The organism is Streptomyces sp. NPDC028907, from assembly GCF_055564995.1.
The window spans coordinates 226,178-341,520 of sequence record NZ_JBVHVE010000001.1 but is presented as its reverse complement, the minus strand read 5'-3'; the positions used below and the strand labels follow the sequence as shown (position 1 = coordinate 341,520).

Below are 115,343 nucleotides of genomic sequence, written 5' to 3'. Positions count from 1 at the left end.
TGGACGGCCCCTGGTGGGCGCTGCGCCCCGACTCACCGGCCCACCGAGAGGCCCGGCAGCAGGCGGTAAAGGAAGCGGTGCAGCGAGCGCGGGAGTACGCGCAGGCCCTCGGCACCTCGCTGGCCGCCCTGGTGGAACTCGCCGACGTCGGCGCGGAGAACCCCCAGCCCTTCGCGGGCGCCGCCCCCGCCGGCCGGATGCGCTCCATGGCCTACGACGCCACCGAGGACACCGCGGCGGCCCCGCTCGACCTGGAACCCCAGCGGCAGCACGTCCATGCACAGGTGAACGCGCGATTCACGATGACACCGCCGCGCTTGTGAACACGACCCCCCGAAAGAGCCCCCGGCGGGGTGTCGAATGCCCGGACGAATGCTCATCGGAGCACCCCGCCGCACAATTCAACACTTGTCAATAGCCCTTCACGCAAAGGTTGTTGAGTCGTCATACGCAGCCAAATCACTACCCGCCGGTAAGTCATAGAGTCGAAACATGCGCCGAGCGAAAATCGTCTGCACCCTGGGCCCCGCCACCGACTCGTACGACCAGATAAAGGCACTGGTCGACGCCGGAATGGACGTCGCCCGATTCAACCTCAGCCACGGCAGCCACGCCGACCACGAGGAACGCTACGAGCGCGTACGGAAGGCCGCCGACGAGACCGGCCGCAGCGTCGGCGTCCTCGCCGACCTTCAAGGCCCGAAGATCCGCCTCGGCCGCTTCACCGAAGGACCCGTACTCCTCGAACGCGGCGACACCTTCACCATCACCGTCGAAGAGGGCGCCGAGGGCGACCGCCAGCAGTGCGGCACCACCTACACCGGTCTGGCCGCCGACGTCACAGCCGGTGAGCGCATCCTCGTCGACGACGGCAAGGTCTGCCTGGAGGTCACCTCCGTCGACAGCCCGCGCGTCCACACCACAGTGGTCGAGGGCGGCATGATCTCCGACAACAAGGGCCTCAACCTGCCGGGCGTCGCGGTCTCGGTACCGGCCCTCTCCGAGAAGGACGAGGACGACCTGCGCTGGGCGCTGCGCACCGGCTTCGACGTCATCGCGCTCTCCTTCGTCCGCTCCGGCCGGGACATCGAGGACGTGCACAGGATCATGGACGAGGAGGGCCGTAGGCTCCCCGTCATCGCCAAGGTGGAGAAGCCCCAGGCGGTCGACGCGATCGACGACATCGTGGCCGCCTTCGACGGCATCATGGTCGCCCGCGGCGACCTGGGCGTGGAGATGCCCCTCGAGCAGGTCCCGATCGTCCAGAAGCGCGCCGTCAAGCTGGCCAAGCGCAACGCCAAGCCGGTGATCGTGGCGACGCAGATGCTCGACTCGATGATCGACAACTCCCGCCCGACGCGCGCGGAGGCGTCGGACGTGGCCAACGCCGTGATCGACGGCACGGACGCCGTGATGCTCTCCGGTGAGACCAGCGTCGGCAAGTACCCCATCGAGACGGTCCGCACCATGGCGAAGATCGTCGAGGCGGCCGAGGAGGACATCCTGGCGAAGGGCCTCCCGCCTCTGACGGAGCGGAACAAGCCCCGCACCCAGCCCGGCGCCGTGGCCCGCGCGGCGGCCGAGATCGGCGACTTCCTGGGCGCGAAGTTCCTGGTCGCCTTCACCCAGTCCGGCGACACCGTCCGCCGCCTGTCCCGCTACCGCTCGCCGATCCCACTGCTGGCGTTCACGCCGGAACCTGCGACGAGGTCGCAGCTGAGTCTGACGTGGGGTGTGGAGACGTTCCTGGGTCCGCACGTGGACTCGACGGACGCGATGGTCGACCAGGTGGACGAGCTGTTGTTGAAGTACGGCCGCTGCAAGAAGGGCGACGTAGTGGTCATCACGGCGGGGTCGCCTCCGGGGGTCTCCGGCTCGACGAACATGGTGCGGGTGCATCACATCGGGGAGGACGACAGTCCCAAGTAGCGGGCGGAGGGCCCCTCTTCGGCTTTGAGGAGGGGCCCTTCAGCGTTCGGGGTCAGTACTTGGGGCCTACGTGGGTGTCCATGAGGGCTACGGAGGCTTTGCGGGCTACGGAGACGTTGAAGGGGTCGCTGCCGCGGGCGAGGGTGGTCCACTCGACGCCGACCCTGTCGAGGGCATCCGTGAAGAGCTTCCGAACGTCGTCCGACTTGTTGGCGAAAAAGTAGCGCGGATACTCATAGCGCTTGCGCTCACCAGCGACCAGTCGAGTGGTCCAGTTGGTGATGCGGCAACCGTCGGAGTGGATAAAGCCGCGGATGAACTCCCAAGGATGCACGTCGACGATCACCTCCTGCCAAGGCTCCAGGGCGATGGTGCGCTCGTGCTTCTTGCCGCTGCCGTGCTGGGGAAGCAGACAAGGCAGGTGCTTTGAGTAGACCTTGATGTTCTGGCAGCCGGTCCGCTGGAGTCGGTGCACGCCGTTGTCTGGGAAGACGGCGCGCATTGCGGCCTCGGTTTCGTTGGCAACGCCTGGCCAGGCATCGGCGCAGGCGATCGTGAGGCTCGGCACGCGGTGCTGGGAGTAGTGGCTGATATGGCCATCCCCCAGGTACTGCGAGAGCAGATAGGAGTACGCGGCCGGGTTCAGAGGTCGTTCGTCGCATCGCGGACACTTCGGATCGTGCTTCCCAGGACACTCGCCGCGTTTCGCTCGGTCCAGGTGCTTCCAGTAGCCGACCGTTCCGATCGGGACCTTGAGTTTGCGGGCCACGTCAGCGTTCTTGGTGCCGTTGCGTAGCAGAGTGAGCGCCATCTGTCGCACTTCAGTGCTGTGAAAGTTCATGCGAACACTCTGTGCAACTGTTCGTGACGCCGGGCATGAAAAGGCGGAGGATCACGCGAACGTGATCCTCCGCCTTGAAGGTGCCCGGTGTGGGATTCGAACCCACATGCCCGAAGGCACGGTGGTTTGAGCACCGCGAGTCTGACCAGATTCCTCCAACCGGGCAGGTCGTGGAAACTGATGGGAAGTGTACCGGGTCACCGCCAGATGCTGCAGCTAGGTAGGCTCTGGAGGAGCAGTACCTGCACCCGGCCCGTACCAAGGAGCCCCCGTGACCGCCCCCGAGTCGCCCCAGCCCGTAGACGCGCCCGACGACGACAAGTCGCACGTGCCTCCGCTGACGACCCGTGTCGTCATCGCCGAGGACGAGGCACTGATCCGGCTCGACCTCAAAGAGATGCTCGAAGAAGAGGGGTACACCGTCGTCGGTGAGGCCGGTGATGGTGAGCAGGCCGTCGAGCTGGCTCGTGAGCACCGGCCGGACCTCGTCATTCTCGATGTGAAGATGCCGAAGCTGGACGGTATCTCCGCGGCGGAGAAGATCGCCGAGGAGAGCATCGCGCCCGTGTTGATGCTGACCGCGTTCTCGCAGCGGGATCTGGTCGAGCGGGCTCGGGACGCCGGTGCCATGGCGTACCTGGTGAAGCCGTTCAGCAAGAGTGATGTCGTGCCGGCGATCGAGATGGCCGTGTCCCGCTTCACGGAGCTGAAGGAGCTGGAGAAGGAGGTCGCCGATCTCACTCTGCGCCTGGAGACGCGGAAGTTGGTGGACCGGGCGAAGTCGATCCTGCAGACGGAGTACGGGCTGACTGAGCCCGCCGCGTTCCGGTGGATCCAGAAGACCTCCATGGACCGTCGGATGTCGATGCAGCAGGTCGCCGAGGCTGTCATCCAGGACGCCGACGAGAAGAAGGCCGCCAAGGGCTGACGCGCCCGAGCGCATACGACGAGGCCCGCGCCCCCCGAGCAGGGGACGCGGGCCTCGTCGTGTGTGTGGAACCGCGTGGGCGATCAGTCCTCGCCGAGGTACGCCTTGCGCACCGACTCGTCGTGCAGGAGGTCCTGTCCGGTTCCGGAGAGGACGATCTTGCCGACTTCCATGACGTGGCCGTGGTCGGCCAGGGAGAGCGCGGCCTGGGCGTTCTGCTCGATGAGCAGGATGGTGGTGCCCTGGGACTTGAGCTCCTGGATGGTCGCCATGATCTTCTGCATCATGATCGGGGAGAGGCCCATGCTGGGCTCGTCGAGCATGAGCAGTTTCGGCCGGGACATCAGTGCGCGTCCCATGGCGAGCATCTGCTGCTCGCCGCCGGAGAGGGTGCCCGCGGCTTGCTTCCTGCGTTCCCCGAGGATGGGGAAGAGGTCGTAGGCCCGCTGGATGTCCTTCTCGATGGCCTCCTTGTCGTTGCGCAGGAACGCGCCGAGGCGGAGGTTGTCCTCGATCGTCATGCGGGGGAAGATGTGCCGGCCCTCGGGGGAGTGGGCGAGTCCCAGCGAGACGACCTTGTGGGCGGGGATCTTCTTCAGTGACTTGCCGTCGAACCTGATGTCGCCGGAGACCGGCTGGAGAAGGCCGGACAGGGTTCGCAGCGTGGTGGTCTTGCCGGCGCCGTTGGTGCCGATGAGGGTGACGACCTCGCCCGCGTTCACCTTGAACGAGATGCCTTTGACGGCCTCGATCTTGCCGTAGGCGACCCTGAGGTCCTCGACCTCGAGCAGTGCGGTCACTTGTCGTCCCCTTCCGTGGTGCTCTGCGCGTCGGCCTCGGCCTCCGCGGCCTCGACCTCGGCGGCTTCCTCCTTGCCGGGCGCGCCTTCGAAGGGCTCGCCCAGGTAGGCGGCGATGACGCGCTCGTCGGCCTGGACGACCTCGGCGGGGCCTTCGACGATCTTCTCGCCCTGGACGAGCACGGCGACCCGGTCGCAGAGGTTCATGATGAACCGGATGTCGTGCTCGATGACGAGGACGGCGATGCCCTTGTCCCGGATGGCGAAGATCAGTTCCTCGGCCGCCCGGGTTTCCTGGGGGTTCATGCCGGCGGTCGGCTCGTCGAGGAGGAGCAGGCCGGGCTCGCTCGCCAGCGCCCGGGCGATCTCCAGCTTGCGCTGTTCGCCGTAGGGCAGGTTGCGGGCGAGGTGGTCGGCCTTGGCGGCGAGACCGGTGAACTCCAGGAGTTCCATGGCGCGGGCCCGGGACGCCTCCTCGGCCTTTTTGAAGCCGGGCAGGCGCAGGAGGGCCGACCAGAGGCCTTCCTTGGTGCGGGTGTGCCGGCCGACCAGCACGTTTTCCAGAACGGTCATGTTGGCGAAGAGCCGGATGTTCTGGAACGTACGGGCGATGCCGGCCTGGGTGACCAGGTGCGGTTTGGGCGGCAGGACGGTGCCCTTGTAGGCGACCTTGCCTTCGGTCGGCACGTACAGGCCGGTGAGGCAGTTGAAGAAGGTCGTCTTGCCGGCGCCGTTGGGGCCGATGAGGCCGACGATCTCGCCGGTGTTCACGGTGAGGTCCACGTCGCGTACGGCGGTCAGACCGCCGAAGCGCATGGTGACACCGCTGGCGTCGAGCACTGTGGTGCTGGTGGGTGTGGTCGTGGTGGTGGTCATGGCGGTCACGCCCCTGCCTTCGCGACGCCGGTCGCGCCTTCGGGCAATGGCTTGTCCTCCGGTACGTCGAGCTGTCCGGTCTCGTGGAATTCGAGCTGCTTCCTGCGGTCGGCGACGAGGCCCTCGGGGCGGAAGCGCATCAGCAGCATCAGTGCGATGCCGAAGAGCAGCAGCTGGTACTCCGCCATGAACTGGAGCTTGGCCGGGATCAGGTAGAGCAGCGCGGCGCCGATCAGCGGGCCGCTGATGGTGCCCATGCCGCCGAGGATGACGGCGGCGAGCAGGAAGGCCGAGTTCGGCGGTACGGAGCCGGCGAACTGGTACTGCTCGGGGGTGACGCTGTAGGAGACGTGGGCCTGGACGGTGCCCGCGAGGCCGGCGAGGGAGGCGCCGAGTGCGAAGGCGAGGAGCTTCAGGCGGAAGCCGTTGATGCCCATCGCGGTGGCGGCGGTCTCGTCCTCGCGGATGGCGACCCATGCGCGGCCGATGCGGGACTCCGCCGAGCGGCGGAAGACCATCACGACGATTGCCGTGAACAGCAGCATCAGCAGGTAGTAGTTGGCTGAGCGGGTCAGTTCGTGGCCGAGGACGTTGTGTGGGACTCCGAGGTTGAATCCGAGGATCTCCAGGTCGGGGATCTGTGGGATGCCGTTGGAGCCGTTGGTGACGTCCGGGCCGCTGTTGCCGTTCAGGTTGTTCATGGTGATGCGGAAGATCTCACCGAAGCCGAGCGTCACGATGGCGAGGTAGTCGCCGCGCAGTCGCAGGGTCGGGGCACCGATCACGACGCCGAAGATCAGCGAGGCGAGGGCACCGGTGAGAACGGCTGCCCAGAAGGGGAACTTCACGCCGATCGTCGAGGCGGGGGAGCCGGAGACCAGGGCTGCGGCGTAGGCGCCGACGCCGAGGAACGCGACGTATCCGAGGTCGAGGAGGCCGGCGAGGCCGACGACGACGTTGAGGCCCAGGGCGACCGTGGCGAAGATCAGGATGTTCGCGCCGATCAGGGCGAACTGGTCGTTGGTCTGGGTGAAGGGGAAGCAGATGGCTGCCGCGAAGGCGGCGCCGAGGGTGACGTTGCGGTGTTTGGCGGTCAGTGCCGACAGCCGCTTGAGGAGACCGGCGCGGGTGACGGCGGTGAAGCCGAACGCCGCGACGATCAGGAAGCCGATGAACAGCTCGGAGTATTCGGTGCTGATGCCGTACGCGAAGACGTACAGGCCGACGCCGAAGCCCGCGGCGATGATCAGGATCTCCGCCCAGGAGGGCAGCTCCTTGGCTCGGCCCGGGTCGGGGGCGGTCAGTGAGTGACGGATCCGGCCCCAGAGGTTCGGGGTCGGTTCGCCCGTGCCGTAGGGCTGGTCGACGGGGAGGCCGAGGGCGCCGATCACGGCGACGAGCGCGCCGATGCCGGAGACCCAGGCGCCGGGCTCCAGGTTGACCAGGCCGCCGAGTTCTTGGCTGATCGCGCCCATGGCGTAGCCCGTGGTGCCGAACACGCCGAGGGCGGCGAGCAGGACGGGGCTGTTCTTGCCGCCGGGGGTGAGCCAGCCGAGGCCCTTGATGCGGTAGCCGGAGAGGGCGAACAGCAGGGTCAGTACGGAGCCGACGAGGGTGAGGACCTGAAGGCCGCCCGGGTAGCCGGTGACGGTCAGGTTGCCCGGGAACTCTTCGGTCCAGGTCCAGGCGAGGAAGGTGCCGATGAGGGCGAGGGCGGAGCCGGTGACCGTCAGTGCACGTGCCGCGGCCTGCGGCAGCGGGATGATCGGGGTGGCCTCCGCGGTGGGCACCTTGGTGGTGTCGGTGCTCTTGTCCATGGGGATCTCGGTGGTCATGGGTATCACGCCCGATCCGCGACGCGTTCGCCGAGCAGGCCTTGTGGCCTGAACAGGAGGACGAGGATGAGCAGTGCGAACGCCCATACGTCCTTCCAGGCGCCGCCGCCGAAGAGGTCCATGCCGGGGATCTCGCCGATGTAGCCGGTGGCGAGGGACTCGGCGACGCCGAGCACGATGCCGCCGAGCATGGCGCCGTAGATGTTGCCGATGCCGCCGAGCACGGCGGCGGTGAAGGCCTTCAGGCCCATCAGGAAGCCCATGCGGAAGCCGACCTGGCCGTTCTTCAGGCCGTAGGCGACCGCGGCGATGGCGGCGAACGCGGCACCGATGGCGAATGCCATGACGATGATGCGGTCGGTGTTGATGCCCATGAGCTTGGCGGTGTCGGGGTCCTGTGCGGTGGCTTGCATGCCGCGGCCGGAGCGTGTCTTGGTGACGAACAGGCCGAGGGCGAGCATGCTCAGTGGGGCGGCGATGAGGACGAAGAGGTCGCCGCGCTGGATGGTGGCGCCGAGGACGTCGATGGGGTCGCCTTGGAACCGTGGGAAGGGGACGTCCTTCTTCGCGTCCGGGAACCACATCCATACGGCCTGCTGGAGGACGATGGACAGGCCGATGGCGGTGATGAGCGGGGCGAGTCGTGGTGCGCCGCGCAGGGGCCGGTAGGCGAAGCGTTCGGCCGCCGTGCCGACGGCGACGGAGACGAGCACGCCGCCGATGATCATGAGCGGGATGGCGGCGCCTAGGCCGAAGCCTTCGGGGAGGACCAACCAGACGGTCAGGGCCCCGAAGCCTCCGACCATGAATATCTCGCCGTGGGCGAAGTTGATGAGCTGGACGATGCCGTAGACCATCGTGTAGCCGATCGCGATGAGTCCGTACATCGCGCCGAGGATGAGTCCATTGGCCAGCTGTTGCGGCAGTTCGTTCACCGCAGGGCCTCCGTGGAGTGGTTCGGATATGGCGCCGCGCGGGAGCGCTGGTGGGCGCTTCCCGCGCGGCCTGGATCAATGTGTGAGTGGGGAGGGTTCTCTGACTCGTCCTTCGTCAGCCGAGCTTGGGTTCGCCGCTGAACTCGGGCGCCCAGGCGTTGTTCTTGACCTTGTACGCGGTCATCGTGTGGTTCGTGGTGTCGCCGAACTCGTCGAAGGAGATGGTGCCGGTGACGCCGTCGAACTTGACCTTGGCCATGGCGTCCAGGACTGCCTTGCGGCCGTCGGACGGGACCTTGCCGTCGTTGCCTTCGACCGCCAGCTTGACGGCCTCGATGACGGCCCAGGTGGCGTCGTAGGTGAGGCCGCCGTAGGCCTCGTAGTCGTCCTCGTAGCCGGCCGCCTCGTAGTCCTTGATGAACGTCTTGGCGGAGTCGAGCTGCTCGACCGGCTTGCCCACGGAGGTGGCGAGGTCGCCCTCGGCCTTCTTGTTCAGCTTGGGGAACTCACCGGAGTAGATGCCGTCGCCGCCCATGAGCGGGATGTTCTGGCCGCTGTCCTTGAGCTGCTGGCTCAGCGGGCCGGCGGCGGGGTACTCGCCGCCGTAGTAGAGGGCCTGGGCGCCGGTCTTCTTGATCTTGGCGACCACGGCGTTGAAGTCACGGTCGTCCGGGTTGATGTGGTCGGTGCCCACGATCTGGCCGCCGAACTTGGTGAAGTTCGTCTTGAAGGAGGCGGCGAGACCGGCGCCGTAGGTCTTCTGGTCGTCGATCAGGTAGACCTTTTTGATCTTCGCCTGGTTGTACAGGTAGTCGGCGGCGAAGGCGCCCTGGATCTCGTCCGTGGTGGCCGTACGGAAGAACGTCTTGAACTGGCGGACCGAGTTTCCGGTCTTCCAGCCGTCGCCCTGGGTCAGTTCCGTACCGGTGTTGGCCGGGGAGACCTGGGTCAGGCCGGCGTCGTTGAGCGGCTTCTGCATCTGCTGCGAGACGCTGGAGTTCAGCGGGCCGACGACGCCGAGGACGTCCTTGTTGCTGATGAACTTCTGGGCGTTCTGCTGGCCGACGGAGGGCTGGGCCTGGTCGTCGAGGGCCTCGATCTTGAACTCGACGCCCTTGACGTACTCCTTCTTGTTGGCCGTCTTGGCGGCCAGGTCGGCGGAGTTCTTGATGCCGAGGCCGAGCGCGGAGAGGTCGCCGGTCAGCGGGGCGTCGACACCGATCACCACAGTGGTCTTGTCGCCGTTGCTGCTGCCGCCGTCGTCGTCACGCGACCCACAAGCCGTGAGTGTCAGCGATCCCGCCGCGAGCGCGGCGGTTATGGCGATGATCGAACGTTGACGCACGAATCAGGTCCTTTCCCTGGCACGGCGGCTCCCCGTGGAACGCGCCGAGTCGAGCGCTGGGTCGAAGTGACTTCGAATCCTGTAGCTCGGTGACTGGCGGTGACTCTAAGCGCGTGCGGGGAACATGGAGGAGGCTCTGACCAAGGCTGTGACGCTCTTGTTATGACACGGGGTAACACAGAGCGGTACTCCGTGGGGGGAAGAGCGGATTTCCAGCCGATTCGCCCTGTCCACATAGTGAGAACTTGCAGCGTTCGCGCGTAGCTTCTTCACGAGTGTTCACTGGTTTTGGTGATTACCGGGATCGCTGTCGGGCGTTCCCCAGGGGTCTCTGTGGACTTGTGGGAGGGTGCTCACGGCGGGCGATCTCGGGGCCTGTTTTGCAGGCGTATTACGTAGAGTTACAGCCGGGAAAGAGGTTCGGTGTTCCACCGCCCTTTTCATGTATGGGGCACGAAAGTGGAATCGGGGATTTCGTCACTCAGCCCCATGGCCTTCCGGTCGGCTCGCCGTTTCGGTGACGCTCCTCGCACAGCTCCCGCGCCCGGCGGTCGATCAGCCGGTCGGCCGCCCGCTCGCGCTTTGCCCGGGCGGCGTCCACGACCTCGCGCAGGATCTCGTACTGCCCGTCGGGCAGGCCCATCGACTGGTAGTCCCCGTAGGTGTCCCCGGTCGGCGTCCTGCGCGACCAGTAGCCGATGATCCGCGTGCACAGCTGGGCGGGCGGCGTCACCGACGGCGAGGCTGACGGGGAGTGCGAACCGCCGAGGGTCCGGGTTGCGGTCGCGTCGCCCCGAGCGCCCCAGTCCCCGCATCCGGTCGCCAACCCGGCGGCCGACAGTGCGAGTCCGCGCGCCGCCCCGTGCCTCAGGGCTGCTCCTCCCGACGTCATGCCTTGACGTTATGCCGCCGGACGCCCGGGTTCAACGGCGGGAGGAGGTACGGCTGTTGTTCCCAAGAGGTGTCGCCCGTAAGGGAGTTGGGCTCGGCTGGCGAAAAGGCATCGGTGCCGGCGTCAGCCCGTCGTCGCCCCGAGGCGCTCTCCGTCGCCCGGGTTCACGTCCCGCAGCATGCACGTCAGCCGCGCGCTGCACACCCGCCGGCCCGCCTCGTCGCTGATCACGATCTCGTACGTCGCCGTCGAGCGGCCCCGGTGCAGGGGTGTGGCCACACCAGTGACGAGGCCGGCGCGGGCGCCCCGGTGGTGGGTGCAGTTGAGGTCGACGCCGACCGCGATCTTGGAGCTGCCGGCGTGCAGCATCGACCCGACCGACCCGAGGGTCTCGGCGAGCACCGCGGAGGCGCCGCCGTGCAGCAGCCCGTACGGCTGGGTGTTGCCCTCCACCGGCATGGTGCCGACGACCCGCTCGGCGGACGCCTCCACGATCTCGACGCCCATGCGGGTGCCGAGGTGCCCGGCGGAGAAAAGGGCCGGAAGGTCGACGCCGAGCGCGGCGTACTCGGCTATGACCTCTGGCGGGAACTTCACGTGCTGCTGCTCGCCCATGGGGCCCGGCTCCGTTCGTCGTGATCCGTCGGGGACGTGATCGGCGGGATGACGTCGACTGAGCAAACGCTCAGTCGGTCGCCGATTGTTCCAGACGTACGACGACGGACTTGCTGGCCGGGGTGTTGCTGGTGTCCGCGGTGGCGTCCAGTGGGACGAGGACGTTGGTCTCCGGGTAGTAGGCGGCCGCGCAGCCGCGGGCCGTCGGATAGTGCACGACCCGGAAGCCGGGCGCTCTCCGCTCGACGCCGTCCTTCCACTCGCTCACCAGGTCGACGTACGACCCGTCCGCGATGTCCAGCCGCTGCGCGTCCGCCGGGTTGATCATGACGACCCGGCGGCCGTTCCTGATCCCCCGGTAGCGGTCGTCGAGGCCGTAGATCGTGGTGTTGTACTGGTCGTGCGAGCGCAGGGTCTGCAGCAGCAGCCGTCCCTCGGGCACGGACGGGTACTCGACCGGTGCCGCCGTGAAGTTGGCCTTGCCGGTCGCCGTCGGGAAGCGGCGCTCGTCGCGCGGGGCGTGCGGGAGCGTGAAGCCGCCGGGGCGGGCCACGCGCGCGTTGAAGTCCTCGAAGCCGGGGATCACCCGGGCGATACGGTCCCGGATCGTGGCGTAGTCCTTCTCGAACTCCTCCCAGGGCGTGCGGCTGTCCTCGCCCAGCACGCGGCGTGCCAGGCGGCAGACGATGGCCGGCTCCGACAGCAGATGCGCGCTCGCGGGCTCCAGGCGGCCCCGGGAGGCGTGCACCATGCCCATGGAGTCCTCGACGGTCACGAACTGCTCGCCGCTGCCCTGGAGATCGCGCTCGGTGCGGCCGAGGGTGGGCAGGATCAGCGCGCGGGCGCCGGTGACGGCGTGGCTGCGGTTGAGCTTCGTCGACACGTGCACGGTCAGTCGGGCGCGCCGCATCGCCGCCTCGGTGACGTCCGTGTCCGGTGTCGCGGAGACGAAGTTGCCGCCCATCGCGAAGAAGACCTTCGCCTCGCCGTCGCGCAGCGCGCGGATGGCCCGTACGACGTCGTAGCCGTGCTCACGCGGGGGCGCGAAGCCGAACTCCTTCTCCAGGGCGTCCAGGAACGCCGGGGCGGGCCGCTCGAAGATGCCCATCGTGCGGTCGCCCTGCACGTTCGAGTGACCGCGCACCGGGCACACGCCCGCGCCCGGGCGGCCGATGTTGCCGCGCAGCAGAAGGAAGTTGACGACCTCGCGGATGGTCGGCACGGAGTGCTTGTGCTGGGTGAGGCCCATGGCCCAGCAGACGATGGTGCGCCGCGAGGCCAGGACCATCTCCATGGCCTGCTCGATGTCCGCGCGCGTGAGGCCCGTCGCCGTCAGCGTCTCGTCCCAGTCGGCCGTGCGGGCGGCCTCGGCGAACTCCTCGTAGCCGTGGGTGTGGTCGCGGACGAACTCCTCGTCCACGGCGCCCTCGGTCTCGACGATCAGCTTGTTGAGGAGACGGAAGAGGGCCTGGTCGCCGCCGATGCGGATCTGGAGGAACAGATCGGTCAGCGCGGCGCCCTTGAGCATGCCCTGCGGGGTCTGCGGGTTCTTGAACCGCTCCAGGCCGGCCTCGGGCAGCGGGTTGACGCTGATGATCTTCGCGCCGCCCGCCTTGGCCTTCTCCAGCGCGGAGAGCATGCGTGGGTGGTTCGTGCCAGGGTTCTGACCGGCGACGATGATCAGGTCGGCCTTGTAGAGGTCCTCCAGCAGGACGCTGCCCTTGCCGACGCCGATGGTCTCGGAGAGCGCCGAGCCCGAGGACTCGTGGCACATGTTCGAGCAGTCCGGCAGGTTGTTGGTGCCGAGCTCGCGCGCGAAGAGCTGGTAGAGGAACGCGGCCTCGTTGCTGGTGCGGCCCGAGGTGTAGAAGACGGACTCGTCGGGGGAGTCGCAGGCGGCGATCTCCTCACCGATGATGTCGAAGGCGCGCTCCCAGCTCACCGGCTCGTAGTGCGTGCCCCCTTCGGGGAGGAACACCGGGTGGGTGAGCCGCCCCTGCTGTCCCAACCAGTAGCCGCTCCGCGTCGCGAGATCGGCGACGGAGTGCGCGGCGAAGAACTCCGGGGTGACCCGGCGCAGGGTGGCCTCCTCGGCCACCGCCTTCGCGCCGTTCTCACAGAACTCCGCCTTGTGCCGGTGGTCCGGCTCCGGCCAGGCGCAGCCCGGGCAGTCGAAGCCGTTCTTCTGGTTGACGCTCAGCAGCGTCAGCATCGTCCGCTTCACGCCCATCTGCTGCCGGGCGATGCGCAGGGTGTGCCCGATGGCCGGCAGCCCCGCCGCAGCGTGCTGCGGCTCCGCTACCTGGGGCGCGTCCTGGACCGGATCACCCTTGGGCGGCTTCGTGGCCATCGCGCACTCTCCTTTGTGTACACGTGTGAGGTACATCTCCGATCCTCGCACGCGGGACCGACAACGGGGGCGGGGGGCCGGGGGAGGGAGTGCGCAGGGGGACCGACTGTCAGTGGGGCGTGGCAGGATCGGGGACGTGGCAGAGACAGCAGCGAAGCAGACCGACAACACCCCCGGCGGCAGCCGGCCGCGCCTGATGCTCATGGACGGGCACTCGCTGGCCTACCGCGCGTTCTTCGCGCTGCCCGCGGAGAACTTCACGACCGCGACGGGCCAGCCGACGAACGCGATCTACGGCTTCGCGTCGATGCTGGCGAACACGCTGCGCGACGAGGCGCCCACGCACTTCGCGGTGGCCTTCGACGTGTCCCGCAAGACCTGGCGCTCGGCGGAGTTCACCGAGTACAAGGCGAACCGCTCCAAGACCCCGGACGAGTTCAAGGGCCAGGTCGAGCTGATCGGCGAGCTGCTCGACGCCATGCACGTCTCGCGGTTCGCGGTCGACGGCTTCGAGGCCGACGACGTGATCGCCACGCTCGCCACCCAGGCCGAGGCCGAAGGCTTCGAGGTGCTGATCGTCACCGGCGACCGGGACTCCTTCCAGCTGGTCAGCGAGCACACCACGGTGCTGTACCCCACCAAGGGCGTCTCCGAGCTGACCCGCTTCACCCCGGAGAAGGTCTTCGAGAAGTACGGCCTCACGCCCGCCCAGTACCCCGACTTCGCCGCCCTGCGCGGCGACCCGTCCGACAACCTGCCGGGCATCCCGGGCGTCGGCGAGAAGACGGCCGCGAAGTGGATCAACCAGTTCGGCTCCTTCGCCGAGCTGGTCGAGCGCGTCGAGGAGGTCAAGGGCAAGGCCGGGCAGAACCTCCGCGACCACCTGGAGTCCGTCAAGCTCAACCGCCGGCTGACCGAGCTGGAGCGCCAGGTCGAGCTGCCCAAGACCGTCGCCGACGTCGCGCGTGTGCCGTACGACCGCAAGGCCGTCGCGATGATCCTGGACACCCTGGAGATCCGTAACCCCTCGCTGCGCGAGCGGCTCTTCGGTGTCGACCCCGGAGCCGAGGAGGCCGAGGTCACCCCGATCGCGACCGACGGCGTGGAGATCGACGGCTCGGTCCTCGGCACCGGCGAGCTGGCCCCCTGGCTCGCCGAGCACGGCGGTGGGCTGCTCGGCGTGGCCGCCGTCGACACCTGGGCGCTGGGCACCGGCTCGGTCGCCGAGATCGCCCTCGCGTCCGCCGACGGCACGGCCGGCTGGTTCGACCCGTCGCAGCTGGACGAGGCCGACGAGAAGGCCTTCGCGGCCTGGCTGGCCGACGCCGACAAGCCCAAGGTCTTCCACAACGCCAAGGGCGCGATGCGCGTCTTCGCCGAGCACGGCTGGACCATCGCGGGCGTGCGCATGGACACCGCGCTCGCCGCCTACCTGGTCAAGCCGGGCCGCCGCTCCTTCGACCTGGACGCGCTGTCCCTGGAGTACCTGCACCGCGAGCTGGCCCCCGCCGCCGCGGCCGACGGCCAGCTGGCGTTCGGCGCGGACGACGGTGCCGAGGCCGAGGCGCTGATGATCCAGGCCCGCGCGGTCCTCGACCTGGGCGAGGCCTTCGAGAGCCGTCTCGAAGAGGTCGGCGCCGCGGATCTGCTCCGCGACATGGAGCTGCCGACCTCCGCCCTGCTGGCCCGGATGGAGCGGCACGGCATCGCGGCCGACCGGGCCCATCTGGAGGCCATGGAGCAGATGTTCGCGGGCGCCGTCCAGCAGGCGGTGAAGGAGGCGCACGCCGCGGCCGGGCACGAGTTCAACCTTGGCTCGCCCAAGCAGCTCCAGGAGGTCCTCTTCGGCGAACTCGCCCTGCCCAAGACGAAGAAGACCAAGACCGGCTACACCACGGACGCCGACGCCCTGGCCTGGCTCGCCACCCAGACGGACAACGAACTGCCGGTCATCATGCTCCGCCACCGCGAGCAGGCCAAGCTCCGCGTCACCGTCGAGGGCCTGATCAAGACGATCGCCGCGGACGGCCGTATCCACACGACCTTCAACCAGACGGTCGCCGCGACCGGCCGCCTCTCCTCGACCGACCCGAACCTCCAGAACATCCCGGTCCGCACCGACGAGGGCCGCGCGATCCGCCGGGGCTTCGTGGTCGGCGAGGGCTTCGAGTCCCTCATGACCGCTGACTACAGCCAGATCGAGCTGCGCGTCATGGCCCACCTCTCCGAGGACGAGGGCCTGATCGAGGCCTTCACGTCGGGCGAGGACCTGCACACCACCGCCGCCTCCCAGGTCTTCGCCGTCGAGCCCACCGCGGTGGACGCGGAGATGCGCCGCAAGATCAAGGCGATGTCGTACGGCCTGGCGTACGGGCTGTCGGCCTTCGGCCTCTCCCAGCAGCTGAACATCGACGCGGGGGAGGCCCGCGCCCTGATGGACGCCTACTTCGAGCGCTTCGGCGGCGTCCGCGACTATCTGCGCCGCGCGGTCGACGAGGCCCGGGCGACGGGCTACACGGCGACCCTCTTCGGCCGCCGCCGCTACCTCCCCGACCTCAACAGCGACAACCGCCAGCGTCGCGAGGCCGCCGAGCGCATGGCCCTCAACGCCCCCATCCAGGGCACGGCGGCGGACATCGTCAAGATCGCCATGCTCAACGTGGACCGGGCCCTGCGCGAGGAGAACCTCACCTCCCGCATGCTCCTCCAGGTCCACGACGAAATCGTCCTGGAGATCGCCCCGGACGAGCGGGAGGCCGCGGAGGAACTGGTCCGCCGTGAGATGTCCAACGCCGTCCACCTCAACGTCCCCCTGGGCGTCTCGGTAGGCGCGGGCCCGGACTGGGAATCGGCGGCCCACTAGCCTCCGGACGCACATGGATGCCGGGGTCGGGTACCCACCCGCCCCCGGCATCCTGTGCATCTGCGGGGAGGCCCTGCAGCGCCCTCAAGGGGCGCGGGGAACTGCGCGACCAGCCACATACCACCGGCACCCCCAAGGCGACCGCGACCACCTAGACGCTCAGGCACCCACCCCCACCCCACCCGCCGAACCATCCCAGCCAGCCACAACGCGAGGACCCCGGCCCAACCCCCGGAGGGACCCGTCACCCACGCGGCCCCCGCAAAGACGCCCCACCCACCCGGCACCCGTAAGGATGCCGACATGGGTATACGCACGCTCCACCGCCGGCCGGCCCCGGCACCGGCGCAAGCGACCGCCGACCATCCGCCGAACCAGGCGCAGCCGCCCGTGGCCACCGACGCAAGCACCGCCCGCATCCCGGTCGACCTGATGACCGCGTGGCGGCAGACGGCGACAACGCTCCGCACCCGGCTCGCTCACCGGACACAGGGGTGGTCCGAGCTCGCCCGCGGCTACGCCTCCCTCGCTCTCACCCTGCTTCCACGGTCCCGCCCCGGAGGGCTCCGGCCTCATCCGAACCCGCACTGTCAGGCACCGGCACCGGACGCCACACCCTGACCCCCACGGCATACAGCAGCAGCCCCAGCACGAGCCCCGCGCCCGCCCCGAAGCACAGCGTCGGGATCAGCTCCCAGTACTTCGCGGTCGACCCCCAGTAGTCCCACCAGCGCGACGCCCGCTGCACCGCCGCCACCGCGGCCAACCCGCCGATCACCGCGCCCGCCAGCCACCGGTCGCGTACCGAGAGCACGGGCACCCCGACCGGTGCGGCGGCAGGGGACCGGCGTAGCGCCACGACCAAGAACGCGGCGATGACGACCGCCGCGATCGCCGAACCGCCGTACTGGAGGTACCAGTACAGCGGCGACCCCGCGATCTCCTCGCCCAGGACCGGAAACAGCCGCATCCCCCAGCGGTCGAGGTGGGTGAACGCGTCCCACACGACATGGGTCAGCGCCCCGAGCGCGGCCGACACGTACCAGCGCGCCACCAGCGACGGCCGTACACGCGCGCGTGGCGCCCCGCAGCGCAACAGCGTGGCCGGCCGGCCCTGTCGACGGAGCGGCAGAAGGGCCACCAGTGGCTCACGCAGCAGCAGCCACAGGCCCACCAGCGCCCAGGCGACCACCACGTCGACCGTGAACACACCCGGGAACGAGTGCGTGACATCGCCGAACTCCATCGCCTCCGGCAGGACACTCGCCACGTAATAGGTCATGTCGGGAGAGAAGGATCCCGCCACCAGTACGGCCGGTACGAGCGCGCCCCGACCGGTTCCGTCGGTGCGTACGGCGGGCAGTACGGCCGCGGCGTGGCTGAGCGTGAACGGCAACGGGGCTCCTTGTGCGGGGCGTTGACGGGCCGGTCGGCCCGGGTTGTCGGAGAGGTCAGTATGCGGGACGCCGCCCGGCCGCTCCGGCGGCGGAACCATATATGGCCAACCGGTAAAAATCGGGCACCAACGGGTGCCCCCGCAAAGGAAGTTGTCGTAGGGTCGCCTGGGTCACCGTGCCGGGAGTCCGGTCGAACAAGTGAACAGCGACAGAAATCGCGCCGCGAGGGCAACTGTCGCGGCGAGTCGATCGTCACAACAGGGGCGGGCTCGGCACGGCGAGCCCGGCAGACAGCGTCGGGCGCCCGGGCGTCCGCAGGAGGGGTCCATTTCATGGCGGCGCAATTCGGCAGGCTGCGCAAGGGAGCGGTGAACACCACCGTGGCCGCGGTCGCGGTGGCGGCGCTGGCCGCGTCCCAGGCTCCGGGAGTGACGACCGACGACGCCGGCAGACGGGTCGCCACCGGAACCCAGCCCTCACCGGACACGGCCGCCGAGGGCAGCGCGACCGGCAACTCGCCGTACTACACGGACCTGCCGCCGCTCAACAGCCCCAACCCGTCGCCGTCCGCGGACACTCCCGTCACCCCGGGTACCAGCGAGGCGGGCATACCCGCGACCGTCCTCGACGCCTACAAGAAGGCTGAGGCCGCGCTCCGGGAGGCCAAGCCCGGCTGCAACCTGCCGTGGCAGCTCCTCGCCGCCATCGGCAAGGTCGAGTCGGGCCAGGCCCGCGGCGGCCGCGTCGACGCGAACGGCACCACCATCTCCCGGATCCTCGGCCCGCAGCTCAACGGCAACGGCTTCGCGAACATCAGCGACACCGACAACGGCGCCTACGACGGGGACAGCGCCTACGACCGTGCCGTCGGCCCCATGCAGTTCATCCCGTCCACCTGGGAGTGGGCCGGCCGCGACGGCAACGGCGACGGCAAGAGGGACCCGAACAACGTCTACGACGCCGCGCTCGCCGCCGGCCACTATCTGTGCCGCTTCGGCTGGGACCTGTCCACCCAGGGCGACCTCGACCGCGCGATCCTCAGCTACAACAACTCGCAGGACTACCTGAACCTCGTCATGAGGTGGCTGGAGTACTACCGCAAGGGCACCCACGAGATCCCGGACGGCACCGGCACCCTGCCGTCCGACCGCAGCGACGACTCGGCGGGCGCGAGCCCGACGCCGACGACTCCCGTCACGCCCACCACGCCCACCACGCCCCCCAAGCCCGCCACGCCGACGACGCCGAACAGCCCCCGGCCCGGCGACAACGGCGGCGGCTCCAGCAGCCCCAAGCCCAATCCGCCGGGCACGACCCCGCCGCCCAGCACCACGCCGCCCACCCCCACCGACACCGTGCACCACCTGGAGGACGCGGACACCGCGAAGCTCACGGCGATGGCGGGCGACACCTTCACCGAGAGGATCAGCACCCGCGCCGAGACCGAGGCCGGCAAGGCCGTCGCCAAGGTCCGGGTCCGCTTCACCATCACCGGCGACACCGACGCCACCTTCAGCACCGGCGAGACGTACGCCACCGCCCTCACCGACAGCGCGGGCCGGGTCGTGGCACCCGCGCTGAAGGCGGGCGAGGACACCGGTGAGTTCGTGGTCCGCGCCACCGTCGTCGGCCGGGCGATCACCGGCCTCGACTACACGGCCACCGTCACCGAACGCGCCGCCGACACCCTGGTCCGCACCAGCGACACCGCGTTGACCTGCGCCCCGGGCGGCGAGTTCGCCGACCAGGTCGAGGTGAAGGCGACGTACAAGGGTGCCGTGGCGGACAAGGTCGCGGCCACCGCCACGCTCATCAAGTCGACGGACGACCCGACCGAGAACGACAAGGGCCCGTACTTCAAGGACGCCGACGGCAAGACCGTACGCACCCTGACGGGCCTGACCACGGACGCCGAGGGTCTGCTCAAGCTGCCGAAGCTGTACGCCGACGACACCGCGGGCACGTTCCTGCTCCGCATCAACACCGCGGGCGGCGCGACCCTGACCGTCGAACTGAAGGTCGCGGCGCCCGAGTCGACGGAGTCGCCGAGCCCGTCGACCAGTCCGAGCGCGTAATCACCCGTACGACCAAGACGTCGCCCCTCCGCGGAGGGGCGACGTCGTCATGTGCGACGTGTTCTCATCTCGCCCACCCGTTGCTACGGTGCCAGATCTGACGACCTATCAGTTCCGGCCCGTCGGGAGGCCCGTATGCGAGCCCTGATCGCAGCCGCGACCGGTCTCGTGGTCGCGCTCGCCCTGGTCCTGGCGCTCACCGCGATCGGCTCACCGGCCGGCGAGACCTCCCCGAAGCCGCTGCTCACGACGGTGCCCGCACACCCGTAACCGCCCGTTAGACCGTCTGCCCGTCCGGGAGGGAGGCCGAGATGCGCCGCAAGGCCGGCCTGATCCTGCTCGCCCTCGCCGTGTTCTTCGCGGCACTGTCCCCGCTGCTGCGCTGGTACGCCTTCCCGCGCCTGGCCAAGATCCCGGCCAACCAGTACCAGGACATGGTCCTGGAGGCGAAGGACGCCACTCTCCTCGACTACGGCACCATGCAGGCCCGCAAGGTCCCCAAGGTCACCATCGTGCAGACCCTGAAGGGCAACGTCGAGGAGTCGGAGAAGATCGAGAAGACGGCGGGCAGGGACGTGGTCGTCTGGGACGGCCTGTCCTACGTCGTCGGCCCCGACGGCAAGATGGTCTCCAAGATCCCCGAGCGCTACATCTTCGACGCCCACACCCAGGAACCCGTCCACGCCACCGGCGAGATGGTCGACGGCGACCCGGTGAAACGACAGGGCATCGAGTTCAAGTGGCCCTTCCTGACGGAGAAACGGGACTACGAGTACTTCGACGCCCAGGCACGCGTCACCGCCCCGATCCACTACAAGGGGACGCAGAACTTCCGTGGCGTCGACGTCTACTACTTCGAGCAGACCATCCCGTGGACCGAGGTCAGGTTCCCCAAGGCCATGCCCGTCGAGGGCATCACCCCGGAGTCGGTCGCCGAGACCGGCACGACCCGCTGGTACACCACCGTCCGCAAGTTCTGGGTCGAACCCCTCACCGGCGCGCCCGTCTACGGCGAGGAGATCCACAAGGAGGAGCTGCGCGGCGGCACCCTGCTCGGCGGCCGGGACAAGGTCACGGCGTTCGCCGGCCACGTGAAGATGCGCGAGGACTACATCGACTCAACGGTCGACCTGGTCAAGTCCAACCGCACGCTGGTCCTGCTGATGACCTCGTACCTGCCCTGGGGCTTCCTGATCCTCGGCCTGCTGCTCCTGGCGCTCTCCCTCTACCTGGAGGCACGCGGCCGCCGCCCCGGCGGTCCCGAGCCCACGAAGGACAGCGAGCCCGAGCCGGTCACCGCCTGAGCCGGGCGTTGGTGTGCCGGGTCGGCTCGGCACCGGCCGGGTCCTCGGGCCAGGGATGCTTCGGATAGCGCCCGCGCAGCTCGGCCCGTACGCCCTTGTAGCCGTCCCTCCAGAAGGAGGCGAGGTCGGCGGTGACGGCGGCGGGGCGGCCGGCGGGGGAGAGCAGATGGACGAGGAGCGGCACCCCGGCGACGGACGGCGACTCGTGCAGCCCGAACATCTCCTGCAACTTCACGGCGAGCACGGGCTGTTCGGGGTCCCCGTAGTCGATCCGGATCCTGGACCCACTCGGCACGGCGATACGCTCGGGCGCCAACTCGTCGAGCCGCCCCGCCTCGCCCGACGCCCACGGCAACAACCGTGAGAGCGCCTGCCCCGCGTCGATCCGCCCGAGGTCCGCCCGCCGCCCGGCCCGCCCCAGCTCGGGCTCCAGCCACTCGTCCACGCGCGCGTGCAGCGCCTCGTCGGACACCTCGGGCCAGGGATCGCCGAGGTGCAGACGGAGGAACGCGAGCCGTTGGCGCAGCACCAGGGCGTCGGGAGTCCACCGCAGCAGGCCGAACCCTTCCTGCCGCAGCCCTTCCAGGAGCGCATCGCGTACGAGTACGGGGTCGGCGTCCCGCAAGGGCCGCGCCGCCAGCTCGATCGCCCCGAGCCGCTCGACCCGCCGGGCGACGACGTCCCCGTCGGCCCAGTGGACCTCCTGGCTCTCGCCGTACAGCGAGGCCGCCGCCGAGCGGGCCATGTCCTCGTCCACCACTGCGGCGAGCTGCACGCGCGCGTGCCCCTTGCCGACCGGACGGTCCGCCACGGCCACGGCGAGCCACGGGGCACCGCGCAAAGGGCTGCCGTCGGCGAGTTCGGCGCGGGTGCCGGACGCCATGAGATAGGAACCGCCGTCGGCCTTGGCGACGCGCTCGGGGAAGGCGTAAGCGGCGACCAGGCCCACGGTGCGGTCGTCCACGCCACCGGCCGGAGCGCCCTCACCGCCCGACCGCAGCCGCCGCACCTCGGTTCGCCAGCGGCCCGCATACGCGTCACCGCCCCGCCGAGCCGCCCGTAGCGCGGCGGCCAGGTCATCGCCGTACTCCCGCGGAGCCTCCTCGCTCAGCAGCGCGACCACCTCGGCACCGCCCGCACCGGAGGTGTCCAGCAGCGCCCGCCCCAGCCGGGGGTGCAACCCCAGCCGGGCCAGCTCGGCGCCGCGAGCCGTGGCCCGCCCGTCGGAGTCGACCGCCCCGACGGCCGTCAGGACGCTCCGCGCCGCCGCCATCGCCCCGCCCGGCGGCGCGTCCAGCAGCGCCAGCCCCGACGCGTCGGGATCGCCCCAGCACGCCGCCTGCAACGCGAACGCCGTCAGGTCGGCCACCTTGATCTCCGGCGACGGGAAGCGCGGCAGCCGCGCGTCCTCCGTCTCAGCCCAGCACCGGTACACCGCCCCCGGCGCCTCACGCCCGGCCCGCCCCGCCCGCTGCCGCCCGGCCGCCTGCGAGGCCCGTACCGTCGCCAGCGCGCTCAGCCCGCGCGCGTGGTCGACGCGAGGCTCCCGCGCCAGCCCGGAGTCGACGACCACCCGCACCCCGGGCACCGTCAGCGAAGACTCCGCCACGGACGTCGCCAGTACCACCCGGCGCCGCTCCCCGCCGGCCAGCACGGCGTCCTGCACGGCCGCCGACGCCCGCCCGTGCACCTGCAACACCTCGACGTCCCCGAGACCTCCCAGCTGCCCGGCCACCCGCGCGATCTCGCCCACGCCCGGCAGGAAACAGAGCACGTCCCCCGCCCGCTCGGCCAACGCCCGCCGCACCACCGACGCCACATGCGCCAGCAGCGCCGGATCGACCCGCATCCCGTGCGGCGGCCGTACGGGACGCGTGGGCGGTGCCCACACCACGTCCACGGGATGCGAGGTGCCCTCGGCCTCGACCACGGGCGCGTCACCCAGCAGCCGCGCCCACCCCTGGGCGTCCGTCGTCGCCGACGCGGCCACCAGCCGCAGCTCCGGCCGCAGCGCCTGCCGTACGTCCCACAGGAAGGCCGCCACCGTGTCCGCGTCCAGATGCCGCTCGTGGCACTCGTCGAGGATGACGACATCCACGCCCGCGAGCTCCTGGTCGCGCTGCAACCGCTGGAGCAGCACACCCGTCGTGACGACCTCCACGCGCGCGCGTGGCCCGACGACCCGCTCCCCGCGCACGGTGTAGCCGACGCTCTCGCCGACCTTCTCGCCCAGCAGCCACGCCATCCGCCGCGCGGCCGCCCGGGCGGCGATCCGCCGGGGTTCGGCGACGACGACCCGCCGCGCAGGCCCAGCGTCCAGCAGCCCCGCCAGGGCCAGCGGCACCAGCGTCGTCTTGCCGGTGCCGGGCGGCGCGACGAGCACGGCGGTGCCGTGCGCGTCCAGGGCAGCGGTCAGACCGGGCAGGGCGCCGCGTACGGGCAGCGCGTCCAAGGCGTCGTAACGGATCACGCTCTCAGTCTCGTACGCACACGAAGATCGCCGTCCCCGGGATCAGGTTCCCGCGCAGCGGCGACCAGCCGCCCCACTCCGAGGTGTTCCAGGCCGGCCACTCCGGCTCCACCAGGTCCACCAGCCGTAGCCCGGCCGCCACGACGTCCCGCACCCGGTCGCCGATCGTCCGGTGATGCTCGACGTAGACCGCGCGGCCCTCCTCGTCCTGCTCGACGTACGGCGTGCGGTCGAAGTAGGAGGCCGAGACGGACAGGCCCTCCGGCCCCGGTTCGTCCGGGAACGCCCAGCGGATGGGATGGGTGACGGAGAAGACGAGACGGCCTCCGGGGCGCAGCACCCGTCGCACATCCCGCAGCACCAGCACCGGGTCGGCGACGAACGGCAGCGCGCCGTACGCGGAGCACGCCAGATCGAAGGAGGCGTCGGCGAAGGGGAGGGCGCCGGCGTCGGCGCACACCAGAGGGAACGCGCTCCCGATGCGCAGGGCGTGCTGGAGCTGGCGGTGGGAGATGTCCAGGGCGACCGGACGGGCCCCCTGCGCGGTCAGCCAGCGCGAGCACTGTGCCGCGCCGGCGCCGATCTCCAGGACGTCCTTGCCCTTCAGTTCCTCCGGCGGGCCGAGCAGCCCGGCCTCCACCTCGTCCAGGCCCTCCGGGCCCCACACGAAACGGTCGTCGCCGAGGAACGTGCCGTGCTCGATCTGGTACTCGTCCGCGTTGCGGTCCCACCAGCCCCGGTTGGCCCGGGAACTCTCCGCGACATCGGCGTCGCGCCGGGTGGCCTCCGGTTCGTACTCTTGGATGATCGGCTCCCTCGTCGTACTCTTCCGTCACCTGAATGGCGCGGGCCCTCACGGTGGTGTCACGTGAGGGGTGTTCCTAGGCCTGCGTGGCCTCAGAAGACAGGTTGTGTGCCGGGTATGGGGCGTTCCGCCCCGGGTGTGCGCCTTCGCGCATTGACCATGTCCGGCTGCCCCCGTATGCTACAAGTTGCGCTGCGGGCCTGCGCACCTCAGACGTAGCAGGCTGCGCTCGCATCTGTTGTATGTCCCCTCGGTTGTCGAGGCGCCATCGGATTTCCGTGGCGCTTCCTAGGCTGTCCGGCTTCTTCAGAGCGATACGGGCTCCCGGCGTAGCAGTACCTACGACTTCAATGTCCGTACCGGAGCCCTTTCCCACATGACGAGCAGCACCGAGACCACCGCCACCACCCCGCAGGTAGCGGTCAACGACATCGGTAACGAGGAAGCCTTCCTCGCCGCGATCGACGAGACGATCAAGTACTTCAACGACGGCGACATCGTCGACGGCGTCATCGTGAAGGTCGACCGGGACGAGGTCCTGCTCGACATCGGTTACAAGACCGAAGGCGTTATCCCGAGCCGCGAGCTCTCGATCAAGCACGACGTCGACCCCAACGAGGTCGTCGCCGTCGGTGACGAGATCGAGGCCCTTGTTCTCCAGAAGGAGGACAAGGAAGGCCGCCTGATCCTCTCGAAGAAGCGCGCCCAGTACGAGCGTGCCTGGGGCACCATCGAGAAGATCAAGGAAGAGGACGGGATCGTCACCGGTACCGTCATCGAGGTCGTCAAGGGTGGTCTCATCCTCGACATCGGCCTCCGTGGCTTCCTTCCGGCCTCCCTGGTCGAGATGCGCCGCGTCCGCGACCTTCAGCCCTACGTGGGCAAGGAGCTCGAGGCGAAGATCATCGAGCTGGACAAGAACCGCAACAACGTGGTCCTGTCCCGCCGTGCCTGGCTGGAGCAGACCCAGTCCGAGGTCCGCCAGACGTTCCTCACCACCCTCCAGAAGGGTCAGGTCCGTTCCGGCGTCGTCTCCTCGATCGTCAACTTCGGTGCCTTCGTGGACCTGGGTGGCGTCGACGGTCTGGTCCACGTCTCCGAGCTCTCCTGGAAGCACATCGACCACCCCTCCGAGGTTGTCGAGGTCGGCCAGGAAGTCACCGTCGAGGTCCTCGACGTCGACATGGACCGCGAGCGTGTCTCCCTGTCGCTGAAGGCGACGCAGGAAGACCCGTGGCAGCAGTTCGCCCGGACCCACCAGATCGGTCAGGTCGTCCCGGGTAAGGTCACCAAGCTGGTTCCGTTCGGTGCGTTCGTCCGCGTGGACGAGGGCATCGAGGGTCTGGTCCACATCTCCGAGCTGGCCGAGCGCCACGTGGAGATCCCGGAGCAGGTCGTCCAGGTCAACGACGAGATCTTCGTCAAGGTCATCGACATCGACCTCGAGCGTCGCCGCATCAGCCTCTCGCTGAAGCAGGCCAACGAGGCCTTCGGTGCCGACCCGGCCACGGTGGAGTTCGACCCGACCCTGTACGGCATGGCCGCGTCCTACGACGACCAGGGCAACTACATCTACCCCGAGGGCTTCGACCCCGAGACCAACGACTGGCTCGAGGGCTACGAGACCCAGCGCGAGGCGTGGGAGCACCAGTACGCCGAGGCGCAGACCCGCTTCGAGCAGCACCAGCAGCAGGTCATCAAGAGCCGCGAGGCCGACGCTGCCGCTGCCGCCGAAGGTGGCGACGCCGCGGGTGCGGCTCCGGCCGCGGGTGGCGGTTCGTACTCCTCCGAGGGTCCGGACAACTCCGGTGCGCTGGCTTCGGACGAGGCGCTTGCCGCGCTGCGGGAGAAGCTGGCGGGTGGGCAGAGCTGAACGCTGCCGCTGAGGCTTAGCCGGTGACTGAGGGGCCGTACCTTTCGAGGTGCGGTCCCTCAGGCGTTTGTACGTGGTCTATCGTGTGCCGGCCGGTGGGGGCTTGTCGCGCCGTTCCCCGCGCCCCTAAAAGCGAGGGCGTTGTCCGTGGCGTTCTCGTGATCTTGACCCTTTCCTCGGGGAATGCCCGTGCCCGTAAGGGTGTTGTCACGTACGGACACGAGGAGGAGCGGTCACTGTGCTTGATCCGCAGGGTTTGTACGCGTGGGAGCCGAAGGGGCTGGCTGTCGTCGACATGGCGCTCGCCCAGGAGTCGGCCGGTCTTGTCATGCTCTACCACTTCGACGGATACATCGACGCGGGTGAGACCGGCGACCAGATCGTCGACGGACTCCTGGACTCGCTGCCCCACCAGGTCGTCGCCCGCTTCGACCACGACCGGCTGGTGGACTACCGCGCCCGCCGACCGCTGCTGACGTTCAAGCGCGACCGCTGGGCCGGGTACGAGGTGCCGGGCATAGAGGTACGGCTCGTACAGGACGCGACCGGGGCGCCGTTCCTGCTGCTGTCCGGGCCCGAGCCGGACGTGGAGTGGGAGCGCTTCGCCGCGGCGGTCAAGGAGATCGTGGAGCGGCTCGGCGTACGCCTCTCGGTGAACTTCCACGGCATCCCCATGGGCGTCCCGCACACCCGTCCGGTCGGCGTCACCCCGCACGGCAACCGCACCGACCTCGTCCCGGGCCACAGCAGCCCCTTCGACGAGGCGCAGGTGCCCGGCAGCGCCGAGGCCCTCGTCGAGTACCGGCTGATGGAGGCCGGGCACGATGTGCTGGGCGTCGCCGCGCACGTCCCGCACTACATCGCCCGCTCCGCCTACCCGGACGCCGCCCTGACCGTCCTGGAGACCGTCACCGCGGCGACCGGGCTGGTCCTGCCCGGCATCGCGCACTCCCTGCGCACGGAAGCCCACCGCACGCAGAACGAGATCGACCGGCAGATCCGCGAGGGCGACGAGGAGCTCACCAACCTCGTCGAGGGCCTTGAGCACCAGTACGACGCGATGGCGGGTGCCGAGTCCCGGGGCAACATGCTCGCCGAGCCGGTGGACATCCCGTCGGCGGACGAGATCGGGCGGGAGTTCGAGCGGTTCCTGGCCGAGCGGGAGGGCGACAACTGAGGGGGAAGGGCTGGTCCTGCCGGATGCGCTGTCAGTGGCAGGGCCTAAGCTTCGGGACATGCTGAAGGTGGGCCTGACCGGGGGCATCGGTGCCGGTAAGAGCGAGGTGTCGCGGCTGCTCGTGGAGCACGGAGCAGTGCTGATCGACGCGGACCGGATCGCGCGCGAGGTCGTAGCGCCCGGTACGGCCGGGCTCGCCGCCGTCGTCGAGGCGTTCGGTGAGGACGTGCTCGCCGCGGACGGCAGCCTCGACCGGCCCAAGCTGGGCTCGATCGTCTTCGCCGACCCCGACCGGCTCGCCGTGCTGAACTCGATCGTGCACCCCCTCGTCGGCGCCCGCTCCCGCGAACTCGAAGAGGCCGCCGCAGAGGACGCCGTCGTCGTGCACGACGTCCCGCTCCTCACGGAGAACGGCCTCGCGCCGCTGTACGACCTCGTGATCGTCGTCGACGCCGGCCCCGAGACCCAGCTCGACCGCCTCGTCCGGCTGCGCGGCATGACCGAGGAGGACGCACGCGCACGCATGGCCGCGCAGGCCACGCGTGAGCAGCGCCGGGAGATCGCGGACATCGTCATCGACAACGACGTGCGGCTGGAAGAGCTCCAAGGACGCGTGAAGGACGTGTGGGACGAACTCGTGCGCCGAGCCCATGAGGCACAGGGAAGCCGGCAGCCCCGGGCGTCCCAGGAATAGCGGCGGCCCGTCCGCGCGTTGAAGCCCTCCAGCGAGGGAAGGACATTGCCGTGCCCGAGACCAGCGGTTCGACCGGACGTACTCCGGAGACGCATGTCATCGACTACCGCGCCGCCGAGCAACTGCTCGCCGCGCGGGACCCGCGGGGCGCGGTGAAGCTGCTCGACGAGGTCATCGCCGTCCACCCGGAGAACACCGCCGCCCGGCTGCTGCGCGCCCGGGCCTTCTTCGCCGCCGCGCAACTGCGGCCCGCCGAGCTGGAGTTCACCATCGTCCTGGAGCGAGAGCCGGACAACGCGTTCGCGCACTTCGCGCTCGCCAGGACCTACGAGCGGCAGGGCCGCGGCGGCCAGGCCAAGCGCCACTTCCGGCTGGCCGCCGCGCTCGACCCGAACCCGCAGTACCTCAAGGCGGCCCGGTTCGACGCGTGAGAGGCGGTCAGGGGGGATGAGGCTTCGGTGCCTAGGGGTGGTCCTCCGGCGGTGGCCGGTAGGGGCGGTTCTCGGGTGCCCGGCCGTGGGGACGGCTGTCGGGCGTCCGGCCGTAGGGACGGTCCTCGGGTGGGCGATACGGCGGTATGTCGCGGCCGGGCTGGTAGTGCGGGCCCTGGCGGATGTGTCTGAGGACCATGGCCGTGTCGATCATGATCATCAGCCACAGCGCCCCGCAGGCCGCCGCCCAGCCGGGGCGCCCCGCCAGCGCGAACGCGGCGGTGCCGAAGATCGTCCAGACCAGGCCCCATACGCACAGCCAGAAGCGGGCTCGCAGTGCACTGCGCGCTGTCGTCGGCTCACTGCCCGTACGCATCAGGATCACCACTCCTTCTTGAAACGTACTCCTCGCGGGGGGCCTCGTGCTGCCGGACACCGATGAACTGGCCGAGGTGCTGCTCGACCTCGGGGTACCCCACGAGGACATCAACGACCTCGTGCGGATGGCCCGACGGGTGACCGACGACCCGGAGCTGCGGCAGGCCCTGGAGCGGTCCGTCGACGAGCTCGTCCAGGGGATGGGGGAGGTCGGAGGACCGGTCGACCTGCCTGACCTGGACTGGGCCTCGGGCGCTCTTCAGCGCTGCTTCCCGGTGTACGTCTTCGTCGCGGCACTGCCGGCCACGCGCGCGTACCACCGCGAGCTCGGCGTCCCGGCCGACGTCACCCGGCGCACCCTCGCCGATCTCGGACGGAACATGGCCGTGTACCGCAGGCGGTACGGCCGGGCGGGAGTGCAGGCGCCGTGGTGGCTCGTCCATCACTTCCGTGGCGAGCTGTACCAGTTGGGACGGTTGCAGTTCGAGCGGGCGCGGCTCGGGCAGCGTACGGGGACTCGGCTCGCTGCGGCCGGACTCGACGTGCGTCCGGGCTCGCCCTGCCTCAACCTGCACATCCCCGACTTCCTCGGGCCCCTGGCCCCGGCCGCGGTCGACCGGTCCCTGGCGCTGGCCCGGGAGTTCTTCGCCCTGCGCTTTCCACAGGAGCGGTACCGGGTGGCGCTCTGCCACTCCTGGCTGCTGGACCCGCAGCTCAGGAAGTACCTTCCCGGGGACTCCAACATCGTCCGGTTCCAGGAGCGTTTCGGTGTCGCCCGCGAGGACCGGGAGCCGGCCGACACCGAACCGGTCCAGTTCGTCTTCGGCGACCCGGAGCTGCCGGTCCAGAGCCTGCCGCGCCGTACGGCGGTGGAGCGTGCCGTCGGGGACCATCTGCGGGCGGGCGGGCACTGGTACATCGGGCACGGGTGGCTGCCGTTGAACCCGTTCGGCCCGTTCGGCCCGTCCGAAGGGAGCGCGTGAGTTTCCTTCGTACGGCGATGAGTTCCGGGGCGACGCCCGGTCTACCTCTGTGACAGCACGACGGACCGCTTCACGAGGAGACCCCCATGACCGAGACCACCGCCTCCGCTCCCGCCGGCACCACCGCCACCGCCATCGCCGAGTCCGCGACTCCGCGCGGTCGCCGGGCCCGTATCGCCCTGCGCGGCCTCCAGATAGTGCTCGCTCTCTTCTACGCGGTCGCGAGCGCACTGCCCAAGCTGATCGCGCACCCGTCGGCCGCCGAGAGCTTCGAGGAGATGGGGTGGGGCAGCGCGGGCATGTACGCCATCGGTGTCCTCGAACTGGCCGGGGCCGTCGCCCTGTTGATCCCGGTGCTCCAGTCGGTGGCGGCGGTCGCGTTGAGCGCGCTGATGGTGGGCGCCTTCGTCGTGCAGATGACCTACTTCGACGGCGAGTACGCCGTCACCCCGCTCATCCTGATCCTGCCGCTCGCCCTCATCGCGTGGGCTCGGCGAGGCTCGAACGCGGAGCTGCTGCGGTTGGTGCGGCGACGGGACTGACCGGACTGACGGTACTGACGGTACTGACGACGGAGTCGAACGGCGCGGTGGCGTCCGGTGGGCCGAGAGCCCGGGCCGGACGCCACCGCCGTTCGTTCATCGCCGTTCTGTCGTCGCTGCGCCGGATGTCACCGCCCGCGTGGCTGTCCGCTGCCGCCGTCCATCAGGCCGCGCAGGCGTTCCATCTCGCGTCGGTCCCGCTTGGTCGGCCGGCCGGTGCCGCGGTCGCGGATGCCGGCCGGGGCGACGGCCTCGCGCGGCGGGGGAGGGGGCGAGTTGTCGACGTAGCACTGGACCGCCACCGGCGCCCCGACCCGTTTGCTGATGAGTCGCTTGACGACGACGATCCGCTCCCGGTTCTCCTGCCGCAGCCGCACCTCGTCGCCGACGCGCACCGAGTGGGACGGCTTCACGTTGTGGCCGTTCACGCGCACGTGGCCGCCCTTGCATGCGGTGGCGCCCATGGAGCGGGTCTTGACCAGGCGTACGGACCAGATCCAGCTGTCGATCCGTACGCTCTCGCCGCTGCGCGCACCGGCGGCCTCGGCGGCTGCCACGGCCGCGGCGACCTGCGGGTCGACGGCCGGGTCCGTGTCAGCCGCGTCGGGCGGCCCCTCGGCCGAGCCGCCGATCGTCCCCTTGTCGTCCTCGTCATCCTCGGAAGCCATGCCTCGACCTTAGCCCGCGCAGGCGGCAGCGACGGCCGTACCGGCGCGACTGTGATTACGGTGGAAACGTGGACGCCCTCACCGACCTCGACCGACGGATCGCGGGCTGTCGGGCCTGCCCGCGCCTCGTGGACTGGCGTGAGGAGGTGGCCCGTACCAAGCGCGCCGCCTTCGCCGACCAGACGTACTGGGGCCGCCCGGTGCCCGGCTTCGGCCCGCCGGACGCCCGGCTGCTGATCGTCGGGCTCGCCCCCGCGGCCCATGGCGGCAACCGGACCGGCCGGATGTTCACCGGGGACCGCTCCGGGGACGTCCTGTACCAGGCGCTGTACGACGTGGGCCTCGCCTCGCAGCCCGCGTCGGTCGCCGTCGACGACGGTCTGGAGCTGTACGGCGTACGGGTCACGGCCCCGGTGCACTGCGCTCCGCCCGCGAACAAGCCCACGCCGGGGGAGCGGGAGACCTGCCGGCCCTGGCTCGTGCGGGAGTTGGGGCTGTTGCGGCCGACGCTGCGGGCGATCGTGGTACTGGGGGCGTTCGGCTGGCAGGCGACGTTGCCGGCGCTGGTGGAGGCGGGGTGGAATGTGCCCCGGCCGCGGCCGGTGTTCGCGCACGGGGCGCGGGTGGCGCTGGACGGTGTCGGTGGTCTCGACGGGCTCGACCTCTTCGGGTGCTTCCACGTCAGCCAGCGCAACACCTTCACCGGCCGGCTGACGCCCGAGATGCTGCGGGACGTACTGGGCGCGGCGGCGCGAGCGGCCTCTCTCCCTTGAAAATGAGGCGACCGGAGGGCCGTGCGGACGTTACGTTGCCCGGATGCCTCTCTATCCGGAGATCGAACCGTACGACCACGGCATGCTCGACGTCGGTGACGGCAACCGCGTCTACTGGGAGACCTGCGGGAACCCGCGAGGCAAGCCGGCGGTGGTGCTGCACGGCGGGCCGGGGAGCCGGAGCAACCCCTGGTTCCGGCGCCTGTTCGACCCAGCCGCCTACCGGATCGTGCTGCTCGACCAGCGCGGATGCGGGCGCTCGACGCCGCACGCGAGTGCGTACGAGACCGACATGAGCGTCAATACGACAGCGCACCTGATGGCAGACCTGGAGCTGCTGCGGCGGCATCTCAAGATCGCGCGGTGGCTGGTGTGGGGGGTGTCGTGGGGCTCGGTGCTCGGGTTGCGGTACGCGCAGACGCATCCCGGAGTCGTGTCGGAGCTCGTCCTCACGGGCGTGGCCACCGGTTCCGACGCCGAGGTCGCCCTGCTGACCAGAGGGCTCGGGCAGTTCTTCCCGGAGGCCTTCGAACGGTTCGTGGCCGAGGTGCCCGAGGCCGAGCGGACGGGGAACCTCGCCGCCGCCTACAGCCGGCTGATCGAGTCGCCGGATCCGGAGGTACGGGCGCGGGCGGCGCGCGCGTGGACCGACTGGGAGACGGCCATGGCCGCCGCACCGCCGCGTTCCGTCCCGCGCTACGAGGACCCGGTGTTCCGCATGGGCTTCGCTCGTACCGTGACGCACTACTGGGGCAACGACCACTTCCTCGGCGAGGGCCACGGCGAGGGCCACGGCGGGGATCACGAGGAGGGTGTCGTCCTGCGGGACGCGCCCCTGCTCAAAGGAATTCCGGGCACCCTCGTCCAGGGCAGCCTCGACCCCGGCAACCTGCTCGGCATCGTGTGGCGTCTGCATCACGCCTGGCCGGACAGCGAGCTGATCGTCATCGACGACGTGGGGCACAACGCCGGGGCGCCGGGCATGGCGGACGCGCTGGTCGCGGCGACGGACAGGTACGCGGGACGCGAGCCGGCTCAGACGGGACTCTGATCGGCGGGACTCTGGTCGGCAGGACTCTGGTCGGCAGGACTCTGGTCGGCGTCCTCCCCGAACAGCTGCCGCATCGTCGACCGGTAGTTGGTCCGCACGTGGGCCAGTGCGTGCGACTTGGCCCGTGCCGGGTCGCCGGAGGCGATGGCTTCGTACAACTCGCGGTGTTCCACGAGGAGTTGGGGCCACTCCTCGTTCCGCCGGGTCATCCAGCGCAGGCGCCCGGCGACCGGTTCCAGGGCCTCGATCAGCAGGTTGTTGCCGGCCATGGCGATGATGCGGTCGTGCAGTCGGCTGTTGACGTCCGTGATGGTCTCCGCGTCGCCCGCATCCGTCGCGGCGGCCGCCTGTTCGAGGAGCCGCTCGACCTCGGCAAGGTCCTCCGGTGTCGCCCGTGACGCGGCGAGTCCGGCCGCGTACACCTCCAGCGCCTCGCGCAGTTCGAAGAGCTCTTTGACGTCGGCCGGGGTCAGCCGTCGTACGACCGTACGGCGTGCCGACTCGAAGTGGACGAAGCCCTCGACGACCAGGGCGCGGATCGCCTCGCGGACAGGCACCCGCGAGACCCCGAGGCGCTCGGCCAGCTCCCGCTCGACGAGCCGGTCTCCTGGCCGCAGGCGCCCGGCGATGATGTCCTGCCGCAGGGTCACCAGGACGCGTTCCCGTACCGCGCCGATGGGTTCGATCTTCGTCGTGGAGCTCATGGGGCCATTTTGGCCGAACCGAGGAGCGTTTTACGGAGCGTTAACAAGAGCGACATCGGTCAGAACTGTTGACGGGAGGACCATGTCCGCAGTTTGGTATACCAAACACCGCTCGCGACGGTTCCCACAGCAGTTCCCTCCATAAGCAGTCCTCCGTCCCTTGGCTCCTGGAGGCCCCGTGTCCCTCGCCGACCGTGCCGAAGTCACCGGCACACCAGAGTTCGTCCCCGATCCCAGGCTCACCAACGAAGACCTCGCGCCCGCGGACAAGCGCAACTGGAAGGTCTTCGACCTCTTCGCGCTGTGGATGTCCGACGTCCACAACCTCGGCAACTACACCTTCGCGGCCGGTCTGCTGGTCCTCGGCATGAACGTGTGGCAGGTCTTCACGTCCCTGCTCGTCGGCTTCGTGCTCATCTATGTCGGCATGAACTGGATGGGGAAGATCGGCCAGCGCCACGGCGTCCCGTTCCCCGTCGTCAGCCGGATCAGCTTCGGCGTCTGGGGCGCCAACATCCCGGCGCTGATCAGGGCCGTGATCGCCATCATGTGGTACGGCATCCAGACCTATCTGGCGTCCGTGGCCGTCAACGTGATGCTGCTGGCCGCCTGGCCGGGGCTGGAGTCCTGGACGCACAGCTCCTTCCTGGGCCTGCACGCGCTCGGCTGGGTGTCCTTCCTCTCCCTCTGGCTCATCCAGGCGCTGATCATCAGCCAGGGCATGGAGTCGGTGCGGAAGTTCCAGGACTTCTGCGGTCCGGCGATCTGGGTGGTGATGATCGCGCTGGCGGTCTGGATCCTGGCCAAGGCCGGCTGGACGATCTCGCTCACGTCCACCCCGCACCCGGTCTCCGTCGGCGAGCAGTGGCGGCAGTGGTTCGGCGCGATCGGCCTGATCCTCGCCACGTACGGCACGCTGATGCTCAACTTCTGCGACTTCTCCCGCTTCGCGCCCGACTACCGCACGGTCCGCAAGGGCAACTTCTGGGGCCTGCCCATCAACTCGACGGCATTCGTGGTCGTCTCGGTGATCGTCACCGCCGGTTCGCTGGAGGTCTTCGGCGAGGCCATCACGGATCCGGCGGAGCTGGTGGCGAAGGTCGGCAACACCTGGGTCCTGGTCCTGGCCGCCCTGACGTTCGCCATCGCCACCATGGGCGTCAACATCGTCGCCAACTTCGTCTCCCCGGCGTACGACCTGGCCAACGTCTGGCCACAGAAGATCACCTTCAAGGTCGGCGGCATGATCAGCACGGTGGCGGCGCTGGTCGTCACGCCCTGGAACCTCTTCTCCAACCCGACGGTCGTCAACTACTTCCTGGGCGGCCTGGGCGCCTTCCTGGGCCCGCTGTTCGGCGTGATCATGGTCGACTACTACCTCGTCAAGCACGGCCGGGTGGACGTCGAGGAGCTGTTCTCCGCCGAGCCCGGCTCGCGCTACTACTACCGCAAGGGCGTCAACCCCAAGGCGCTGTGGGCGTTCCTGCCGTCGGCGGCGGTCGCGGCGGTGCTGGCGCTGGTGAAGACGTTCAGCGATGTGTCGCCGTACTCCTGGTTCATCGGGACGGCGATGGCGGCGGGGCTGTACCTGCTGCTGTGCCGCGGTGAGCGGGCCGAGTCCGCTGCCGCGCAGGCCGCCAAGCCCGTGACGCGGGAGGTCTGAAGGACGTGCGGATCGTCGTCACCAACTGCAACACCACGCAGGAGATGACCGAGGAGATCGTACGAGGTGCCCGGGCCGCCGCAGGCCCGGGCACCACCGTGCTCGGACTGACCCCCGGGTGGGGGCCGGAGTCGGCGGAGGGCTGGCTCGACAGCTACCTCTCGGCGGCGGCCGTGATGGACGCGCTGCGGACGTACGAGGGCCCCGAGTACGACGCGGTCGTCATGGCCGGTTTCGGGGAGCACGGGAGGGAGGGCGTGCGGGAGCTGGTGGACGTGCCGGTCGTCGACATCACCGAGGCCGCCGCGCATCTGGCCTGTCTGCTCGGGCGGCGGTACGGCGTGGTGACCACGCTGGAGCGGTCGTGCGGGCAGATCGAGGACAGCCTGGAGACCGCCGGGGTGGGCCGCAACTGCGTCGCCGTCGTCGGTACGGGGCTCGGCGTGCTGGAGCTGGCGGACGGCGAGCGCACCGAGTCCGCCTTCCTGGCGGCCGCCGAACGGGCCCGCGACGCCGGTGCCGAGGTCCTGGTGCTGGGCTGTGCCGGGATGACCGGGTTGCAGCGGACCGTGGCGGAGAAGCTGGGGGTTCCGGTGGTCGACGGGGTGGGGGCGGCAGTCAAACTCGCCGAGTCGCTGGTGGGGTTGGGGCTGACGACGAGCCGGGCCGGGACGTATGCGAAGCCGTTGCCGAAGCGGCGGGCGTGGGGGGCGTCGCAGGGCTGACCGCAGTGACGGGGGAGGGAGTCCAGACGTACCGCGCGTCCGGCTCCCGCTCCTCGTTGCGGCTGCCGTCCGTGTGCTCGACGGCGACGAATCCGTGGCGCTCGTAGAAGCGGTGGGCGGGCTTGTTGACCTGGAAGGTCCACAGGCTCAGCCCGCCCGGTCTGCGTCGCTTGGCGAGGTCGACGAACCGGTCGCCGATGCCGCGGCCCCGCCGGTCGGGATCGAGGTAGAGCTGGGAGAGCTCGTCGCGGTCGAGGACCATGAGGCCGATGACGCGGTCGGCGGCCTCGGCGACCCAGGTCTCCCTGAACGGGACCACCACCTCCCGGAAGTAGGCCCGTACCTCGTCGTCGGAGTGCGGTCGCGCGACCGTAGGCAGGGCCGCGGCGAAGGACCGCAGCCAGACGTCGGCGGCGGCACCGGCGTCGGTCGCGGTGGCCCGGCGGAGCGAGACCGGCGTCATGGCCGTGACTCTCCTGCCGGCCCCTCGGGAACGACGGCCGTGGCCGTGATCTCCACCAGCTGCCCGGTGTATCCGAGGCAGGCCACACCCAGCAGCGTCGACGAGTGAGGACCCGCGCTCAGTCCCGACGCCTCGACGACCTCCCAGACGGCGGACAGCACGGCGGTGTCGCCGCTCACGACGTACACCTCGGTCGACAGCACGTGCGCCAAGTCGCTGCCGACCGCCCGCAGTTGCTCCTCCAGGTTGGCGATCACCTGCTCGGCCTGCCGTACCGGGTCTCCTTCGCCGACGAGGTTCCCGTCGCCGTCCAGCGGCACGGAACCGGCGAGGAAGGCGAGTCTCGTGCCGGCTTCGACGACGGAGGCGTGGGAGTAGGTGGGGGGAGGGAAGAGGGCGGGGGAGGTGACTCGCCGGATCATGGGAGCTCCTGGGGGTGCCTGAGACGTGGTGGTGAACAGTGGTGAGCGGTGGGGAGTGGTCTCGTGGTGACAACTTGCCGATCATCCGGGGGTGGAGCCGCATACGCATCCGAATTTCCGTCCCGGAAGCTGCTCCCGGGATGTCATCCCGGCGGTGGACCGCACTCCCCTTCACGCAGCCGGCGTTCGCACTCCTGCGCAAGGGACGGGTACACCTCGGAGATGGCGGCGTAGACGCGGTGGCGCAGCAGTTGCTCGGCTGCGGCGCGGCCGGTGCGACCGTACAGCTCGTCGAGGATCTCGTCGTGGCGGGTGAGTCGATGGCGCAGATAGTCGACCTTCCAGCGGGCGAGCGCGCTCGGCTCGGCGCCGTCGACCGTGGCAGGTGCCGGGGCATGGCCCGACCGCCACGACGCCCGCTCCTCGTCCACGCGGTTGCGGTGCTCGACCGCCAGTGCCGCCAGCCTGTCCGGGGTCAGTCGCGGCACCTCGATGCGCTCCGCCGCGATCCGCGCCAGCACCTCCCGCCGCCTGCGCAGCGCGGCGGCCCGCGCGGCAGCGGAACGCCTCGCGGCGACCGCCGCGGCGGCGCGGAACTCCTCGCTCCGCTCGACGGCCTGCACGCGCTCGATGCTGTAGAGACGGGTCTGCGGGGCGGAGTCGAAGTGCGGGTGGGTGCGCAACAGGTCGGGTTCGCCGAGCAGTTGGCGCATCATGCCGGGGGTCCAGCCGCGGGCTCGTAGGCCGGCTGTGGAGAGGTGGGTGCGGGGTGGTTGGGGCGGTTGCTGAGCGCGGTCGTGCGTCCCTTGGGTCTTCTCGTGCGTCGTCATCACTGCTTCCCCCGTCGCCGTTACGCTGAGTGACGAGTTCATTGATAACGCGTGCCACTGACAACGCGGCGAAGCGGGGGCTCCGGGCCGGGGGGAAATGGCGTGGAGTCCTCGTGCGCACCCGCCTACGCTGCGCCTATGACTGTCCTCCCCGACTCCGCTTTCCTCGCCCACACCGCCGACCGCCTCGCCTCCCTCCCCACCGTCCAGGCCGTTGCCCTCGGTGGATCCCGGGCGCAGGGCACGCACGGGCCGGACAGTGACTGGGACTTGGCCGTCTACTACCGCGGGGCCTTCGATCCGGAGGATCTCCGTGCTCTCGGTTGGGAGGGTGAGGTGTCCGAGGTCGGTGGTTGGGGCGGGGGCGTGTTCAACGGGGGAGCCTGGCTGACGGTCGAGGGGCGGCGGGTGGACGTTCACTATCGCGATCTCGACGTGGTGGAGCGGGAGTTGGCGGAGGCGGTGGAGGGGCGGTTCCGGGTGGAGCCGTTGCTGTTCCATCTCGCGGGGATTCCCAGCTACTTGGTGGTGGCCGAGTTGGCGATCAACCGGGTGCTGCGGGGCGAGCTGCCGAGGCCGGCCGCCTATCCCGAGCCGCTGCGTCGCAGCGCGAGCGAGCGCTGGTACGGCACCGCCCGGGCCACCCTCGGGTATGCGCGTGCCAACCATGCTCCGGCAGGCCGGCTCACCGAGGTCGCGGGTGCCCTGGCCACCGCTGCCGCGCAGACCGGGCACGCCGTGCTGGCGGCGCGCGGGGAATGGGTGACGAACGAGAAGCGGCTGCTGGAGCGGGCCGGGCTGCGGGGTGTGGACGGTGTCATCGGGGCGCTGGTCGTCGCCGGCGGTGAGGGGCTGGGCTCGGCGGTCGCCGAGGCGGAGCGGCTCTTCGAGGGGGCGATGGAGCGGGCCGCGGCGTCCCTGGAGGGGTGTGGCCCCGCGAGCGGATCCGCTGGATAATTTGTCCATGTACGGGGCGATTTTCGGTGGGTGATGCGCGGCGATGGGTGCGGGACTGGTCGGGGCGCGGATCGCGGGCTACCAGGTGGAGTGCGAGCTCGGTCGTGGGGGCATGGCCGTGGTGTACCGGGCGAGGGACCTGCGTCTGGAACGCACGGTGGCACTGAAGCTGCTGACCCCGGACATGGTCCGCAATGACACCTTCCGCCGCCGCTTCGCGCACGAGCAGCGGGCGGCCGCGGCACTCGACCACCCGCACATCGTGCCGATCTTCGAGGCCGGCGAGACGGAAGGCGTCCTGTACATCGCCATGCGGTACGTCCCGGGGCTGGATCTGCGGGCCCTGCTCGACCGGGACGGCCCTCTGCCGGTCGCGACGGCGGTACGTATCGCCGCACAGGTGGCGTCCGCCCTGGACGCGGCCCATGAGCACGATCTGGTGCACCGGGATGTGAAACCCGGCAATGTGCTGGTGGCCCGGGGCACGGACAGCGACCACCCCGAGCACGTCTACCTGACGGATTTCGGGCTGACGAAGAAGTCGCTGTCGCTGACCGGGCTCACGTCCGTGGGCGAGTTCGTCGGGACGCTCGACTATGTGGCTCCGGAGCAGATCGCCGGTCGCCCGGTGGACGGCAGGTGCGATCTGTACAGCCTCGCGTGCGTCGTCTACGAGACCCTCGCGGGCGGGCCGCCCTTCCAGCGGGACGACAGCATGGAACTGCTGTGGGCCCACCAGTACGACCAGCCGCCCGCGCTGAGCGAGAGGCGGCCGGGGACCCCGCCGGAGATGGACGAGGTCGTGGCCCGGGCCCTGGCCAAGGTCCCCGAGGATCGTTACGACTGCTGCCTGGACTTCGTGGCGGCGCTGCGTGAAACGGCACGGGGTGCCGAGCGCGAGCCGGAGTCGCACGAGGCTCCGCATCCGCCGACCCAGGTGGACCGGGCGGTGGGGCCGCTTCCGCGTCCGCCGCTGTGGGCCCGGCCCGTCTTCGACCGTCGGCCCGGTCACTGACCTGTCAGCTGTGCCGCTACCTCACCGCTTCGGGCCCGTCAAGTCCCGAGCCTTCGGAACGTGACCAAGCGGGACGAAGCGGGCCTACTGGAAGTGCGCCTCACCGGAAACGCCGGATCGAACGAGGCACCGGGGCTCCGCCAAGGGCCAGTCACTCCAGAAGGAACCATGAACTCTTCCACCCGCACCCGCGACAACGTCCGTTCCAAGCGCCGTCTGGGCCTGACCATGGCGGCGGTGTCGGCCGCGGTCGTCACCGGAGGCGTCATCCTGCCGGCCACCGCCGCGACGGCGGCTCCGATGTCCTCCGAGTCGGCGGTGTCCGTGGTGCCCCAGGCCAAGGGCAAGGACGGGGGCGAGGACAAGGGGGAGGACGAGCCCGAGGACAAGCCCGAGGACAAGCACAAGGGCAAGAAGAACTACTGCTGGAGTGACGACCACAAGGAGCGCTTCAAGGAGGAGGACAAGGACCGCAAGGGCAAGGACCGCAAGGACAAGAAGCACGACAAGTGGGAGAAGAAGTACTACTGCTGGGCGGGCGGTAAGAAGTTCTACTGGTCCGAGAAGTACGAGTGCTACTTCGTAGTGATCAAGCACGCCAAGCGCTACTTCTGGGACAGCCACAAGGACTACCACTACTTCGAGAAGCACTACAACCAATGGAAGGTCGAGATCCACGAGCACTTCTGGGAGGACGAGGACCACTGGAAGGACGAGGACGAGGCGAAGGACAAGCACGAGCACGAGGAGAACGGCGAGCACGAGGAAGGTACCGAGGACGGGACCGAGACTGAGGAAGGTACCGGGACCGAGGAGGGTACCGAGGACGGCACCGGGACCGGGACCGGGACCGAGGACGGCACCGACGCCGGGGACGACACGGCTGACCAGGGCGACGAGAACGGGACCGGCACCGAGGACGGGACCGGCACCGGGACCGAGGACGGCACCCAGACCGACGACGGCACGGCCGAGCAGGGCACCGAGAGCGGCGAAGGCGCCGACACCGAGGTGCAGCCCCAGACCGACGCCCAGCCCGAGCCGGAAGTCCTGGTCGACGAGCCCGCCCCGGCCGTGTAAGTCCGGACGGCGGAGCACGACACCCACTCCGACGGGGTGAAGGCACTCAGACCTTCACCCCGTCACTCTTTCCCGAAAGGAACACCGCCCATGTCCGCACAGCTCTGGCAGCGCGGCCTCGCCCAGACAGCCCACCCTCGCTCGATCGCCCCCTGCGCGGCCCGTGCGGCATCCACGCGCCCTCGCGCGGCGTCCGGACCCCGCCGACCTGCCGAGGGGCGGCGCCCGGTGGGCCGACTGTCGGGCACCGGTCCCGGTCATCACCCCCGCGCACCCCCGCTCCCCAAGCCTGTGTCAGGCCCGGTTGAGGAACTGTTCGGCCCATACCGTCTTGCCGGTGGCCTCGTGCCGAGTCCCCCAGCGCTGGGCGAGCTGGCCGACCAGCAGCAGGCCCCGTCCTCCCTCGTCGAAGACCCTGGCGCGGCGCAGGTGCGGGGCCGTGTTGCTGGAGTCGAAGACCTCGCTGATGAGGGTGCGGCCCTCGTGGATCAGGCGCAGCCGTACGGGCCTGCGGCCGTAGCGCAGGGCGTTGGTGACCAGCTCGCTCACGACGAGTTCGGTGATGAAGCCGGCCTCCTCCAACTGCCAGGCGGCCAGCTGGTCGGTGGCCAGCCGACGGGCCCGGGCGACGACCGTGGGTTCGAAGTCCAGCTCCCAGGTGGCGACCCGGTCGGCGCCGAGGCAGCGGGTGCGGGCGGCGAGCAGGGCGACGTCGTCGTCCGGCGGGTGGGTCAGCATGGCGGCGAGGAGTCGGTCGCAGACCGTGTCCGGCGTCGGCGCGGGGCGGGCGAGGGTGGCGAACATCTTGTCCAGGGCCTCGTCGATGTCGTGGTCGCGCGCCTCGAGCAGACCGTCGGTGTACAGCGCGATCAGGCTGCCCTCGGCCAGTTCGGTCTCCACGGTCTCGAACGGCAGGCCACCGAGGCCCAGGGGCGGGCCGGGCGGGACGTCGAGGAAGCGCACCGCGCCGTCGGGCGCGACCACGGCGGGCGGGGGGTGGCCGGCCCGGGCCAGTGAGAGGCGGCGGGAGATCGGGTCGTAGACCGCGTAGAGACAGGTGGTGCCGATCCCCGCGGCGCCCTCCGCCGTCTCCTGCGGCCCGGCCTCCTCGGCGGACAGGTGCACCACGAGATCGTCGAGGTGGGTCAGCAGTTCGTCGGGCGGCAGATCGACGTCGGCCAGGGTGCGCACCGCCGTTCGTACCCTGCCCATGGTCGCCGCGGCGCGGACGCCGTGACCGACCACATCGCCCACGACCAGGGCCACCCGGGCGCCCGACAGCGGGATCACGTCGAACCAGTCGCCGCCCACCCCGGCCCGCCCGCCGGCCGGCAGGTAGCGGGTGGCGATGTCCAGGGCGTGCTGATCGGGGAGCGTCTGCGGGAGCAGGCTGCGCTGGAGGGTCATCGTGGTCGTGCGTTCCCGTCCGCGCTGCCGGGCTCGGCGGATGCCCTCGGCCGCAGCGCTCGCGAACTGCTCGGCCAGCCACACGTCGTCCGCGTCGAACGGCTCCCGGCGCCGGTGACGGCCCAGCAGCACCGCACCGAGCATGCCGCCGCCCTGGGCACGCAACGGCACCACCATCACCGAGTGCACCTGCCCCCGGCCGATCCATGCGGCCTGTGGATCCTCTTCGGCCCAGCGCGCGACGGCCGGTTCGCCCACCCCGTACACGATCGCCTGCCCCTCGACCAGGCATCGCGTCACCGGGGAGGCCGCCGGGTAGCGCACCGACTCTCCCGGTGCGACGCGGGCGCCGCCGTCGTCGAGGACGGACCGCACCGCGACCCGGCGCAACACGGCCCGCCCCGCCGACTCGGCCGACAGCACGGGGTCGGCCTCGCCGCTGCGCCGGAAGGCGTCCAGCACCTCGACCGCGACGTAGTCCGCGACGGCGGGTACGGTCACCTCGGCCAGCTCCTGTGCCGTGCGCTCGGCGTCCTCGGTGGTGCCGATCCGGGGCAGGGCCTGAAGCAGCATCCGCTGCCGGGCCGGATCGCCGCCCGCCGTCCGGTACGCCACCAGGCACACCGCACGGACCTGACCCTCCGCGTCCTTCAGCGGAGCCAGCGACGCCGGCCAGCCGCCCTCCGCGCCCACACCCCCGGGGCCCATCACATCCGCGACATGCTGCACCCCGCCCCCGTCGAGCACCCGCCGCATCGCTGCCTCGGCCCGGTCACTCAGCGGATGCGGAGCGAGCTCCGCCAGCCGCCACCCGTGCATCTCCTCCGCGCTCAGCGCCAGCGCACCCTCCAGGCCGGCGTTCGCCGCCACCAGCCGCAGCTCCCGGTCGAACACCCCCACGCTGCACGGCAGTTGGCGCAGCACCCACTCCCCGAGCAGCCCGTCCCTCGGCAGATCCTCGCCCGGCGACGACGGCCCTCCGGCCGAGCCCGCGACCACCAGCCACTCGGCCGCCGCGCCACCGGAAGTCCTGCGGTGCGCCAGCAGCCGCCGCGGCAGCTGCCGCCCGTCCCGATGCCGCAGCACCGCCGAGCCGCTCCAGCCTCGCCGCCCGGCCGCGACCCGCCGTACCCGTTCCTCGATGTCGTCGGCCACCAGCCGGGCCGCCGGGCGCCCCACCACCTCGGCCGGCCCGTAGCCCAGGAGCCGCCCGGCCCCCTCGCTCCACCCCGTCACGATGCCCCGCTCGTCCACCGTGGCCGTGCACGGCTCCTGCGGCGCGACGCTCGCCCGCGCCCACTCGCCGGAGCGGGAGGAAGGACGCGTCATCACCGCTCCTCTCACCGTTCACCGCTCACGTGCCGGCACCACCCCCTGACCAGCATGATCCCGGCGCACACCAACCACAACCGGAGGCACCGGCGGCACGGGACTCCGTCTGTGACACGGCTGTGACAGCGGGCGGACGCGGTGATGACCTCGCCCAAACATTCTCTTTACAAGGGGCAAAAGTGAAGCATTCAGGCATTCAGTTCGTGCCGACCACTGCCCTCTGCTTCCAAGGGTGTGAGCAGAAACGACCGCGCCGACCAGCCGGTGAAACAACCGTGCCGACCAGCCGGGAGAACACCCCATGCATCCCACCCCCACGGCAACCCCCGCCACGACCCCCACCGACACCCCGTCGCTCACCCCGCGCGAACTGGAGACCCTGCGTCACATCGCCGCGGGCCGCACCTACTGCCAGACAGCTCGCCACATGGGCCTCTCCCAGCACACCGTCGACACCTACCTGCGCCGTATCCGGGCCAAGTTCGACGTCAACACCACCGCCGAACTCACCCGCCTCGCCATGGCCCTCGGCCTGTAGGACACCGCGCGTACTTGCGTTCATAAAGAACGTGGCCTTTCCAGGCATCGTCACATTCTCGAAATACGACCGTCCCATCCCCTCCAGGACTTCGATCTACGGTGGGCAGCACAGCCCGCCGCCCGGCCACCGTCGCCCGAAGGCACACCCCCGCCCTCGCCCCGACAGGAGCCCCGTGTACCGCCCCGCACCCCCGGCCTTCGCCCTCCCGCCCTGGCTCGCCCACGCGCTGCGCGCCCAGCGCGGACCCGTGCCCTGGAGCGCGGTCCTCCGAGGAGCCCTGGCCGCCGGTCCCCTCCTCCTCGCCGCCGTCCTCGCCGGCCGCACCTCCCTCGGCGTCGTGGCCGCCATCGCCGCCATGCTCGCCGGCATCAACGACCGTCCCGGCAGCCGCCGTGCCTCCGTCAAGCGGCTAGGGGTGCCGGCGCTGGCCGGGGCCGCCGGGCTGCTGGTCGGTACGTACGCAGGTGACAGCCTCGGCGCCGTCCCGCTCACCGTCCTTCTCACCGGCCTCGGACTCCTCGCCGGCGGCATCAGTGCCGTCGGGTCCGTCCCCTCCGCCGCCGGTACGCAACTCCTCGTCGCCTCCGCCATCGGAGCCGGGATGCCGTTGCCGGAGGGCGGGTGGCAGCGGGCGCTCGGCTATCTCGCCGGTGCCGCCTGGCTGCTCGGGCTCCGACTGGCCCTGCCCACCCCCGGCTCGCTCGTCGGGGACTTCCGGTTCGACGGAGAGCGGGACGCCGTCGCCGGTGTGTACGACGCCGTCGCGGACCTCCTCGACGCCGTCGGCACCCGGGACGCCATCGCCCGCCGCGTCGCGCTCACCGCCGCCCTCGACCACGCGCAGGACGCCCTCGCGGGACCCCGCCTGCGGCGGTACGCCTCCTCGTCCACCGAACGACGGCTGCACGCGCAGTACGCCGCGGCCCTGCCCCTCGCCGAGGCCGCCACCGCGCTCGCCTGGGCCGGGGAGTCCGTCGCCGAGCGCGCCTCCGAAGGGCCGCGCAGGCTCGCCGGGGCCGTACGCGGCAACACGCACACCGGCCCCCTCCCCGCGCCCTCCCGCTCCGCGCCCGCCCTGCGCGCCCTCGACGACGCCCTGCTGCACGCCGCCGAGGCGTTCGACCGGGGCCGCGGGAACAGCGACCTGCACACCCGGCGTCGCCGTACGGCCAAGGACCGGGCCCGGGCCGTCCTCGGGGCCGGCGGTCGGGAGTACGGCCTGCGGGTCGCGCTCAGCTTCGGCGCCGCCGCGGCCATCGCCCAGGCCCTGCACCACACCCAGTGGTACGGCCGGCACGAACACTGGTACTGGCTTCCCGCCACCGCCGTCTTCCTCGTCAAGCCCGACCTGGGCCCGCTCGTGTCCCGAGTGCTCTGCCGGGCCGCCGGCACCGTGCTGGGAGCCCTTCTCTTCGCCGGGTTCGCCGCCGTACTGCCCCGCCCCGAAGGCCTCGTCGCGCTCGTCGCCCTCAGCGGCGCCCTCATCCCCGTCGCCACCCGCCACTTCGCCGCCCAGACGGCCGTCGTGACCGTGCTCGTGCTCGCCCTGGTCATGGTCGGCGGCGAACCGCAGGCCTCCGCGAGCCGTATCGGCGAGACCCTGCTGGCCTGCGCGATCGTGCTGGTCGTGGGCCATCTGCCGATGCCGGGTCAACGAGGCGGAGGCGTCCGGGCACGCCTCGCCGAGGCGAACCGGGCCGCGCACGCCTACCTCGCCCATGTGCTGCGCGAGGCGGACGGTGATCCCGGCGGCCGCGTACGGGAGCTGCGCGGGTCGGGCGCAGGCCACAACGCCCGCACGGATGCCCGCGCCCTCCGCTGGACGCTCCGTCGCGAGGCCTACCGGGCGCTCGCCGAGGCCCGTACCGCCATCGCTCACGCCGCAGCGGAACTGCCCGCGCTCGCCCGGCACGCGGAGGGGGCCGATGACGTCGTCGCCACGCTGGAGCGGCTCGTCGACGCGACCACCGCGTGCGCCGTACACCTCGACGACTCGGGCCTGCTGACGCCGTGGCACGGCGCTCAGCTCACCGAGTTGCTGGCGGAGCTCGCGGCAGAGCGGGGACGGGTGGGGCTGAGCGGGCCCGGGGTTCCCGGCGCGCAGGTCGCGGGCTGAGGCCGACGTGATGGAGCGTAGGCGGAGTCGGTCCGACGACCGCGTCGTACGTTGGCGTGATGACGCCTTCTCCCACGGAAGCTCCCGCCGACCTCGTCATCACCGGCTGCACCGTCCTCCTGCACGACGACCAAGAACGGATCGGGTTCGAGGAGGACGCCGCGATCGTCGTACGCGGCGGTGTCGTCGAGGCCGTGACCACGGCGGACGCCGTCCGCGACCGGCCCGCAGCCGAGCGCGTCGACGCGTCGGGCCAGGTCGCCCTCCCCGGCCTCGTCAACTGCCACACCCACGCCCCGATGGTGGCCCTGCGCGGGGTCGCCGAGGACCTGCCCACCGAGGAGTGGTTCAACGACGTCGTCTGGCCCGTCGAGTCCAACCTCACTGAGAAGGACGTGGAGTTGGGCGCGCTGCTCGCCTGCGCCGAGATGATCCGAGGCGGCGTCACCTGCTTCGCCGACCACTACTTCTCGATGGACGCCGTGGCCGCCGTGGTCGAGCAGTGCGGTATCCGGGCCCACCTGGGGGAGGCGTACTTCTCCTCCCAGGGACCCCAAGGCCGGGAGAAGTCACTGGAGTTCGCGCTACGGCACCGCGACACCGCCGACGGCCGGATCACCACCACCCTCGCCCCGCACGCCCCCTACACCGTCGACGACGCCGACCTCGCCGCCACCGCCGAACTCGCCCGCGAGCACGGCCTCCCCGTCCACCTCCACGCCGCCGAGAACCGCGACCAGGCAGAGACCAGCCTCGCCCGCCACGGCGTCACCCCCATCGAGGTGCTCCGGCGCACCGGGATCCTCGACGTCGACGTCCTCATCGCGCACGGCACCGGCATCCTCGACCGCGACCTGCCGGTCCTGCGGGACGCCTCCGGCCGTACGGCGGTCGCCACCGCGCCCCGCGGTTACCTCAAGTTCGCCTGGCCCACCACCACACCCGTCCGCGCCCTGTGCGACATCGGTATCCCCGTCGGCCTCGCCACGGACGGCGCCGCCTCCAACAACTCCCTCGACGTCTGGGAGTCGATGGCCCTGACCGCCCTCCTGCAGAAGTCGACCACCGGCGACCCCCGCTGGCTGACATCCCGTCAAGCCCTGCACCACGCCACCCTCCAGAGCGCCCGCGCGCTCGGCCTCGGCGACACCCTGGGCACCCTCGCCCCCGGCCACCGCGCCGACATCATCCTCGTCGACCTCACCGGCCCCCACACCCAGCCGCTCCACGACCTCGCCGCCACCCTGGTCCACAGCGCCCGCTCCTCAGACGTCCGCACGACGATCGTGGACGGCCGGATCCTGATGCGCGACCGGGAGCTGCTGACCATCGATGTTCCGGCCGTGGTGAGGGAGCTGGGGGAGCGGATGCCGACTCTGCTGGACCGGAGCCATGGCAGGCGGATCCAGGACTACGACACCTGAAATCCGGCCTCGAAGGGCCGTTTTGGCGCCAACCATCGGTAGTTGATCGATCGCGCAGGGTGGTTTCGCGTTACACATGAAAGCCGTGACGCACCTTCTGACGGGAGGTCGGCCTGGTGGAGCTGACGATCAACGTGGCGCTACTGCTCGCTGTCATCATCGTCCTGCGGCTGAGGCGCAGGACGCAGGCGCGCAGCCGGAACGACGAGAAGCTGACCGTGGCCATCGTGCTCGTGTTCGGCATCCTGGTCGCCCCGACCGCCTTCGGGCAGGGAGTCATCGACGTGGTCGGCCAACTCGCCCAGGGCGTCACCCAGTCGGGCAGCCCCTGATCGCCCCCGCTCCTCGGGGCGGCCCCGCCATGCCGTTCGCGCTGCCGTAGACGTCTTCCGGAAAAACTTCGCGCCCCGCGATGAGTTACGCCCCTGCCGCCGGTCACCACCCAGAACGGACCGTTGCGAGGAGGGGCGTCCATGTCGCTTCCGGAGGTCGTGTCGCGTGAGCAGTGGCGCGCGGCGCGTGAAGAGCTGTTGGTCAAGGAGAAGGCGGTCACGCGCGCGCGTGACGCGCTCAATGCCGAGCGGCGCAGACTGCCGATGGTCGAGGTGGAGGAGGAGTACGTCTTCGAGGGCGGTGACGGCAAGGCCGTCCTGCTCGACCTCTTCGAGGAGCGGCACCAACTCGTCGTCCACCACTTCATGTTCGCCCCCGAATGGGACGCCGGCTGCCGCAGCTGCTCGGGATTCCTCGACCAGATCGGGCACCTGGCACACCTCAAGGCGCGCGGGACGACCCTCGTCGCCGTGTCCAGGGCTCCGTACACCAAGATCCTGCCGTTCAAGGCGCGCATGGGGTGGACGGTTCCTTGGTACTCGTCGTACGGCAGCGACTTCAACCACGACTTCGAGGTGACCCTGGAGCACGAGGGCGAGCTGGTGGAACGGCCCGGTGTCAGTTGCTTCCTGCGGGAGCGGGACCGCGTCTTCCACACGTACTCGACCTATGGGCGCGGTCTGGACGGGCTGGGCTCGACCACCGGCTTCCTGGACCTCACCGCGCTCGGCCGGCAGGAGGAGTGGGAGGAGCCCGAGGGGCGTGCGTCGGCTCTTGGGGCGCCCGCGGGCAGTGAGCGCGTCAGGTATCACGACGAGTACGAGGACTGACACGGGGTGTAGCGGTGGATCATCGAGTGTGAGCGCGCGCTCACACATCGCGGTGAACGAGTGTCAACTACGTCTCAGTCCCGTCACCGGGCGAGGCGATTCACCTCCGGCAGGCGTTAACTCCTACAAGTACGAACGACGCTGATCGGAGGTGCAGGATGGTGAACGGGCGAACCGTGCTCGAACGCTTTCCCGCGGGCGGGCCGCGGGGTTCGTGGCCGGCGGAGGAGTTCGCACACGCGCGGCGGATGGAAGGCCTGCCCGCCGAGGTCGTGATGGACCTCGCGACGGACGCCTTCCTGGTGATCGTCCGCGGTGACGTCCCGCTCGACGCCGCCGCCTGAGCCGACCCGTGCGGGTCAGCCTGCCTTCGGCGCGGGCACTCGCGAGGTGAACTGCTCAGCCTGGAGCGAGTACAGCTCCGCGTAGACACCGCCCGTGGCCAGCAGCTCGTCGGGCGTGCCGGACTCCACGAGCCGGCCCTGGTCGAGGACGTGCACCAGATCGGCGTGGCGGACGGACGCCAGCCGGTGCGTGATGAGGACGACCGTCTGCCCGGTGGAGGCCAGGGCACGGATCTTCTCGAAGACCTCCAGCTCGGCCCGCGCGTCCAGCGCCGCCGTCGGCTCGTCCACGATCAGGATGCGGCCACGCCGGTACGCCGCCCGGGCGATCCCCAGCCGCTGCCACTGCCCTCCGGACAGCTCGTGCCCTCCGCTGAAGTTGCGCGCCAGCAGGGTGTCCAGCCCACGCGGCAGATCGGCCACCACGTCCTCGGCCCCGGCCTCGCCCAGCGAGGCGGCCAGCCGCTCCTCGGTGAGCGGCGCGGAGGAGCGGCCCACGGCGACATTGACCCGGGCGGTGAACGGCCAGCGCTTGAAGTCCTGGGCCACCATCGCGATGCGCTCGGCGAGCCCGTGCCGGTCGGCGGTCGCCGCGTCGACGTCGTCCCAGAGGATGCGGCCCCGGTCCGGCGTGTAGAGCCCCGCCAGTAGCTTCACCAGAGTGGTCTTCCCGGAGCCGTTCTCACCGACCAGCGCGACGATCCGGCCGAGGGGGAGGGTGAGCGTGACGTCGTCGAGGGCGGGGCGGGCGGACTCACCGGGGTAACTGAAGCTGACTTTCTCGAAGCGGATCTCCGACGGATCCTCCGGCAGCGCGACCCCGCCCACCGGAATCGCCCGCTCGGCCGCCTCGACGTACAGCCGCTGAAGATCGCCCACGAAGAGGGCCTCCTCATGGAGCGCGTTGACCTCCAGCACGAGGCTGTCGAGGCTGGCGGAGCCGGTGCGGATCGCGATGACGGCCGTACCCGCCACGGAGAGCGCCATCGCCCCGGCCAGCAGCAGTCCGCCCAGCGTCGCGTATGTCGCGACGGTCGCGAGCCCCGTCCACGCCGCCGCGATCAGCCCCGTACGCGCCGCCAGCCGGGCCAGCCGCGCCTGCTCCGCCTCGGCCGTCTCCGACATCGCCCGGTAGTGCCGCAGCAGGAAGGGCCCGACGCCGTGGACGCGGATCTCGGGCGCGGCGGCCGGCTCGGTCAGCAGCCCGCTGATCAGATGCCCGGCGCGGGAGTGCTGCACCCAGGTGTGGAAGGACTCGTAACGGCGCCGGGCGTTGGTCAGGGCGCTCCAGGCGCTGGGCAGCGTCATGGTCACGAGGAGGGGCAGCAGGGCGGGATGCAGCACGGTGAGCACACCCGCCGCGGCGATCAGCGAGATGGCCGCGTTCACGACCCGCGTGCTGTACGAGATCATGCGCCGGGCGGATCCGGCCCCGTACTGCGCGGTGTCCAGCAGCTTGTGAAAAGCGTGGTCCTCGATCGCGGCCAGCTCCACCGCCGCCGCCCGTTCCAGATACAGCTCGGTCGCCACCCGCTCCACCTTGGGCTCCAACCGCCCCGTGGCGTACGTGGACGCCGCCCGCAGCAACGTCGAGACCACCATCACCGCGGCCATCGCGACCAGCGCCGGAACGACACCCCGTAACCGCTCCTCCAGCGACCCGCCCCCGATCAGCCGCCCCAGCACACTGTTCACGGCCAGCAGCCCCACCGCCTGGCCCAGCCCCCGCCCGACCTCGGCCGCCAGCACCGTCCGCGCCGCCCGCCGGTCGGCCTGCCACGCGAGCCGGAAACTCGACGCCAACAAGGACGGCAACCGCGTCACCATCGCCCGGAAGTTCAGCTCCAGAAAGGCGTCCCGATGCTGGTTCCACCCCATGTCGTACCGCAGAGGCCCCCCGAACAACAGCCGCTCAGATTCGGAGACCCCAGCCTCACCAGCACCGCGCTTGTTCCCCACCACACACCCTCCCCCGACCGACGGAGGGCCACTATGGCGGGACCCGGGGTGAGCAGGGGAGGGCGCGAGAGGCACCGGCAGGTGCGCGCGGGCGTGCACTTTCAGCCCGTCCGCTGTTCGCGGACCAGCCGCATTCTCGCCGCATTCTCAGCCCGTCCGGCGTTTGAGGACGAGGCCCGCAGGGCCGATGCGGGGGCCTGGGGGCGCAGCCCCCAGGGATGGGACGGGTAGGGGCGGCGGGGGCGAAGAACTACAGGTGGAGCCCTACGCGGAGATCTGCCGCGACCACGACGGCGTGACCCCCATCACCCGGCACAGCGCCAGATACAGCGGAATCGGCGGCGTATAGGGCACCGCCCCCTCCGGCCGATGAATCAACCGAGGCATGTCCAGCACCACGGCCCCCGTCGAGTACCGCACAGCCCCCGGCCACTCCAACGCGTAGTCGGAGTCCGACGGCACGATCCACCACCAGTGCGCCTCATCGGCGTACACACACCCCACCCGAGGCAGCCGAGGCATGATCAGCGGCCCGAACCGCGCGGGCACCGCCACCGCGTCAAAGCCCAGCGGCGCCGTCATCCCGTCCGGCACGGGCAGCCGCCGAGGCGCGGTCGAGGCGGCGGGCAGAGCACGGCGAAGGCGGACCAGCGTGTCCAGACTCAGCACCTGACCGCCGCCGGACACGCCCCTCACAGCCATGCGGACCCCGTTCCCCTGCCGTACCGCGCCTGTGTCTCGTCCTCGTCGCCCGAACCCCCGGACGGCCCCGGCTTGGGCCGGGATCCCCACCCGAGGTCGTTGTAGGGCCCGACGCCGGCGCCGGACGGGTCGGGAAACCCGGCAGCGCGTGCCAGATCGGCCCAGACCACGAGACCGGACCCCTGCTCATGGGCCCCCCACGCATGGCAGAGAGCGTCTATGAGGAGCAGCCCCCTGCCGTGCTCGTCCTCGGGGCGCGCGGCCAGCGGGTGCGGTTCACCCGGCGCGCACCCTTCGTCGCGTACGGCTATTCGCACCAGATCGGCACCGTCGTGCAGCTCGCACACGATGTGCTCGCTGGCGGTGTGCACGATCGCGTTGGTGACCAGCTCGGACACGACCAGCGCAGCCGTGTCGCAGGTGTCCTCGCACACCGCCCAGCCGTTCAGCCGCGCCTTGGTCAGGCGTCTGGCCTGCGCGGGAGAACCCGGATGCGCGGCCAGTTCGAAGCGGAACCGGCGCTCGGCGGCGGCGCCCCGCTGGGGCCCGACCGCCGGGGCGGCACCGAGGCCGTGGGGGGCCGCGGTGGCGTCTGTTCCTAAGGGCGGGGACGGAATCACGCTTGCCACTATCGCCCCGCCGTGAACACTTGGCAAGTGTCACTCTGAAAATTGCAGAGTGCTGTGTGACTCTCTGGAAGGCCGTGGCACACTGCTGGCAACAGCATGTCGAACGGCGCCAGTTGGGATCACCGAGGATCGGCCGGTTCTGCCGAGGTCCTCGAATAGGTCTTCGAATGGCGCCGTCGGCCTGTCAGGATTCAGCCAGCCTGTCAGGATTCAGTCGGCCTGCCGGAGTCGGCCGGTCTGTCAGGTTCAGTCGATGGGATCTCGTTTCGTGGAGGTGGAGCGTGAGCGAGCCGCGGTCCGCGCCTACGGTCGGCCAGGTCGTCCTCGGTCGGCGCCTGCTCGACCTGCGTGAACGCGCCGGCCTCAAGCGCGAGGAGGCGGCCCGCGTCCTGCGCGTCGCCCCCGCCACGGTCCGCCGCATGGAAATGGCCGAGGTCGGGCTGAAGATCCCGTACCTCCAGCTGCTCCTGAAGGCCTACGGCATCTCCGACGAGGAGGCCGACGCCTTCGTGCAGCTGGCCGAGGAGGCCAACAAACCCGGCTGGTGGCAGCGGTTCCACGACATCCTGCCCGGCTGGTTCTCGATGTACGTCAGCCTGGAGGGCGCCGCCAGCCTCATCAGGTCGTACGACCCCCACTTCGTGCCCGGTCTGCTCCAGACCGAGGACTACGCGCGCGGAGTGCTGAGATCGGGCGCCATCGGCCAGACCAGCCCCGACGACATCGAGGGCCATGTCGCCCTGCGTATGCAACGCCAGCAGTTGCTCACCCGGGAGGACGCACCCCGGCTGTGGGTCGTGATGGACGAGACCGTACTGCGCCGCCAGGTGGGCGGCCCGGAGGTGATGCGTGCCCAGATCGACCGGTTGCTCGAGGCCACGAAGCTGCCCAACGTGACGTTGCAGGTGGCCCCGTTCGCGAACGGGCCGCATCCCGGCACGTACGGGCCCTTCGTGCTGTTCCGATTTGCCATGTCAGAACTGCCGGACATGGTCTACAGCGAGTACCTGACCGGCGCCGTCTACCTCGACGCGCGCACCGAGGTGGCGACCCACCTGGAGGTCATGGACCGCATGGCGGCGCAGGCCGCTACGGCACATCGCACGAAGGGGATCCTCCGGGATCTCCGCAAGGAGCTGTGAATGGATCGCATCAAGCCGCGCATACAGGTCTACAACGGCATGCCCGCGCGGGACTTGGGCAGCGAAGGCTGGCACAAGCCGTGGAGCGGCGGCAACGGAGGCAACTGCCTGGAGGCGATGAAGCTCGCCGACGGCCGGATCGCCGTCCGTCAGTCGACCGACCCGGACGGACCGGCGCTGATCTACACCTCGGCCGAGATCACGGCGTTCATCGAGGGCGCCAAGGCGGGGGAGGCGGACTTCCTTCTCTCCTGAGCCGCTTGAGTCACTTGCCTGCCCTGAACCGTAACTGCCTTGATCTGGTGCTTAGTTGATAATCCATTGCGTCTTACGGAGTGCCTCATGACTGCGATCGACAGCAGCAAGCCGCATCCCGCGCGGATGTACGACTGGTATCTCGGCGGCAAGGACAACTACCCCGTCGACGAGGCCATGGGGCAGCAGATGCTCGCGCTCGACCCGCGCGTCCCGGTGATGGCGCGGGTCAACCGGGCGTTCATGCACCGCGCCACCCGCTGGCTGGCCAAGAACGGCGTACGACAGTTCCTGGACATCGGCACCGGAATCCCGACCGAGCCGAACCTGCATCAGATCGCCCAGGGGATCGCCCCCGACGCACGCGTCGTCTACTGCGACCACGACCCCATCGTGCTCGCCCACGCGGCCGCACTGCTGCGCGGCACGGAGGAGGGCGTCACCGAGTATCTGCAAGCCGACGTGCGCGACCCCGACGCCATCGTCGAGGGCGCCCGGAAGATCCTGGACCTCAGCCGCCCGGTGGCCCTCTCCCTCGTCGCGCTGCTGCACTTCGTCCCCGACGAGGACGGCGCGCACGAACTGGTCCGCCGACTGCTGTCCGAACTCCCCTCGGGCAGCTACCTGGTGGTGTCCCACGCCACCGCCGACTTCACTCCCGAGGAGTCGAAGGCGGCGACCGAGAAGCTGAAGGCCGCCGGCGTCACCCTGGCCCTGCGCTCCCGCGAGGAGTTCACCCGCTTCTTCGACGGCCTCGAACTCGTCGAGCCCGGCGTCGAGGTGCCCCACCACTGGCACCCGGAGCTGGGGGAGCCGGTGCCCGGGCAGGACGACGGGGTCATTCCCGGGTACGGGGCGGTGGGCCGCAAGCCCTAGGCGTGCCCACCGGGCATACCTGCTGAGGCACCTGCTGGGCGTACTCGCCGGACGTTCTTGCCGAACATGCCTACAGGTACGACATCATGCGCCGCGGAGCGTCCACCAGGCGGCTGATGACCACGACCGGCAGCGGAGGCTGCTCCGCCTTGGCCGGGCTGAGGTTCAGCCCGTAGTAGATCTGCTCGATCGAGGGCGGTCCGACCGCGAGGTTGCGCCGGACCGCCTGCGAGGGCGACTCCTCGCCGGTGTGCACGAGGTAGGCGGCCACCATCGCGCCCGTACGGCCGACTCCCGCGCCACAGTGCACGAAGACGGGGCCGGAGGCCGAGGAGACGGCGTGCAGGAAGTTCTGCACCTGCTGGGGCGACGGCGTCTGTCCGTCGCGGATCGGCATGCGTACGGCCTTGAGTCCGGCCTTGCCCGGTTCGGCCAGCTGGGCCGCGCTCAAGTCCTCGCCACGCAGGTCGACCACGGTCGTGATGCCCATGCTCGCCAGCGCCCGGTAACCGGCGGGGGAGGGGGCGGAGCCGCGCCACAGACGGCCGTCGCGGTCCACCGGCTGGAAGTGGTTCACGCCTTGGACGCTGCGGGTGCCGAGGGGGGCCGCGGTCTCCTGCCGGGCCAGGTACGACAGGCCCAGGATGCTGCCGGCGCCCACGGCCCATAGGACGAGGTAGCCGATGAGGACGCCCAGGAGGATCCGCAGGGCGCGCTGTGGAAGCGGGCGGCGGCGGAGGGCAGGGCGGGGCAGGGTTGCGGTGAGAACAGCCATGAGCGACCCGGGGGACTAGGGGACGAGGGCGCAGTTGGCAGAGTACCCCCGGCTTCGCGATCAATGGGTACTTTGTCCGTTTTGTGCGATGTATCTCACGTGCGCTCACGTGTGCCGCTCGGTCGCCGTCGTGGGTCTGTTCAGTCGTCGTCCGCGTCCGCGTCACCCACCGCGACCACCGTGAGATGGGCCTGTTCCAGCGTCGCGTCCTCCAGGCAGCCGCGCAGCCGCATCAGGTCGTGCTCGGTGAGCGCGGGCCGCACGACCCCGGCGAACATGCCGTCGCCCAGATCGCCCAGGGCCACGTGGCGCAGCGGGATGGACGTGGAGTCCCGGCAGGCCGTCCAGATCTGCTGCGCGGCGAGCGAGCGCCGCGCTGCCGACAGGTCCGCGCCCCGCAGGTCGACCTTGACGACCACGGAGGTCGCCTCGCTGTCGTTCGCCTCCTCCTCCCGGGTCTGGGTGAGGTCGGCGAGCCCCGCGACCAGCGCGGCGAGCAGAGCGGCGCCGACGACGGCGACGGTGGTCCGGCGGGCGATACGGCTCGGGGAGGTCGTGGCGCCCAGCGGTGGCAGGGCGTCCAGGTCGTCCAGGTCGTCCACGGCGCCGGGACCGGCCGTGCCGCCGGGAGTGGTCGCCGGGTCGGGGGCGGCGAGGACGGCCAGCCGCCCGGCCATGCGCCGCTCGGCCGGCCTGGCCGTGGCCGACGCGACCTTCTGCACCACCCAGGCGAGCCCGGACAGCACCACCCCGGCGACCATCAGCACCGGCACGAAGACGTACGACCGTTCCGCCGGGTCCTCCAGCCAACGGAACCGCGTCTCCTCGCGTGCCTCGGCCGGCTCCCGCAGCCGCGTCAGCACGTCCTCCGTGCGGGCGTCCAGCTCCCGCTGTCGCCGGTCGGTGTCGCGCAGCCGCTCCTCGATCCGGCTCAGCCGCCCCAGAGTCACCAGACCGAACAGCATCACCTCGACGACCAGCAGCAACACCCCGCAGATCATCGCCCGCTGCCACTGCCAGCGGTACAGATAGACGATCAGATAGGTGCCCGCGCCGGTCGCGACCAGCGCTCCGAAGACGTACGCGATCCTTCTCATGACGCGTCCCCCAGTCGTACGTCACCGGCGGTCCCGTCGACGGTGAGCCGGGAGCCCGGCGGGAAGCGGCGTACGGCGTCCGTGGCGCCGACGACCGCGGGGAGCCCGAACTCCCTTGCCAGGACGGCCAGATGGGACAACGGGCTGCCGGTCTGGGCGACCAGAGCGGTGAGACCGGGCAGCAGCGGGGCGAGCGCGGGGTCCAAGGTGCGTACGACCAGCACGGCGTCCGTCGGCCGGGGCCCCGTGCCGTCCCACACCGTGCCGACGACGCGGCCGGCGGACACGCCCCGCAGACCTTCACCCCGGCGGCCCCCGCGCTCGGCGACCACGACCTGACCGTCCGCGAGCCGGAACGCGTCCGGCAGCGGGGGCGACTCGGCCCGCGGCACGCGCGCGTGCAGGTCACCGGGAACGGCGCCGCCGCCCAGTACGGCGACCAGCTCCGGCCACCGCAACAGCCCGACGCGCTCCCTGGAAATCCCCAGTCGCCGCGCCACTTCGCGCACGAGTCGCACTTGCAGCTCCTGCACCCAGCGGATGCGGAGACGTAGGGCTTCACGGGGCGGGAGGGCGGTGAGGGAGGTGCGGGCGGCGGGGGAGATGCGGGGTGTGAGGGAGGTGCGGGGTGTGGTGATGGGAGGGAATGTGTGGGAGTTCGTGGGGGGTGCGGTGGTGGGGCCGGTGGTCGCAGAGTGAGTGGTGGGGGTGGTGGTCGGTGGGTGAGTGGTCGGGGTGACGGTCGGTGAGTGAGTGGTGGGGTGGGCAGTCGGGTGGCAGGCGGAGGTGGCGCTCGCGGGGGCGCTCGGTAGCGCCGGGTCGAGGGCGGGCGGATGACTGCCGTTGACCTGGCCCGGTACGGACCCGCCCGGCAGTCGCCCCCGTCCGCGCAGGCTTGGGGCGGTGAGGGCGAGGAGCATGGGGTTGGTGGCGGTCACCTGATCGTCGGGTATGCCCAGGGCGCGGGCCTCGGCCAGGGCGGTGAGGGCCGTGCCGGCCGCTGTGCGGCTTCTGGGCGGTTCGTCGAGTAGGGCGCCGGCGAGGGCCTCCTGGGCATGCAGGGAGACCAGGACCCGGCGGGTCCAGCGCAGCTCGGTGGCCAGGGCGCGGGCGGAGAGCTCGGCGGGCGACGGGATCTCGGCGAGGTGGCGGTCCACGTCGGCGGCGAGGTCGGTCGCCAGCCCGGGCAGGGAGGAGGCCAGGCGGCCCACCCGCCAGGCCGCGCCGAGCCGACGCGCTCCTGGCGCCGGGTTGAGCAGCGCGAGCCAGCGGTGCCGGGGTGGGACGGTGCCTAGAAGACGCAGGTCGGCGGCGGCACGCCCACCCACCGTCGTGACGACCGGCACCGACCTCAGCAGCCGACGCGGCGCGGTGCCCCCGATGTCGAGTGCGGCGGCGAGTCCGCGGGCCATCGGCGCCACCCACAGGTCCTCCTCCAGGGGCGCCAGCTGCTCCGGCAGCGTCTCCGCCACCGGACCTGGCCCGAGCAGCCGCGCACCGCGTGCCGGTCGAGCCGCCATCGCGGTGATCGGCCGACTCTGGAACAGCCACAGCCGACCGTCCGCGTCGAACCCGAACTCGACGTCCTGTGGCCCACCGAAGACCCGCCGGACCCGTCGCGCGAGCCGCGCAAGCCGGAACAACTCGCCGCGCGTGAGCAGCGGGCCGTTTTCGCGGGCCGCCACCCTCGAGCCCCACGACGACTCGCGCCACGACCTCGGCGAGGTCTGCGAGGTCTGCGGGACCTGCGAGCTCTGAGGGGCCTTCGAGCTCTGAGAGGGCTGAGGGGTTTGCAAGGGCTGAAGGGTTTGCAAGGTCTGAGGGGTGTGAGGGGGCTGTGGCGTCTGCGACGACTCGGTCCGCAAGAGGCGGCCATGCCCGCTCAGCCAGTAGTCGGTGCCGGCCTGCACGCCGCTGACCAGGCTGTCCGGCCCGCCGCGCACCGCGCTGACCAGGATCCGGTCGGCCCGCCCCGCCACCGGGTCGGCACCGAACATCACGCCGCCGACGCGTGCCGTCAGCATCGGCTGCACCAGCACCGCCATGGGTGCCGTGGATCCGTCGGGCCGGTGCGCCGAGTCGAGCACGGCCTGTACGGCCGAACGGAAGCCCAGCCAGCCGCGGACGTCGAGCACCGAGGCGAACTGGCCCGCCAGGGACGACTCGGCCGTGTCCTCCTGGGGCGACGAGGACCGTACGACGAGGGGGCGGGCGCCGCCTTCGGACAGCTCGTCCCAGGCGCGTCGCAGGGCGACCGTGTCGCCTACGGCGCGGTCCGGGATCACGAACCCGGGCAGCACGGGCAGCCCGGCGCGGGCCGCACGGGCAAGGTTCGCGGCCTTGGAACCGATCGACCGGGAGAGCGCGGCGTCGGGCTGATCCAGCGGGACGACGGCCGGGCCGTATGCCTCGACCGAGCCGAGGGCGACGTCGCCCCGGTGCTCTTCCCCGTCGCGCGCACTTTCGCCGTGACGTTCGTCGAGCGTCGTCATCGAACACCCTCCAGGACCGACCGCCAACAGGGGGGACGCGCTGGGGTGGCCCTGCGCCTGACGGCGGAACGAAGGATGGGGCGAGCCGCTACCGGCCCGGTTTCATACCCGGGTCCGGGCCGGGTGCGGTGACAGCACGCCTCCTGCTCCGATGATCCCACTCCTGTTCGCATCCATGTAGCCCAGAAGTCATTTTTCGGACATGTGGGAGAACAAATCAGAATGCAGCAGTATGCCGGGACGGGGCGACTCGTCCACAGGCAGCACTCCTCGGCTCCTCCCCGGGCAGGATCAGGCCGTGTGCGGCTCCTCCTCAGTCAGGAGGACAGGACCTCGGCGGCAGGGCACCGGGTCGCCGTCCGGCGCGATGTCCGCGGTCCGCCACCTCCTCACTTCACCGAGAAGGGGCACGCGGCTTGGCCCTGGCGGAGGCGGTGACCCTGGTGGCCGACGACGGGGTCCCCGACGAGGTCCGCGCCCGGGCCGCAGCTCGTTCCGTCCCGTCAGACGGTCATGGGCCGGTCGTACGGCGAGATCGGCGCCGGCAACCGCGAATTCCCCGTCAGATGGCGGTCGACGGCCGCCGCCACCGCCCGCCCCTCGGCGATGGCCCACACGATGAGCGACTGCCCTCGGGCAGCGTCCCCCGCGGCGAAGACGCCGGGCGCGTTCGTCGCGAAACCAGCATCCCGTGTGATCGTGCCGCGAGGCTCCACCGCTATCCCCAGCTGGTCGATCAGACCGTCTCCCCGGTCCGGTCCCGAGAAGCCGAGGGCGAGCAGCACGAGGTCGGCCGGCAGCTCCCGCCCGGTGCCCGGCAGCGGGCGGCGCCCGGCGTCGACCTCGGTCAGGTGCAGCGACCGTACGTGCCCGTCGGCGTCGCCCGTGAAGCGAAGCGTGGACGCCGCGAACAGTCGCGCGTCCGCGTCCGCCGCGGGTGCCGTCTCCAGATCGCGCGCCTCCTCGTGCGCCGCCGACATACGGTAGATCTTCGGGTACGTCGGCCAGGGCTCGGCGTCCTCGTCCCGGTCGGCGCCCGGCTGGGCGTAGATGTCCAGCTGGGTCACGGACGCCGCGCCCTCCCGCACGGCGGTGCCCAGACAGTCGGCTCCCGTGTCCCCGCCGCCGACGATGACGACATGCTTCCCGGCGGCGGACATGGGGGACGCCTCCAGATCCCCCTCGCACACCCGGTTCGCCAGCGGGAGGTACTCCATCGCCTGCTGGATGCCGCTCAACTCCCGCCCGGGCACGGGCAGTTCACGCCAGGCCGTGGCCCCGGTGGCGATCACGACCGCGTCGTAGCGCGAGCGCAGCTCGGCCGCCCCGACGTCCCGCCCGACCGCCGTCGACGTACGGAACTTCGTGCCCTCGGCCCGCATCTGCTCGATCCGGCGCTCCAGATGGTGCTTCTCCATCTTGAACTCGGGGATGCCGTACCGCATCAGCCCGCCGATCCGGTCGTCCTTCTCGAACACGGCGACCGTGTGGCCGGCCCGGGTCAGCTGCTGTGCCGCGGCGAGCCCGGTGGGCCCCGACCCGATCACGGCGACCGTCCGCCCGGACAGCCGGTCCGGCGGACGCGGCTGTGCGAAACCGTCCTCCCAGGCCCGGTCGGCGATGGCACACTCGACGTTCTTGATGGTGACGGCGGGCTGGTTGATCGCCAGCACACACCCCGCCTCGCACGGCGCCGGACACAACCGCCCCGTGAACTCGGGGAAGTTGTTCGTCGCATGCAGCCGGTCGGCGGCCGCCCGCCAGTCTTCCCGCGACACCAGGTCGTTCCACTCGGGGATCAGATTGCCCAGCGGACAGGCGTCGTGGCAGAACGGTATGCCGCAGTCCATGCAGCGGTCGGCCTGCTTGCTGACGATGGGCAGCAACGCTCCAGGGACGTACACCTCGTCCCAGTCCCGGACCCGCTCCTCGACGGGCCGGCGCGGCCAGTCCTGGCGGGGGGTGGTCATGAAACCCTTGGGATCGGCCATGGCCGTCTTCCTCGCGTGCGCGTGTGACGTGCTGGAGCCGTGCGTCAGCGGTCGCACTCCTCCGGCCACGATACGTCCCACCGGCGACCCGCGCAGAGCGGCGGACGGGGGCGGCGGACGGGGCAGCGGACAGGTCAGCTGAGGGCCAGCACATACGACACGGCAGCGGCGGCGGAGGCGACCGTACGTATGTGGTTCCACGCGGTCCACTCGCGCACATACGTCGGCCAGTAGGCGGCCGCCTCCTGGGTGCCCGCTTCCAGCTTGGCCAGCGACTCGTTGCGGGGCACGTTCGCCACCATGGTCACCCCGAACGAACCGAACAGGTGCAGCGCGCTGCCCAGCAGCAGCTCCACGGTGCCCTCGTCCGGCCAGAGCACGAACGTCACCACGGCGATCACCGCGCACAGCACCGCCGTCCCGATGAACAGCAGCATGAACGCCGGCATCAGCGCGGTCACATTGATCGCCTTCATCGCGGCGACACCCTGCGCGGGTGGCAGCACGGCGAGCCCGCGCATCACGAAGGTCGAGAAGGCGCAGAAGACCCCGGCCACCAGGCCGGTCCCGACCACTCCGATCACGACCAGGACGAAGTAAGGCCCATCGATCATGTCAACGTCAACTCCCGCATCCCGCCGAGTCCCTGCCCGGCCACATCCGTCACCACCAGTCAAACCCTGGACGAGAACGGCGACCATGGCCGAGCGGCGCCGGCGCATGTGCGAACGTCCAGGGAGAGCGCGACAGGCGAACGACGATGGGTGGCCTCGAAGGGTGACGGAGATGGGTGACGGCGACGGCCATGAGGCGAGGAGCGCCGCAGCGCGAGCCCGAGGTCGCCCTCCCGCCCTCGTTCGACCGCCTTCCGACCACGTGTTGCCGCCCGAGCGTCTCCGACCACGTCCTGCCGCCCGACCGCCTCCGACCGTCTTCCGGCTACCGACCACGTCCGACCGTCTTCCGGCCACCGTCCGCCCCCTTCGGCCACCGTCAGCCCACCCCCGACACCTCCGCCTGCCACGCCCGCAACGTCGTCTCCACTGCCGCCGAGATCCGCCGCCGCGCCTCGTGCCTTGGCACGCCGCTCATCAGCAACTGGTCGTACGGCGTGTCCATGTGCCGCACGGACGCCACGACCGCCGAGGTCACCGCCCCCTCGGACAACGCCCGCCCCGCCGCACTCCGCCCCACCCGTCCGCTGCCCCGCACCGACGCGTGCGCGGCGATCTCCCGCGCCCGCTCCGCCGGACACCCCGGAAACAGCCGGCGTATCTCCTCCGCGAACCCCTCCGCGAAGCGCACGTCCTCCCGTGCCCGCCGCCGAGCGTCCCGCGCCCGGCGCCGCCGCCGGGCCTCCGCGTCCACCAGGCAACGCTGCTCCGCCCGGGTGAGCCCCGCCTCCTCCACGAGGACGCCCTGCCGCTCGTAACGGCTGCGGCGCCGGTTGAACCGCACGACCACCGCCGACAGCTCACTCTCCTCCCGCGACCGCCGGGTCAACGCCGTGTCGCCGCGCGGCAGGAACACCAGATGCCCGAGGTCGGCACAGTCGAGACACCGCGGCGCGCCGTCCTCCAGCACGAGCATCTGCAACGGTCCCGCATGGCACTCCGCGCAGTGCCGCCGGCGGATGGGTTGGATGGCGACAAGACCGGTACGGGGCGGGGGAGTTGCGAGAGGCGCCATAGGGGGTTCATTCCCCTCCGGGCGGGTCCGGGGAACTACCCGGCGGGAGCCGGAACGCCGTCTGACCAGGCCCGGGCACGGGTTCGATCGCACGGCGGACGCACCCCGAACGCCTCCCGCCCCGGTACGGCGCTTCCCTGTCGCATCATGGGGCGTGTGCGACTCGAACCGATCACCTGGGAACGGCTCGGCGACCTGCTGGCCGAGCGTCTGCTCGACCTGAAGCCGGCCGACGGCGGCCGCCGACCCCGCGTAGCCTTCGACGGCGCCCCGGCCGCCCGTCCGGGGGACCTCGCCGAACGGGTCGGGGAGGCACTGCGCATACGCGGGCGTCCCTCGCTCACCGTCGACACCCAGGGCTTCCTGCGTCCGGCCTCGGTCCGCCTGGAGTACGGCCACCGGGACGTGGAGGCCTACTACGACGGCTGGTTCGACACCGGCGCCCTCTGGCGAGAGGTCTTCGGCCCTCTCGAAGGCGACGGCGACGGCCGCGTCCTGCCGGACCTCTGGGACCCGGTCACCGATCGAGCCACCCGCAGCCCCTACGTCCAACTCCCACCCGGCGGAATCCTGTTGTTGCACGGCCCCCTCCTGCTGCGTCACTGGTTCCCCTTCGACCTGACCGTCCATGTCCTCCTCTCGCCCGGCGCCCTGCGCCGCCGCACCCCCGAGACCGAGCACTGGACCCTCCCCGCCTTCGAGCGCTACGACCACGAGACCGACCCGGCGGCCACGGCGGACGTCCTGGTGCGCGCCGACGACCCGCGGCACCCGGCATGGAGCGGTTGATCCTTGCCCCACCAAAACCCTTTTGCATGCGCGTGCATTTAACTACTCTGGGCGCCATGACGACCTCCACGAGTGATCCGATCTCCTTCGACGACTCCGTCCGCTCCCTGCTCGACGCCAAGAACTTCGCCAGCGTGGCCACCCTCGGCCCCGACGGTGCCCCACAGAACTCGGTGGTCTGGATCAGACGCGAGGGCGACACCGTGCTCTTCTCCTCCGTCGACGCCCGCCAGAAGGTGCGCAACCTCCGCCGCGACCCCCGCATCAGCGTCTCCGTCTACGACCTCGCCAACCCCTACTCCTCCGTCGAGATCCGCGGCACCGCCGAGATCGTCCCGGACGAGGCCAAGCGCCTGCCGTTCGAGCTCTCCCACAAGTACCTCGGCATCGACCCGCCCGCCGAGAAGGAGGACGAGACCCGGGTGATCATCCGCGTCGTCCCACGGAAGATCGTGCGCTTCGCTGCCTGATCGCCGCCCGCAGCCGGGGGCGGAAAGAGCGGTGGCCGGTGGCCGCTACCGCTGCGTTCCGGGTGCGTCGACCGGGTGGCGCGGCGAGAATGAAGGGCGCCGGGACTAGCGGTGCGTCCCGCGCCGCGCCGGCCGTCCGGCATCGGGAGGTACTTCATGACCACTGCCGGAGACATCATGCACCGTGGTGCCCAGTGGATCCCGGCCCACGAGACCCTGGACCGCGCCGCTCAGCTGATGCGCGAGCTGGGCGTCGGAGCCCTGCCCATCAGCGACGAGAACGAGCGGCTCTGCGGCATCCTCACCGATCGTGACATCGTCATCGGCTGCGTGGCCATGGGCCGCGACCCCAGCAAGGTCACCGCCGGCGAGATGGCCCAGGGCACCCCGCGCTGGATCGAGGCGAACGCCGACATCAGCGACGTGCTCCGGGAGATGAAGGAGCACCAGATCCGCCGGCTCCCCGTGATCGAGAACAAGCGCCTGGTCGGCATGATCAGCGAGGCCGATCTGGCACTGAACCTGAGGGAGAACGAGGTCGGTCAGTGGGCCGAGAGCGTCTACGCCCGGACCGGTGCGCCGACGACGCACTGACCTGGCGATCGGCTCTCACCGCTCACTCCTTCCACTCCTTGTGCCGTCCTCGTCCGGCCCACCGCGCCGGGCGGGGGCGCACCGACGCTTCCGCAGGCCGTGTCAGAGCCATCCGTTGCGTCGGAAGCCGCGGTACAGCACCACACACGCGACGGATATCACGGCCAGGACCAGCGGATATCCGAACGTCCAGCGCAGCTCCGGCATGTGCTCGAAGTTCATCCCGTACACCCCGCACACCATGGTCGGCACGGCGATGATCGCGGCCCAGGCCGTGATCTTCCGCATGTCCTCGTTCTGCGAGACGGTGACCTGAGCCAGGTGCGCCTGAAGGATCGAGTTCAGCAGTTCGTCGAAGGCGAATATCTGCTCCTTGGCCCGCAGCAGATGGTCCGAGACGTCGCGGAAGTAGGCCTGTATCTCCGGCTCGACCACCCGGATGGGCACCGTGGCCAGCTCCTCCAGGGGGCGGCTCAGCGGAACCACGGCCCGCTTCAGCTCCAGCAGTTCCCGCTTGAGCTGGTAGATCCGCCCCGGGTCGGCCCGCGCGCCGTTCTCCGCGAACACGTCCGTCTCGACCTCGTCCATGTCCTCCTGCACCGAGTCGATGACGTTCAGATAGTCGTCGACGACATGGTCCGCGATGGCGTGCAGCACCGCCGCGGGCCCTTTGCAGAGCTGCTCGGGACTCGACTCCAGTTCCTCGCGCAACGGCCCCAGGGAGCCGTGCCGTCCGTGCCGCACCGTGATCACGAAGTCCTGGCCGACGAACACCATGATCTCGCCGGTGCTCACGACCTCGCTGGTCGCCGTGAGTTCCTCGTGCTCGACGTAACAGACGGTCTTGAACACCGCGAACAGTGTCTGGTCGTAGCGCTCCAGCTTCGGGCGCTGATGCGCTTCGACCGCGTCCTCGACGGCCAGCGGATGCAGCGCGAACAGCTCCGCGATGCCCGCGAACTCCTGGTCCGTGGGCTCATGGAGGCCGAGCCAGACGAATCCGGCACCACGCTTGCGTACCCGCTGGACGACGTCGACCAGATCACCGCTCTCCGGGACGCGGACCCCGTCCCGGTAGGTCACGCAGTTCACCACCGAGGAGCCCAGTGGGGACCGGGCGGGGTGACTGAGGTCGACGCGAGGGCGCCGTCGAGCCAGCCGTGCCACCCTGCGGAGGCCGCCGACCCTGCCGAGGCCCGTGACCTTCCGCAGATTCCCTGCCATGGACATCTGGATCTCCCTGCGTGGATCTCCCCTTGACGCTCGGCTCACCTCCGGGGTGCTTCAGCCCCTTCGGCTCGCTCACCGTGCGTCGCTTCCTGTGCCGTGGCCGCAAGTTTGCCAGGTGGGAGTGAGAGGCGGGTAAGCCTGTGGGAGCAGGAGATTCCGCTTGGTTCCCGGCTGTGGACAAAGGGGCTGCGCGCACATCGCGGTTGGGGAGGGGCGCCCGTACGAGTTTCAGGGCCGCCCCGCCGAGCGTCGCCCCGTCCGGACGAGCCGGGCGACTGGGATGATCGCATCATGACGCGAACCCACGGATATCTCCTCGACAACCGGCAGGCCGAGGCGGGCGAGCGCTTCGACGCCTTCGCCACGCTCTTCGACCCCACGACCTTCCGGCATCTCGATCGGCTCGGTGTCGGACCCGGCTGGCGCTGTTGGGAAGTCGGCGCCGGCGGCACCTCGGTGGTGTCCTGGCTGGCCAAGAAGGTCGGCCCGACGGGACGGGTCGTCGCGACCGACATCGACACCTCGCTGCTCACCCGGGCCGCCCGTCCGCCGGTCGAGGTCCGCGTCCACGACGTGGCCGCCGACGAGCCGCCGGGGGAGGGGTTCGACCTGATCCACGCCCGGCTCGTACTCGTCCATGTGCCGGACCGCGAACGGGCGTTGCGGTCGATGATCGAGGCACTGCGCCCCGGCGGACGACTTCTGATCGAGGACGCCGACCCCGCTCTCCAGCCCCTGCCCTGCCCTGACGAGTACGGGCCCGAGCAGCAGCTCGCGAACCGTCTCCGCCAGGGCTTGCGCAAACTGCTCGCCGACCGCGGCGCCGATCTCTCCTACGGCCGCAGACTCCCGCGCCTGCTCCGTGAGGCCGGTCTGCACCGGGTGGAGGCCGACGCGTACTTCCCGCTCACCTCGCCCGCCTGCGCCGCACTGGAGTCCGCCACCGTCCGCCAGATCCGCGATCAGCTCGTCACCGCGGGCATCGCCACCGACCACGAGATCGATCGCCACCTCGCCAACGTCGCCGTCGGCGACATGGACCTGGCCACCGCTCCGATGATCTCGGCGTGGGGCCGTAAGGCGCCGGAGGGGAGCGAGAGCTGACGTCGCTTCAGCGACGTCAGCGCCTCGGCGCGGCGCCGTCCCTCTTTCCGGCTGCCGCCCCCGCCCTCCCGGCTGCCGCTGTCGTCGTCACTCCGGTGCGGGCGGCCTTCCACCCACCCGTGCCACCGCCAGCGCACCCGCCCGGCACCCTTCCAGGGCCGCGTCCTCGGGCCGGGCGCCCTTGAGCAGGGCCGCGAGAAAGGCCCCGCTGAAGGCGTCACCCGCACCGGTCGTGTCCCTCGGCTCCGTCGGCACGGCGGGGACATGGGCGCGCACCGTGCCCGACCGGGCCACCAGAGCACCGTCGGCCCCCTGCTTGGCGACCACCAGCGGGACATGGCGGCTCAACTTGGCCGCGGCGTCCGCCGCATCGGGCAATCCCGTCAGCAGGCACGCCTCGTCACGGCTCGGCAGCAGCACGTCCAAGCCCTCCACCAACGCCAGGAAACGGTCAACGCCCAGCTCCACCAGGAAGCCCGCCGACGCCGGATCCATGCTCACCGGCACGCCACGCGCGCGTGCGGACGCCAGAGCCCTTGCCACCAACGCCCGGCTCGACTCGGAGAACAGCAGATAGCCCGACAGGTGCAGCCATACGACGCCGTCGAGCAACGCGTCCGACCAGTCGCCGGGGTCCAGCCGCAGGCACGCGCCGCTGTCGGTGAGGAAGGTCCGCTCGGCGGCGGCACCCGTGTCGACCAGACAGATCACCGTCCCAGTCGGCGCCTGCGGGTCGACGACGAGAAGGGGCTCCACACCGCTCGCGGTCAGCTCCCGCTCGTGCCAGGCGGCCGCGTCCGCTCCCACGCGCCCCAGCAGCCGCACTTCCGCGGCACCCCAACGCGCCGCCCAGCAGGCCACGTTGGCGCCCGCGCCACCCGGCACCGTCCGGACCACCGCCACCGTGTCCGTACCCGAGGCGAGCGGCCCCCGGTGGCGCGCGATCACGTCCGTGACCACGTCCCCGACGACCAGCAGTGCTCCGTCGCGCCGGAGGGCGGAGGTGGGTTCGACGTCCGGGGCGCGCCCGGCAGCGGGGGCCGGCCGGTCGGTCGGGGTGGACTGGGCACCAAGGGTGGGCTGGACGCCGGGAAGGGGCCGGACGCCAGGGACGGGCACGTTCCCCTCCGTGCCGCGCCCCGCCCGGTTTCCAGGCTCGTTCACGCCCCTGCCCAGGCCGCCGCGATCCGGCCCGCCAGCCGCACGTTGCCGCGTACCGCCGCGAGATTGGCGCTCAGCGAGGCACCGTCCGTGTGCCGCACCAAGTAGTCCAGTAGGAACGGTGTGACGGCCTGACCGGTGATGCCCTGGTCCTCGCACGCGTGCAGCGCGTCGGCGAGCACGCGCGCGTGCAGCTCAGGATCCAGCTGCTCCTCCTGCGGCACCGGATTGGCGACGATCAGCGCAGATTCCGGCCCGTCGAGCGCGTCCTGGGCGCGCATCACCCCGGCCACCTCCTCGGGCGACCGCAGCGTCCAGTCCACGGGGTGCCCGGAGTCGGCGAGGTAGAAGCCGGGGAAGCGCTCCGTGCGATAGCCGGCGACGGCGACGCCCAGCGTCTCCAGCCGCTGGAGAGTCGCCGGGACGTCCAGGATCGACTTGACCCCGGCGCACACCACCGTGATCCGCGTGCGCGCCAGCAGCCCCAGGTCGGCCGACTCGTCCTGCGTCACCGTCCACTCCCGGTGCACACCACCGAGCCCGCCCGTCGCGAACACCCGTACGCCCCCGAGGCTCGCCAGCAGAGCCGTCGCCGACACCGTGGTCGCCCCGCTCGCCCCGGTGGCCACCGCGAGCGGCAGATCCCGGTGCCCGAGCTTGCGGATCCCGTCCTCGTTCGCGATCCGCTCCAGCTGCTCCTTGTCCAGCCCGACATGGGGCCGCCCGTCCAGCACGGCGATCGTCGCCGGAACGGCGCCCTCCCGCCGTACGACATCCTCCAGCTCCAGCGCCACCTGGAGGTTGCGCGGGCGTGGCAACCCGTGCGCGATGATCGTGGACTCCAGGGCGACCACGGGTCGACGCGCGTCAATCGCCTCCCGAACCTCTTCCGACACCACCAGCACCACGCGCCTGCCTCCTGTCGCTCGGTCTTCCCTCATCTCTGGCGGGCGGCGCACCGGGTCAAACCCTTGCGGCATGTGGGAGAGGACACCAGCCTTGAACGCATGACCGACAACTCGACCCGTCTCGACCATGTGGTCCTCTGGGTGAGCGACCCCGCCGCCTCGGCCGCCTTCTACCAGGAGACACTCGGCCTGGCGCCCGTCAGGCTCACCGAGTTCATCGCGGGCGAGGCCCCGTTCCCCTCGGTCCGCGTCAACGAGGAGACCATCATCGACCTCATGCCCCTGACCATGGCGGAGCGCATGAAGATGCTCCCCGGTGCCGCCGAGAGTGCGGGGCACCCGGTCAACCACGTCTGTCTCTCCCTGCCGGAGGCCGACTTCCACGGGCTGCGCACCCACCTGGAGGAGCAGGACGTCCCCGTCTCGGACTACTCGTACGACTCCTTCGGCGCCCGCGGCAAGGCCAGGCGCAGCTTCTACTTCCGTGACCCCGACGGCAACGTCTTCGAGGCCCGGCACTACGACTAGCGAGCCGAGGAGGGGCCACGCGTGCGTGGCCCCTCCTGCATGCCGACGACGTCAGACCGGCCGTACGCCGTCCAGGGCCCCGTGCGGATTCAGCACGTACTTGCGGCTGGCGCCCTGGTCGAACTCGGCGTAGCCCCGTGGTGCGTCCTCGATGGAGACCACCGTCGCGTTGACCGCCTTGGCGATGTGCACGCGCTCGTGCAGGATCGCCATCATCAGGCTCCGGTGGTACTGCATGACCGGGCACTGGCCGGTCGTGAAGCGGTGGCTCTTGGCCCAGCCGAGGCCGAGCCGCACCTTCAGCGTCCCGGACTTCGCGTCCTGGTCGATCCCCCCGGGGTCGTCCGTGACATAGAGGCCGGGGATGCCGAGGGCACCGCCCGCGCGCGTGATGCCCATCAACGAGTTGAGGACCGTCGCGGGCGCCTCCTGAGCGTTCGGGCCGTGGGCCCGCGCCTCGAAGCCGACCGCGTCGACCGCGGCGTCCACCTCGGGCTCCCCGAGGATCTGCGCGATCTGCTCCTCCACGCTGCCCTGCGAGACGTCGACGGTCTCGCAGCCGAAGCTCCGCGCCTGGGCGAGACGTTCGGTGTTCAGGTCGCCGACGATGACGACCGCGGCGCCCAGCAGCTGCGCCGAAGCGGCCGCCGCGAGCCCGACCGGGCCCGCCCCGGCCACGTACACCGTCGAACCGACGCCCGCTCCCGAGCTGACCACACCGTGGAAGCCGGTCGGGAAGATGTCCGACAGCATGGTCAGGTCGAGCAGCTTCTCGCGCGCCTGGTCCCGGTCGGGGAACTTCAACAAGTTGAAGTCGGCGTACGGAACCATGACGAACTCGGCCTGTCCGCCGACCCAGCCGCCCATGTCGACATAGCCGTACGCCGCACCGGGCCGGGCCGGGTTCACGTTCAGACAGATACCGGTCTTGCGCTCCTTGCAGTTACGGCACCGCCCGCAGGCGATGTTGAACGGTACGGAGACGATGTCGCCGACGTCGATGGTCTCGACGTCCGGACCACGTTCGACGACCTCTCCGGTGATCTCGTGTCCGAGGACCAGCCCTTCCGGCGCCGTGGTCCGCCCCCGCACCATGTGCTGGTCGCTGCCGCAGATGTTGGTGGCGAGGACCTTGAGGATCACCCCGTGCCGGCACTTGCGGCCGATGTTGTCGGTGGCGACTCCCGGTCCGTCCTGGAGTTCGAGCGTCGGGTAGTCGATGGTCCTGACCTCCACCGCGCCCGGCTTGAGATACGCCACTGCCCTGTTTCCGCTCATGCGTGATCGCCGTCCCTTCGGCCCGTGTCTGTACGGATGCCAGTCGGATGCCAGCGGCTGTGCGCAAGGTCGAGTCTGCTACCGCCGTCGAGGTCCGGCCAGTCCTCACGCGGTCCCGGGCGGGTGCGACACGTCAGTCGCCCGCCGGAAGGCCTTTCGCCCGTCTGCGCCGCGTGAACAACGCCAGCCCCGCCAACGGCACCAGCAGACATGCGGCGGTGAAGTTCAGCCAGGCGTAGCTCGCCTGGGCGACCACGAGCCCGGCGACCGCTCCGCCGACGCCTGCGGACGCGTTCATGACCAGGTCCGAGAGTCCCTGCGCGGCGGCCCGCGCGGGCTGCGGAACGGAGTCCGTGAGCAGCGCTGAACCCGAGACGAGCCCCGCCGACCAGCCGAGACCCAAGATGAAGAGCCCGATGGCCGTCCGCCCATGACTGGCGCCCGCCGTACCGGCGACGAACACCGCGCACGCCAGCAGCCCGACGGCGAGCCCGATACCGGACAGCCGACCCAGCCGGTCCGACAGCCGCCCCATGAGCGGCGCGAACGCGTACATCCCCGCGATGTGCCCGCTGATGACCAGCCCGATCAGATCGATGCCCGCGCCGTGGTGCGCGAGGTCGACCGGGGTCATCGACATCACCGAGACCATCGCCGTGTGCGCCACGGCCACGGTCACCACCGCGAGCCGCGCCCGCGGCGAGGCGGCCACCGCGGCCACTCCGGCGCGCAGTGAACGGGCCGCAGGCGACTGCTCCTCGGCCGGTGCCAGCGCACGCGCCGTCAGCAGCGGGTCCGGCCGAAGCAGTACGGCCACCACGACCGCGGATATCAGGAAGATCCCGGCCGCCCACAGGAACGGACCCGCGGCGGCGGGTATCCCGAGGCCCGTGACGCTGCGACCGGCGGGCGCGGCTATGTTCGGACCGAGGACCGCGCCGATGGTGGTCGCCCACACGACGAGCGAGATGGCTCGGGCCCGCCGCTCCGGCTCGGCCAGATCCGCGGCCGCGAAACGGGCCTGGAGGTTCGCCGCCGACGCCGCACCGAACGCGGCCATCCCGCACAGCAGCAGCGGAAAGCTACCGACGCTTGCCGCGATCACCGTGACGCCGGCGCCCACGGCCCCGATCAGATAGGCCAGCACGAGCCCGGGCCGGCGCCCTCTCGCGGTCATCAACGCCGCCAGCGGCATCGACAGCACCGCCGTACCGGCGACGGTCGCGGTGGGCGCGAGCCCGGACAGCGACTCGGTGCCGCTGATCTCCTTGGCCAGGACGGCCGCGAGCGCTATGCCGGTGGCGACGCCCAGGCCGCCCAGGATCTGTGTCGTGATCAGTACGGCCGAGATACGGCGCCGCAGCGCCGGCAACCGGTCGGGTGGGACGGACACGGCGGCCTGCCGCTGCACGGCTGTCATGACACCGGACCGGCCGCGTACAGGTGGGTGAAAAGTGTCGTCACAGGCGCAGTCTCCCCCTCATCTCCCGCCTGCCCAACCCCAGGACGGACCGGAACCTCCTCAGAACAGCGGCTCCGGCAGGACTCCCTCCAGCGCGAGCAGCTTCCGCTTGGTCTCCAGCCCGCCCCCGAACCCTCCGATGCCGCCGTCGCTCTCGACGACCCGGTGGCAGGGCACGACGACCGGAAGCGGATTGGCACCCATCGCCGTTCCGACGGCCTGGGCCGCGCCCGGCTGCCCGACCCGCCCGGCCAGATCGCCGTACCCGACGACCGTGCCGTACGGGACTCCCGACGCCAGCTCGCGCAGCACCTGCCGGTTGAAGCCGGAGATCAGGGACCAGTCAAGAGGTAGCTCGAAGTCATGGCGCGCACCCGCGAAGTACTGCTCCATCTGACGTATCGCCTCGGCCAGCAGCGGGGAAGAGGGCGCCTCGACCGGCTCGACGCCCAGCCGCGACGCCAGCCGGCCGAGCGCCGTCTCCCGTACCTTCTCCGTGGCGTGGAACACGACGCTGACCAGGCCGTCACGGGTCGCGGCCAGCATCAGCGGGCCGATGTCGGTACCGACGACGGCCCAGACGACCTGCTGCTCGTACTGCCCATGGCTGTCCATGCGCCAACCGTACGACCCACCACTGACAACGCCCCCGTCACCGCGGACCGGGCGCTACGCCGGGGCGGCCCCTCACTTCTCGGGCAGGGCGTCGCGCACCACGTCGGGGCTGTTGGTGATGATGCCGTCGACGCCGTACCCGGCGACCAGCCGGGCGGTGTCCGCGTCGTTCACGGTCCAGGTGAAGACCTCCATCGGCCGGCCGTGCGGTCCGTCGAACTCCTGGACGGTGGCGACGTAGTCCGAGGAGATGGAGCCGTACGAGGGGTTGATCTGGTCGGCGAAGTCCGCGTAGTCGGCCAGGTCCGACGTGGGCGGCGTACCTAGGAAGCCGGTCTTCACGGCCGGCTTCAGCTCGTGGACGGTCCGCACGCTGTCGGCGCTGAAGCTCTGCACGATCAGCCGGCTCGCCAGGTGGTCCACGTCGAGCCAGCCCTCGTTGGCCAGCTCTTTGAGGGTCTGCGCCTCGATGCCCGGGTACAGGTCCGGGTTCTTGATCTCCAGCAGCAGCTTCTGGTGATGCAGCTCCAAACGGTCCATGAACTGCTCCAGAGTCGGCACGCGCGCGCCCGCGTATGCGGGGCTGAACCAACTGCCCGCGTCCAGGAGGGCGATCTCGTCGGCGGTGAAGTCCTTCACCTTCCAGGGCGCCCTGCCGGGGAAGACCTCCTCCACGTCGGTCGTGCGCTTCAGGTTGTCGTCGTGCAGGACGACGAGCTCGCCGTCCTTGGTGCGCTGCACATCGTTCTCGACCCAGCGGATGCCCAGTTCGGCGGCCTTGTCCACGGCGGCCAGGGTGTTCTCCGGGGCATAGGTGGAGGCTCCTCGGTGGGCGATCACCGTAGGCCGCTCGGCGCCGGCCCGGGCCTGGGAGGCGGGAAGCAGAAGAGCGGCGGTTCCCAGGAGTGCGGTCGTCGTGGCGGCTACAGCGCGCGCATACATGCGTACTCCTCGCGTCGAACGATCACGAACAGCACAACTGTGACAGCAGAGGGTCAACGGCGGGGGGGTGCAGAATGGCCACAGGTTGAATGGAGTTGCTCGGGCCCGCTCACTCGTGCCGCACAACTGGGGCAAGGCCGTGTTTCTTTGCCGGAGAATCGTTCGACCATTCCGGTGGGAGTTACTCTCTGCCTCAACCCTGACCGCTCGGGCGGTGCTGGGAGGGGGGCCTGTTCACAGCATTCCGGGACGTAAGAGGGCGGGAAGGGCGGTCGCGTATGCAGGGCACGATCGACGGATTCAGCTACGGACTCGTCACACCGCTGGTGGCCTACCTCATGGCCTGCCTCGGCGGTGCGCTCGGTCTGCGCTGCACCACGAGATCGATGCTCGTCTCGCACTCGTGGCGTCCAGGCTGGCTCGCCCTCGGGGCGGCGGCCATCGGCTCCGGCATATGGACCATGCACTTCGTCGCGATGATGGGGTTCACGGTCGAGGGGACACCGATCCACTACGACAAACCGATGACGTTCGCGAGCCTCGCCGTCGCCATCGTCATGGTGGGCGTCGGGATCTTCATCGTCGGCTACAAGGGAGCCAGGGGAACCGCCCTGTTCACCGGGGGCACCATCACCGGTCTGGGCATAGCCTCGATGCACTATCTGGGCATGGCCGGCCTGAGGCTCGACGGCAAGCTGGAGTACAACACGTTCACCGTCGGCGTCTCCGTCGCCATAGCCATGGTCGCGGCCACCGCCGCGCTGTGGGCCGCCGGACAGGTCCGAGGGCTCATGTGGAGCGTCGGTGCGAGCCTGGTCATGGGCCTCGCCGTCAGCGGCATGCACTACACCGGGATGGCCGCCCTCAGCGTCCATCTCCACGGCACCGGGGCCCCCGCGACGGGTGACTCGCCCGCCGCTCTGCTCGCCCCGATGCTGATCGGCCCGCTCGCTTTCCTGCTCCTCGCGGGCGCCGTCGTGCTGTTCGACCCGCACATGATCATGGGCAGGTCCGCCGCGACCCCCGTCGAGCACAAGCCGGGCGTGCCGGCCCATGCCTCCGTCCCGCACCAGGCCCGCCGCCCTCAGCTGCGCGCGCGCCGCAACCAGGACCACCGAGGCTCCCGCACTCCGCAAAACCACTGATCGGACCGCGTTGTCAGTGGCGGGTCGTACGGTGGATCCCATGCGGCCCGTTTCCAGCATCGAACGCACGGTGGCGCCCTTCGAGGTCGTCAGCCCGTACCAGCCCAACGGCGACCAGCCCCAGGCCATCGCCGAGCTCGCCCGGCGCATCGAGGCCGGCGAGAAGGACGTCGTCCTGCTCGGCGCGACCGGCACAGGAAAGTCCGCCACGACGGCGTGGATGATCGAAAAACTCCAGCGCCCCACCCTGGTGATGGCGCCGAACAAGACCCTGGCCGCCCAGCTGGCGAACGAATTCCGCGAGCTCCTGCCGAACAACGCCGTCGAGTACTTCGTCTCGTACTACGACTACTACCAGCCCGAGGCCTACGTCCCGCAGTCGGACACCTACATCGAGAAGGACTCCTCGATCAACGAGGAGGTCGAGCGCCTGCGCCACTCCGCGACCAACTCACTGCTCACCCGCCGTGACGTCGTCGTGGTCGCCTCGGTCTCCTGCATCTACGGCCTCGGTACCCCGCAGGAGTACGTGGACCGCATGGTCCCGCTCAAGGTCGGCGAGGAGATCGACCGGGACCAGCTGCTGCGCCGTTTCGTCGACATCCAGTACACGCGCAACGACCTGGCCTTCAGCCGCGGCACCTTCCGGGTGCGCGGCGACACCATCGAGATCTTCCCGGTCTACGAGGAGCTCGCCGTCCGCATCGAGATGTTCGGCGACGAGATCGAGGCGCTGTCCACGCTCCACCCGCTCACCGGCGAGATCATCAGCGACGACCAGCAGCTGTACGTCTTCCCGGCCTCCCACTACGTCGCGGGCCCGGAGCGCATGGAGCGCGCCGTCAACGACATCGAGAAGGAGCTCGGCGAGCGCCTCACCGAGCTGGAGAAGCAGGGCAAGCTCCTGGAGGCCCAGCGGCTGCGGATGCGCACCACGTACGACCTCGAGATGCTCCGTCAGATCGGCAGCTGCTCCGGTGTCGAGAACTACTCGATGCACTTCGACGGCCGCTCACCCGGCTCCGCGCCGAACACTCTGATCGACTACTTCCCGGAGGACTTCCTGCTCGTCATCGACGAGTCGCATGTCACGGTGCCGCAGATCGGCGCCATGTACGAGGGCGACGCGTCCCGCAAGCGCACCCTCGTCGACCACGGTTTCCGCCTGCCCTCCGCGCTCGACAACCGCCCTCTGAAGTGGGAGGAGTTCCAGGAGCGCATCGGCCAGACGGTCTACCTGTCGGCGACTCCGGGCAATTACGAGCTCTCCCGCTCGGACGGCCAGGTCGAGCAGATCATCCGCCCCACCGGCCTCGTCGACCCGGAGGTCGTCGTCAAGCCCACCGAGGGCCAGATCGACGACCTGGTCCACGAGATCCGGGCGCGTGTCGAGAAGGACGAGCGCGTCCTGGTCACCACCCTCACCAAGAAGATGGCCGAGGACCTCACCGACTACTTCCTGGAGCTCGGCATCCAGGTGCGCTATCTGCACAGCGACGTCGACACCCTGCGCCGTGTAGAGCTGCTGCGAGAGCTGCGGGCCGGTGAGTTCGACGTCCTCGTCGGCATCAACCTGCTCCGCGAGGGCCTCGACCTGCCTGAGGTGTCCCTGGTGGCGATCCTCGACGCCGACAAGGAGGGCTTCCTGCGCTCCGGCACATCCCTCATCCAGACCATCGGCCGTGCGGCGCGCAATGTCTCCGGCCAGGTCCACATGTACGCCGACAAGATCACCCCGGCGATGGAGAAGGCCATCGACGAGACCAACCGCCGCCGGGAGAAGCAGGTCGCGTACAACAAGGCGAAGGGCATCGACCCCCAGCCGCTGCGCAAGAAGATCAACGACATCGTCGCGCAGATCGCCCGCGAGGACGTCGACACGGAGCAACTGCTCGGCACCGGCTACCGCGCGAAGAAGGACGGCCGCGGCACCAAGGCTCCCGTGCCCTCCCTCGGCGACAAGGCGGCCAAGGGCGCGAAGGCGGCCAAGCCCGCCAAGGGCAAGGCCAAGGAGACGGTGCCGACCGACCGTCCGGCGGCCGACCTCGCCGAGCAGATCGAGGAGTTGACGGAGCGTATGCGCGCCGCCGCCGCCGATCTCCAGTTCGAGATCGCGGCCCGGTTGCGAGACGAGGTGTCCGAAATGAAGAAGGAACTGCGGCAGATGAAGGAGGCCGGCCTGGCCTGACGGGCACTCGCTGTGTTGCAAGACCGACACAAAGTGGGGACCGGGGTACGGCACTGTCAGTGCCCCTGCGTAGGGTTCTGGTCATCCGCGGAGTCCGCGGCCAACAGGGGACAGCTCGAGAGGGGAAACAGCACGTGACCGTCAACATGACCAAGGGTCAGGCCATCAGTTTGCAGAAGGCCGACGGCGCCAGCCTGACCGCGGTGCGCATGGGTCTCGGCTGGCAGGCGGCTCCCCGGCGGGGCCTGTTCGGCACGCGCACGCGGGAGGTCGACCTCGACGCCTCCGCCGTCCTGTTCGCGGACAAGCAGCCGGTCGACGTCGTCTTCTTCCGCCACCTGGTGAGCGACGACGGCTCGGTGCGCCACACCGGTGACAACCTCGTCGGCGGCGTCGGCCAGGGCGGCGACGACGAGGCGATCCTCGTCGACCTCGCGCGCGTCCCGGTCCACATCGACCAGATCGTCTTCACCGTGAACTCCTTCACGGGCCAGACGTTCCAGGAGGTGCAGAACGCGTTCTGCCGTCTGGTCGACGAGACCAACGGCCAGGAGCTCGCCCGCTACACGCTCGCGGGTGGCGGCGCCTACACCGCCCAGATCATGGCGAAGGTGCACCGCACGGGTGCGGGCTGGACGATGACGGCCCTCGGCACGCCGGCCAACGGCCGTACGTTCCAGGACCTGATGCCCGCGATCCTGCCGCACCTGTAGGACCGGTAGGGCGGCCCGGCGGGCGGCACACGACAAGACAAGCGACACAGGGGGACGAAGGCATGACGGCCGAGCTGGTGCGGGGGCAGAATCACCCGCTCTCCCAGGCCCGTCTGGAGATCCGGGTCTCGGCCGGCACACCGGTCGTGGCCGCCGCCACGCTCGGCGACGAGCAGGGCAGGATCCACGGCGTCGAATGGGTCGCCCACCCCGGCGCCCCCACCCTGCCCGGCCTGGAGGTCTCCCGGCAGGCGGCCGCCGACCATCGCCTCGCGGTGGATCTGGACGCCATGCCGGACGCCGTCCACCGCGTCAGTGTGCTGCTCGCCCTGCCGACCGGGAGCGGCCCGACCCGGTTCGGCGCCGTCGCCACCCCCTTCGTCGCCGTCACCGGCCTCGACGGCACCGAGGTCGCCAGCTACACCATCACCGGTCTGGAGGCCGAGTCGGCCGTCGTCGCCCTGGAGCTCTACCGCCGCCAGGGTGCCTGGAAGGTACGTGCGATCGGCCAGGGGTACGCGGGCGGTCTCGCCGACCTCTTCGCGGACCAGGGCCTGGCTCAGGCCCATCAGCTCGCCGGCGGCATCCATGAAGCGGTGGCCCAGGGCATGGCCCGCTCGGTGCCGGCACCCCCGACCCGGACGGACGGCGATCGTTCCCGGCAGACGGCCGCACCGGCACTCGGCCCGGACCAGGGCGGCTCCGCACCACAGGGCGCCCCCGGTTCCGTGTCACCGCAACCCACCTCGCCCTACGGCACTCAGACACCCGGCGCGCCGGGCCAGCCAGCGCCGCAGCCGTCGTACCAGAGCGGAAGCGGCGCCACGGACCCCGCCCAGCCGTCGTCCGGCCCCACGTCCGGCGGCCCGATCAACTACAGCCACCCCGGCCGGCAGAACGCGGCTCCACCGCCGCCCCCGCCGACCGCGCCCCCCGCCCAGCCCGGGCAGCCCGCTCAGCCCGTCGCCGGCGACGCCACCGGCTGGTCCATGGACGAGCGGCTCTACAACCAGGTCTGGGGCATGTTCGAGGACCTGGCCCGTACCACGGCCGCCTATCGCAGCGCGGTCGACTTCGCTGACTCCCGTATGGAGAAGGAGCTCGACCAGGTCCTGTCGGACCCGCGCAGTCGGATCGGCGGACAGGGCGACGCCGCGCGCGAGGCCGCCCAGACCAAGCACGCCCAGCTCGTCAACCAGGCCCGGGCGACGCTCGACCGCGACCTCGCCCAGCTCACCGCCGAAGTCGAGGTGGTCGAGCCCGCGCTGCCTCCCGCGTACGCGGGCTGGGACAACCCCGTCTGGCACGGCTACCGCGTCCCGATGGAGATCCCCATGGCCCTGCGCCTGGGCGACCTCCATCTGCCCGAGAGCGCCGAGCTGCGGATCCCGATGCTGGTCAGGCTGCCGCTGGAGCGCGGCCTGTGGATCGACAGCGGACGCGGCGGATCGATCGACGGCTCGTTCACGGACTCCCACGACCTGCGGCGCCTCGCGATGGAGACGGCGGTGGCACACGCGGCACGGCTGCTCGCCGTCTATCCGGCGGGCGAGTTCGCCGCGCAGATCATCGACCCGGCCGGTTCCGGCGCACAGTCACTCGTACCGCTGGTGCAGTCCGGCGTGCTCGTGGCTCCGCCCGCCGTGGGCGCGGACGGTGTCGCGGACGTCCTCGGCCGGCTCACCCAGCGCGTCGACCTGGTGCAGATGGCGTTGCGCGGTGGAGCGCCCGACGCTCTGCCGCCAGATTTCGACACAGCCCAGCAACTGCTGATCGTCAACGACTTTCCGCACGGCTTCGACGACCGGGCCGTGAACCAGCTGCGCTACCTCGCGGACGAGGGTCCGGCCGTCGGCGTCCACCTGATGATGGTTGCCGACCGCGAGGAAGCGGCTGCCTACGGCCCGTTGCTCGACCCGCTGTGGCGTTCGCTGCTGCGACTTACCCCGGTGCCGGACGATCACCTCGCCGACCCGTGGGTGGGGCACGCCTGGACCTATGAGCCCTCGCTCGTACCGCCTGGAAGCCAGGTCCTCCACCAGGTCCTCACCCAGGTGGCCTCGGCCCGCGCCAAGAACCGGTAAAGACCCTCTGGCCAGCGAACTTGGTACTTCTTTTGCCAATCACTTTACCTTTCCTTGGTGATTGAGGTACTGTTTGTCCCACGGAGGGGAGTACTCCCTGTCTGCTGCGGCGTACCCGTCAATACGGATCAGGCCAGATCCCGGGGCGTCGGCCCATCGTGGGTGGAAGAGACCTCCGGCGCGCGACGACGCTGACATTTGCCGTTACGACTGCCGGAGGCGCAGTGGAAGTTTCCACGACCCTATGGGTCCTGACCATCGTGGGCCTTGCCGCCCTGATCGCGGTCGATTTCTTCATCGGCCGCAAGCCGCATGACGTATCGATCAAGGAAGCCGGGATCTGGACGATCGTCTGGATCGTCCTGGCAGGGCTCTTCGGACTCGGCCTGCTGATCTTCGGCGGCGGACAGGCCGGCGGCGAGTTCTTCGCGGGCTTCATCACCGAGAAGTCGCTGAGCGTCGACAACCTCTTCGTCTTCGTCCTGATCATGGCGAAGTTCGCGGTGCCGACCCAGTACCAGCAGCGAGTGCTGCTCGTCGGAGTCCTCATAGCCCTGGTCCTGCGGGCCATCTTCATCGCCGCGGGTGCCGCCATCCTCGCCAGCTTCGCGTGGGTGTTCTACCTCTTCGGCGCTTTCCTCATCTGGACCGCCTGGAAGCTCATCCAGGAGGCCCGGGCCGGCGAGGAGGACGAGGAGTTTGAGGAGAACAAGCTGCTGAAGGCGGCCGAGCGCAGGTTCGGTGTCGCCGACCGGTACCACGGCACCAAGCTGTGGATCCAGGAGAACGGCAAGCGGGTCATGACCCCGATGCTGGTCGTGATGCTGGCCATCGGTACCACCGATGTGCTCTTCGCCCTCGACTCCATCCCGGCGATCTTCGGCCTGACGCAGGACCCGTACATCGTTTTCACGGCCAACGCCTTCGCGCTGATGGGTCTTCGGCAGCTGTACTTCCTCATCGGTGGCCTGCTCAAGAAGCTGGTCCACCTCAGCTACGGCCTGTCGATCATCCTGGGCTTCATCGGCGTGAAGCTGGTGCTGCACGCGCTACACGAGTCCGGTGTCCATGTCCCCGAGATCAGCATCCCGGTCTCTCTCGGCGTGATCTGCTCGGTTCTGATCGTCACGACGATCACCAGCCTGAGGGCCTCCAAGAAGCAGGCGGCGGCCGAGGCGGCGCAGGAGAAGAGCGAAGGCGCTCCGAAGGACAGCATCGACGTCTGACCACGTCGGACGTAGGAAGAACCAACACCGGGAGTGGTGCCCAGCGAATTGCCGAGCACCGCTCCCGGTGCTTTGTTGGGTGCAGGGTGTCCCCGGCCGGGGACACCACGGCCGGGGGTGGAGGCACCTGTGGGCGCACCCGTGAAGTTCGTGCAGATCATCGATTTCGAGACCGAGCGCATCGACGAGATGCGGGAGCTGGCCCACGAGACGGAACAGCGCCTGGCGGGCCGCAGCGGCGGTCCCTCACGCCGTCTCGTCCTCAAGGACCGGGGCGTGCCCAACCGCTACCTCGTAGTGATCGAGCTCGACTCCTACGAGGACGCCATGCGCAACAGCGACGACCCCGAGACGACCAAGTTCGCGGAGCAGATGGCCGCGCTGTGCACCAGGCCGCCGTCCTTCACGGACTGCGACGTACAGGAGACGACCGATTTCGCGTAGCGACATACGCCCCACAGGGGCCCCGCATCCCGAGGGCGCGGGGCCACCTGGCCACCACACCGACCGGAATGCGAACCCCCCACCCCTCTGCGACGATCGCTCCATGATCGCCAGGCTCAGGCCGCTCGCCACCCGGTGGACGTACGTCGTGCCGGTGCTCGCGGTCGTCCTGCTGGTCTTCACCTGGGGACGAGACCTGCCCGGCGCGGTCGTCGCGCTGGTGACGCTGGTCCTGGCGGGCGCCGTCCTGGCCGCCGTGCACCACGCCGAAGTGGTCGCCCACCGGGTCGGCGAACCCTTCGGCTCCCTCGTCCTCGCGGTCGCCGTCACCATCATCGAGGTCGCCCTGATCGTGACCCTGATGGCCGACGGCGGCGACAAGAGCTCCACCCTCGCGCGGGACACGGTCTTCGCGGCGGTGATGATCACCTGCAACGGCATCGTAGGCCTGTGTCTGCTGGTCGCCTCGCTGCGGCACGGCACGGCGGTCTTCAACCCCGAGGGCACCGGCGCCGCCCTCGCGACCGTGGCCACCCTGGCCACGCTCAGCCTGGTGCTGCCGACGTTCACCACGAGCAAGCCCGGCCCGGAGTTCTCCACCGTCCAGCTGACGTTCGCCGCGCTCTCCTCGCTGATCCTCTACGGCCTGTTCGTGACGACACAGACCGTGCGCCACCGTGACTACTTCCTCCCCATCACCCGGCAGGGCGAGGTGATCACCGTGGACGCCCACGCCCACGCGCCCTCCCAGCGCACGGCCTTGACCAGCCTGGCGCTGCTGGGCCTGGCCCTGATCGGTGTGGTCGGTCTGGCCAAGGGCGTGTCGCCGACCATCGAGTCCGGGGTGGCCGCCGCCGACCTGCCGCATGCCGTTGTCGGCGTGATCATCGCCCTGCTGGTGCTGCTCCCCGAGACGATCGCCGCGCTGCGCTCCGCCCGCCGAGACCGGGTGCAGACCAGTCTGAACCTGGCGCTCGGCTCGGCTATGGCCAGCATCGGCCTGACCATCCCCGCGGTCGCCCTGGCCTCCGTCTGGCTCTCCGGCCCGCTGGTCCTCGGTCTCGGGCCCACCCACATGGTGCTGCTCGCCCTGACGGTGGTGGTGAGCTCACTGACGGTGGTGCCGGGCCGGGCGACACCGCTCCAAGGCGGCGTCCACCTGGTGCTGTTCGCGGCCTACCTGGAGCTCGCGATCAACCCGTAGCCGACACGGAGATGTCCCGGAGCCCGTCACCCGGTGGCGGGCTCCGCCGCCGCAGCCGGCACCGGACGAGTTTCGGGCAGCAGCGCGAAACACACCAGACTGAGCAGCGCGACCCCGGTCATGTACGCCCCCACCCCCCAGGGCACCCGACCGCCCCGGTCGGCGAGTGCGGTCGCCACGATCGGCGTGAGCGCGCCGCCGAGGACGCCGCCGAGGTTGTAGCCCACCGCGGCGCCCGTGCAGCGCACCCGGGGCTCGTACAGCTCCGGCAGATACGCGGCGATCACCGCGAACATCGTGATGAACGCGATCATCGCCCCGAGGAAGCCGAGGAACATCAGCAGCGGCTCGCCCGTGGCGAGGAGCGCGACCATCGGGAACATCCACAGGGCGGTGGCAGTGCACCCGATCAGACACAGCGGGCGCCGCCCGTGGAGGTCGCCGAGCCATGCCACCAGCGGGGTGAGCGAGCCCTTCACCAGCACCGCGCCCATGATGCAGGTCAGCATGACGCTGCGGCTCACGCCGAGGCGCTCGGTGGCGTACGCGAGGGACCAGGTCGTCACGGCGTAGAAGACCGCGTAGCCGATCGACAGCGCGCCGGCCGTCAGCAGAACGAGCCGCCAGTGGTCGCGCACGACCTCGGCGAGCGGCACGCGCGCGTGGTCGTCGATCTCGAGGAAGCGAGGGCTCTCGGCGAGCGACGACCGCAGCCACAGCCCTACCACCGCGAGCACCCCCGCCGCCCAGAACGGCACCCGCCATCCCCACGCGGCGAACTGCGCCTCGGACAGCGTCGCCGACAGGCCCAGCACCACTCCGTTGGCGAGCAGAAAGCCCAGCGCGGGCCCGACCTGCGGGAAGCTCGACCACAGCCCGCGCCGCCCGGCGGGCGCGTGCTCCACCGTCAGCAGCACGGCCCCGCCCCACTCCCCGCCGAGCCCCAGCCCCTGGAGGAAGCGCAGCACGAGCAGCAGCAGGGGAGCGGCCACCCCGATCGTTTCGTACGTCGGTACGCAACCGACCGCGACCGTGGAAGCGCCGGTCAGCAGCAGCGAGGCGACGAGGACCGGCCGGCGTCCGCGCCGGTCTCCGATGTGCCCGAACAACACCGACCCCAAGGGGCGCGCCACAAAGCCGACGCCGAACGTCGCGAAGGCGGCCAGTGTGCCCGCCACCGGCGAGAACGTCGGGAAGAACAGCGGTCCCAGGACCAGGGCCGCCGCTGTCCCGTAGACGAAGAAGTCGTAGAACTCGATGGCCGTCCCGGCGAGCGAGGCGGCCGCGAGCCGCAACATGGAGGGCGCCCTTACGGTGCGTACGTCGCGCATGCCGCGTCAACTACCCACAGTGATCGCGGGTTACGGGGGCGCGCGGGGGCGGTCGGGCCCCGTCAGTATGTGACGGTGATGCGCCGGGAGGGGCCGTCGACGCGCACGACGCCGCCGTATGGGATCACCAGTTGTGGGTCGGTGTGCCCGAAGTCGACGTCGAAGACGATCGTGGTGTCGGGGGCGTAGGCACGCATGGCGCGCAGGACGGCCTCACGCTGCTCGGCGGCGTAACGAGCGGCCTCCTCGGGGCTGTTGGGGCGCTCGAAGGACCAGGTCTTCGCGCGGCCCATCAGCAGCGCGGAGAAGCGGTGCAGCAGCCCGCGCTCGCCCATGTTCCGCAGGGTGCGGAAGACCTCTTCGCCGCTCGGCATCTCCTCGGAGGTCTCCAGGAACAGCACCCCGCCGTCGTACTCCGAGAGGTCGCGCGCGATCTCCCGGTCGGCCATCAGCAACCAGCCGAGGATCTCCAGACAGCCACCCCAACTGCGGCCCTCCACCACCCGGCCGGCGTTCACCCACGTCCACCCATCGGCGGGCCGCGTCTCCGGCTCAGCGTCGAAGGTCGCGGGGTCGGCCCAGTCGCGGTTGACGTCGTTCCAGCGCTCGGCGGGCCTGAGTTCGTACTCGCCCGAGGTGAACAGCGCCGTCCGCAGTGACTCGGCGGTCAGCTGATCCATGGCGACAGGGCGGCCCAGTGCGGTCATGACGGTCGCGCCGTGATAGCCGACGATCCCGGTGTTGCGCAGGAACATGAGCAGGTTCGTGTTGTCGCTCATCCCGAAGAACGGCTTCGGGTTCGCCCGGATCAACTCCCGGTCCAGCAGCGGCAGCACGGTGATCTGGTCGTCGCCGCCGATGGACGCCATGACTGCCTTGATGTCCGGATCGGCGAACGCGGCGTGGATGTCGTCGGCCCGCTCCCGCGGCGTCGAGCCCATCTTGCGGGTCGCCGGATACTCGACCGGTTCGAGCTCGTAGGCCTTGCGCAACCGCTCCAGGCCCAGTTCGAAGGGGCGCGGGAAGAGGCCGGGCAGGCCCGCGCCGGGCGAGATGACGGCCACGCGGTCGCCCGGGGAGGGCTTGGGAGGGTACGAGATCATGGTCATACCAGGAGGGTAGGGCGCGCGTCGTGACCCACGCACCGTGATAAACCGGGGTCTGAGCAGCGGTCATCGACGGACCGCCGACCCCGAACGGACCGGAGGAACCGTGCCCCGCACCCTGGCCCACGCCCCCATCCTGATCCTCAACGGCCCCAACCTGAACCTGCTCGGCCAGCGCCAGCCGGAGATCTACGGCTCCGAGACCCTGGCCGACGTCGAGGCCCTGTGCGCCAAGACGGCGGCCGCGCACGGCGCCGCGATCGACTTCCGGCAGTCCAACCACGAGGGTGAGTTGGTCGACTGGATCCACGAGGCGCGGCTCAACCACTGCGGGATCGTGATCAACCCCGGCGCCTACTCGCACACCTCCGTCGCCATCCTGGATGCGCTCAACACCTGTGACGGCCTTCCGGTGTTGGAGGTCCACATCTCCAACATCCACAAGCGTGAGTCGTTCCGGCACCACTCGTACGTCTCCCTGCGCGCCGACGGGGTCATCGCGGGGTGTGGTGTGCAGGGGTACGCGTTCGGCGTGGAGCGGGTCGCGGCACTCGCGGGGGCGGGGCAGGCGGCCACGTGACGTGGTTGTGAGGGCTGACATGTAAGGACCGGCCTGCCATGGCGAGCGGTCCTTACAGGCGACCGGCCTCCACGATCCGCCGCAGGAAGCGCTGTGTACGTTCCTGCTGCGGATCCCCGAAGATCTGCTCGGCCGTCCCGCGCTCCAGAACCACCCCTCCGTCCAGAAAACAAACCTGGTCGGCGACCTCCCGCGCGAACCCCATCTCGTGCGTGGCCAGCACCATCGTCATTCCGTCCGCCTTCAAGTCACGGATCACGGCGAGGACTTCGCCCACGAGCTCCGGGTCGAGAGCCGCGGTGACCTCGTCGAGCAGCAGCAGCCGAGGCCGTACGGCCAGGGCGCGCACGATCGCCACCCGCTGCTGCTGGCCGCCGCTCAGCCGGTCCGGGTACTCGGCGGCCTTGTCGGCCAGCCCGAGCCGCTCCAGCAGCTCACGCGCGCGTGCCTCGGCCTCCGCCCGGGACGCGCCGTGCACCCGGCGCGGGGCGAGGGTGATGTTCTCCAGCACGGTCATGTGCGGGAAGAGGTTGTACGCCTGGAACACCACGCCGATACGGCGCCGTACGGCGTCCTGGTCGACACGCGGATCGGTGATCTCCTCGCCGTCCAGCCAGATGGCACCGTCGTCGATGTCCTCCAGAAGGTTCGCGCACCGCAGCAGTGTCGACTTGCCGGAGCCGGAGGCGCCGATCAGAGCGGTCACCGTGTGCGGGGCGACCCCCAGATCGACGTCCCGCAGCACGACCGAGTCGCCGAAGGTCTTGCGGACGGACTCCATCCGCAGCACAGGTGTGGTGTTCACGGCCGCGTCGCTCACAGGGCTCCTCCTTGGGCGCGCCTACGGTCCATCCGGGCCGTCACCCAGTCCGTGAAGCGGGTCATGGGAATGGTCAGCGCCACGAAGACCAGGCCCGCGACGATGTACGGCGTGTAGTTGAGGCTGCGGCCCACGATGATGTCCGCGGCCCGCACGGCGTCCACCGCGCCGCCGATGGACACCAGACCGGTGTCCTTCTGCAACGACACCAGGTCGTTCAGCAGGGGCGGCACCTGACGGCGAACGGCCTGGGGCAGGACGACGTGCCGCAGCGCCTGCCGGTTCGTCAGACCGAGTGAGCGCGCCGCGGCCCGCTGGGACGGGTGGACGGACTCGATGCCCGCGCGGAACACCTCGGCGACGTACGCCGAATACGTCAGCGTCAGTGCCGTACCGCCCAGCAGCACCGGGTCGACGGTCACGCCCTGCAATCGCAGCGCGGGAACGCCGAGCACGACGATCATGAGGTTAATGATGAGCGGAAGACCCCGGAAGAAGTCCGTGTACGCGGCAGCCAGTGCCCGCAGCGGGAAGAACACCGGTCCGCGCAGCGTACGGGCGACGGCGATGAGCATCCCGAGGACCAGCACCGCGGCGCCACAGATCAGCAGCAGCCGCACGTTGAGCCAGAGCCCTTCGAGGACCTTGGGGAACGCCTCGCGCGCGTACTGCGCGTTGAAGAACGTCTCCTTGGTGCGCGGCCAGCCCGGCGCGTTGACCACGACCAGGTAGAGGACGACGGCCGTGACCAGGGTGGAGAGGGCCGCTATCGCGGTGGCACGCCGCGCGCGGGCACGCTTGTGTCGCTCGCGGTCGAGGCGCCGCTGCGAGGGGACGTAGCCGTCGCCCCCGCCGGGCTCGCCACCGTTGTCGTCCGCGCCCTCCCGGCCGGACTCCTCCTTGATGACGGTCACTTGAGCACCGGGGCGTCGACGGCGTCCGACAGCCACTGCTGCTCCAGTTCGGCCAGGGTGCCGGCCTCGCGCAGGGTGTCCACGGCGTCCGTCACGCACGCGGTGAGGGCGCTGCCCTTGTCGAGTACGAGGCCGAACTGCTCCGTGGTGCCGCCCTGGTTCGCGAACTGGCCGACGATCGTCGCGTCCGTCACCTCGGCGGCGGTGATGTAGAAGGCGGTCGGCAGGTCGACCACGATGGCGTCGACCTGGCCGTTCTTCAGCGCGGACTTGGCCTGGTCGTTCTTGGCGTACGCGGCGGCCTCCTGCGTCGGCTTCACCACGTCGTCGATGTAGCCGAGACTGGTGGTGCCGACCTGCGCGCCCAACTTGAGGCCCTTCAGGTCCGCCACGCTCTTCGCCTGGGCGGCCTTGCTGCCCTTCAGCGCGACGACGGCCTGGCGGACGTCGTAGTAGCCGGAGGAGAAGTCCACGGCCTTCCTGCGCTCGTCGCTGATCGACACCTGGTTGATGTCGAAGTCGAAGGTCTTCTCGCCGGGCGCGAAGGCCTTGTTGAACGGCACGCGCTGCCAGACGACGGCACTCTTGTCGTATCCGAGCTGCTTCGCCACGGCGTACGCGACGGCCGACTCGAAGCCCTCACCGTTGGCCGGTTCGTCGTCCTTGAACCAGGGCTCGTACGCCGGCTCGTCGGTGGCGATCGTCAGCTTGCCGGTGGTTTGCGTGGCCAACTCGCCCTTGGCGCAGGTTTTCCCGGCCGACCCCGACGGAGCGTCGGCGGCCTTCTCGTCCGGCTGTGGAGCACAGCCGACAGCGGTGGCGAGCAGGGCGGTCGTGGCGACGGCGACGGCGTGGCGCAGCGCGCGAGCGGCAAGAGGCATGCCGGGAGATTGGCAGGACGCCGTCGTGTTTGTCGAGGTCACGACGGTCGGTTTTCGCATAGTGGGAACGGGTGTTGCGTTCTTGTGAACAGTTCTCTGGGAAGCCGCCGGGGTCGCCGGCCGAGGGCGGGGATGAAGGCCGGCGACCCGTACCGCTCAGGAGCCGTCATCCTGTGCGGGGCTGCTTCCAGTTGACTGCGCAACTACGCACGCCGGGAGCGCGCGCATGACACCGGCGCGTGTGAAGGATTCACACGGGGCGCGTGCGCGGGGCCGCGCTCCCGGCGTGCGGTCACCAGCCCCGCGCGTGCCACTCCGGCAGATGCGGCCGCTGCGCGCCCAGCGACGTGTCGTTGCCATGCCCCGGGTAGACCCATGTCTCGTCCGGCAGGGCGTCGAAGATCTTCGTCTCCACGTCGTGGATCAGACTGGCGAACGCCTTCGGGTCCTTGCGGGTGTTGCCCACACCGCCGGGGAACACCAAAGCTCACCGGGTAACACGGCAAATGTGACCGCCAACCCGGCTGTGCGATGTGCGGGCTATCGAAGCGGCAACGGCGCCCCCGGCTTGGATGGCCAGTGCGGGGATCGGACGGAGGGCGACCGCGGCCGCAGCTGCAATCTGTGAGTTGCTGGGGCGCTCGGCAGGCGTCGCAGGGTCGGGACGGGAAACGGTGCTTGACGAACGCTGTGTGTCGTCCCTGGGTGAAGCGCCTAAGTGTGGCTGCGGGGCCAGCCATGCATGGGCCGGTGGTTGCCGAAAGTGTTGCCATGCTTCCACGATTCCATCGCGAGGAGTCCCCGATGCGCATTTCTTCCCGAATGCCTCTGAAGCGGCTTTCCGCTCACTTTGTGTGCATCTTTGTAATGCTCATCTGGAGCAGGGGACCTGTCCCCGAGTGGTGGTCAGGACCACGGTCGGCCGGTGCAGGTTTGCTCTCCCCGTGCCTCCCCCAACGCGCGCATGCGCACCGTGCCCGCGCATCCACGTCGGCGGCGGCATCACTCACTGGCGAGTTCGCCATGGCGCAACCTTCGCCCGGCGCCCACGGGGGATGATCGTGCGCCCGCCACACGGCCGCGCGATCCCGTCAGGCAGTGCTGCCCGTGGCATCGTCGGGCGCAACCCGAACGAGGACCTTCCCGCGGCTGTCCCCCGGAAGATGCGTGCAAGCGCCTCCGGCGCGTTCTCCAGACCGTCCAGGACAACCTGTTCGTGCCGCAGCCAACCGTCGCCGGGCCGGACGGCCAATTCCCGGGTGATCTCGTCGAAACGGTCGGCATGGTCGGTGACCAGGAATCCGCGCGCGGTGGCGCGCTGCTCGACCAGCTCGACCAGGTTGCGGATGCCGGGACGCTGGGCGGGGTCGGCGCTGTAGTCGGCGATCATCTGGCACGTCGCGATTCGCGCTCCGGTGTTGATCCTGCTCAGCACATGGTCCAGTATCCTCCCGCCGACGTTTTCGATGTCCGCGTCGATGCCGTCGGAGGTGGCCTCGTCGAGCCGGTCGCGCCAGTGCGGGTCGCGTCGGGCGACGCAGGCGTCGAATCCCAGCTCCTCGACGACGCAACGGCATTTCTCCGGCCCCCGGCCAGCCCGATCACCCGCGTACCGCGCTCCTTCACGAGCTGGCCGGCGATCGACCCCACCGCTCCGGCGCCCGTGGAGACCACGACCGTCCGACCTGGCTGAGGGTCGGCGATCTCCACCGCGAGCCACGCGGTGATGCCCAGCACGCCCAGCAGGTCCTCCAGCGGTGCGGGCAGGGGATCGGGCAGTACGGTGAACGGCGTCTCGAGCTCGTGGTCATCGGCCACCTGGTAGTCCTGCCAGCCGGTCCACCCCAGCACCGCCGGACAGCGAACAGCAGGACGACAGCGGTCGCCCGATTCCGGAACCTGTGAGCGATACGGACGCCCGGCTCGCCTTTGTGGCCGTCACTCGCGCCCGGCGCCACCTGGACCTCGGCGGACTCGAATGGATCGAGGCCTATCCGACTGCTGCCAATGGCCGGTCGGCGCGGGAGAAGGCGCAAGACCCGGCTGCCGTCGGGGGGCCGTGCGCCGCGCAGGCACTTGCCGTCCACCGCGATCGCCCGGCGCCTTGGGCGCGCCGGACCGGCCTGGGCGGCAGCCTCGTGGGCCCGGCGCTGTTCGCGCTCCGGGCCGCCGTCGGGCATCAGCGGCGCGGGATGCGCGCGCTCGTTGGGAAACGGGGACGCCAGGTAGGAGGAACTCCGCCGCCGCTGACCGAGCTCCCGGCGCCTGACGCGGCTGCGGTCCTTCCTGGATACAAGGGAACCGCGAGCGCGGACGCTGGAAGCGGGAGCGCCACAGCCACCTGGACGGGCATGATCGCCTTCGGGATGGTCACGATCCCCGTCCAGCTGTTCGCGGCCACCGAAGCGCACACCGTACGGCTCTGTGTATCGACGCCGCCGACGGCAGCCGCGTCCAGCACCGCCGCTTCTGCGCTACCTGGCAGTTGTCTCCAGAGAGGAGCAGCACGGACCTCAGTCTTTGACCGTGCCTCGCTGAGCGGTGAGCGCAACTTGGGTCAGGAGGTCTCGAAACTGGGCCCGCTGTTCTTCGCTCAACTCCACAAGCAGCCGTGCTTCAGCGGCCGCGACATCAGTTCGCATGCGCTGCAGTTGCGATCGGCCTTCGTCCGACAGGATCACGTGGCGAGCCCGCCGGTCTTGCGGATTCGGGCGTCTCGACAGCAGGCCCTGCCCCTCCAGGTCGTCGAGAAGGTAGGTCATCACCGTTCGGTCGAGACCGACCTGGCCGGCCAGTTCGAGTTGCGTGGGGGGTTTGTCCCCGGCCTCGGCCAATGCCACGAGCACCAGGTAGGCGCGTGCTCCTCCGGGCAGCGTCTCCGAGGCGTCGGCTGCAGCGCGCCGAAGCGCCCCCGAGATCATGCGAATGGCCCAAACCAGGTCGTTGTCCAACGTAAGACACTTGGCGCTTTCGCTAGCTCGGCCGCTGGGTTCAGAGGACATCACATCACCGTAGCACCTTTTAGCATGCCGACAGATAGTCTTGCATGCAGAACATCTGATCGGCATAGTGTTCTGTGAGGCGGTGCACTCTGGCTCCGCGATGACGTAGCGGGTGGCGGTCGCAGCCCGACTATGGCAAGGAGACGCGCCATGGCCGTCAGTAACGAGTCGGCAGGGTGAAACGCCCTGGTCGTTCAGGCGACGTCGGGGACGGGCGGGCGATCGCCGAGGGCGTGGCCCGACGAGGAGCGTCCGTCGTCCTGCGCGGCGGGGACGGCAGTCGGGGCGACGCCGTTGTGCGGGCGATCGAGGGCGACGGTGGTGCCGCTCGCTTCGTGGTCGTCGGCCTGGCGGATTCCGACCAGGTTCAGCAGCTGGCTGCGGACGCCAGCGACGTGGACATCCCGGTGTACAGCGCAGGCCTCTATGAGTTCGTCCCGACGGCGCACACTGGCGCCGCGAGTGTCGACCCGGCAGATCGCCGTCACCGTGCGGGCCCCGTTTCTGCTGGTAGCGGCCTTGGTGCCCGGAGTGGTGCGGCGACAGGACCGCGCCGTTTCTGGAGGCGGCGGCGAGGACCCCTGGTAGCCGCGGGGCCGCCGGGGACGCCTGTGATGACGCGCCCGGCCCCTTGGTGCAGGCGCGAAGCGCGACCCCGGCGCCCAGTCGAGATCCGACTGGGGTTCGTCGCGAACCACCGGCACTCGCGTCATGCCGGGCTGTTAGCCAGCTCACTTTTCTTGAAAGCAGATGTTCTGCTGTGCATACTATCTGCATCACAGCCGAACTATGGAGGTACCGGCACCATGAACCTGTTCCGTCTCGACGCGAGCATCCGGACCGAAGGATCGGTGAGCCGCGCCCTCGCGGACACCGCCGAGAAGGCGTGGCTCGCCGAGCACCCCGGCGGCGTCGTGACCCGGCGCGACCTCGGGTTCCAGCCGCTGCCCGGGGACGCGTGGACCGCGCTCGCCCACGAAGTCGTCAACCCGGCCGCACCGGCCCCGGCCGAGGCGCACGAGCTCCTCGACCGCCTCGGCGCCGAACTCCTCGCCGCCGACGCGTTCCTGTTCGCGGTGCCGATGTACAACTGGAACGTCCCGGAACAGGTCAAGACCTGGATCGACCTGATCCTGAAGCACGACCAGGTGGGGATACACGGTGACCAGCCGCTCAAGGGCAAGCCGGCGCTGCTGACGTTGAGCCGGGGCGGCGGCTACGGGCCTGGCTCCCCGAAGGAGGGCTGGGACTACGCCACGCCCTACCTGCGCAGGATCCTGGCCGACGTCTTCGGGCTCGACCTGCAGATCGCCGAGGCGGAGCTGACCCACGCGTTCTGGAACCCGGAGATGGCGCACCTGCGAGGGCTGGCCGAGGAGTCGATGAAGACGGGGCACGAGGATGCCGCCGAGCACGGGCTGCGGATCGCCAAGCTGAGCAGGGTCTGACCGCCCCAGGGTCTGTCTCGTAGATCACTGCGGGCTGCGCGCACCCCCACGCGGCACCACGCGGACGGCCGCTCGCCACAGCACTGCTCTGTGCGACAGACCCTGGAACGATCGTTCTCAAGGCGTCCTCGAAAGGACTGCACATGGGCAATGGAGCCGCAGTGCGGGAGACGGCCGTTCCGTCGTCGGTCATGCAGAAGGCGTTCGATCTGCTGCAAGTGTTCCGTAACGGACGCGTGTTGACGCTGAGTGAGGTGGCGCGCCGCGCCGGTCTGCCGAAGTCGACGGCCTACCGCGTCCTCGGGATGCTCGTCCAGGTGGGGGCGGTGGAACATGCGGGCACCGGCTACCGGATCGCGTTCCGGATGATGGCCCTCGGTGCGGCGTCGCCCGAAGGAGCGGTCCGCAATGTCGCGCTTCCGTACCTGCTGGATCTGCACCGGGCCGTCGGGCACACCATCCATCTGTGTGTCCTGCGCGGCGCGGAGGTCGTCTACGTGGAGAAGCTGTACACGCCGCGGGCGCGGTTGTTCGCCACGGAGGTCGGGATGGTTCTGCCCGCTCACTGCACGAGTGTGGGCAAGGCCCTGCTGGCCTACACGGACCCGGATCTGGCGGAGGCGACCACCACGGGCCGGCTGCGCGCGCTCACCGCGGCCTCGGTGCGGGATCCGGCGCTGCTCCGTCGTGAGCTGCGACGTGTCCGGCAGCGTGGGGTCGCCACCGACGTCGAGGAGGCGGTGCCCGGACGGTCGTGCGTGGCCATGCCGATCGTTTTCGGCGGCGAGGCGGTGGCGGCGGTGTCGATCGGTTTCCCCACCGAACAGGGGTCGGCCGATGTGTTCGTGCCACCCCTGCGGCGGACGGTGTCGTCGATCGTCAGGGCACTGCCCGGTCTCCTGGCGTGACGGGGGCGACCGCCGCGCGGCGCTCCTCCGCATGCGAAGCCGACATGAACGCCGCCGAGCAGCTGATGGGCAGCCACGGTTTCCACGCGACGTCGGTGTCGGCGCTGCGCTAGCTCTCCGGCTACCCGACAGGTTCCCTGTCGCCCCGCAGGTTCCGTGATCTTTCCGATCCGAATGTGGCTGCCCTGCACGAGTCCAGAATTTGGCGTGCCTGAAGCGAGTCGGGTGTCCGGTCGTCCGGCCGGCCGCGCCGGCCATCGCTGGGACAACGCGCTGGCCGGGCCGTTCTTCGCTCGAGACGCAACCCGGACGGCGCGTGCTGTGCAGGCCGTGCTCGTCGCACTGCAGCTGACGAGTCAAACACTTGAGAGGAATACAGATGTATATGGCAAACATTCGCTCCAGGGTGGTCACCCTGGGCGTCATAGCGGCGGGCGTCGTCGCGCTCAGCGCTGCGACCGCTCTCCCTGCCAACGCGGCAACCAGGTACTGGACGGTCCAGGGGACCGGACACACGCCGGCCGCAGCCAAGAAGGACGCCGATAACAAGTGCACCAGGGCCGGGGGTCACCCAGACCCGTGGGCAGGCTACGTGCAGAAGTCCGGTGGCTGGACCGCGATTGAGCAATGCTCCGCGTAGGGTCGCGGTTGACATCGATCCGCACTATGTGATCCGGGAGATGTCCGGGGGAGTGAGTCAAGCCGCAGACGACGATTCGCTGAGGCACCAGGTTCTGTAGCCCGCGCACCTGGCATCTTCCTCACGCGCACTGATCGCATGCGGAATCCACACACAAAACGGCACTTGCCATGCGAAAGCGCAAGTCAAGTGCCGTTTTGTGAGGCTTCGAACGTGAGCGGCGCGGTGCGCAGGAGGGCCTGACTCGCCGTCACCGTCTGTGAGCCTCTCTGCCCCGCCACATGCGCTTTCGCCGGAGCCATCCGGGCGGCGGCCTCCGCCTCGGCCTGGTCATGTTCGGCCACCCGGGGCAGTACTCACTCGGCGAGCACGGGCAGCTGACTCCGGCGAGCTGGGATCCGCTCCGGTTCGGACAACCCCGCCCCCTCCCCGCGATCCGATGGCGCCGTCCGCATGGCGACGCGTCGTAGGCGGACGCTCGTGACGAACGCAGCAGACCAAGAACCCGCCCCTGCCGCCTCGTCAGACGATCTTCATGCTGGACACCGGCCGCCGATCTGCGCGAGCACGGAAGAACACACCCGCACCAGCCTCATGACCTGCAACTTCACGATGCACGCCACTCAATGGTGTGCGTCAACGTGACACAAGCGCAGTCCCGTCTCGCTCATGCCGCGGTCCGACTCGCGGCGGAACGGTCGTGCCGGTTCCCGGAACATGCGTATGGCCGGCAGAACGATGTGCCGGTTCCCGGAACACGCGCTTCGTCGGCGCGGTTCCGCGCCCTAGCGTTTCCAACGCCACCAGCTCAGTCGGCGCCCCGATCGGCGCGCCGCTCTACGAGGAGGAGACGAGTGGCCACCGATGCCTTTCCCTCCCCGGCCCAAGCTCCGGAACGAGCCCCCGTGCTGATCGTGGGCGCCGGGCCCGCGGGCCTCACCACCGCACTCGCGCTGGGCCGCATGGGCGTGCGCAGCATCGTCCTCACCCGCCACCTGGGGCTCGCGCACACACCGCGTGCCCACATCACCAACCAGCGCACGCTGGAGATCCTCGCCGACCTCGGCGTCGAGGAGGAGGCGCGGGCGCGGGGCCGGGTGCTCGAAGAGACGCCGTACACCGTGTTCCTCATGTCGATGGAGGGCCCGGAGGTCGCCCGTACGACCGCGTGGGGCGCAGGCCTGAAGGACCAGACCCGGTACCGGCGGGCGAGCCGGCACCTGCCGCTGAATCTCTTCCAGCACGAGTTGGAGCCGGTCCTGGCACGGGCCGCGGTCGCCACGGGCATGGTCGACCTGCGCTACGGCCACGAGTTCCTCAGCCTCACGCAGGACGACGGCGGCGTCGACGCCACGATCGTCGAACGGCGGTCGGGACACGAGTACACCGTCCGCGCGGACTACCTGGTCGGCGCCGACGGAGCGAACAGCCGGGTGCTGAGCCAGATCGGCCTGTCGGTGCGCGGCGAAGTGGACCTGGCCCCCCAGGTGTCCGCGTGGATCAAGGCGGACCTGACCCGCTACGTGGCCCACCGCCCCGGCGCGCTCTACTGGGCCGTCGACCCCGACTACGCGATGTGGACCATGGTCAACGGCTTCGACGAATGGGTGGCCGGATGGTCGGTGCCGCGTGGCCACGTGCCGGACCACGACGAGGTCGTGGCCAGGATCCGGCACTCCGTCGGCGATCCGCGTCTCGCCGTCGAGATCAAGGCGGTGAGCACCTGGTCGATGAGCCACGCCGCGGCGGACCAGTACTCCGTGGGCCGGGTCTTCTGCATGGGCGACGCCGTCCACCGGCACCCGCCGGCGAACGCGCTGGGCAGCAACACCTCGATCGCCGACGGCTACAACCTCGCCTGGAAACTGCATCTGGTGCTGACCGGAGTGGCCGACGCCTCACTGCTCGACACGTACTCCAGCGAACGCGCCCCGGTCGGGCGTCAGATCGTCGACCGCGCGTTCACCTCCGTGGGCCAGGTCCACAGCATCGGTGCCACCATCGGGCTCCGGCCGGAGATGACTCAGGCCGAGAAGTGGGCCACGGTCCGTGCGCTCGACGACGCCACGGAGGAGGGAGCCCGCAGGCGCGCCGCGCTCGCCGAAGCGATGCGGCTCATGGACCACAACCTCAACGCCCACGGCGTCGAGCTCGGTCACCGCTACGCCGTCCCAGCGGCACACGACGACACGGGCGATGACCGCGGCACCGTCGACGAGCTGGAATACCGGCCCTCCACGGCGCCGGGGGAGCACCTGCCCCACGCCTGGGTGGAGTTCAACCGCCGTCGTATGTCCACGGTGGACCTGGTCGGGCAGGGCCGGTTCACGCTGATCACCGGCCGACGCGGCGAGGCGTGGGCGGAGGCCGTGGACCGCGCGTCGGCGCTGTACGGCCTGCCCATCGTCGTCCGTGTGATCGGGTCGGACCGCGCCTACCGGGATCCGCTCGGTGAATGGGCGAGCGTGCGCGGCATCGAGGACGACGGCTGCCTGCTCGTCCGCCCCGACGGACACATCGCGTGGCGCGCCCGCTCCGGCCCCGATCCGGACGCCCTTCTCGACGCCGTCGCCCGCACGCTCGGGATTCCCGCCCCCCAAGACGGCCGGGCCGCCGGAAAGACCTTCGCCACCACAGCTCACTGACCATCCCCGACATCCTGAGGAGAAAACCACATGAGCGTCTTCACATCGCTGGGCTATGTCGTGGTCCGCGGCTCACTCGACGAGTGGACCCGCTTCGCCACCAAGACCATCGGCGCACAACCCGCGCCGTCCGCCGCGGGCGAACTGCGCCTGCGACTCGACGAGCACGCCTACCGCATCCTCATCGAGGACGGCGAGCCCGAGGGCCCCCGGTCCCTGGTGGCACTGGGCTTCACCGTCCCGGACGCGGCCGCGCTCGCCGCACTGGAAACCCGCCTCGCATCCCGTGGCATCACGGTCCGCGAGGACGAGGAACTGCGAGCCCGCCGGGGCGTCGAGGGACTGCGGGTCTTCTCCGACCCCGAAGGCAATACGATCGAGGCCGTCCACGGCCTGCCGCTCGCCGACACCCCGTTCACATCCCCGCTGGGCGCCCGTTTCGTCACCGGTGATCTGGGGGTCGGGCACGCCTTCATGAACAGTTCGGGTGACGCGCGCGAGGCGGCCGAGTTCTACCAGCGTGAGCTGGGATTCAAGCTGAGCGACACGATTTCGATGGCTGAGCTCGGAGTGGACGGGGACGGCTACTTCCTGCACTGCAACCCCCGGCATCACTCCATCGGCTTCGGCCGCGGCATCGGCCCCATCCCGGGCATCGATCACCTCATGCTCGAAGTCCCCGACCTCACCACCGTCGGCCGCATCATGAGCCTGATCAACGACGATCCCGACCACATCATCGTCACACTGGGCGAGCACACGAACGACCACATGACCTCGTTCTACGTGACCACGCCGTCGGGTTTCCAGATCGAGTACGGCTGCAACGGCCTGGTGGTCGACGACGACACGTGGCAGGTCGCCCACTACGACGAGATCAGCACCTGGGGCCACAAGTACATCCCGGCCGGCGCCTGAACCGCCGCCCGAGGCGAAAGGAAAGCCATGCCCACAACCGAGGCCCTGACCGAATCGGCGACCAGCAAGTACGTGCAGACGGCCAAGTGGAAGCTGCACTACAACGAGGCCGGTGACGGTCACCCACTGATCCTGCTGCACGGCGGGGGAGCCGGCGCCAGCGGCTGGAGCAACTACGCCCGCAACATCCCCTCCTTGGCACGCCACTACCGTGTGATCACCATCGACATGCCCGGCTGGGGCAAGAGCGACACCGCCGTGCCGGGCGACCGCGACCACGTGGAGGCGCTGGAACTGGCGCTGGACGCGCTCGAACTGGACCAGGTCGCCATCGTCGGCAACTCGCTGGGCGGAAGGACGGCGCTCCGGTTCACGGCGCACCATCCCGAGCGCGTCAGCCACCTGATCCCGATGGGCGCCCCCGCCCCGGGGGGCAACGTGCTCGGCCCGCCCAACGACAAGACGGAGGGAATCCTCCCCTTGGTGCGCGCCTATTTCGACCCATCACCGGAGAACTTCCAGGCGATGGTCAGGGCGTTCGCGTACGACCCGGCGCTCGCCGAGGACGCCGACCTCGCCCGTCGGCGGTCGGAGGCCGCGCTCGCCCGCCCCGACCACCTGGAGAACATGAGGCTCTCGCTGCCCAGCGGGGATCTCAATGGCCCGCCGCAGCTGTTCCAGGCCCTGCCGCCGCTGCTGGCCGAGCTCACCGTGCCCACGCTGATCGTGCAAGGGCGGAACGACCGCGCCGTCCACTTCGAGAACGCGCTGCGGTTGATGGCGATGATTCCGTCCTCCCGGCTGTACCTCATCAACAACTGCGGCCACTGGGCCCAGATGGAACACCCCGAGGAGTTCAACCGCGTCGTGCACGAGTTCATCTCGGCACACTGACCCCCTCGGAACGGGCGGCCCGCACGATCGTGCGGGCCGCCCGTTCCTGCCGGAACCACGGGCGGTGTCATGGAACCGACTGGGCGGTCCTGGTCTCGTGTCCGCCAGCGCATGGGTCCTGCTGTCCGCCACCGGGGGTGAACTCCTGGCCAATGACAAGGCATCCCAGCATCCTCACAGTCGTATCTCGACAGCGAGGTGTCGAAGTAGGAGACAGGCGTCGTGGTCAGGGCGCCGGTTTCCGCGGACGCGGCCGCTCGGGCTAGGGGTGCCCCCAGGCCGGTGAGAGTGGCGGCTCCGACGTCGACAGCGGTTGGGGCGGTGAGGAAGCCCGCCGGGGGAGCCCGGGCTTGTTCGGTGTCATCGCTCAGACCATTCTCGGTGGGTGGGATGGTAGGCGCGCAGGAAACCGCACATACCCAGCGTCTGCTGGGGTGGTTGGGCGATACGCGAGACCTCTGCGTCGAGCAGGTAGTCGAAGTCGTCGCGTCGCAGCGCGTTGATCTGCCGTAGTGCCGTGTGCGCGGCGGCCAGCGCACCGTCGTTGACCGTCTTCTCCCAGGTGTCCAGGCGCGGGTGGACGAGTCGTACCGCTGCCGCGCAGAAGTCCTGGTACGCCGAGCGGTTTCCTCGCCGCCACTGCCGCTTCAGCTCGGTGAATCCCTCGACGGCCAGATCCCTGCGAGCCCGCGCGCGCTCGGGGCTGGGGTTGCCGTCGGCGTCGAGGAGCGAGGCCGCGTCCGGGTAGGTCTCGGGGGAGAGGTACTCGGGCGGGAACGTCATGACCGCGTCGCCTGCCTCGGGGAGGCCGCTGTTCTGCATGACGACGATCACGCGCAGGTCCTCGTCGTTGACGGCGCGGTGGATCGTGCCCGGGGTGAACCAGACCGTGTCTCCGGGGTGCAGCTCGGTCGTAGTGTGCCCTTGGTGGTTGAGGGTTTCCAGTCGGCCGCGGCCACTGACGACGACGTAGCACTCCGCGCAGGTGAGGTGCATGTGGGGCGAGCCGCCGTGTTCGTCGTCCGCCGCGGGCCAGGGATACACCTGGAGCTGGCTGAGTCCCACTGCTCCGGGGAAGTCGGGGACGGAGGTCACAGCGCGAACTCCCGTGCGATGGGCTGGAGTTCGCGGCGAGTCACCATGCGGTCGAGGAACACGAAGCGGTGGCTCAGGGACAGGGTCTCACCGGGTTCCAGCTTGATCTCCGTGTCGAAGGCGGGCGACGGGTTGAGGCAGGCGAAGGCGCTGCTGCGGGCGAACCACGTCAGCGGGGTGGCGGCGCTGGTGGTGCCGGCGTAGGCGAGTACGGTGGCGCCGCCGTCGATCTCGTCGTGCTCGCCGGTGATGGCCGCCCAGGCACCACGGGTGCCCATGACGGCGTCGCCTTCGTGGCCCCCGTCGGCGATGACGTCCGCGCCGGTCCAGGCCCGGGGCCCGCGCCAGAACAGTCCCGTGTAGCCGGCGTTGGGGCGGCCGTGTGTGGTGGGGCTGCCCATCTCCAGCGGTTCGCGGTGCACATTGGTCAGGCCGGTGGTGAAGTCCAGCGCCCAGACACCCTCGTCGGTGTCGGCGCTGTGGAAGCGCAGGGTGCGGGTCTCGTCGATCCACACCTCGTCGTTGGAGGCGAACCAGTCCAGGACCTGGACGACCGACACCTCGCTGCCGCCGGCGTCCTGCCGCTCGAAGGCGCGGTGCACCTGCTGGCCGTGGTTCTCCCGCCAGACGTAGCCATGGCCGGGCGCGCCCTGTTCGAAGGTGGGCCCGCCCCAGAAGTTGTCCCCGGACAGGTGCGACCAGGTCATCTGCAGGCCCTTGTGCCAGCGGTGGTCCCAGGGCCGGTAGACGCCCACGGGCGCGCCGGAGAGGGTGTTCAGTGGATAGAGGTAGGGCTTGGGGGACTCTTCGATCGGGGTGTCCGGCCGGTAGACGTACGTGGCGAGTTCCGTGCCCGCGGCCGAGACCGCGAACCGGGTCCCGGCGGCGTCGTGGTCGATGCGGAAATGGGTGTCAGACACCGGTCGTCTCCTTGGCGGCGTTGTCCTGGGCGGCGCGGGGGCGACCGCTCATGGAGTGGTAGTAGGGGCTGGCCGGGTTGACCATGTCCGGGGTGACGGGGCGTCCGGTCCGCGCCGACTCGTACAGGGCGGCGATGAAGGCCAGGGCGCGGCGGCCGTCGTCGCCGCTGGCCTCGGGGCGTTGTCCGGCGCGCAGGGACTTCAGCAGTGCGCGCAACTGCGCGGCGTGGGAACTGGCTTCGTCGTCGAGCGGCGCTCCGAGCTCGGCGGCGGTCGCGCCGGCCCGGTGAGGTGCGGGGGTCCACGTCCAGTGGGAGTTGTCGTAGCCGTAGAGGTGGGACAGCTCGACGGTGGCTTCGGGAAAGTCGAAGCGCAGGTAGCTGGTCTCGCGGGGGGAGAGGAGGCTGTTGACCATGGACACCATGGCGCCATTGGCGAAGCGGACCATCGCCATGGAGACGTCCTCGGTCTCCACGTCGCGGGCCAGCGTGCCCATGGCGGCGCGGACTTCGGTCCAGTCGCCCATCAGGGACAGCATGAGGTCCATCTGGTGGATGCCGTGGCCCATGGTGGGGCCGCCGCCCTCGGTCTCCCACTTGCCGCGCCAGGGGACCTCGAAGTAGGCGTCGTCCCGGTACCACAGGGTGTGGCAGACGCCGACCAGGGGAGCGCCGAGGCGGCCGGTGCGGATGTGCTCCCGCAGGGCCCGGGCGGCGGACCCGAACCGGTGCTGGAAGACATAGGAGACGTACGGGCCGCCCTCGCGCTCGTGCGCGGCGACGGCGTCGTATTCGGCCACCGAGAGGGTGGGGGGTTTCTCGCACCACACCGACGAGCCGGCGTCCAGGCAGGCGGTGATGGCCTCGCCGTGGGCGATGGGGGGCGTGCAGACGATGACCAGGTCCGGGTGCTGCTCCTGGAGCATCCGGTCGAGGCTGTCGTAGGCGGCGGGAACGCCCCAGCGGGCGGCGAAGGCCTCGGCACGCCGCGGGTCGACGTCGACCACGGCGATGACGGTGGCCTCGCCGTTCTGGGCCTGGACGGCGGGCATGTGGCAGCCGTCGGCGATGTTTCCGGCACCGACGATCGCCACCCGCGCGGGCTGGCTGTACTCAGTCATGTGGCTCTTTCGTGGAAGCTCGGGCGGTGCCTGGCGCAGCACCGGGGTTCGTCAACCGCTGACGAGGAAGGTCGGTTCGACCTGCTCAGCCCAAAGGCGTGCACGCGTGACCTTGTGGTCGAGGGGAACGGCTCTGCCGGACGGACTCGGTTCTCGCCGATCCGGGCAGGGCGGCAAGCCGAACGTAGTGAACGGTCACCTTCTGGGTCAAGAGTTGCGTAGTGATCGTTCACATTTTGCTCGACGCCCTCCCCGGGACGCCGGCCGGATTCAGCGGTGGACCGGGCCGCTCGACCCCCGCGGCACCAGGTGGAACAGATCCGTCACCTCGGCTTCCGGCTCGCTCTCGCCGCGCAGAAGAGCGAGCAGTGACAGCATCGACCGGCGACCGACCTGTTCCTTGTCGATGTGCACCGTCGAGATGCTCGGCGAGAAGTACCGGGTGAACTCCTCGTCGTCCCAGCCGAAGACGCTCATCTCCTCGGGCACCCGCACACCGCGGTCCTGGAAGCCGCGGAGCACCCCCAGGGCGACGTAGTCGTTGGCGGCCAGCACGGCCGTCACGCCGGAGTCGGCGGGCAGGTCCCGCGCGGCCTCGTAGCCGGAGCGCACGGACCAGTCCCCGTCGACGACGCCGTAGGACTCAAGGCCCAGTCGCTCGACCGCCTCCACGTAGACCGCCCGTCGGTTGCGTGCCGAGGCCCAGTCCTGCGAGCCGGCGACGTGGAGGAACCGGCGGTGCCCCTGGTCCGCGAGGTGACGCAGAATCTCCTCGGCGGGCCGTCCGTCGGCCAGCCGTCCCCGGGACTGGAGGTTGTCGTCGTACTCGCCCAGTACCACCACGGGCCACTGCCCGGCGCCTTGACGGTCGGCGAGACCCCCCAGCGGCACGAGCGACAGCACCCCGTCCGCCTGCCGGGCCTCCAGCAGGGACAGCACGCTGCGGGCGCGCCGCGACTCGCCGCCCCCCAGCCCGACGACGTCGGTCATGTACCCGGCCTCGTGGGCCGCGGCCGAGGCGCCCCTCAACAGGGGAATCGGAACGAAGCCGCTCAACTCGGGCAGCACGATGGTGATCCGGTGGGACCGCTGCGTGCGCATCGACCGCGCCATGAGGTTGGGCCGGTAGTCCAGCTCGGCGACGGCCCGCTCGATCCTCGCCCGCGTCGCCGGCTTCATGCCGCTGTCGTTCTTCAGGAACCGGGACACGGTCTGGTGCGACACGCCCGCCCGCTCGGCGACCTCCCAGATGGTCGGCCGCTTCCTCTCCGGGGTGGAGGCTGCCCCCGGACCGGAGGCCTTTGCGGCGGGCCGCCCCTTCCTTGCCGGCAGGGAGCGCCCCGCCTGCTCGCACAGAAACTCCAGCAGCTCCGCGCCGGATGCCTCCGCGGGCAGCCCGTAGGCACCGGCGAAGACCGCGACCCGCGGCGCGAGGTCGTCGACGCGCACCAGGCCACGGCCGGTGGCCTCGGCGACGAAAGTGCCCGTACGGGCCGCGTCGGCTCGGTCTTCGAGCAGGTCGACGATGGTACGCGGCACGGTGGTGACGGGCAGCCCGTCGACGACGGTGATGTCCTGGGCGTCCAGGGCCGCGCGGTGCAGCACGACGGCCTCGTCACGAGTGGTACGCCGTGACGAGACCGTCAGCTCCACAGGGTCGGCCGGCCGGCCGCCCAGGCCGTGCACCGCACACGCGGAGGTGTGGGAGACCACGCCCGACACGGGGCCGCCGGTACAGCGGTCCCGCGCCGGGGTCCCAGGATCCAGCCGCAGCCACGCGACCTTGATCCTGAGGTGGTCCGGCGGGGGGAAGGCGGCCAGGCGGTACACCCCATGGCCGACGCTCTCCAGCGCCCCGGACCGCTCCAGCCGCAGGAGCTGGACCCCCTGCACGCCGTCGAGCTTCGCCTGGGCGGTGGTCACCAGCCCCCACTGGCCGGCGGCCCTGGCGTCCAGAGCCCGCAACACGTCGGCCTGAGTCATGCAGCAATCATTACACGGGTGCCGCGCGCCGCCCCCTCCACCGCGTGTACCGCCTGTGCGGCCTCGCGGGGACAGGGGACGGCGGGCGGGCGGCTACTTGGGCTGGAACTCCCAGATCGTGCTCGCGTCCTGCGTTCCCGTGTTCCACTTCGCCTCATCCGCGGAGTTCCGGTACAGGTAGCCCCTTCCCGCGGAGGCGTTCTTGACACGGAGCCCGCCTGCCGGGACTCCTTCCAGGTCCCAGAGCGAGGTGTTCGAGACGGTGCCGGAATTCCAGACGACGCTGTTGTCGGTGGAGGCGGTTTCCAGATAGAAGCGCCCCGTCCGCACGTTCTTGATCGTCCAGGATCCGGAGGAATCCCTGGCGACGATCCAGTCCTGGTCGTCGTAGGTGGTCGCGGACGCGAGGATGACCGCACCCTCCGCATCGGTGTCGAGGTACTTGCCCGAGGACGTGTTCCTGAGCTTGTACCGCGCGCCGCTGACGAGGTAGGCGACCCGCACGCATTCCTCTGCCGCCAGGGTGATTTCGGTGTTCCCGGACACGGTGCTGTACGCCTTCATGCCGGACTTCACCCAGTTGTCGTTCGTGTCGTACCGGCCGACCTCGACGGACCGTACGACACCGATGGTTCCCGGGAGGGTGAACGTGGCCTGGGTCGTGGTGGTGAAAGCGAACTCGGCCGCACCGCGCCTGACGCCGAATGCCTGCGCACCGCTGGATGTCGTAAATGTGATGTTGACGCCGCCCACGGGCTTGGTGGTCGTGGTGCTTGCGGTCGCGCCCCGGTTGAACGTCTGCAGGTTGGTTCCGCCGCGTTCCACCGGAGTCTTGCTGGCGAGGTCCCGGTGGATCTTGTTCAGCGCGCGGTTGAGCCGGGCGACCTTGTCCGAGACGGCCTTGCGGGTGACGACCTTGGTGGTGGGGTTGAAGTTGTACAGACCATGGTCGCTGCTACCCGTGCTGGAGTCCGGGTCCAGGGCGGCGTACAGATTGTGGGCGGTGTTGCCGGCGATGGCGTTGAACTTCTCGACGTCCGCCGCCGAGGATCCTCCGAAGTTCTCCATGATCATGGGGAAGTTCTTCCCCTGGGCCCAGACGCCGTCCCTCCCGTAGTTGTAGAGCGTGTCGAGGCCCTTGGTGTACGGGTCCTTTCCGAGGAAGTCGATGGTCGCCGTTCCCTGGCTCCTGAGGAGCTCGTTCTCGGCGACCGGCACCGTGTCCCCGCTGCCGGCGATATTGGTCCGGGTGTACACCGAGTGGTCTGACTGCTTGATCACCTGTCCCAGCTGGGTCAGGTAGTTGAGCAGCACGTCCTTGCGGAACTTCGTCGCGTCGGAGTACCCGCCGCTGTTCCACAGGTCGGTGCTGTACGTGCTGTAGCTCCGGTCGATGGCCTGGCCGCCCTGCTGCTTCGACACGTTCGGTTCGTTCAGTACCTGGATGCCGACGACGGTGTGCGCGGTGTCGGCGGACGCGAGGTGGTTCATGAGTCGGCCGAGTACGAACTTCTCCCTGGCGAGCAGGTTCGGATCGGTCTTGTCCAGGAGGGGGTTGCCGTTCAGGGTCAGTCTGGTGCCGTCGGACCTCACCACGAACTGGTAGTCGTTCATCACGTAGGCCGGCACCCGGGCCGCGATGGACGAACCGGTGGATTCATGGCTGAACCACAGCAGTTCCAGCTTCAGGCCGTACTCCTCGCACCAGGCCAGGTACTTGTCGATGTCGGTCCAGTCGAAGGTGTCCTTCGAGGGCTCGATCTGCGACCACCAGATCGGGATGTTCACCACGGTGAACCCGTCGTCGCGGATCATCCCGAGCACCGGCTTCAACTGGGCGTCCGTCCAGCCGAACGTGTACTTGTGCTTCTCGTACCGGAACTGGACGCCACTGTGGTAGAAGGGCTTCCCGTCGACCATCAGGGCGATCTTGTCGTACGTGGACCTCGACGTGTCGACGTAGGACACCACGCCGCCGGCCGCGGCGGCCCGCGGGAGGCCGCCGACGAGGTTCAGCGCCATGCCCCCGAGGGCTGCCGCCCCGCTCGTGGTGAGGAATCTGCGGCGCGACCAAGGGCCGGTGTTCGACTTCATTGCACTACCTCCGTGTCAGGCGGACTTGCCGGATAGTGAACGATCACGATTGAGGGTCGATGGCATCCGTCACGAACCTTCGAGGCTGGGGCGTCGGGCGCAGCGCGATCGAGCCGACAGGCGATGGCGGGGCCCTGACGATCAGAGGTTTGACTGAAACCAACGATGGCGCACATAAGACTGGCTGTAACGCTTGCGTGTCAATGGTGTGGACGGGAAGAGTTCGGCCGCGGTCCGGAGCGGGGTCAGCTCAGGTATGCCGTGGGCGTCCTCGCGTAGTGAACGATCACCTGCAGTCCTCTTGACCGCTCAGGTGAACGATCACTAAGTTGCCCCTGCAGGTGTCGGACACCTCATCCTTCCCGGTACTTCGTGGCTTTTCTCTGCGGTCCTCGGGCCGAGCCACGGCCGGGCCCCTTCCTCCCCGCCGGGCACCGGTCGGTATCACCAAAGATCAAGGGAGATCACGTGTATACGGTCATGCGCAGAACGGGCCGTCGGCCCCGAAGATGGGCCGGCTCCCTGGCCGCCGGCATCCTGCTCCTCTCGGCCTTCCTCACAGCTCCGCCCGCCTCCGCCGCCGAAACCCCGGGCGCGACGTTGACCAACGAGACGTTCGACGCTCAGACGACCCCCGCGAACTTCGGGTTTCCGACCGGTGCCGCCATCAGCAACGGCGTACTGAACATCACGACAGGCATGGCGAACTACACGACATCCGTGCGGCCGTTCGCGTCGTCCGTCACGCAGGAGAAGACGCTCGATCTGCGCTTCGACTGGAAGACGGGCATCTCCAGCACGGCGATGAAGACCGGTCTGGAACTGCGCGACAACACCGGACACCTCGTCTTCGGGCTGGCCGCGACCTCGGCGGAGCTCCGCTACGCCGTGACCGGACCCGACTCCGACTCCACCTCCGCCCCGGACACGCTCAATCCCAGCTGGACCAAGATCAGCTTCGACCGGGCCAAGTGGTACACGGTCGATCTGCACATGGACTTCACCCTCCGCAAGGTGCAGTACACGATCACCAGCAAGGAGGCCGCGCCGATCGTGCTGGCTTCCGCCACGGGGAGCATCACGGGGACGAACCTGGCGAAGTTCGTGGCCTGCAACTACTACGGAACCGGCGTGCAGTCGATCGACAACTTCCGGCTGACCCGCCCCGCGAACGCCGCCTACGGAAACCTCTCCGGCTCGTCCGTCTACGCCTTCGGCGACAGCATCGTCTGGGGCCACAAGTACTCCCGCAGCTTCATGAACTTCCTCGCCGAACGTGAGGGCATGACGCTGACGAAGTCCGCGGTGAACGGTGCGACCGTGGGTCCGACCAGCAACCAGATCCTCACCCAGGTGAAGAACGCCGGCGCACAGGCGCCCGACTTCGTCGTCTTCGACGGCGGTACGAACGACGCCGCCCAGATCTCCGACCTCCACACCTACACGGTCGGCACCGTCAGCGCCTCCCAGGACCCCGCCACGTTCGACAACGGCACCTACGCCGGAGCGCTCGAGACCACCATCCGCACCATGCGGCAGAAGTGGCCGACCGCCCAGCTCGTGTACGTGGCCGCGCACAAGATGGGCTCGCGGGACTGGGACACCCAGCTCGCCCTGCGCCAGGTGTACCTGCAAGCCGCCCAGAAGTGGGGCGTCACGGTGGCCGACGTCTTCGCGGACACGACCCTCGACACACGCGTCGACGCGCAGCGGGTGGCGTACACCTTCGACGACCTCGTCAACACCTTCCCGGGAAGCGGCGGCACCGGTACGCACCCGAACATCGCCGGCATCACCGACTTCTACGTGCCGGTCCTCACGTCGACACTGTCCCAACTCGCCGACTCGACAACGCTCAAAGCGCGGCACTCGGGCAAGTGCGCCGACGTGGTCGGCTCTTCCACCACCGCCGGGGCCGAGGTCCAGCAGTGGAGCTGCTCGGGCAGTGCCGACCAGCAGTGGCAGCTGCACACCGTCGGTGGCGGCTACTACCAGATCCTCAACGGTCACTCCGGCCTGTGCCTGGACGTGTCCGGCTCCTCCACGGCGGACAAGGCACCGATCGTCCAACAGACCTGTGACGGCCGCACCAGCCAGCAGTGGCAGCTGCGCGCCACAGGCACCGGCTACTTCGAGATCGTCGCCCGTCACTCCGGGAAGTGCCTCGACGTGGACTCGGCCTTCACGACGGACGGGGCCCGGCTGCTGCAGTACACCTGCTGGAACGACGAGTCGCACACGAACCAGCACTGGACTGTGCGGGTCTGACATGACGAACGCGTGCCGCCCGGTGACGGCGGACTCGGCGGCCTGCCGCACGGCCCGGACAGGGACCGTGCGGCAGGCAGGGCCGGACGATCCGCAGGACAGCCGGGCTCGGCCGGCCGATGTGGTCGGCTCCGGCGAGACAGGGAGAGTCAAGGGCCCGGACGGCCCTGGCACACCCGGCAGTAGAGTACCGATGGGCGTGCGGGGCGTGGAGATGCGGCGGGGGGCAGCATGGTGGACGCGGACACGGGACCGGAGAAATCGGAGCGGGACGTGAAACGGCCGAAGCCGCAGTCCAGGAAACGTCCCACCATTCTCGACGTCGCGGCGCGCGCGGGAGTGTCGCATCAGACCGTCTCGCGCTTTCTGCGGGGCAACGGTGGCCTGAAGCCCCAGACGGTGGCCCGCATCGAGCAGGCCGTGGCCGACCTGGACTACCGGCCCAACCTGGTGGCGCGGTCGATGCGCACGCGCAAGTCGAACCGTGTCACCGTGGTTCTGCCGGCCATGACGACCTTCGTGCCCTCACAGATCCTGCGGGGAGCTTCCGCCGAGGCACAGGCGGCCGGCTACCTGCTGGACATCGTCGGCCTGGAAGGCGACGAACGGGTCAGGGGCGACCGCGTCCGCGCCCTGCTCGACTCCGGTCAGGCAGACGGAGTGCTGTCCTTCACCCCCATCGGTGACCTCGAGAAGCTGGGGCTGGACCATACTCCGACCGTCGTCATAGGTGAGTACGACGACCAGATGCGGTCCCACGGGATCACAGCTGACGGCGAGCCGGCCGCCATGATCATCGATCACCTCGTCTCCCTGGGGCATCGGCGTTTCGTCCACGTCGCCGGCAGCACGGACTGGATGTCGGCACGCAAGCGACGCGAGGTCTATCTGCGGACGGTCGCCGAGCGGGGTCTGGAGAACTACGCCGTCATCGACGGTGACTGGTCCGTGCGGTCCGGTTACGACGCTGCCCAGAGCCTGTCCGCGGACTCCGGTGTCACCGCGGTTCTCGCCGCCAACGACGACGTCGCCATGGGCGCCATCCGTGGCTTCCAGGACCGCGGATGGCGGGTCCCGCAGGACGTGAGCGTCTTCGGCTGGGACAACCAGGAGTTCACCGCGTACTTCAACCCTTCCATCTCCACCGTGGACCTCGATCGCGAGGCCATGGGCCGGCGGGCCATGCAGGCACTGCTCGCCCGCATCCGCGAGGAGACCGAGCCGGAACTGCAACTGGACCTCGACTGCCGCCTCGTGCTGCGCGAGTCATCCGGCCCGGCGAGGACGGACCACACCTTCTAGCCCGTCGGCCCGGCCAACCCGGCAGTCGTGCACCGGGCATCCGGACGGACGGGAGCGCCCGACGCCCCGTCAGCACCGGGCGGAAAGCGCTGACCCGGCGTCTTCCCGCGCGGTCCGTGCCGCTTCCGTACCGGCCCGGAACCGGCGAAGTCCTACCAAGTACCCAAGTGTTACCTGCAGAACCCTTGACCGAGATGTGGTCGATTACTACGCTCGCCGCGTGAACGTTCACTATTGCTGACGCACACAGCCCTCAACTCGGTGCGATGCTCGCGGTCACACCCGCGGATCAGCTCGGATCGCCGACTCAAAGGTCCAGCGTACGTTCACAACAACCCCTGTCAGAGCCGCTGCAGCCCACCTGGGATCCCGAAGAGCCGGCCGACTGCCGGCACTCGGATCGCATGTAACTTTCGTGGCCCGCAAAGCAGACGAGTTGTGCAGTCCGCCGCCACGCGGCGAGCCGGTCGGCGTCCTGCGCCGGCTTCTTGAGACGACGTTCCCGACGTCTGGGCGCATCGCCCAGTGATGGCAGCAGAGGAGCACCAACATGAACCACACGTCCCGTTCGAGCAGACGCCTCCGACTCCGGGCGGTCGGGCTGACCTGTTCGGTCTTCGCCCTCGTCCTGACCGCGGGCTGCGCCGGAGACTCCTCCGGGAGTAACGGTGGCAAGACCGTCATCCGGTTCAACTGGTGGGGATCGGACTCCCGGCACGAGATGACCAAGCAGATGATCGCGGTGTTCGAGAAGGAGCACCCGGACATCGACGTCCAGCCCGAGTACTCCAACTGGGACGACTACTGGAAGAAGCTGTCGACCGGTGCCGCAGCCGGTGACATGCCCGACGTCCTGCAGATCACCGACCCGTACATGTACTCCTACATCGACAACGGGCAGCTGATGGACCTGAAGAAGGTCAAGGACGTGCTGCGCACGGACAAGCTGCCCGCGAACTCGATGGCGATGACGACCGTGAAGGGCGGCCTCTACGGCGTTCCGGCCGGCGACAGCGGCTTCGGCATCGTCGCGGATCCGGTGGCGTTCAAGCAGGCCGGCGTGCCTCTCCCGGACGACACCAAGTGGTCGTGGGACGACTATGTGAAGACCTCCGCGGCCATCTCCAAGGGGAAGAAGGGCCTGGTCGGCACTGCGATGCCGCTCTACACCAACGACCTGGGCACCTGGCTGCGGCAGCACGGCGAGGACTACTGGACCAAGGACGGCAGCAAGATCGGTTTCTCCGAGGAGACTGTCGCGGCCTACTGGGAATGGGTCGTCAAGCTGCGTGACAGCGGTGGCACGACCAGCCCGGAGGCCGCGATCGAGCAGTTGTCGTCGGGAGCCGGTGTCGAGCAGGGCCTGGTCGCCCAGCACAAGGCTGCCATGAGCGACCTGTCCGTCACCCAGCTCGGTGCGATCGAGGGCGCCAGCGGACGCGAGGCCAAGCTGCTCCTCTTCCCCGGCGAGGACGGAGCCACCCAGGTCGGCGCCTACACCAAGCCCGGCATCTTCTACGGTGCCTCCGCGCGGACCGAGCACGCCAAGGAGGCCGCGCAGCTGCTCGACTTCCTGGTCAACTCCCCCGAGGCGGGCAAGATCCAGAAGTTCGACCGCGGCGTTCCCGTCAACCCCGACGTGCTCAAGGCGATCACACCCGAGCTGTCCCCGGTGGAGAAGCGGATCGCCGACTACCTCAAGCGCGTCAACGCCCTGAAGCCAACTGCGGTCCACATCCCCAACGCCAAGGCCGGTCCCGCTGTCCCCGACATCTTCCAGCGCCTCAACGAGGACGTGCTGTTCAACCGTGTGTCGCCGAAGGAGGCGGCCGAGAAGTTCATCTCCGAGATCAAGTCCCAGATGTGATCCCCCACTTGTAAGCAGCACGTCCGGAAGGAATCCCCGCTGTGCCCGATCCGCGCATGAACGATCCGCGCATGACCACCTATCGCCGTCGACTGCCGGGAGTCGTCTACGGCGGGGACTACAACCCAGAGCAATGGCCGAAGGAGGTGTGGCAGGAGGACGTCCGGCTCATGCGAGCCGCAGGCGTGCGGCTCGTGAGCCTGGGCATCTTCTCCTGGGCCATGATGGAGCCGGCCGACGGCCGGTTCGACTTCTCCTGGCTCGACGAGATCATGGACCTGCTGTGGGCGAACGGCATCCATGTCAACCTCGCGACCCCGAACGCCGCGCCGCCGCCGTGGCTCGCCACGGACTTCCCCGAGATCCTGTCGGTCGACCGGCAGGGGGTGCGGCACGGCATAGGGAGCCGGGGGCACTTCTGCCCGTCGTCCCCGGTCTACCGGGACCGCAGCCGGCGCATCGCCACCAAGCTGGCCGAGCGGTACGGGAAGCATCCCGCTCTGGCCATGTGGCACATCGGCAACGAGTACCACTCGGACTGCTTCTGCGACCGGTGCGACGACCGCTTCCGCGCCTGGCTGCGACAGCGGTACGGCACGCTGGACGAGCTCAACCGCCGGTGGGGCACGGCGTTCTGGAGCCAGCGCTACAGCGACTGGTCCCAGGTGCATCTGCCGCAGCCCGTGCGCGGCTGGAGCAACCCCTCCCGTGAGCTGGACTTCTCCCGCTTCACCTCCGACAACCTGCTGGAACTCGTCACACAGGAACGCGACCTGCTGCACGGGATCACCCCCGATGTGCCGGCGACCACCAACTTCTTCGGCTGCCGGCTGACCGACAGCCACCGGTGGGCGAAGGAACTCGACGTCGTCGCCTTCGACTGCTACCCCGATCCCGGCAAGCCCCACTCGATGGCCGTCGCCGCCTTCCAGTACGACCTGATGCGCTCACTGGGCGACGGCCGGCCCTGGATGCTGATGGAACAGGCCGCCGGCGCGGTGAGCCAGTGGAAGATCAACCAGGTCAAGCAGCCCGGCCGGATGCGCCTGGGCTCCTACCAGGCCGTCGCGCACGGCTCCGACGCGGTGATGTTCTTCCAGTGGCGGGCCTCACCCCAGGGCCAGGAGAAGTTCCACTCCGCGATGCTCCCGCACGGAGGTGAGAAGACCCGGACCTGGCAGGAGGTCAAGGCACTCGGCAACGAGCTGCGTGCCCTGGACGAGGTCGCCACGGCGCGTACCAGCGCCCGGGTGGCGATCGTGTGGGACTGGCAGAACTGGTGGGCCGTGGAGGGCTGCGCCCACCCCGACAACACCTTCGACTACCGCGACACGGCGGCCCGGCACCACCGCGCCCTGTGGAACAGCCAGGTCGCGGTCGACGTCGTCACGCTCGACGACGACCTGTCGCCCTACCTCGTCCTGGTCGTCCCCAACCAGTACCTGATGACACGTCAGCAGAGCGCGGCAGTACGGAAGTTCGTGGAGGACGGCGGTCATCTCGTCGTCTCGTACTTCTCCGGGATCGTCGACGAGGACGACCGGATCGTCGAAGGCGGCTACCCGGGCGCCCTGCGCGAGATCATCGGAGCACAGGTTCAGGAGTTCTCCCCGCTGCCCGCGGAGGCGGCGGTGCCGGTCCAGGCGGCGGCCGGGAAGGCGGCGCTCGACGGACTCCTGGCGACCGCCTCCTCGTGGCAGGACGACCTCGAGCCGGAAACCGCCCGGCCGCTCGCCGTCTACCGCAAGGGTCATCTCGCCGGCAAGGCGGCGGTGACCGAGCACGAACTCGGCCGGGGCCGGGCCGTGTACATCGGCACCCGTCTGGACGACGACGCCCTCGAGGCGCTGGTGCGGCACGTCCTGGACCTGGCCGGGGTGGGACCGGTGCACGCCGCACCGCGGGGCGTCGAGGTCACCGAGCGACGGACTGAGACGAGCGTCTACCTGTTCCTGCTGAACCACCGGCAGGACAAGGCGACCGTCACGCTCGACCGCTCCGGCACCGACCTGATCACCGGGCGCCGCGTCGAGGCGGGGGAAACGCTCGTCCTCGACGCGACGGACGTCGCCGTCGTGCGCAGCCCAGCGGCCTCGTCGCCCCCCACCGAGCCGCCGTCGGGCGACTCCTGAATCCCGCACCCGTTCCAAGAACCCGAGGACGATGACTGTGCTTCGCAGACCCCTGAGCCGGGCGGCCAGAAAAGAAGAACGGACCGCATGGGTGTTCCTTCTGCCGTGGTTCGTCGGCATGGCCGGCGTCACGCTCGGTCCGATGATCGCCTCGCTGTACTTCTCGATGACGGACTACAACCTGCTGAGCTCTCCGAAGTGGGTGGGCTTCGAGAACTACAGCAAGATGCTCGACGACCCCCGACTGCGTCAGTCCCTCAGCGTGACCTTCATCTACGTCGCCCTCAGCGTGCCGCTGCTGCTCGCGGTCGCCCTCGCCCTGGCGATGGTCCTCAACCGGGGCATCAAGGGGCTGGCGTTCTACCGGTCCGTCTACTATCTGCCCTCGCTCCTGGGAGCCTCGGTGGCGGTGGGCATCCTGTGGCGACAGGTCTTCGGCACCGACGGCCTGGTGAACAAGTTCCTCGGACTGTTCGGCGTCCAAGGGCCCGGCTGGATCTCCAACCCGGACACCGCGCTGTACAGCCTCGTCGTCCTGCACGTGTGGACCTTCGGCTCCTCCATGGTGATCTTCCTGGCCGGCCTGCGGCAGATCCCCGAGCAGTACTACGAAGCAGCCGCCCTCGACGGCGCCGGCCGCCTGCACCAGTTCCGGCACGTCACCCTGCCGCTGCTCACCCCGATCATCTTCTTCAACCTCGTTCTGCAGGTCATCAGCTCCTTCCAGTCCTTCACCCAGGCGTTCGTCGTCAGCGGCGGGACGGGAGGCCCCTCGGACTCGACCCTCTTCTACTCGCTGTACCTGTACGACGAGGGCTTCGGCCGGCTCCACATGGGCTACGCCTCGGCCATGGCATGGCTGCTCGTGGTGATCGTCGGCGTCCTGACCGCAATCAACTTCTACTTCAGCAAGAGATGGGTGTTCTACGGTGACGGTAAGTGAGATGACACCTCTGAAGGCCGAAGCCGCCTCTTCGCCCGCTCCCACGCCTGCCGCGCACCGATACAGGCGGGCGGCCTGTGTCCGCGCCACGCTCAAGCACATCGTGCTGATCGCCTTCGGGCTCGTGATGGTCTACCCACTGCTGTGGATGATCGCCAGCTCGATCAAACCCGACGCCCTGATCTTCCGTGATCCCTCACTGCTGCCCACGGAGACCGACTTCAGCCACTACGCCGACGGCTGGAACGCCCTGTCACACCCGTTCGGTGTCTATCTGATGAACTCGGCGATCGTCGTCCTGGGGGCACTGCTCGGCAACCTGCTCAGCTGCTCCATGGCGGCCTACGCCTTCGCACGGCTCAAGTTCCGCGGGCGGGCGTTCTTCTTCGGCATGATGATGCTGACCCTCATGGTGCCGATCTACGTGCTCATCATCCCGCAGTACGTCATGTTCTCGAAGATCGAATGGGTCAACACGTTCCTCCCGCTGATCGTTCCCAAGTTCCTGGCCACGGACGCCTTCTTCATCTTCCTGATGGTCCAGTTCTTCCGGGGTCTTCCCACCGAGCTGGACGAGGCGGCCAAGATCGACGGAGCCGGGTACTGGCGCATCTACTTCCGCATCCTGCTGCCGATCTCCGTGCCGGCTCTGGCCACCACCGCCATCTTCACCTTCATCTGGACGTGGAACGACTTCCTGAGCCAGTTGATCTACCTGACCAAACCCGAACTGCAGACGGCTCCCGTGGCTCTGCGCAACTACGTCGACGCCACCAGCGGAGCCTCATGGGGATCCCTGTTCGCGATGTCCGTCATCACACTGAT

101 protein-coding genes, 1 tRNA gene and 2 pseudogenes (2 of these 104 running past the window's edge) are annotated in these 115,343 nt (G+C 70.0%); 53 read left to right on the top strand and 51 right to left on the bottom strand.

Annotated features, from left to right (window positions below):
• On the top strand, positions 1–323 hold the 3' end of the coding sequence (locus tag ACZ4UU_RS01585; RefSeq protein WP_468035899.1) for an SIMPL domain-containing protein. Its footprint begins 394 nt before the window's first position; only the last 323 of its 717 coding nucleotides appear in the window; its start codon lies beyond the left edge, outside the window; its stop codon occupies positions 321–323.
• Positions 324–492: 169 nt separating this feature from the next.
• Positions 493–1,929 (top strand): pyruvate kinase, encoded by a 1,437-nt coding sequence (gene pyk / locus ACZ4UU_RS01580; RefSeq protein ID WP_468035898.1) that lies wholly within the window; start codon positions 493–495, stop codon positions 1,927–1,929.
• Positions 1,930–1,981: 52 nt separating this feature from the next.
• Here pyk and ACZ4UU_RS01575 read toward each other — a convergent pair whose 3' ends face one another.
• Together ACZ4UU_RS01575 and ACZ4UU_RS01570 are read right to left on the bottom strand one after the other, a co-directional pair.
• Complete coding sequence (locus ACZ4UU_RS01575; RefSeq protein ID WP_468035897.1) at positions 1,982–2,770, bottom strand: helix-turn-helix domain-containing protein; 789 nt, start codon at positions 2,768–2,770, stop codon at positions 1,982–1,984.
• A gap of 81 nt (positions 2,771–2,851) precedes the next feature.
• Positions 2,852–2,935 (bottom strand) — tRNA-Leu (locus ACZ4UU_RS01570).
• A gap of 106 nt (positions 2,936–3,041) precedes the next feature.
• Here ACZ4UU_RS01570 and ACZ4UU_RS01565 point away from each other — a divergent pair.
• Positions 3,042–3,698 (top strand): ANTAR domain-containing response regulator, encoded by a 657-nt coding sequence (locus ACZ4UU_RS01565; protein ID WP_030949406.1) that lies wholly within the window; start codon positions 3,042–3,044, stop codon positions 3,696–3,698.
• 83 nt (positions 3,699–3,781) lie between these two features.
• Here ACZ4UU_RS01565 and ACZ4UU_RS01560 read toward each other — a convergent pair whose 3' ends face one another.
• From ACZ4UU_RS01560 to ACZ4UU_RS01525, 8 genes are all read right to left on the bottom strand, one after another.
• Positions 3,782–4,498, bottom strand: coding sequence for an ABC transporter ATP-binding protein (locus ACZ4UU_RS01560; RefSeq protein ID WP_370256605.1), 717 nt, complete (start codon positions 4,496–4,498; stop codon positions 3,782–3,784).
• On the bottom strand, positions 4,495–5,373 hold the full coding sequence (locus ACZ4UU_RS01555; RefSeq protein ID WP_468035896.1) for an ABC transporter ATP-binding protein: 879 nt from the start codon (positions 5,371–5,373) through the stop codon (positions 4,495–4,497). The genes ACZ4UU_RS01560 and ACZ4UU_RS01555 overlap by 4 nt, the downstream gene beginning before the upstream one ends.
• Positions 5,374–5,378: 5 nt before the next feature.
• Positions 5,379–7,208: a branched-chain amino acid ABC transporter permease gene (locus tag ACZ4UU_RS01550; RefSeq protein WP_468035895.1), complete on the bottom strand. Its 1,830-nt coding sequence runs from the start codon at positions 7,206–7,208 to the stop codon at positions 5,379–5,381.
• Between the two features lie 5 nt (positions 7,209–7,213).
• Positions 7,214–8,143 (bottom strand): branched-chain amino acid ABC transporter permease, encoded by a 930-nt coding sequence (locus tag ACZ4UU_RS01545; RefSeq protein WP_468035894.1) that lies wholly within the window; start codon positions 8,141–8,143, stop codon positions 7,214–7,216.
• A 115-nt stretch (positions 8,144–8,258) separates the two neighbouring features.
• Positions 8,259–9,488 carry a branched-chain amino acid ABC transporter substrate-binding protein gene (locus ACZ4UU_RS01540; protein WP_468035893.1) on the bottom strand — a complete coding sequence of 410 codons (1,230 nt, stop codon included), beginning with the start codon at positions 9,486–9,488 and terminating at the stop codon, positions 8,259–8,261.
• Between the two features lie 481 nt (positions 9,489–9,969).
• Positions 9,970–10,380 (bottom strand): hypothetical protein, encoded by a 411-nt coding sequence (locus tag ACZ4UU_RS01535; protein ID WP_468035892.1) that lies wholly within the window; start codon positions 10,378–10,380, stop codon positions 9,970–9,972.
• A 123-nt stretch (positions 10,381–10,503) separates the two neighbouring features.
• A complete protein-coding gene (locus tag ACZ4UU_RS01530; protein WP_468035891.1) occupies positions 10,504–10,995 on the bottom strand; it encodes a hotdog fold thioesterase in 492 nt (163 codons plus the stop codon).
• A 70-nt stretch (positions 10,996–11,065) separates the two neighbouring features.
• The gene (locus ACZ4UU_RS01525; RefSeq protein WP_468035890.1) at positions 11,066–13,345 is read right to left on the bottom strand and encodes an FdhF/YdeP family oxidoreductase; all 2,280 of its coding nucleotides are present in this window, start codon (positions 13,343–13,345) and stop codon (positions 11,066–11,068) included.
• Between the two features lie 136 nt (positions 13,346–13,481).
• On the opposite strand from ACZ4UU_RS01525, the gene polA reads away from it, so the two are divergent.
• Entirely contained in the window at positions 13,482–16,208 is a 2,727-nt protein-coding gene (gene polA / locus ACZ4UU_RS01520; RefSeq protein ID WP_468035889.1) for a DNA polymerase I, read from the top strand.
• A 532-nt stretch (positions 16,209–16,740) separates the two neighbouring features.
• Here the strand turns inward: polA and ACZ4UU_RS01515 are convergent.
• Positions 16,741–17,604 carry a DUF4184 family protein gene (locus tag ACZ4UU_RS01515; RefSeq protein WP_468035888.1) on the bottom strand — a complete coding sequence of 288 codons (864 nt, stop codon included), beginning with the start codon at positions 17,602–17,604 and terminating at the stop codon, positions 16,741–16,743.
• A gap of 333 nt (positions 17,605–17,937) precedes the next feature.
• On the opposite strand from ACZ4UU_RS01515, the gene ACZ4UU_RS01510 reads away from it, so the two are divergent.
• The 3 genes from ACZ4UU_RS01510 (at position 17,938) to pgfA (ending at position 20,984) form a co-directional block, all read left to right on the top strand.
• Positions 17,938–19,680, top strand: a complete 1,743-nt coding sequence (locus ACZ4UU_RS01510; protein ID WP_468035887.1) for a lytic transglycosylase domain-containing protein — start codon at positions 17,938–17,940, stop codon at positions 19,678–19,680.
• Between the two features lie 135 nt (positions 19,681–19,815).
• Entirely contained in the window at positions 19,816–19,950 is a 135-nt protein-coding gene (locus ACZ4UU_RS01505; RefSeq protein ID WP_468035886.1) for an SPW_0924 family protein, read from the top strand.
• A gap of 41 nt (positions 19,951–19,991) precedes the next feature.
• Positions 19,992–20,984 carry a cell envelope lipid trafficking protein PgfA gene (gene pgfA, locus ACZ4UU_RS01500; protein WP_468035885.1) on the top strand — a complete coding sequence of 331 codons (993 nt, stop codon included), beginning with the start codon at positions 19,992–19,994 and terminating at the stop codon, positions 20,982–20,984.
• Here pgfA and hrpB read toward each other — a convergent pair.
• Positions 20,974–23,454: an ATP-dependent helicase HrpB gene (gene hrpB / locus ACZ4UU_RS01495; protein ID WP_468035884.1), complete on the bottom strand. Its 2,481-nt coding sequence runs from the start codon at positions 23,452–23,454 to the stop codon at positions 20,974–20,976. The two genes, pgfA and hrpB, sit on opposite strands and share 11 nt — an antisense overlap.
• A 4-nt stretch (positions 23,455–23,458) precedes the next feature.
• Positions 23,459–24,262, bottom strand: a complete 804-nt coding sequence (locus ACZ4UU_RS01490) for a class I SAM-dependent methyltransferase (RefSeq protein WP_468036392.1) — start codon at positions 24,260–24,262, stop codon at positions 23,459–23,461.
• A 373-nt stretch (positions 24,263–24,635) separates the two neighbouring features.
• Here ACZ4UU_RS01490 and rpsA point away from each other — a divergent pair, with 373 nt between their 5' ends.
• The 4 genes from rpsA (at position 24,636) to ACZ4UU_RS01470 (ending at position 28,434) form a co-directional block, all read left to right on the top strand.
• The gene (rpsA, locus tag ACZ4UU_RS01485) at positions 24,636–26,132 is read left to right on the top strand and encodes a 30S ribosomal protein S1 (protein ID WP_468035883.1); all 1,497 of its coding nucleotides are present in this window, start codon (positions 24,636–24,638) and stop codon (positions 26,130–26,132) included.
• A gap of 238 nt (positions 26,133–26,370) precedes the next feature.
• A complete protein-coding gene (locus ACZ4UU_RS01480) occupies positions 26,371–27,309 on the top strand; it encodes a PAC2 family protein (protein ID WP_468035882.1) in 939 nt (312 codons plus the stop codon).
• 58 nt (positions 27,310–27,367) lie between these two features.
• On the top strand, positions 27,368–28,003 hold the full coding sequence (coaE, locus tag ACZ4UU_RS01475) for a dephospho-CoA kinase (RefSeq protein ID WP_468035881.1): 636 nt from the start codon (positions 27,368–27,370) through the stop codon (positions 28,001–28,003).
• 50 nt (positions 28,004–28,053) lie between these two features.
• On the top strand, positions 28,054–28,434 hold the full coding sequence (locus tag ACZ4UU_RS01470) for a tetratricopeptide repeat protein (RefSeq protein ID WP_062719100.1): 381 nt from the start codon (positions 28,054–28,056) through the stop codon (positions 28,432–28,434).
• Between the two features lie 31 nt (positions 28,435–28,465).
• On the opposite strand, the gene ACZ4UU_RS01465 is transcribed toward ACZ4UU_RS01470, so the two are convergent.
• Positions 28,466–28,810: a DUF6343 family protein gene (locus tag ACZ4UU_RS01465; RefSeq protein ID WP_468035880.1), complete on the bottom strand. Its 345-nt coding sequence runs from the start codon at positions 28,808–28,810 to the stop codon at positions 28,466–28,468.
• Positions 28,811–28,856: 46 nt separating this feature from the next.
• Here ACZ4UU_RS01465 and ACZ4UU_RS01460 point away from each other — a divergent pair, with 46 nt between their 5' ends.
• A complete protein-coding gene (locus ACZ4UU_RS01460; protein WP_468035879.1) occupies positions 28,857–29,795 on the top strand; it encodes an acyltransferase domain-containing protein in 939 nt (312 codons plus the stop codon).
• An 86-nt stretch (positions 29,796–29,881) separates the two neighbouring features.
• Positions 29,882–30,337 carry a DoxX family protein gene (locus tag ACZ4UU_RS01455; RefSeq protein WP_468035878.1) on the top strand — a complete coding sequence of 152 codons (456 nt, stop codon included), beginning with the start codon at positions 29,882–29,884 and terminating at the stop codon, positions 30,335–30,337.
• A gap of 128 nt (positions 30,338–30,465) precedes the next feature.
• On the opposite strand, the gene ACZ4UU_RS01450 is transcribed toward ACZ4UU_RS01455, so the two are convergent.
• Positions 30,466–31,005, bottom strand: a complete 540-nt coding sequence (locus ACZ4UU_RS01450; RefSeq protein WP_468035877.1) for an RNA-binding S4 domain-containing protein — start codon at positions 31,003–31,005, stop codon at positions 30,466–30,468.
• Positions 31,006–31,073: 68 nt separating this feature from the next.
• On the opposite strand from ACZ4UU_RS01450, the gene ACZ4UU_RS01445 reads away from it, so the two are divergent.
• Together ACZ4UU_RS01445 and pip are read left to right on the top strand one after the other, a co-directional pair.
• Positions 31,074–31,778, top strand: a complete 705-nt coding sequence (locus ACZ4UU_RS01445) for a uracil-DNA glycosylase (RefSeq protein ID WP_468035876.1) — start codon at positions 31,074–31,076, stop codon at positions 31,776–31,778.
• 43 nt (positions 31,779–31,821) lie between these two features.
• Positions 31,822–32,829: a prolyl aminopeptidase gene (gene pip / locus ACZ4UU_RS01440; protein WP_468035875.1), complete on the top strand. Its 1,008-nt coding sequence runs from the start codon at positions 31,822–31,824 to the stop codon at positions 32,827–32,829.
• Here pip and ACZ4UU_RS01435 read toward each other — a convergent pair.
• Positions 32,814–33,533 carry a GntR family transcriptional regulator gene (locus tag ACZ4UU_RS01435; protein ID WP_468035874.1) on the bottom strand — a complete coding sequence of 240 codons (720 nt, stop codon included), beginning with the start codon at positions 33,531–33,533 and terminating at the stop codon, positions 32,814–32,816. The genes pip and ACZ4UU_RS01435 overlap by 16 nt on opposite strands.
• Positions 33,534–33,711: 178 nt before the next feature.
• On the opposite strand from ACZ4UU_RS01435, the gene ACZ4UU_RS01430 reads away from it, so the two are divergent.
• A complete protein-coding gene (locus tag ACZ4UU_RS01430; RefSeq protein ID WP_468035873.1) occupies positions 33,712–35,196 on the top strand; it encodes an NCS1 family nucleobase:cation symporter-1 in 1,485 nt (494 codons plus the stop codon).
• Between the two features lie 5 nt (positions 35,197–35,201).
• Entirely contained in the window at positions 35,202–35,921 is a 720-nt protein-coding gene (locus tag ACZ4UU_RS01425) for an aspartate/glutamate racemase family protein (protein WP_468035872.1), read from the top strand.
• A 16-nt stretch (positions 35,922–35,937) separates the two neighbouring features.
• Here ACZ4UU_RS01425 and ACZ4UU_RS01420 read toward each other — a convergent pair.
• The 3 genes and pseudogenes from ACZ4UU_RS01420 to ACZ4UU_RS01410 form a co-directional block, all read right to left on the bottom strand.
• Positions 35,938–36,384, bottom strand: a pseudogene (locus ACZ4UU_RS01420) (GNAT family N-acetyltransferase); the annotation flags it as partial.
• Positions 36,381–36,806 carry a RidA family protein gene (locus ACZ4UU_RS01415; RefSeq protein WP_468035871.1) on the bottom strand — a complete coding sequence of 142 codons (426 nt, stop codon included), beginning with the start codon at positions 36,804–36,806 and terminating at the stop codon, positions 36,381–36,383. The gene ACZ4UU_RS01415 and the pseudogene ACZ4UU_RS01420, both read right to left, overlap by 4 nt.
• 143 nt (positions 36,807–36,949) lie before the next feature.
• Complete coding sequence (locus ACZ4UU_RS01410; protein ID WP_468035870.1) at positions 36,950–37,636, bottom strand: hypothetical protein; 687 nt, start codon at positions 37,634–37,636, stop codon at positions 36,950–36,952.
• 138 nt (positions 37,637–37,774) lie between these two features.
• On the opposite strand from ACZ4UU_RS01410, the gene ACZ4UU_RS01405 reads away from it, so the two are divergent.
• The 3 genes from ACZ4UU_RS01405 (at position 37,775) to ACZ4UU_RS01395 (ending at position 40,688) form a co-directional block, all read left to right on the top strand.
• Complete coding sequence (locus ACZ4UU_RS01405; protein ID WP_468035869.1) at positions 37,775–38,593, top strand: nucleotidyltransferase domain-containing protein; 819 nt, start codon at positions 37,775–37,777, stop codon at positions 38,591–38,593.
• Positions 38,594–38,636: 43 nt separating this feature from the next.
• Positions 38,637–39,608: a serine/threonine-protein kinase gene (locus ACZ4UU_RS01400; protein ID WP_468035868.1), complete on the top strand. Its 972-nt coding sequence runs from the start codon at positions 38,637–38,639 to the stop codon at positions 39,606–39,608.
• Between the two features lie 168 nt (positions 39,609–39,776).
• Complete coding sequence (locus tag ACZ4UU_RS01395; protein WP_468035867.1) at positions 39,777–40,688, top strand: hypothetical protein; 912 nt, start codon at positions 39,777–39,779, stop codon at positions 40,686–40,688.
• A gap of 294 nt (positions 40,689–40,982) precedes the next feature.
• Here ACZ4UU_RS01395 and ACZ4UU_RS01390 read toward each other — a convergent pair whose 3' ends face one another.
• A complete protein-coding gene (locus ACZ4UU_RS01390) occupies positions 40,983–43,424 on the bottom strand; it encodes a SpoIIE family protein phosphatase (protein ID WP_468035865.1) in 2,442 nt (813 codons plus the stop codon).
• Positions 43,425–43,728: 304 nt separating this feature from the next.
• Between ACZ4UU_RS01390 and ACZ4UU_RS01385 the strand changes: the two genes are divergently transcribed.
• From ACZ4UU_RS01385 to ACZ4UU_RS01360, 6 genes are all read left to right on the top strand, one after another.
• Positions 43,729–43,965: a response regulator transcription factor gene (locus ACZ4UU_RS01385; RefSeq protein ID WP_468035863.1), complete on the top strand. Its 237-nt coding sequence runs from the start codon at positions 43,729–43,731 to the stop codon at positions 43,963–43,965.
• 175 nt (positions 43,966–44,140) lie between these two features.
• Complete coding sequence (locus tag ACZ4UU_RS01380; RefSeq protein ID WP_468035861.1) at positions 44,141–46,084, top strand: FUSC family protein; 1,944 nt, start codon at positions 44,141–44,143, stop codon at positions 46,082–46,084.
• Positions 46,085–46,143: 59 nt separating this feature from the next.
• Positions 46,144–47,508 carry an amidohydrolase gene (locus ACZ4UU_RS01375; RefSeq protein ID WP_468035859.1) on the top strand — a complete coding sequence of 455 codons (1,365 nt, stop codon included), beginning with the start codon at positions 46,144–46,146 and terminating at the stop codon, positions 47,506–47,508.
• 116 nt (positions 47,509–47,624) lie between these two features.
• Entirely contained in the window at positions 47,625–47,840 is a 216-nt protein-coding gene (locus ACZ4UU_RS01370; RefSeq protein WP_468035857.1) for a hypothetical protein, read from the top strand.
• A 141-nt stretch (positions 47,841–47,981) separates the two neighbouring features.
• Positions 47,982–48,671, top strand: a complete 690-nt coding sequence (locus tag ACZ4UU_RS01365; RefSeq protein ID WP_468035855.1) for a DUF899 domain-containing protein — start codon at positions 47,982–47,984, stop codon at positions 48,669–48,671.
• A 158-nt stretch (positions 48,672–48,829) separates the two neighbouring features.
• Positions 48,830–49,015: a hypothetical protein gene (locus ACZ4UU_RS01360; RefSeq protein WP_062719136.1), complete on the top strand. Its 186-nt coding sequence runs from the start codon at positions 48,830–48,832 to the stop codon at positions 49,013–49,015.
• A 15-nt stretch (positions 49,016–49,030) separates the two neighbouring features.
• Here the strand turns inward: ACZ4UU_RS01360 and ACZ4UU_RS01355 are convergent, their stop codons facing one another.
• From ACZ4UU_RS01355 to ACZ4UU_RS01345, 3 genes are all read right to left on the bottom strand, one after another.
• Positions 49,031–50,893: an ABC transporter ATP-binding protein gene (locus tag ACZ4UU_RS01355; protein ID WP_468035853.1), complete on the bottom strand. Its 1,863-nt coding sequence runs from the start codon at positions 50,891–50,893 to the stop codon at positions 49,031–49,033.
• A gap of 345 nt (positions 50,894–51,238) precedes the next feature.
• Positions 51,239–51,676: a hypothetical protein gene (locus ACZ4UU_RS01350; RefSeq protein WP_468035851.1), complete on the bottom strand. Its 438-nt coding sequence runs from the start codon at positions 51,674–51,676 to the stop codon at positions 51,239–51,241.
• The gene (locus ACZ4UU_RS01345; protein ID WP_468035849.1) at positions 51,667–52,305 is read right to left on the bottom strand and encodes an ATP-binding protein; all 639 of its coding nucleotides are present in this window, start codon (positions 52,303–52,305) and stop codon (positions 51,667–51,669) included. Before ACZ4UU_RS01345 ends, ACZ4UU_RS01350 begins: the two co-directional genes overlap by 10 nt.
• 281 nt (positions 52,306–52,586) lie before the next feature.
• On the opposite strand from ACZ4UU_RS01345, the gene ACZ4UU_RS01340 reads away from it, so the two are divergent.
• The 3 genes from ACZ4UU_RS01340 to ACZ4UU_RS01330 all read left to right on the top strand — a co-directional run bounded on the left by ACZ4UU_RS01340 (position 52,587) and on the right by ACZ4UU_RS01330 (position 54,578).
• The gene (locus ACZ4UU_RS01340) at positions 52,587–53,447 is read left to right on the top strand and encodes a helix-turn-helix domain-containing protein (RefSeq protein ID WP_217207570.1); all 861 of its coding nucleotides are present in this window, start codon (positions 52,587–52,589) and stop codon (positions 53,445–53,447) included.
• Positions 53,448–53,702, top strand: a complete 255-nt coding sequence (locus tag ACZ4UU_RS01335; RefSeq protein WP_468035847.1) for a DUF397 domain-containing protein — start codon at positions 53,448–53,450, stop codon at positions 53,700–53,702.
• A gap of 87 nt (positions 53,703–53,789) precedes the next feature.
• On the top strand, positions 53,790–54,578 hold the full coding sequence (locus ACZ4UU_RS01330; protein WP_468035845.1) for an SAM-dependent methyltransferase: 789 nt from the start codon (positions 53,790–53,792) through the stop codon (positions 54,576–54,578).
• 70 nt (positions 54,579–54,648) lie between these two features.
• Here ACZ4UU_RS01330 and ACZ4UU_RS01325 read toward each other — a convergent pair whose 3' ends face one another.
• The 6 genes from ACZ4UU_RS01325 to ACZ4UU_RS01300 all read right to left on the bottom strand — a co-directional run bounded on the left by ACZ4UU_RS01325 (position 54,649) and on the right by ACZ4UU_RS01300 (position 62,622).
• Complete coding sequence (locus tag ACZ4UU_RS01325) at positions 54,649–55,353, bottom strand: fused DSP-PTPase phosphatase/NAD kinase-like protein (protein ID WP_468035843.1); 705 nt, start codon at positions 55,351–55,353, stop codon at positions 54,649–54,651.
• A gap of 140 nt (positions 55,354–55,493) precedes the next feature.
• Positions 55,494–56,450 (bottom strand): hypothetical protein, encoded by a 957-nt coding sequence (locus tag ACZ4UU_RS01320; protein ID WP_468035841.1) that lies wholly within the window; start codon positions 56,448–56,450, stop codon positions 55,494–55,496.
• The gene (locus ACZ4UU_RS01315; protein WP_468035839.1) at positions 56,447–58,942 is read right to left on the bottom strand and encodes a PEP/pyruvate-binding domain-containing protein; all 2,496 of its coding nucleotides are present in this window, start codon (positions 58,940–58,942) and stop codon (positions 56,447–56,449) included. Before ACZ4UU_RS01315 ends, ACZ4UU_RS01320 begins: the two co-directional genes overlap by 4 nt.
• 503 nt (positions 58,943–59,445) lie before the next feature.
• Complete coding sequence (locus ACZ4UU_RS01310) at positions 59,446–60,933, bottom strand: glutamate synthase subunit beta (protein WP_468035837.1); 1,488 nt, start codon at positions 60,931–60,933, stop codon at positions 59,446–59,448.
• A 134-nt stretch (positions 60,934–61,067) separates the two neighbouring features.
• Positions 61,068–61,547: an anthrone oxygenase family protein gene (locus tag ACZ4UU_RS01305; protein WP_468035835.1), complete on the bottom strand. Its 480-nt coding sequence runs from the start codon at positions 61,545–61,547 to the stop codon at positions 61,068–61,070.
• A 379-nt stretch (positions 61,548–61,926) separates the two neighbouring features.
• Positions 61,927–62,622: a DUF2293 domain-containing protein gene (locus tag ACZ4UU_RS01300; RefSeq protein WP_468035833.1), complete on the bottom strand. Its 696-nt coding sequence runs from the start codon at positions 62,620–62,622 to the stop codon at positions 61,927–61,929.
• A 147-nt stretch (positions 62,623–62,769) separates the two neighbouring features.
• Between ACZ4UU_RS01300 and ACZ4UU_RS01295 the strand changes: the two genes are divergently transcribed.
• The 3 genes from ACZ4UU_RS01295 (at position 62,770) to ACZ4UU_RS01285 (ending at position 64,475) form a co-directional block, all read left to right on the top strand.
• Positions 62,770–63,411, top strand: coding sequence for a nucleoside/nucleotide kinase family protein (locus ACZ4UU_RS01295; protein ID WP_468035831.1), 642 nt, complete (start codon positions 62,770–62,772; stop codon positions 63,409–63,411).
• Positions 63,412–63,467: 56 nt separating this feature from the next.
• Complete coding sequence (locus ACZ4UU_RS01290) at positions 63,468–63,881, top strand: PPOX class F420-dependent oxidoreductase (protein ID WP_468035829.1); 414 nt, start codon at positions 63,468–63,470, stop codon at positions 63,879–63,881.
• 156 nt (positions 63,882–64,037) lie between these two features.
• Positions 64,038–64,475, top strand: a complete 438-nt coding sequence (locus tag ACZ4UU_RS01285; RefSeq protein ID WP_468035828.1) for a CBS domain-containing protein — start codon at positions 64,038–64,040, stop codon at positions 64,473–64,475.
• Positions 64,476–64,577: 102 nt separating this feature from the next.
• Here ACZ4UU_RS01285 and ACZ4UU_RS01280 read toward each other — a convergent pair whose 3' ends face one another.
• Positions 64,578–65,705: a magnesium and cobalt transport protein CorA gene (locus tag ACZ4UU_RS01280; RefSeq protein WP_468035826.1), complete on the bottom strand. Its 1,128-nt coding sequence runs from the start codon at positions 65,703–65,705 to the stop codon at positions 64,578–64,580.
• A gap of 291 nt (positions 65,706–65,996) precedes the next feature.
• Here ACZ4UU_RS01280 and ACZ4UU_RS01275 point away from each other — a divergent pair, with 291 nt between their 5' ends.
• Complete coding sequence (locus ACZ4UU_RS01275; RefSeq protein ID WP_468035824.1) at positions 65,997–66,809, top strand: methyltransferase; 813 nt, start codon at positions 65,997–65,999, stop codon at positions 66,807–66,809.
• 87 nt (positions 66,810–66,896) lie between these two features.
• Here ACZ4UU_RS01275 and ACZ4UU_RS01270 read toward each other — a convergent pair whose 3' ends face one another.
• Both ACZ4UU_RS01270 and ACZ4UU_RS01265 read right to left on the bottom strand, forming a co-directional pair.
• Positions 66,897–67,787: a carbohydrate kinase family protein gene (locus ACZ4UU_RS01270; RefSeq protein WP_468036391.1), complete on the bottom strand. Its 891-nt coding sequence runs from the start codon at positions 67,785–67,787 to the stop codon at positions 66,897–66,899.
• Between the two features lie 182 nt (positions 67,788–67,969).
• Positions 67,970–68,878 (bottom strand): pseudouridine-5'-phosphate glycosidase, encoded by a 909-nt coding sequence (locus ACZ4UU_RS01265; protein WP_468035822.1) that lies wholly within the window; start codon positions 68,876–68,878, stop codon positions 67,970–67,972.
• Positions 68,879–68,977: 99 nt separating this feature from the next.
• Between ACZ4UU_RS01265 and ACZ4UU_RS01260 the strand changes: the two genes are divergently transcribed.
• A complete protein-coding gene (locus ACZ4UU_RS01260) occupies positions 68,978–69,406 on the top strand; it encodes a VOC family protein (protein WP_468035820.1) in 429 nt (142 codons plus the stop codon).
• Positions 69,407–69,457: 51 nt separating this feature from the next.
• Here ACZ4UU_RS01260 and fdhA read toward each other — a convergent pair whose 3' ends face one another.
• The 4 genes from fdhA to ACZ4UU_RS01240 form a co-directional block, all read right to left on the bottom strand.
• Positions 69,458–70,684 (bottom strand): formaldehyde dehydrogenase, glutathione-independent, encoded by a 1,227-nt coding sequence (gene fdhA / locus ACZ4UU_RS01255; RefSeq protein ID WP_468035818.1) that lies wholly within the window; start codon positions 70,682–70,684, stop codon positions 69,458–69,460.
• Positions 70,685–70,817: 133 nt separating this feature from the next.
• Positions 70,818–72,104, bottom strand: coding sequence for an MFS transporter (locus tag ACZ4UU_RS01250; protein WP_468035816.1), 1,287 nt, complete (start codon positions 72,102–72,104; stop codon positions 70,818–70,820).
• Positions 72,105–72,206: 102 nt separating this feature from the next.
• Positions 72,207–72,761, bottom strand: a complete 555-nt coding sequence (locus ACZ4UU_RS01245) for a methylated-DNA--[protein]-cysteine S-methyltransferase (protein ID WP_468035814.1) — start codon at positions 72,759–72,761, stop codon at positions 72,207–72,209.
• 72 nt (positions 72,762–72,833) lie between these two features.
• Positions 72,834–73,703 carry a glycerophosphodiester phosphodiesterase gene (locus ACZ4UU_RS01240; RefSeq protein ID WP_468035812.1) on the bottom strand — a complete coding sequence of 290 codons (870 nt, stop codon included), beginning with the start codon at positions 73,701–73,703 and terminating at the stop codon, positions 72,834–72,836.
• Positions 73,704–73,981: 278 nt separating this feature from the next.
• Between ACZ4UU_RS01240 and ACZ4UU_RS01235 the strand changes: the two genes are divergently transcribed.
• From ACZ4UU_RS01235 to ACZ4UU_RS01205, 7 genes are all read left to right on the top strand, one after another.
• Positions 73,982–74,848 (top strand): MHYT domain-containing protein, encoded by an 867-nt coding sequence (locus ACZ4UU_RS01235; protein ID WP_468035810.1) that lies wholly within the window; start codon positions 73,982–73,984, stop codon positions 74,846–74,848.
• 40 nt (positions 74,849–74,888) lie between these two features.
• Positions 74,889–77,036, top strand: a complete 2,148-nt coding sequence (gene uvrB, locus ACZ4UU_RS01230) for an excinuclease ABC subunit UvrB (protein ID WP_468035808.1) — start codon at positions 74,889–74,891, stop codon at positions 77,034–77,036.
• A 134-nt stretch (positions 77,037–77,170) separates the two neighbouring features.
• Positions 77,171–77,749: a TerD family protein gene (locus ACZ4UU_RS01225; protein WP_468035806.1), complete on the top strand. Its 579-nt coding sequence runs from the start codon at positions 77,171–77,173 to the stop codon at positions 77,747–77,749.
• A gap of 62 nt (positions 77,750–77,811) precedes the next feature.
• Positions 77,812–79,833: a TerD family protein gene (locus tag ACZ4UU_RS01220; protein WP_468035804.1), complete on the top strand. Its 2,022-nt coding sequence runs from the start codon at positions 77,812–77,814 to the stop codon at positions 79,831–79,833.
• Between the two features lie 224 nt (positions 79,834–80,057).
• Positions 80,058–81,059 (top strand): TerC/Alx family metal homeostasis membrane protein, encoded by a 1,002-nt coding sequence (locus ACZ4UU_RS01215; RefSeq protein ID WP_468035802.1) that lies wholly within the window; start codon positions 80,058–80,060, stop codon positions 81,057–81,059.
• Positions 81,060–81,188: 129 nt separating this feature from the next.
• Positions 81,189–81,503, top strand: coding sequence for a hypothetical protein (locus ACZ4UU_RS01210; RefSeq protein WP_468035800.1), 315 nt, complete (start codon positions 81,189–81,191; stop codon positions 81,501–81,503).
• A 103-nt stretch (positions 81,504–81,606) separates the two neighbouring features.
• Positions 81,607–82,707, top strand: a complete 1,101-nt coding sequence (locus ACZ4UU_RS01205) for a calcium:cation antiporter (protein ID WP_468035798.1) — start codon at positions 81,607–81,609, stop codon at positions 82,705–82,707.
• A gap of 26 nt (positions 82,708–82,733) precedes the next feature.
• Here the strand turns inward: ACZ4UU_RS01205 and ACZ4UU_RS01200 are convergent, their stop codons facing one another.
• Both ACZ4UU_RS01200 and ACZ4UU_RS01195 read right to left on the bottom strand, forming a co-directional pair.
• Positions 82,734–84,005, bottom strand: a complete 1,272-nt coding sequence (locus ACZ4UU_RS01200) for an MFS transporter (RefSeq protein WP_468036390.1) — start codon at positions 84,003–84,005, stop codon at positions 82,734–82,736.
• 95 nt (positions 84,006–84,100) lie between these two features.
• Entirely contained in the window at positions 84,101–85,147 is a 1,047-nt protein-coding gene (locus tag ACZ4UU_RS01195; protein WP_468035796.1) for a S66 family peptidase, read from the bottom strand.
• Positions 85,148–85,250: 103 nt separating this feature from the next.
• On the opposite strand from ACZ4UU_RS01195, the gene aroQ reads away from it, so the two are divergent.
• Positions 85,251–85,724 (top strand): type II 3-dehydroquinate dehydratase, encoded by a 474-nt coding sequence (gene aroQ / locus ACZ4UU_RS01190; RefSeq protein WP_468035794.1) that lies wholly within the window; start codon positions 85,251–85,253, stop codon positions 85,722–85,724.
• Positions 85,725–85,776: 52 nt separating this feature from the next.
• Here aroQ and ACZ4UU_RS01185 read toward each other — a convergent pair whose 3' ends face one another.
• From ACZ4UU_RS01185 to ACZ4UU_RS01150, 8 genes and pseudogenes are all read right to left on the bottom strand, one after another.
• The gene (locus ACZ4UU_RS01185; RefSeq protein WP_468036389.1) at positions 85,777–86,505 is read right to left on the bottom strand and encodes an amino acid ABC transporter ATP-binding protein; all 729 of its coding nucleotides are present in this window, start codon (positions 86,503–86,505) and stop codon (positions 85,777–85,779) included.
• A gap of 35 nt (positions 86,506–86,540) precedes the next feature.
• Positions 86,541–87,458 carry an amino acid ABC transporter permease gene (locus ACZ4UU_RS01180; RefSeq protein WP_468035792.1) on the bottom strand — a complete coding sequence of 306 codons (918 nt, stop codon included), beginning with the start codon at positions 87,456–87,458 and terminating at the stop codon, positions 86,541–86,543.
• Positions 87,455–88,339: an ABC transporter substrate-binding protein gene (locus ACZ4UU_RS01175; RefSeq protein ID WP_468035790.1), complete on the bottom strand. Its 885-nt coding sequence runs from the start codon at positions 88,337–88,339 to the stop codon at positions 87,455–87,457. Before ACZ4UU_RS01175 ends, ACZ4UU_RS01180 begins: the two co-directional genes overlap by 4 nt.
• Before the next feature lie 292 nt (positions 88,340–88,631).
• Positions 88,632–88,820, bottom strand: a pseudogene (locus ACZ4UU_RS01170) (MBL fold metallo-hydrolase); the annotation flags it as partial.
• Positions 88,821–89,345: 525 nt separating this feature from the next.
• Positions 89,346–89,774, bottom strand: coding sequence for a hypothetical protein (locus tag ACZ4UU_RS01165; RefSeq protein WP_468035788.1), 429 nt, complete (start codon positions 89,772–89,774; stop codon positions 89,346–89,348).
• Positions 89,768–90,157 (bottom strand): hypothetical protein, encoded by a 390-nt coding sequence (locus ACZ4UU_RS01160; protein WP_468035786.1) that lies wholly within the window; start codon positions 90,155–90,157, stop codon positions 89,768–89,770. Before ACZ4UU_RS01160 ends, ACZ4UU_RS01165 begins: the two co-directional genes overlap by 7 nt.
• 695 nt (positions 90,158–90,852) lie before the next feature.
• A complete protein-coding gene (locus ACZ4UU_RS01155; protein ID WP_468035784.1) occupies positions 90,853–91,290 on the bottom strand; it encodes a MarR family winged helix-turn-helix transcriptional regulator in 438 nt (145 codons plus the stop codon).
• A 245-nt stretch (positions 91,291–91,535) separates the two neighbouring features.
• The gene (locus ACZ4UU_RS01150; protein ID WP_468035782.1) at positions 91,536–91,829 is read right to left on the bottom strand and encodes a hypothetical protein; all 294 of its coding nucleotides are present in this window, start codon (positions 91,827–91,829) and stop codon (positions 91,536–91,538) included.
• 318 nt (positions 91,830–92,147) lie between these two features.
• Between ACZ4UU_RS01150 and ACZ4UU_RS01145 the strand changes: the two genes are divergently transcribed.
• The 5 genes from ACZ4UU_RS01145 to ACZ4UU_RS01125 all read left to right on the top strand — a co-directional run bounded on the left by ACZ4UU_RS01145 (position 92,148) and on the right by ACZ4UU_RS01125 (position 98,794).
• Positions 92,148–92,789: an FMN-dependent NADH-azoreductase gene (locus ACZ4UU_RS01145; RefSeq protein WP_190075202.1), complete on the top strand. Its 642-nt coding sequence runs from the start codon at positions 92,148–92,150 to the stop codon at positions 92,787–92,789.
• Between the two features lie 143 nt (positions 92,790–92,932).
• Positions 92,933–93,697: an IclR family transcriptional regulator gene (locus ACZ4UU_RS01140; protein ID WP_468035780.1), complete on the top strand. Its 765-nt coding sequence runs from the start codon at positions 92,933–92,935 to the stop codon at positions 93,695–93,697.
• Positions 93,698–95,191: 1,494 nt separating this feature from the next.
• Positions 95,192–96,982, top strand: coding sequence for an FAD-dependent monooxygenase (locus ACZ4UU_RS01135; RefSeq protein WP_468035778.1), 1,791 nt, complete (start codon positions 95,192–95,194; stop codon positions 96,980–96,982).
• A 30-nt stretch (positions 96,983–97,012) separates the two neighbouring features.
• Positions 97,013–97,900, top strand: coding sequence for a VOC family protein (locus ACZ4UU_RS01130; RefSeq protein ID WP_468035777.1), 888 nt, complete (start codon positions 97,013–97,015; stop codon positions 97,898–97,900).
• A 27-nt stretch (positions 97,901–97,927) separates the two neighbouring features.
• A complete protein-coding gene (locus ACZ4UU_RS01125; RefSeq protein WP_468035775.1) occupies positions 97,928–98,794 on the top strand; it encodes an alpha/beta fold hydrolase in 867 nt (288 codons plus the stop codon).
• A gap of 360 nt (positions 98,795–99,154) precedes the next feature.
• Here the strand turns inward: ACZ4UU_RS01125 and ACZ4UU_RS01120 are convergent, their stop codons facing one another.
• The 5 genes from ACZ4UU_RS01120 to ACZ4UU_RS01100 form a co-directional block, all read right to left on the bottom strand.
• Positions 99,155–99,889, bottom strand: a complete 735-nt coding sequence (locus ACZ4UU_RS01120) for a cupin domain-containing protein (RefSeq protein WP_468035773.1) — start codon at positions 99,887–99,889, stop codon at positions 99,155–99,157.
• Entirely contained in the window at positions 99,886–100,809 is a 924-nt protein-coding gene (locus ACZ4UU_RS01115) for a DUF6807 domain-containing protein (protein ID WP_468035771.1), read from the bottom strand. Before ACZ4UU_RS01115 ends, ACZ4UU_RS01120 begins: the two co-directional genes overlap by 4 nt.
• Positions 100,802–101,929, bottom strand: coding sequence for a Gfo/Idh/MocA family protein (locus ACZ4UU_RS01110; protein ID WP_468035769.1), 1,128 nt, complete (start codon positions 101,927–101,929; stop codon positions 100,802–100,804). The genes ACZ4UU_RS01115 and ACZ4UU_RS01110 overlap by 8 nt, the downstream gene beginning before the upstream one ends.
• A 270-nt stretch (positions 101,930–102,199) precedes the next feature.
• Entirely contained in the window at positions 102,200–103,912 is a 1,713-nt protein-coding gene (locus tag ACZ4UU_RS01105; protein ID WP_468035767.1) for a substrate-binding domain-containing protein, read from the bottom strand.
• 93 nt (positions 103,913–104,005) lie between these two features.
• Positions 104,006–106,006: an RICIN domain-containing protein gene (locus tag ACZ4UU_RS01100; protein WP_468035765.1), complete on the bottom strand. Its 2,001-nt coding sequence runs from the start codon at positions 106,004–106,006 to the stop codon at positions 104,006–104,008.
• 468 nt (positions 106,007–106,474) lie between these two features.
• On the opposite strand from ACZ4UU_RS01100, the gene ACZ4UU_RS01095 reads away from it, so the two are divergent.
• From ACZ4UU_RS01095 to ACZ4UU_RS01070, 6 genes are all read left to right on the top strand, one after another.
• Positions 106,475–108,274 (top strand): RICIN domain-containing protein, encoded by a 1,800-nt coding sequence (locus ACZ4UU_RS01095; RefSeq protein ID WP_468035763.1) that lies wholly within the window; start codon positions 106,475–106,477, stop codon positions 108,272–108,274.
• Between the two features lie 273 nt (positions 108,275–108,547).
• A complete protein-coding gene (locus tag ACZ4UU_RS01090; RefSeq protein ID WP_468035761.1) occupies positions 108,548–109,576 on the top strand; it encodes a LacI family DNA-binding transcriptional regulator in 1,029 nt (342 codons plus the stop codon).
• Positions 109,577–110,126: 550 nt separating this feature from the next.
• Positions 110,127–111,443, top strand: coding sequence for an ABC transporter substrate-binding protein (locus tag ACZ4UU_RS01085; protein ID WP_468035759.1), 1,317 nt, complete (start codon positions 110,127–110,129; stop codon positions 111,441–111,443).
• 71 nt (positions 111,444–111,514) lie between these two features.
• On the top strand, positions 111,515–113,575 hold the full coding sequence (locus ACZ4UU_RS01080) for a beta-galactosidase (protein ID WP_468035757.1): 2,061 nt from the start codon (positions 111,515–111,517) through the stop codon (positions 113,573–113,575).
• A gap of 91 nt (positions 113,576–113,666) precedes the next feature.
• Positions 113,667–114,518 carry a carbohydrate ABC transporter permease gene (locus ACZ4UU_RS01075; protein ID WP_344455350.1) on the top strand — a complete coding sequence of 284 codons (852 nt, stop codon included), beginning with the start codon at positions 113,667–113,669 and terminating at the stop codon, positions 114,516–114,518.
• A gap of 1 nt (position 114,519) precedes the next feature.
• A protein-coding gene (locus tag ACZ4UU_RS01070) for a carbohydrate ABC transporter permease (RefSeq protein WP_468035755.1) crosses the window boundary here: on the top strand, positions 114,520–115,343 show its 5' portion. The gene runs 73 nt beyond the window's last position; the window shows 824 of its 897 coding nt (coding positions 1–824); it begins with the start codon at positions 114,520–114,522; its stop codon lies beyond the right edge, outside the window.

Coding starts and splice junctions, on each gene's coding strand:
- ACZ4UU_RS01250 (WP_468035816.1), bottom strand. CDS start 72,104: ATGACAGCCGTGCAGCGGCAGGCCGCCGTGTCCGTCCCACCCGACCGG.
- ACZ4UU_RS01290 (WP_468035829.1), top strand. CDS start 63,468: ATGACGACCTCCACGAGTGATCCGATCTCCTTCGACGACTCCGTCCGC.
- ACZ4UU_RS01300 (WP_468035833.1), bottom strand. CDS start 62,622: ATGGCGCCTCTCGCAACTCCCCCGCCCCGTACCGGTCTTGTCGCCATC.
- ACZ4UU_RS01245 (WP_468035814.1), bottom strand. CDS start 72,761: ATGGACAGCCATGGGCAGTACGAGCAGCAGGTCGTCTGGGCCGTCGTC.
- ACZ4UU_RS01390 (WP_468035865.1), bottom strand. CDS start 43,424: ATGACGCGTCCTTCCTCCCGCTCCGGCGAGTGGGCGCGGGCGAGCGTC.
- pgfA (WP_468035885.1), top strand. CDS start 19,992: ATGCGCCGCAAGGCCGGCCTGATCCTGCTCGCCCTCGCCGTGTTCTTC.
- rpsA (WP_468035883.1), top strand. CDS start 24,636: ATGACGAGCAGCACCGAGACCACCGCCACCACCCCGCAGGTAGCGGTC.
- ACZ4UU_RS01360 (WP_062719136.1), top strand. CDS start 48,830: ATGGTGAACGGGCGAACCGTGCTCGAACGCTTTCCCGCGGGCGGGCCG.
- ACZ4UU_RS01125 (WP_468035775.1), top strand. CDS start 97,928: ATGCCCACAACCGAGGCCCTGACCGAATCGGCGACCAGCAAGTACGTG.
- ACZ4UU_RS01450 (WP_468035877.1), bottom strand. CDS start 31,005: ATGGCTTCCGAGGATGACGAGGACGACAAGGGGACGATCGGCGGCTCG.
- ACZ4UU_RS01280 (WP_468035826.1), bottom strand. CDS start 65,705: ATGTCCATGGCAGGGAATCTGCGGAAGGTCACGGGCCTCGGCAGGGTC.
- ACZ4UU_RS01110 (WP_468035769.1), bottom strand. CDS start 101,929: ATGACTGAGTACAGCCAGCCCGCGCGGGTGGCGATCGTCGGTGCCGGA.
- ACZ4UU_RS01435 (WP_468035874.1), bottom strand. CDS start 33,533: ATGAGCTCCACGACGAAGATCGAACCCATCGGCGCGGTACGGGAACGC.
- ACZ4UU_RS01455 (WP_468035878.1), top strand. CDS start 29,882: ATGACCGAGACCACCGCCTCCGCTCCCGCCGGCACCACCGCCACCGCC.
- ACZ4UU_RS01275 (WP_468035824.1), top strand. CDS start 65,997: ATGACGCGAACCCACGGATATCTCCTCGACAACCGGCAGGCCGAGGCG.
- ACZ4UU_RS01185 (WP_468036389.1), bottom strand. CDS start 86,505: ATGGAGTCCGTCCGCAAGACCTTCGGCGACTCGGTCGTGCTGCGGGAC.
- ACZ4UU_RS01315 (WP_468035839.1), bottom strand. CDS start 58,942: ATGACGACGCTCGACGAACGTCACGGCGAAAGTGCGCGCGACGGGGAA.
- ACZ4UU_RS01385 (WP_468035863.1), top strand. CDS start 43,729: ATGCATCCCACCCCCACGGCAACCCCCGCCACGACCCCCACCGACACC.
- ACZ4UU_RS01175 (WP_468035790.1), bottom strand. CDS start 88,339: ATGCCTCTTGCCGCTCGCGCGCTGCGCCACGCCGTCGCCGTCGCCACG.
- ACZ4UU_RS01335 (WP_468035847.1), top strand. CDS start 53,448: ATGGATCGCATCAAGCCGCGCATACAGGTCTACAACGGCATGCCCGCG.
- pyk (WP_468035898.1), top strand. CDS start 493: ATGCGCCGAGCGAAAATCGTCTGCACCCTGGGCCCCGCCACCGACTCG.
- ACZ4UU_RS01100 (WP_468035765.1), bottom strand. CDS start 106,006: ATGAAGTCGAACACCGGCCCTTGGTCGCGCCGCAGATTCCTCACCACG.
- ACZ4UU_RS01395 (WP_468035867.1), top strand. CDS start 39,777: ATGAACTCTTCCACCCGCACCCGCGACAACGTCCGTTCCAAGCGCCGT.
- ACZ4UU_RS01510 (WP_468035887.1), top strand. CDS start 17,938: ATGGCGGCGCAATTCGGCAGGCTGCGCAAGGGAGCGGTGAACACCACC.
- ACZ4UU_RS01235 (WP_468035810.1), top strand. CDS start 73,982: ATGCAGGGCACGATCGACGGATTCAGCTACGGACTCGTCACACCGCTG.
- ACZ4UU_RS01350 (WP_468035851.1), bottom strand. CDS start 51,676: ATGGCTGTGAGGGGCGTGTCCGGCGGCGGTCAGGTGCTGAGTCTGGAC.
- ACZ4UU_RS01505 (WP_468035886.1), top strand. CDS start 19,816: ATGCGAGCCCTGATCGCAGCCGCGACCGGTCTCGTGGTCGCGCTCGCC.
- pip (WP_468035875.1), top strand. CDS start 31,822: ATGCCTCTCTATCCGGAGATCGAACCGTACGACCACGGCATGCTCGAC.
- ACZ4UU_RS01220 (WP_468035804.1), top strand. CDS start 77,812: ATGACGGCCGAGCTGGTGCGGGGGCAGAATCACCCGCTCTCCCAGGCC.
- ACZ4UU_RS01530 (WP_468035891.1), bottom strand. CDS start 10,995: ATGGGCGAGCAGCAGCACGTGAAGTTCCCGCCAGAGGTCATAGCCGAG.
- ACZ4UU_RS01415 (WP_468035871.1), bottom strand. CDS start 36,806: ATGATCCGGCGAGTCACCTCCCCCGCCCTCTTCCCTCCCCCCACCTAC.
- ACZ4UU_RS01145 (WP_190075202.1), top strand. CDS start 92,148: ATGAACCTGTTCCGTCTCGACGCGAGCATCCGGACCGAAGGATCGGTG.
- ACZ4UU_RS01405 (WP_468035869.1), top strand. CDS start 37,775: ATGACTGTCCTCCCCGACTCCGCTTTCCTCGCCCACACCGCCGACCGC.
- ACZ4UU_RS01240 (WP_468035812.1), bottom strand. CDS start 73,703: ATGTATGCGCGCGCTGTAGCCGCCACGACGACCGCACTCCTGGGAACC.
- ACZ4UU_RS01330 (WP_468035845.1), top strand. CDS start 53,790: ATGACTGCGATCGACAGCAGCAAGCCGCATCCCGCGCGGATGTACGAC.
- ACZ4UU_RS01575 (WP_468035897.1), bottom strand. CDS start 2,770: ATGAACTTTCACAGCACTGAAGTGCGACAGATGGCGCTCACTCTGCTA.
- ACZ4UU_RS01085 (WP_468035759.1), top strand. CDS start 110,127: ATGAACCACACGTCCCGTTCGAGCAGACGCCTCCGACTCCGGGCGGTC.
- ACZ4UU_RS01535 (WP_468035892.1), bottom strand. CDS start 10,380: ATGACGTCGGGAGGAGCAGCCCTGAGGCACGGGGCGGCGCGCGGACTC.
- ACZ4UU_RS01310 (WP_468035837.1), bottom strand. CDS start 60,933: ATGGCCGATCCCAAGGGTTTCATGACCACCCCCCGCCAGGACTGGCCG.
- coaE (WP_468035881.1), top strand. CDS start 27,368: ATGCTGAAGGTGGGCCTGACCGGGGGCATCGGTGCCGGTAAGAGCGAG.
- ACZ4UU_RS01105 (WP_468035767.1), bottom strand. CDS start 103,912: ATGACTCAGGCCGACGTGTTGCGGGCTCTGGACGCCAGGGCCGCCGGC.
- ACZ4UU_RS01295 (WP_468035831.1), top strand. CDS start 62,770: ATGGGGCGTGTGCGACTCGAACCGATCACCTGGGAACGGCTCGGCGAC.
- ACZ4UU_RS01400 (WP_468035868.1), top strand. CDS start 38,637: ATGGGTGCGGGACTGGTCGGGGCGCGGATCGCGGGCTACCAGGTGGAG.
- ACZ4UU_RS01465 (WP_468035880.1), bottom strand. CDS start 28,810: ATGCGTACGGGCAGTGAGCCGACGACAGCGCGCAGTGCACTGCGAGCC.
- ACZ4UU_RS01260 (WP_468035820.1), top strand. CDS start 68,978: ATGACCGACAACTCGACCCGTCTCGACCATGTGGTCCTCTGGGTGAGC.
- ACZ4UU_RS01285 (WP_468035828.1), top strand. CDS start 64,038: ATGACCACTGCCGGAGACATCATGCACCGTGGTGCCCAGTGGATCCCG.
- ACZ4UU_RS01525 (WP_468035890.1), bottom strand. CDS start 13,345: ATGGCCACGAAGCCGCCCAAGGGTGATCCGGTCCAGGACGCGCCCCAG.
- ACZ4UU_RS01305 (WP_468035835.1), bottom strand. CDS start 61,547: ATGATCGATGGGCCTTACTTCGTCCTGGTCGTGATCGGAGTGGTCGGG.
- ACZ4UU_RS01130 (WP_468035777.1), top strand. CDS start 97,013: ATGAGCGTCTTCACATCGCTGGGCTATGTCGTGGTCCGCGGCTCACTC.
- ACZ4UU_RS01410 (WP_468035870.1), bottom strand. CDS start 37,636: ATGACGACGCACGAGAAGACCCAAGGGACGCACGACCGCGCTCAGCAA.
- uvrB (WP_468035808.1), top strand. CDS start 74,889: ATGCGGCCCGTTTCCAGCATCGAACGCACGGTGGCGCCCTTCGAGGTC.
- ACZ4UU_RS01555 (WP_468035896.1), bottom strand. CDS start 5,373: ATGACCACCACCACGACCACACCCACCAGCACCACAGTGCTCGACGCC.
- ACZ4UU_RS01355 (WP_468035853.1), bottom strand. CDS start 50,893: ATGGGGTGGAACCAGCATCGGGACGCCTTTCTGGAGCTGAACTTCCGG.
- ACZ4UU_RS01080 (WP_468035757.1), top strand. CDS start 111,515: ATGACCACCTATCGCCGTCGACTGCCGGGAGTCGTCTACGGCGGGGAC.
- ACZ4UU_RS01320 (WP_468035841.1), bottom strand. CDS start 56,450: ATGAGAAGGATCGCGTACGTCTTCGGAGCGCTGGTCGCGACCGGCGCG.
- ACZ4UU_RS01140 (WP_468035780.1), top strand. CDS start 92,933: ATGGGCAATGGAGCCGCAGTGCGGGAGACGGCCGTTCCGTCGTCGGTC.
- ACZ4UU_RS01325 (WP_468035843.1), bottom strand. CDS start 55,353: ATGGCTGTTCTCACCGCAACCCTGCCCCGCCCTGCCCTCCGCCGCCGC.
- ACZ4UU_RS01365 (WP_468035855.1), top strand. CDS start 47,982: ATGTCGCTTCCGGAGGTCGTGTCGCGTGAGCAGTGGCGCGCGGCGCGT.
- ACZ4UU_RS01205 (WP_468035798.1), top strand. CDS start 81,607: ATGATCGCCAGGCTCAGGCCGCTCGCCACCCGGTGGACGTACGTCGTG.
- ACZ4UU_RS01375 (WP_468035859.1), top strand. CDS start 46,144: ATGACGCCTTCTCCCACGGAAGCTCCCGCCGACCTCGTCATCACCGGC.
- ACZ4UU_RS01200 (WP_468036390.1), bottom strand. CDS start 84,005: ATGTTGCGGCTCGCGGCCGCCTCGCTCGCCGGGACGGCCATCGAGTTC.
- ACZ4UU_RS01550 (WP_468035895.1), bottom strand. CDS start 7,208: ATGACCACCGAGATCCCCATGGACAAGAGCACCGACACCACCAAGGTG.
- ACZ4UU_RS01195 (WP_468035796.1), bottom strand. CDS start 85,147: ATGACCATGATCTCGTACCCTCCCAAGCCCTCCCCGGGCGACCGCGTG.
- fdhA (WP_468035818.1), bottom strand. CDS start 70,684: ATGAGCGGAAACAGGGCAGTGGCGTATCTCAAGCCGGGCGCGGTGGAG.